The organism is Arthrobacter sp. Y3221159 (assembly GCF_059089885.1).
The window spans coordinates 1-105,747 of sequence record NZ_JBNHFC010000015.1 but is presented as its reverse complement, the minus strand read 5'-3'; the positions used below and the strand labels follow the sequence as shown (position 1 = coordinate 105,747).

The 105,747-nt window shown below is 65.9% G+C and carries 95 protein-coding genes, 1 tRNA gene, 1 rRNA gene, 1 pseudogene and 2 riboswitches; of the genes and pseudogenes, 44 read left to right on the top strand and 54 right to left on the bottom strand.

The features are described from left to right. The first annotated feature begins 248 nt into the window (after positions 1 to 248). The 5 genes from rrf (at position 249) to AC5RT3_RS15655 (ending at position 6,428) form a co-directional block, all read left to right on the top strand. Positions 249 to 365 (top strand): 5S ribosomal RNA (rrf, locus tag AC5RT3_RS15675). A gap of 440 nt (positions 366 to 805) precedes the next feature. Further along, positions 806 to 1,093, top strand: a complete 288-nt coding sequence (locus tag AC5RT3_RS15670) for an HU family DNA-binding protein (protein WP_009358243.1) — start codon at positions 806 to 808, stop codon at positions 1,091 to 1,093. Positions 1,094 to 1,233: 140 nt separating this feature from the next. Then, entirely contained in the window at positions 1,234 to 3,387 is a 2,154-nt protein-coding gene (locus tag AC5RT3_RS15665; protein ID WP_494124624.1) for a bifunctional copper resistance protein CopD/cytochrome c oxidase assembly protein, read from the top strand. Continuing rightward, entirely contained in the window at positions 3,387 to 5,408 is a 2,022-nt protein-coding gene (locus AC5RT3_RS15660) for an NHL domain-containing thioredoxin family protein (RefSeq protein ID WP_494124623.1), read from the top strand. Before AC5RT3_RS15665 ends, AC5RT3_RS15660 begins: the two co-directional genes overlap by 1 nt. 165 nt (positions 5,409 to 5,573) lie before the next feature. After that, positions 5,574 to 6,428 carry an endonuclease domain-containing protein gene (locus AC5RT3_RS15655; protein WP_494124622.1) on the top strand — a complete coding sequence of 285 codons (855 nt, stop codon included), beginning with the start codon at positions 5,574 to 5,576 and terminating at the stop codon, positions 6,426 to 6,428. An 83-nt stretch (positions 6,429 to 6,511) separates the two neighbouring features. On the opposite strand, the gene AC5RT3_RS15650 is transcribed toward AC5RT3_RS15655, so the two are convergent. From AC5RT3_RS15650 to AC5RT3_RS15640, 3 genes are all read right to left on the bottom strand, one after another. Continuing rightward, positions 6,512 to 7,504: a hypothetical protein gene (locus AC5RT3_RS15650; protein WP_494053018.1), complete on the bottom strand. Its 993-nt coding sequence runs from the start codon at positions 7,502 to 7,504 to the stop codon at positions 6,512 to 6,514. Positions 7,505 to 7,642: 138 nt separating this feature from the next. Further along, positions 7,643 to 9,322: a helicase HerA-like domain-containing protein gene (locus tag AC5RT3_RS15645; RefSeq protein WP_494124621.1), complete on the bottom strand. Its 1,680-nt coding sequence runs from the start codon at positions 9,320 to 9,322 to the stop codon at positions 7,643 to 7,645. 72 nt (positions 9,323 to 9,394) lie between these two features. Further along, the gene (locus tag AC5RT3_RS15640; protein WP_494124620.1) at positions 9,395 to 9,793 is read right to left on the bottom strand and encodes a GvpU-like protein; all 399 of its coding nucleotides are present in this window, start codon (positions 9,791 to 9,793) and stop codon (positions 9,395 to 9,397) included. A gap of 251 nt (positions 9,794 to 10,044) precedes the next feature. Between AC5RT3_RS15640 and AC5RT3_RS15635 the strand changes: the two genes are divergently transcribed. Further along, positions 10,045 to 12,381 (top strand): coiled-coil domain-containing protein, encoded by a 2,337-nt coding sequence (locus AC5RT3_RS15635; protein ID WP_494124619.1) that lies wholly within the window; start codon positions 10,045 to 10,047, stop codon positions 12,379 to 12,381. An 88-nt stretch (positions 12,382 to 12,469) separates the two neighbouring features. Here AC5RT3_RS15635 and AC5RT3_RS15630 read toward each other — a convergent pair whose 3' ends face one another. Beyond that, a complete protein-coding gene (locus tag AC5RT3_RS15630; protein ID WP_494053022.1) occupies positions 12,470 to 13,168 on the bottom strand; it encodes a type 1 glutamine amidotransferase domain-containing protein in 699 nt (232 codons plus the stop codon). Positions 13,169 to 13,339: 171 nt separating this feature from the next. On the opposite strand from AC5RT3_RS15630, the gene AC5RT3_RS15625 reads away from it, so the two are divergent. Continuing rightward, a complete protein-coding gene (locus AC5RT3_RS15625) occupies positions 13,340 to 14,329 on the top strand; it encodes an LLM class flavin-dependent oxidoreductase (RefSeq protein ID WP_494053023.1) in 990 nt (329 codons plus the stop codon). Between the two features lie 57 nt (positions 14,330 to 14,386). Here AC5RT3_RS15625 and AC5RT3_RS15620 read toward each other — a convergent pair whose 3' ends face one another. The 4 genes from AC5RT3_RS15620 to AC5RT3_RS15605 form a co-directional block, all read right to left on the bottom strand. Further along, on the bottom strand, positions 14,387 to 15,514 hold the full coding sequence (locus AC5RT3_RS15620) for an FAD-dependent oxidoreductase (RefSeq protein WP_494124618.1): 1,128 nt from the start codon (positions 15,512 to 15,514) through the stop codon (positions 14,387 to 14,389). A 13-nt stretch (positions 15,515 to 15,527) separates the two neighbouring features. Then, the gene (locus AC5RT3_RS15615) at positions 15,528 to 16,454 is read right to left on the bottom strand and encodes an AEC family transporter (RefSeq protein ID WP_494124617.1); all 927 of its coding nucleotides are present in this window, start codon (positions 16,452 to 16,454) and stop codon (positions 15,528 to 15,530) included. A gap of 51 nt (positions 16,455 to 16,505) precedes the next feature. Next, positions 16,506 to 16,931, bottom strand: coding sequence for an aspartate 1-decarboxylase (panD, locus tag AC5RT3_RS15610; protein WP_494009890.1), 426 nt, complete (start codon positions 16,929 to 16,931; stop codon positions 16,506 to 16,508). Positions 16,932 to 17,013: 82 nt separating this feature from the next. Then, positions 17,014 to 17,928: a LysR substrate-binding domain-containing protein gene (locus AC5RT3_RS15605; RefSeq protein WP_494124616.1), complete on the bottom strand. Its 915-nt coding sequence runs from the start codon at positions 17,926 to 17,928 to the stop codon at positions 17,014 to 17,016. Between the two features lie 153 nt (positions 17,929 to 18,081). Here AC5RT3_RS15605 and AC5RT3_RS15600 point away from each other — a divergent pair, with 153 nt between their 5' ends. Then, complete coding sequence (locus AC5RT3_RS15600) at positions 18,082 to 19,545, top strand: amino acid permease (protein ID WP_494124615.1); 1,464 nt, start codon at positions 18,082 to 18,084, stop codon at positions 19,543 to 19,545. Between the two features lie 310 nt (positions 19,546 to 19,855). Then, complete coding sequence (locus tag AC5RT3_RS15595; RefSeq protein WP_494124614.1) at positions 19,856 to 23,362, top strand: bifunctional proline dehydrogenase/L-glutamate gamma-semialdehyde dehydrogenase; 3,507 nt, start codon at positions 19,856 to 19,858, stop codon at positions 23,360 to 23,362. Between the two features lie 106 nt (positions 23,363 to 23,468). Here AC5RT3_RS15595 and AC5RT3_RS15590 read toward each other — a convergent pair whose 3' ends face one another. Then, entirely contained in the window at positions 23,469 to 23,783 is a 315-nt protein-coding gene (locus tag AC5RT3_RS15590; RefSeq protein WP_494053026.1) for a hypothetical protein, read from the bottom strand. Between the two features lie 185 nt (positions 23,784 to 23,968). Then, positions 23,969 to 24,823, bottom strand: coding sequence for a LysR substrate-binding domain-containing protein (locus tag AC5RT3_RS15585; RefSeq protein WP_494053027.1), 855 nt, complete (start codon positions 24,821 to 24,823; stop codon positions 23,969 to 23,971). Between the two features lie 135 nt (positions 24,824 to 24,958). Between AC5RT3_RS15585 and AC5RT3_RS15580 the strand changes: the two genes are divergently transcribed. Then, positions 24,959 to 26,365, top strand: a complete 1,407-nt coding sequence (locus AC5RT3_RS15580; protein ID WP_494124613.1) for an MFS transporter — start codon at positions 24,959 to 24,961, stop codon at positions 26,363 to 26,365. A 69-nt stretch (positions 26,366 to 26,434) separates the two neighbouring features. Here the strand turns inward: AC5RT3_RS15580 and AC5RT3_RS15575 are convergent, their stop codons facing one another. Then, the gene (locus tag AC5RT3_RS15575) at positions 26,435 to 26,578 is read right to left on the bottom strand and encodes a hypothetical protein (RefSeq protein WP_494053029.1); all 144 of its coding nucleotides are present in this window, start codon (positions 26,576 to 26,578) and stop codon (positions 26,435 to 26,437) included. 96 nt (positions 26,579 to 26,674) lie between these two features. Beyond that, positions 26,675 to 26,748 (bottom strand) — tRNA-Gly (locus tag AC5RT3_RS15570). A 240-nt stretch (positions 26,749 to 26,988) separates the two neighbouring features. On the opposite strand from AC5RT3_RS15570, the gene AC5RT3_RS15565 reads away from it, so the two are divergent. Next, positions 26,989 to 27,450 carry an SRPBCC family protein gene (locus tag AC5RT3_RS15565; protein ID WP_494009882.1) on the top strand — a complete coding sequence of 154 codons (462 nt, stop codon included), beginning with the start codon at positions 26,989 to 26,991 and terminating at the stop codon, positions 27,448 to 27,450. An 8-nt stretch (positions 27,451 to 27,458) separates the two neighbouring features. Here the strand turns inward: AC5RT3_RS15565 and AC5RT3_RS15560 are convergent, their stop codons facing one another. After that, entirely contained in the window at positions 27,459 to 29,180 is a 1,722-nt protein-coding gene (locus tag AC5RT3_RS15560; RefSeq protein ID WP_494124612.1) for a CAP domain-containing protein, read from the bottom strand. A gap of 134 nt (positions 29,181 to 29,314) precedes the next feature. Here AC5RT3_RS15560 and dcd point away from each other — a divergent pair, with 134 nt between their 5' ends. Next, positions 29,315 to 29,890, top strand: coding sequence for a dCTP deaminase (gene dcd / locus AC5RT3_RS15555; RefSeq protein ID WP_494053031.1), 576 nt, complete (start codon positions 29,315 to 29,317; stop codon positions 29,888 to 29,890). Between the two features lie 12 nt (positions 29,891 to 29,902). Here dcd and AC5RT3_RS15550 read toward each other — a convergent pair whose 3' ends face one another. From AC5RT3_RS15550 to AC5RT3_RS15525, 6 genes are all read right to left on the bottom strand, one after another. Further along, the gene (locus tag AC5RT3_RS15550) at positions 29,903 to 31,084 is read right to left on the bottom strand and encodes a cation:proton antiporter (protein WP_494053032.1); all 1,182 of its coding nucleotides are present in this window, start codon (positions 31,082 to 31,084) and stop codon (positions 29,903 to 29,905) included. Positions 31,085 to 31,089: 5 nt separating this feature from the next. Beyond that, on the bottom strand, positions 31,090 to 31,572 hold the full coding sequence (locus tag AC5RT3_RS15545; protein ID WP_494009878.1) for a cation:proton antiporter regulatory subunit: 483 nt from the start codon (positions 31,570 to 31,572) through the stop codon (positions 31,090 to 31,092). A gap of 40 nt (positions 31,573 to 31,612) precedes the next feature. Next, on the bottom strand, positions 31,613 to 32,347 hold the full coding sequence (locus tag AC5RT3_RS15540) for a cupin domain-containing protein (RefSeq protein ID WP_494124611.1): 735 nt from the start codon (positions 32,345 to 32,347) through the stop codon (positions 31,613 to 31,615). Further along, positions 32,344 to 33,321 (bottom strand): DUF6807 domain-containing protein, encoded by a 978-nt coding sequence (locus AC5RT3_RS15535; protein ID WP_494124610.1) that lies wholly within the window; start codon positions 33,319 to 33,321, stop codon positions 32,344 to 32,346. The genes AC5RT3_RS15540 and AC5RT3_RS15535 overlap by 4 nt, the downstream gene beginning before the upstream one ends. After that, the gene (locus AC5RT3_RS15530) at positions 33,318 to 34,418 is read right to left on the bottom strand and encodes a Gfo/Idh/MocA family protein (RefSeq protein ID WP_494053035.1); all 1,101 of its coding nucleotides are present in this window, start codon (positions 34,416 to 34,418) and stop codon (positions 33,318 to 33,320) included. The genes AC5RT3_RS15535 and AC5RT3_RS15530 overlap by 4 nt, the downstream gene beginning before the upstream one ends. Before the next feature lie 124 nt (positions 34,419 to 34,542). Continuing rightward, positions 34,543 to 35,946: an MFS transporter gene (locus tag AC5RT3_RS15525; protein WP_494053036.1), complete on the bottom strand. Its 1,404-nt coding sequence runs from the start codon at positions 35,944 to 35,946 to the stop codon at positions 34,543 to 34,545. A gap of 193 nt (positions 35,947 to 36,139) precedes the next feature. On the opposite strand from AC5RT3_RS15525, the gene AC5RT3_RS15520 reads away from it, so the two are divergent. From AC5RT3_RS15520 to mnhG, 6 genes are read left to right on the top strand one after another with little or no spacing between them, the layout of a single operon-like run. Beyond that, positions 36,140 to 39,154, top strand: a complete 3,015-nt coding sequence (locus AC5RT3_RS15520) for a Na+/H+ antiporter subunit A (protein ID WP_494124609.1) — start codon at positions 36,140 to 36,142, stop codon at positions 39,152 to 39,154. Continuing rightward, positions 39,151 to 39,672, top strand: coding sequence for a Na(+)/H(+) antiporter subunit C (locus AC5RT3_RS15515; RefSeq protein WP_494124608.1), 522 nt, complete (start codon positions 39,151 to 39,153; stop codon positions 39,670 to 39,672). Before AC5RT3_RS15520 ends, AC5RT3_RS15515 begins: the two co-directional genes overlap by 4 nt. After that, positions 39,669 to 41,342, top strand: a complete 1,674-nt coding sequence (locus tag AC5RT3_RS15510; RefSeq protein ID WP_494053039.1) for a Na+/H+ antiporter subunit D — start codon at positions 39,669 to 39,671, stop codon at positions 41,340 to 41,342. Before AC5RT3_RS15515 ends, AC5RT3_RS15510 begins: the two co-directional genes overlap by 4 nt. Continuing rightward, positions 41,339 to 41,884, top strand: coding sequence for a Na+/H+ antiporter subunit E (locus AC5RT3_RS15505; protein WP_494053040.1), 546 nt, complete (start codon positions 41,339 to 41,341; stop codon positions 41,882 to 41,884). The genes AC5RT3_RS15510 and AC5RT3_RS15505 overlap by 4 nt, the downstream gene beginning before the upstream one ends. Continuing rightward, positions 41,881 to 42,159: an MrpF/PhaF family protein gene (locus AC5RT3_RS15500; protein WP_494053041.1), complete on the top strand. Its 279-nt coding sequence runs from the start codon at positions 41,881 to 41,883 to the stop codon at positions 42,157 to 42,159. Before AC5RT3_RS15505 ends, AC5RT3_RS15500 begins: the two co-directional genes overlap by 4 nt. Further along, complete coding sequence (gene mnhG / locus AC5RT3_RS15495) at positions 42,149 to 42,574, top strand: monovalent cation/H(+) antiporter subunit G (RefSeq protein ID WP_494053042.1); 426 nt, start codon at positions 42,149 to 42,151, stop codon at positions 42,572 to 42,574. The genes AC5RT3_RS15500 and mnhG overlap by 11 nt, the downstream gene beginning before the upstream one ends. Before the next feature lie 9 nt (positions 42,575 to 42,583). Here mnhG and AC5RT3_RS15490 read toward each other — a convergent pair whose 3' ends face one another. The 8 genes from AC5RT3_RS15490 to AC5RT3_RS15455 form a co-directional block, all read right to left on the bottom strand. Next, positions 42,584 to 42,847, bottom strand: a complete 264-nt coding sequence (locus tag AC5RT3_RS15490) for a DUF4235 domain-containing protein (protein ID WP_494009867.1) — start codon at positions 42,845 to 42,847, stop codon at positions 42,584 to 42,586. A gap of 66 nt (positions 42,848 to 42,913) precedes the next feature. Next, on the bottom strand, positions 42,914 to 45,085 hold the full coding sequence (locus AC5RT3_RS15485; RefSeq protein ID WP_494124607.1) for a hypothetical protein: 2,172 nt from the start codon (positions 45,083 to 45,085) through the stop codon (positions 42,914 to 42,916). A 69-nt stretch (positions 45,086 to 45,154) separates the two neighbouring features. Continuing rightward, positions 45,155 to 45,367 (bottom strand): CDGSH iron-sulfur domain-containing protein, encoded by a 213-nt coding sequence (locus AC5RT3_RS15480; RefSeq protein ID WP_494009865.1) that lies wholly within the window; start codon positions 45,365 to 45,367, stop codon positions 45,155 to 45,157. Next, complete coding sequence (locus AC5RT3_RS15475) at positions 45,364 to 46,434, bottom strand: glycosyltransferase family 2 protein (RefSeq protein WP_494053043.1); 1,071 nt, start codon at positions 46,432 to 46,434, stop codon at positions 45,364 to 45,366. The genes AC5RT3_RS15480 and AC5RT3_RS15475 overlap by 4 nt, the downstream gene beginning before the upstream one ends. Continuing rightward, positions 46,431 to 47,480: an iron-containing redox enzyme family protein gene (locus AC5RT3_RS15470; protein WP_494053044.1), complete on the bottom strand. Its 1,050-nt coding sequence runs from the start codon at positions 47,478 to 47,480 to the stop codon at positions 46,431 to 46,433. The genes AC5RT3_RS15475 and AC5RT3_RS15470 overlap by 4 nt, the downstream gene beginning before the upstream one ends. Before the next feature lie 61 nt (positions 47,481 to 47,541). Then, on the bottom strand, positions 47,542 to 48,000 hold the full coding sequence (locus AC5RT3_RS15465) for a DUF4383 domain-containing protein (protein ID WP_494124606.1): 459 nt from the start codon (positions 47,998 to 48,000) through the stop codon (positions 47,542 to 47,544). A 98-nt stretch (positions 48,001 to 48,098) separates the two neighbouring features. Beyond that, the gene (locus tag AC5RT3_RS15460) at positions 48,099 to 48,305 is read right to left on the bottom strand and encodes a hypothetical protein (RefSeq protein ID WP_494009861.1); all 207 of its coding nucleotides are present in this window, start codon (positions 48,303 to 48,305) and stop codon (positions 48,099 to 48,101) included. Continuing rightward, the gene (locus tag AC5RT3_RS15455) at positions 48,302 to 48,853 is read right to left on the bottom strand and encodes a heme-degrading domain-containing protein (RefSeq protein ID WP_494053047.1); all 552 of its coding nucleotides are present in this window, start codon (positions 48,851 to 48,853) and stop codon (positions 48,302 to 48,304) included. Before AC5RT3_RS15455 ends, AC5RT3_RS15460 begins: the two co-directional genes overlap by 4 nt. A gap of 80 nt (positions 48,854 to 48,933) precedes the next feature. Further along, a riboswitch (TPP riboswitch) is annotated at positions 48,934 to 49,069 on the top strand. A 61-nt stretch (positions 49,070 to 49,130) separates the two neighbouring features. Here AC5RT3_RS15455 and AC5RT3_RS15450 point away from each other — a divergent pair. The 3 genes from AC5RT3_RS15450 to AC5RT3_RS15440 are packed head-to-tail and all read left to right on the top strand — an operon-like array spanning position 49,131 to position 52,104. After that, positions 49,131 to 49,754, top strand: a complete 624-nt coding sequence (locus AC5RT3_RS15450; protein WP_494053048.1) for an ECF transporter S component — start codon at positions 49,131 to 49,133, stop codon at positions 49,752 to 49,754. Then, positions 49,754 to 51,307 (top strand): ABC transporter ATP-binding protein, encoded by a 1,554-nt coding sequence (locus tag AC5RT3_RS15445; RefSeq protein ID WP_494124605.1) that lies wholly within the window; start codon positions 49,754 to 49,756, stop codon positions 51,305 to 51,307. The genes AC5RT3_RS15450 and AC5RT3_RS15445 overlap by 1 nt, the downstream gene beginning before the upstream one ends. Next, positions 51,304 to 52,104 (top strand): energy-coupling factor transporter transmembrane component T family protein, encoded by an 801-nt coding sequence (locus AC5RT3_RS15440; protein WP_494053050.1) that lies wholly within the window; start codon positions 51,304 to 51,306, stop codon positions 52,102 to 52,104. Before AC5RT3_RS15445 ends, AC5RT3_RS15440 begins: the two co-directional genes overlap by 4 nt. Here AC5RT3_RS15440 and AC5RT3_RS15435 read toward each other — a convergent pair. Next, on the bottom strand, positions 52,101 to 52,934 hold the full coding sequence (locus tag AC5RT3_RS15435) for a glycoside hydrolase family 25 domain-containing protein (RefSeq protein ID WP_494053051.1): 834 nt from the start codon (positions 52,932 to 52,934) through the stop codon (positions 52,101 to 52,103). The genes AC5RT3_RS15440 and AC5RT3_RS15435 overlap by 4 nt on opposite strands. Positions 52,935 to 53,133: 199 nt before the next feature. Here AC5RT3_RS15435 and AC5RT3_RS15430 point away from each other — a divergent pair, with 199 nt between their 5' ends. From AC5RT3_RS15430 to AC5RT3_RS15420, 3 genes are all read left to right on the top strand, one after another. After that, entirely contained in the window at positions 53,134 to 54,657 is a 1,524-nt protein-coding gene (locus AC5RT3_RS15430; protein ID WP_494124604.1) for a UDP-N-acetylglucosamine 1-carboxyvinyltransferase, read from the top strand. 67 nt (positions 54,658 to 54,724) lie between these two features. Next, positions 54,725 to 55,954 carry a glutamate--cysteine ligase 2 gene (locus AC5RT3_RS15425; protein WP_494053053.1) on the top strand — a complete coding sequence of 410 codons (1,230 nt, stop codon included), beginning with the start codon at positions 54,725 to 54,727 and terminating at the stop codon, positions 55,952 to 55,954. Between the two features lie 49 nt (positions 55,955 to 56,003). Next, positions 56,004 to 56,327 (top strand): DUF1905 domain-containing protein, encoded by a 324-nt coding sequence (locus AC5RT3_RS15420; protein WP_494124603.1) that lies wholly within the window; start codon positions 56,004 to 56,006, stop codon positions 56,325 to 56,327. On the opposite strand, the gene AC5RT3_RS15415 is transcribed toward AC5RT3_RS15420, so the two are convergent. From AC5RT3_RS15415 to AC5RT3_RS15405, 3 genes are read right to left on the bottom strand one after another with little or no spacing between them, the layout of a single operon-like run. Next, the gene (locus tag AC5RT3_RS15415) at positions 56,324 to 57,532 is read right to left on the bottom strand and encodes an O-succinylhomoserine sulfhydrylase (RefSeq protein ID WP_494124602.1); all 1,209 of its coding nucleotides are present in this window, start codon (positions 57,530 to 57,532) and stop codon (positions 56,324 to 56,326) included. The two genes, AC5RT3_RS15420 and AC5RT3_RS15415, sit on opposite strands and share 4 nt — an antisense overlap. Beyond that, positions 57,533 to 57,943 carry a rhodanese-like domain-containing protein gene (locus AC5RT3_RS15410; RefSeq protein WP_479772852.1) on the bottom strand — a complete coding sequence of 137 codons (411 nt, stop codon included), beginning with the start codon at positions 57,941 to 57,943 and terminating at the stop codon, positions 57,533 to 57,535. Then, a complete protein-coding gene (locus AC5RT3_RS15405) occupies positions 57,940 to 58,212 on the bottom strand; it encodes a DUF1737 domain-containing protein (protein ID WP_494053056.1) in 273 nt (90 codons plus the stop codon). Before AC5RT3_RS15405 ends, AC5RT3_RS15410 begins: the two co-directional genes overlap by 4 nt. 13 nt (positions 58,213 to 58,225) lie before the next feature. Next, positions 58,226 to 58,340: riboswitch (SAM riboswitch) on the bottom strand. Positions 58,341 to 58,575: 235 nt separating this feature from the next. Here AC5RT3_RS15405 and opgC point away from each other — a divergent pair. After that, positions 58,576 to 61,050: an OpgC domain-containing protein gene (opgC, locus tag AC5RT3_RS15400; RefSeq protein ID WP_494124601.1), complete on the top strand. Its 2,475-nt coding sequence runs from the start codon at positions 58,576 to 58,578 to the stop codon at positions 61,048 to 61,050. A 106-nt stretch (positions 61,051 to 61,156) separates the two neighbouring features. Here opgC and AC5RT3_RS15395 read toward each other — a convergent pair whose 3' ends face one another. From AC5RT3_RS15395 to AC5RT3_RS15385, 3 genes are all read right to left on the bottom strand, one after another. After that, complete coding sequence (locus AC5RT3_RS15395) at positions 61,157 to 61,411, bottom strand: hypothetical protein (protein WP_494053058.1); 255 nt, start codon at positions 61,409 to 61,411, stop codon at positions 61,157 to 61,159. A gap of 233 nt (positions 61,412 to 61,644) precedes the next feature. Next, entirely contained in the window at positions 61,645 to 62,112 is a 468-nt protein-coding gene (locus tag AC5RT3_RS15390; protein ID WP_494053059.1) for a pyridoxamine 5'-phosphate oxidase family protein, read from the bottom strand. A gap of 41 nt (positions 62,113 to 62,153) precedes the next feature. Continuing rightward, positions 62,154 to 63,083, bottom strand: coding sequence for an aminodeoxychorismate lyase (locus AC5RT3_RS15385; RefSeq protein WP_494053060.1), 930 nt, complete (start codon positions 63,081 to 63,083; stop codon positions 62,154 to 62,156). 132 nt (positions 63,084 to 63,215) lie between these two features. On the opposite strand from AC5RT3_RS15385, the gene cls reads away from it, so the two are divergent. Continuing rightward, on the top strand, positions 63,216 to 64,655 hold the full coding sequence (gene cls / locus AC5RT3_RS15380) for a cardiolipin synthase (RefSeq protein WP_494124627.1): 1,440 nt from the start codon (positions 63,216 to 63,218) through the stop codon (positions 64,653 to 64,655). 18 nt (positions 64,656 to 64,673) lie between these two features. Here the strand turns inward: cls and AC5RT3_RS15375 are convergent, their stop codons facing one another. The 6 genes from AC5RT3_RS15375 to AC5RT3_RS15350 form a co-directional block, all read right to left on the bottom strand. Beyond that, on the bottom strand, positions 64,674 to 65,948 hold the full coding sequence (locus AC5RT3_RS15375; protein ID WP_494124600.1) for a multidrug effflux MFS transporter: 1,275 nt from the start codon (positions 65,946 to 65,948) through the stop codon (positions 64,674 to 64,676). 61 nt (positions 65,949 to 66,009) lie between these two features. After that, positions 66,010 to 66,237 (bottom strand): hypothetical protein, encoded by a 228-nt coding sequence (locus AC5RT3_RS15370; RefSeq protein ID WP_494124599.1) that lies wholly within the window; start codon positions 66,235 to 66,237, stop codon positions 66,010 to 66,012. Between the two features lie 91 nt (positions 66,238 to 66,328). Beyond that, positions 66,329 to 68,692 carry a beta-xylosidase/alpha-l-arabinosidase gene (locus tag AC5RT3_RS15365; RefSeq protein ID WP_494053063.1) on the bottom strand — a complete coding sequence of 788 codons (2,364 nt, stop codon included), beginning with the start codon at positions 68,690 to 68,692 and terminating at the stop codon, positions 66,329 to 66,331. A gap of 2 nt (positions 68,693 to 68,694) precedes the next feature. Further along, positions 68,695 to 69,513 (bottom strand): carbohydrate ABC transporter permease, encoded by an 819-nt coding sequence (locus AC5RT3_RS15360; RefSeq protein ID WP_494124598.1) that lies wholly within the window; start codon positions 69,511 to 69,513, stop codon positions 68,695 to 68,697. Beyond that, on the bottom strand, positions 69,514 to 70,467 hold the full coding sequence (locus AC5RT3_RS15355; RefSeq protein ID WP_494053065.1) for a carbohydrate ABC transporter permease: 954 nt from the start codon (positions 70,465 to 70,467) through the stop codon (positions 69,514 to 69,516). 8 nt (positions 70,468 to 70,475) lie between these two features. Next, positions 70,476 to 71,774, bottom strand: coding sequence for an extracellular solute-binding protein (locus tag AC5RT3_RS15350; protein ID WP_494124597.1), 1,299 nt, complete (start codon positions 71,772 to 71,774; stop codon positions 70,476 to 70,478). A gap of 141 nt (positions 71,775 to 71,915) precedes the next feature. Here AC5RT3_RS15350 and AC5RT3_RS15345 point away from each other — a divergent pair, with 141 nt between their 5' ends. Further along, the gene (locus AC5RT3_RS15345; RefSeq protein ID WP_494124596.1) at positions 71,916 to 72,941 is read left to right on the top strand and encodes a LacI family DNA-binding transcriptional regulator; all 1,026 of its coding nucleotides are present in this window, start codon (positions 71,916 to 71,918) and stop codon (positions 72,939 to 72,941) included. Between the two features lie 29 nt (positions 72,942 to 72,970). After that, entirely contained in the window at positions 72,971 to 73,882 is a 912-nt protein-coding gene (locus tag AC5RT3_RS15340; RefSeq protein ID WP_494124595.1) for an aldose-1-epimerase, read from the top strand. Between the two features lie 131 nt (positions 73,883 to 74,013). Here the strand turns inward: AC5RT3_RS15340 and AC5RT3_RS15335 are convergent, their stop codons facing one another. Then, a complete protein-coding gene (locus AC5RT3_RS15335) occupies positions 74,014 to 75,180 on the bottom strand; it encodes an endo-1,4-beta-xylanase (protein ID WP_494124594.1) in 1,167 nt (388 codons plus the stop codon). Between the two features lie 192 nt (positions 75,181 to 75,372). On the opposite strand from AC5RT3_RS15335, the gene AC5RT3_RS15330 reads away from it, so the two are divergent. Both AC5RT3_RS15330 and AC5RT3_RS15325 read left to right on the top strand, forming a co-directional pair. Further along, positions 75,373 to 76,401 (top strand): LacI family DNA-binding transcriptional regulator, encoded by a 1,029-nt coding sequence (locus AC5RT3_RS15330; RefSeq protein WP_494124593.1) that lies wholly within the window; start codon positions 75,373 to 75,375, stop codon positions 76,399 to 76,401. 228 nt (positions 76,402 to 76,629) lie between these two features. Further along, on the top strand, positions 76,630 to 77,361 hold the full coding sequence (locus tag AC5RT3_RS15325; RefSeq protein WP_494053071.1) for a polysaccharide deacetylase family protein: 732 nt from the start codon (positions 76,630 to 76,632) through the stop codon (positions 77,359 to 77,361). 55 nt (positions 77,362 to 77,416) lie between these two features. On the opposite strand, the gene pabB is transcribed toward AC5RT3_RS15325, so the two are convergent. The 7 genes from pabB to AC5RT3_RS15290 all read right to left on the bottom strand — a co-directional run bounded on the left by pabB (position 77,417) and on the right by AC5RT3_RS15290 (position 83,617). Beyond that, the gene (gene pabB / locus AC5RT3_RS15320) at positions 77,417 to 79,513 is read right to left on the bottom strand and encodes an aminodeoxychorismate synthase component I (protein ID WP_494053072.1); all 2,097 of its coding nucleotides are present in this window, start codon (positions 79,511 to 79,513) and stop codon (positions 77,417 to 77,419) included. Between the two features lie 16 nt (positions 79,514 to 79,529). Further along, positions 79,530 to 79,652, bottom strand: a complete 123-nt coding sequence (ykgO, locus tag AC5RT3_RS15315; RefSeq protein WP_009357396.1) for a type B 50S ribosomal protein L36 — start codon at positions 79,650 to 79,652, stop codon at positions 79,530 to 79,532. A gap of 52 nt (positions 79,653 to 79,704) precedes the next feature. Further along, positions 79,705 to 80,787, bottom strand: a complete 1,083-nt coding sequence (locus AC5RT3_RS15310; RefSeq protein WP_494124592.1) for a GTP-binding protein — start codon at positions 80,785 to 80,787, stop codon at positions 79,705 to 79,707. A gap of 54 nt (positions 80,788 to 80,841) precedes the next feature. Next, complete coding sequence (locus AC5RT3_RS15305; RefSeq protein WP_494053075.1) at positions 80,842 to 81,381, bottom strand: low molecular weight protein-tyrosine-phosphatase; 540 nt, start codon at positions 81,379 to 81,381, stop codon at positions 80,842 to 80,844. 148 nt (positions 81,382 to 81,529) lie between these two features. Next, entirely contained in the window at positions 81,530 to 82,153 is a 624-nt protein-coding gene (locus AC5RT3_RS15300) for a LysE family transporter (protein ID WP_494124591.1), read from the bottom strand. An 85-nt stretch (positions 82,154 to 82,238) separates the two neighbouring features. Further along, positions 82,239 to 83,057, bottom strand: a complete 819-nt coding sequence (locus tag AC5RT3_RS15295; RefSeq protein ID WP_494124590.1) for a methyltransferase domain-containing protein — start codon at positions 83,055 to 83,057, stop codon at positions 82,239 to 82,241. Positions 83,058 to 83,104: 47 nt separating this feature from the next. After that, positions 83,105 to 83,617, bottom strand: a complete 513-nt coding sequence (locus AC5RT3_RS15290; RefSeq protein WP_494053078.1) for a MarR family winged helix-turn-helix transcriptional regulator — start codon at positions 83,615 to 83,617, stop codon at positions 83,105 to 83,107. 191 nt (positions 83,618 to 83,808) lie between these two features. On the opposite strand from AC5RT3_RS15290, the gene AC5RT3_RS15285 reads away from it, so the two are divergent. Beyond that, positions 83,809 to 86,004 carry an MMPL family transporter gene (locus AC5RT3_RS15285; RefSeq protein ID WP_494124589.1) on the top strand — a complete coding sequence of 732 codons (2,196 nt, stop codon included), beginning with the start codon at positions 83,809 to 83,811 and terminating at the stop codon, positions 86,002 to 86,004. Between the two features lie 48 nt (positions 86,005 to 86,052). Next, positions 86,053 to 86,277, top strand: a complete 225-nt coding sequence (locus AC5RT3_RS15280; RefSeq protein WP_494009829.1) for a hypothetical protein — start codon at positions 86,053 to 86,055, stop codon at positions 86,275 to 86,277. Between the two features lie 20 nt (positions 86,278 to 86,297). On the opposite strand, the gene AC5RT3_RS15275 is transcribed toward AC5RT3_RS15280, so the two are convergent. After that, positions 86,298 to 86,732: a nuclear transport factor 2 family protein gene (locus tag AC5RT3_RS15275; RefSeq protein ID WP_494053080.1), complete on the bottom strand. Its 435-nt coding sequence runs from the start codon at positions 86,730 to 86,732 to the stop codon at positions 86,298 to 86,300. Between the two features lie 82 nt (positions 86,733 to 86,814). Here AC5RT3_RS15275 and AC5RT3_RS15270 point away from each other — a divergent pair, with 82 nt between their 5' ends. The 6 genes from AC5RT3_RS15270 to AC5RT3_RS15245 all read left to right on the top strand — a co-directional run bounded on the left by AC5RT3_RS15270 (position 86,815) and on the right by AC5RT3_RS15245 (position 92,844). Then, positions 86,815 to 87,870, top strand: a complete 1,056-nt coding sequence (locus tag AC5RT3_RS15270; protein WP_494124588.1) for a helix-turn-helix transcriptional regulator — start codon at positions 86,815 to 86,817, stop codon at positions 87,868 to 87,870. Positions 87,871 to 87,992: 122 nt separating this feature from the next. Beyond that, positions 87,993 to 89,864 carry a molecular chaperone DnaK gene (gene dnaK / locus AC5RT3_RS15265; protein ID WP_494053082.1) on the top strand — a complete coding sequence of 624 codons (1,872 nt, stop codon included), beginning with the start codon at positions 87,993 to 87,995 and terminating at the stop codon, positions 89,862 to 89,864. Between the two features lie 3 nt (positions 89,865 to 89,867). Further along, the gene (locus AC5RT3_RS15260; protein ID WP_494053083.1) at positions 89,868 to 90,548 is read left to right on the top strand and encodes a nucleotide exchange factor GrpE; all 681 of its coding nucleotides are present in this window, start codon (positions 89,868 to 89,870) and stop codon (positions 90,546 to 90,548) included. A gap of 328 nt (positions 90,549 to 90,876) precedes the next feature. Next, entirely contained in the window at positions 90,877 to 91,848 is a 972-nt protein-coding gene (locus AC5RT3_RS15255) for a DnaJ C-terminal domain-containing protein (protein WP_494124587.1), read from the top strand. A 15-nt stretch (positions 91,849 to 91,863) separates the two neighbouring features. After that, positions 91,864 to 92,289, top strand: coding sequence for a heat shock protein transcriptional repressor HspR (locus AC5RT3_RS15250; protein WP_494009823.1), 426 nt, complete (start codon positions 91,864 to 91,866; stop codon positions 92,287 to 92,289). Between the two features lie 168 nt (positions 92,290 to 92,457). Next, complete coding sequence (locus tag AC5RT3_RS15245; RefSeq protein WP_494124626.1) at positions 92,458 to 92,844, top strand: hypothetical protein; 387 nt, start codon at positions 92,458 to 92,460, stop codon at positions 92,842 to 92,844. Between the two features lie 69 nt (positions 92,845 to 92,913). On the opposite strand, the gene AC5RT3_RS15240 is transcribed toward AC5RT3_RS15245, so the two are convergent. Together AC5RT3_RS15240 and AC5RT3_RS15235 are read right to left on the bottom strand one after the other, a co-directional pair. Next, the gene (locus AC5RT3_RS15240) at positions 92,914 to 94,323 is read right to left on the bottom strand and encodes an aldehyde dehydrogenase family protein (RefSeq protein WP_494124586.1); all 1,410 of its coding nucleotides are present in this window, start codon (positions 94,321 to 94,323) and stop codon (positions 92,914 to 92,916) included. Positions 94,324 to 94,498: 175 nt separating this feature from the next. Further along, positions 94,499 to 95,242, bottom strand: coding sequence for a FadR/GntR family transcriptional regulator (locus AC5RT3_RS15235; RefSeq protein WP_494053086.1), 744 nt, complete (start codon positions 95,240 to 95,242; stop codon positions 94,499 to 94,501). Between the two features lie 68 nt (positions 95,243 to 95,310). Between AC5RT3_RS15235 and AC5RT3_RS15230 the strand changes: the two genes are divergently transcribed. The 6 genes from AC5RT3_RS15230 (at position 95,311) to AC5RT3_RS15205 (ending at position 102,423) form a co-directional block, all read left to right on the top strand. Further along, the gene (locus AC5RT3_RS15230) at positions 95,311 to 96,612 is read left to right on the top strand and encodes an ABC transporter substrate-binding protein (protein WP_494124585.1); all 1,302 of its coding nucleotides are present in this window, start codon (positions 95,311 to 95,313) and stop codon (positions 96,610 to 96,612) included. Then, positions 96,609 to 97,595 (top strand): carbohydrate ABC transporter permease, encoded by a 987-nt coding sequence (locus AC5RT3_RS15225; RefSeq protein ID WP_494053088.1) that lies wholly within the window; start codon positions 96,609 to 96,611, stop codon positions 97,593 to 97,595. The genes AC5RT3_RS15230 and AC5RT3_RS15225 overlap by 4 nt, the downstream gene beginning before the upstream one ends. Then, entirely contained in the window at positions 97,592 to 98,428 is an 837-nt protein-coding gene (locus AC5RT3_RS15220; RefSeq protein ID WP_494053089.1) for a carbohydrate ABC transporter permease, read from the top strand. The genes AC5RT3_RS15225 and AC5RT3_RS15220 overlap by 4 nt, the downstream gene beginning before the upstream one ends. A 10-nt stretch (positions 98,429 to 98,438) precedes the next feature. Further along, the gene (locus AC5RT3_RS15215) at positions 98,439 to 99,626 is read left to right on the top strand and encodes a mandelate racemase/muconate lactonizing enzyme family protein (protein WP_494053090.1); all 1,188 of its coding nucleotides are present in this window, start codon (positions 98,439 to 98,441) and stop codon (positions 99,624 to 99,626) included. A gap of 127 nt (positions 99,627 to 99,753) precedes the next feature. After that, a complete protein-coding gene (locus AC5RT3_RS15210) occupies positions 99,754 to 101,220 on the top strand; it encodes an aldehyde dehydrogenase (NADP(+)) (protein WP_494053096.1) in 1,467 nt (488 codons plus the stop codon). A 21-nt stretch (positions 101,221 to 101,241) separates the two neighbouring features. Then, positions 101,242 to 102,423, top strand: coding sequence for a fumarylacetoacetate hydrolase family protein (locus AC5RT3_RS15205; protein WP_494124625.1), 1,182 nt, complete (start codon positions 101,242 to 101,244; stop codon positions 102,421 to 102,423). A gap of 106 nt (positions 102,424 to 102,529) precedes the next feature. Here AC5RT3_RS15205 and AC5RT3_RS15200 read toward each other — a convergent pair whose 3' ends face one another. From AC5RT3_RS15200 to AC5RT3_RS15190, 3 genes and pseudogenes are all read right to left on the bottom strand, one after another. Continuing rightward, positions 102,530 to 103,360, bottom strand: a complete 831-nt coding sequence (locus tag AC5RT3_RS15200; protein ID WP_494053092.1) for an endonuclease/exonuclease/phosphatase family protein — start codon at positions 103,358 to 103,360, stop codon at positions 102,530 to 102,532. Between the two features lie 62 nt (positions 103,361 to 103,422). After that, positions 103,423 to 104,169, bottom strand: a pseudogene (locus tag AC5RT3_RS15195) (aldehyde dehydrogenase family protein); the annotation flags it as partial. Between the two features lie 120 nt (positions 104,170 to 104,289). Then, entirely contained in the window at positions 104,290 to 105,315 is a 1,026-nt protein-coding gene (locus AC5RT3_RS15190) for an ATP-dependent 6-phosphofructokinase (protein ID WP_494124584.1), read from the bottom strand. Between the last annotated feature and the right edge of the window lie 432 nt (positions 105,316 to 105,747).

Here is a 105,747-nt window from a genome sequence, read left to right as displayed (position 1 = left end):
CAGCCAGACCACTGGGTTGATAGGCCGGATGTGGAAGCGAGGACTAACGACTCGTGAAGCTGACCGGTACTAATAGGCCAACAACTTACACCACAAAACAAACACTGCAAGCGTCCACTATGTGGTTCCCAACCAACAACCCCCAGGGTCACGGTTGCACGGAACCAAAATAACTGAATACAACACCACCATGTTGTAACCACAGATTTCCCACACCACCCCCGCGGGTTGGTGACGGGTAGAAGGGTTACGGCGGTCATAGCGTGGGGGAAACGCCCGGTCCCATTCCGAACCCGGAAGCTAAGACCCACAGCGCCGATGGTACTGCACCCGGGAGGGTGTGGGAGAGTAGGACACCGCCGGACATAACATTAGTAGGGCCCTGACAAACACTGTCAGGGCCCTACCACTTTAACCCCCACCCAACCCCCGCCCACCCGCGGCGGCTCTGGCACCAACCCCCGCCCACCCTCCCCAGGAACGACCGCCCACGCGTCCGGCCCGGAACCACCAAAAGTGAGCGCGCATCGGCGAAGACACCACCACAAGTGGGAGAGCATCCGGGTAAACACCGCAGGAACTGAGAGAGCGTGCCTGCGAGGGGTTCCACAGCGGGGAATCTAAAGGATCACCGGGCCGCCGGAAGGGCCGCAAACCCCCCAAAATCCGGTGATTAACCTCAAAAAGTCGCGGAAACACGCGGAATTTGCGGCCCTCGACCGCCCAAGCTGGTAAGTTTTCGAACAGTGGCTTGTGCGCATGCCGCGTAGAGGCTCCAGAATCATGATCGTCCAGGAGGACATAAATGGCTAAGAACCGTAGTGAACTTGTTGCAGAGGTAGCGGGCAAGGCCGGCACCAGCCAGGCAGCCGTCAACTCCGTCCTCGACGCACTGTTCGAGGTTTTCGAGACTTCCGTCGCCGCGGGCGAGAAGATCACCATCCCGGGCTGGCTCGCCGTCGAGCGTACCGACCGTGCAGCTCGCACCGGCCGCAACCCGCAGACGGGTGAAACCATCCAGATCGCAGCAGGCCACAGCGTTAAGCTGACCGCCGGCTCCAAGCTGAAGGCTGCGGTCTCCAACAAGAAGTAGGCAACTTCTTCTCGGTCCGCCATCCTAGCGGCGGGCCGGACAGAAAAGGGGCGGCAACCGGACGGTTGCCGCCCCTTTTGCGTGAGCCCTGCCCTCTGATCGGCAGATTCGCGGCCCGGGCGGGCGTAGCGGACAATGGAATGGTGTCTTCTGCCGCAAAATCCCAATTCACCACACCCCTGCCCGCTGGCAAAGGCGGACGGGCACCGGGCGGTGATGCCCTGGGTGTCTCCATCCCATGGCAGCTCGCGGGACTGGCAACCCTGTTCCTGGGCCTGACGGCGGCCCTCATCTTTTCCGGCGCCGCTGCCACCCGCGGCGTAGCGGATCCAGGCGCCTTGGTCCGATGGGGACTTCCCGTCAGCAAGGCCCTCCACAACATTTCACTGGCGACGGTCATCGGGGGCCTGGTCTTCGCCGTCGGTATCCTGCCGAGGAACCTGGCCCCCCATAGCAGGGGCAGGGCCGATGGCAACGAAGGCCCGGAGCACCCCGCCTTCAGCAGGGCCCTGGCGGCAGCGGCGGCCGCCGGCGCAGCCTGGACGCTCTCGGCCATCGCCGTCCTGGTCCTCACCTATGCGGACGTGGCTGGCCAGGGCCTGTCAGGTGACGCAGAGTTCACCCAGGCCCTCGTGTACTTCATGACCGACATCGAAACCGGCCGCGCCTGGCTGGCGGTCACCATTATCGCGGCAGTGGTAACCACAGCCCTGTTCGGCGTCAGGTCGCTTGGGGGACTTGGGCTCACGCTCATCCTGGCTCTGATAGGGCTCGTGCCCACAGCCCTGATCGGACACTCCTCCAGCTCTTCGGACCACGAGGGCGCCATCAACTCCCTGGGCCTGCACTTGGTGGGCGTCAGCACCTGGGTGGGCGGCATCATCATGCTGGCCCTGCTCTCCGGCATCCTGACCGGCGCCAAGGCAGGGGCCGCCGGAGACATCACCGAGGCCACGCTCAGGAGGTTCTCCAGCCTCGCCGGGTTCGCCTTCGTGCTGGTGCTCGCCTCCGGCGTCATCAACGCGAGCATCCGCATCACCAACTGGGCCGACCTCTTCGGCTCCGCGTACGGCCAGCTGATCCTGGCCAAGACCGCCGCCACGCTGGTGCTGGGCGGAATCGGCTTCATGCACCGCCAGTGGGTTATCCCGCAGCTGGGCCGCAAGGGCAACACTATGTCGTCCCGGCGGGTGCTCTGGCAGCTGGTCCTCGCGGAGCTCCTGGTGATGGGCGCAACGTCCGGCGTCGCCGTCGCACTGGGCCGTTCGGCTCCGCCGCAGCCCACCACGTACGCGCCGGACGCCTCGCCCGCTTTCATCCTCACCGGCTATGAACTTCCCCCGGAGCTCACGCCGGAGCGCTGGCTGACGGAATGGCGTCTGGACTGGCTGTGGATCGCCGTCGCGCTGTTTGGCCTGGTGTCCTACTTCCTGGGTGTTGCCAAAATCCACCGCCGCGGCGACTCGTGGCAGTGGTTCCGGTCGATCAACTGGGTGATCGGCCTGCTGGTGCTGACCTACATCACCTCCGGTCCGCCGTCGGTCTACGGCCGCATACTGTTCTCCGCGCACATGGTGGACCACATGGCACTGACCATGGTGGCCCCCATCTTCCTGGTGCTGGGCGCCCCGGTTACCCTCGCGCTCCGCGCCCTGCAGCCCCGCGGCGACGGTACTCGCGGTGCCCGCGAGTGGATCCTGGTCTTCATACACTCGAAGTTCTCGCAGGTGGTCACCCACCCGCTCTTCGCGGCGGCCAACTTCGCCGGCTCGATTGTGCTGTTCTACTACTCGGACCTGTTCGGCTTCGCGATGCGCGAGCACGTGGGCCACGAGCTGATGATCGTGCACTTCCTGCTGACCGGCTACATTTTCATCCTGACCATGATCGGCACGGACCCGCTGCCCCGACGTGCGCCCTATCCGCTGCGGCTGCTCCTCCTGCTGGCCACCATGGGCTTCCATGCCTTCTTTGGCGTCGCCATCATGGGCGGGGACAACCTCCTGGCCGCCGACTACTTCGGCAACCTGGGCCGGGCCTGGGGAGACTCCGCGCTGGTGGACCAGCAGAAAGGCGGCGCAGTGGCTTGGGGGATCGGCGAGGTGCCCACCCTCCTGGTGGCGATCGGCGTCGCCATCATGTGGTCCCGTTCCGACGCGCGGGAGACCAAGCGGGTGGACCGGGCAGCGGACAGGAATAACGACGCCGATCTCACCGCTTACAACGATATGTTTGCCAAATTGGCCGAACGCGACGCCAAGCTGGCTGACCGCAACAAGCTGGAAGGACGCTGATGAGCGAAACCGTACGCACCCATGCCCGGGTCCGCGCCTCTGAACTGGTGGGCCGCAACTGGTTGAACACCGGTGGCAAAACGCTGGACCTTGAGGCCCTCCGCGGCAAGATCGTGCTGCTGGACTTCTGGACGTTCTGCTGCATCAACTGCCTGCACGTCCTGGACGAGCTGCGTCCGCTGGAGGAGGAGTACTCGGACGTCCTGGTGACCGTCGGCGTCCACTCACCCAAGTTCGAGCACGAGGCAGACCCTGTGGCCCTTGCCGCGGCGGTGGAGCGCTACGAAATTCACCACCCGGTCCTCGACGATCCGGAGCTGGACACTTGGAAGGCCTACACCGCCCGCGCCTGGCCCACCCTGGTGGTCATCGACCCTGAGGGCTACATCGTGGCGCACCTTTCGGGTGAAGGCCACGCGGACGGCCTGGCCGTGCTGATCCCCGAGCTCATCGCCGAGCACGACGCCAAGGGCACCCTCCACCGCGGCTCCGGCCCCTACGTGGCGCCCGAACCGACGTCCGGCACCCTGCGGTTCCCCGGCAAGGCGCTCTTCCTTCCCGCCGGCCGCGGCTCCGGTGCGGATGGGGCGTCCGACGGCGGCCCGGCAGCAGGTGCCGCGGTGAAGGATGCTGCTGAAAAGGGTTCCTGGCTGGTCACCGACACCGGGCACCACCGGGTGGTGGAACTCGGCACCGACTTCAAGACGGTCCTGGCCACCTTCGGTTCCGGCACCAAGGGCTATGCTGATGGCCCGGCGGCCGGCGACACTGCCACGGCGCAGTTCAACGAACCCCAGGGCCTGGTCCTGCTGCCGGAGGATGTGGCAGCGAAGGTTGGCTACGACGTCGTGATTGCCGACTCCGTCAACCACCGCCTGCGCGGGCTGTCCCTCACGGACGGCAAGGCCTCCACGCTGGCCGGCAACGGCATCCAGCGCCTGCTGGAGGCCGGACCGGCCCGCGTGGACGAGGACGCGGCCGGATTCACCGGCCGGTTGAGCGAGCATCCCCTCGAGGTGTCGCTGAGCTCCCCCTGGGACCTGGTGTGGTCGCGCAAGCTGAATGCCGTAGTGATCGCTATGGCCGGCACCCACCAGATCTTCAGCTTCGACCCCGTATCCGGCGAAGTGGACATCATTGCCGGCAACGGCCTGGAGGGGCTCCTGGACGGTCCCGCGCACGAGGCCTGGTTTGCGCAGCCCTCCGGCGTGGCCGAGGACGCCGACGGCAACATCTGGGTAGCTGACTCCGAGACGTCGGCGCTCCGGAAGCTGGTGATTGATGACGCCGGCACCATCACCGTGGAGTCCGCCGTGGGCAAGGGCCTGTTCGATTTCGGCTTCCGGGACGGTCCTGCCGCCGAAGCCCGCCTGCAGCACCCGCTGGGCGTGACAGTCCTCCCCGACGGCTCCGTGGCGATTGCCGACACGTACAACGGTGCCGTGCGCCGCTACGACCCGTCGGCGGGAACGGTCTCAACCCTGGCGCGGGGTCTCCTGGAACCCTCCGATGTCATTGTGGACCACACCCAGTCCGCCGGTTCCGAGCCGCTGCTTGTAGTGGTGGAAGCCAACCAGCACCAGCTGGTGTACGTCCCCATCCCCAAGGAAGCGCAGCAGGTGGACGAGGGCGCGTCCCAGACGCACCGGCCCAAGAGCCCGGTAGCGCCGGGCCCGCTGGAGCTTACTGTCCGGTTTACCGCCCCCACCGGGCAGAAGCTGGACGACCGCTGGGGCGACCCCACGCAGCTGAAGATCTCCTCCACACCGCCCGAGCTCCTGGTGTCCGGCGGCGGAACATCCGTGGGGCTGCTCCGCACCGTGGAGCTCTCATCCGAGGTTCCGGAGGGTGTGCTGCACATTACCGCCCGCGCTGCCGCCTGTGACGGCCCCGAAACCGAGGACGGCGAGATCCCGGACCACGCCGCCTGCCACCTGTACCAGCAGGACTGGGGCATCCCGGTGGTCCTGCAGGCCGACGGCGACACCGAGCTGGTCCTGGACCTCCGCGGCATGGACTGACGGGTCCTGCCGCCAAAGCGGCCCGGTTTTCGCTCCGAAAGAGTGGAAACCGGGCCACTTTTATAGCGCTTTGCAGCAAAAACCGGGCCAGAGTGGGCGCCCCCGGTATCCACATAGCCGCGGCTGTACCTCCCCGAAGCCAGGAACTGCAGGCATGGTGGCCTGATGGATGCAACAGAGATCCTTCGCGCCGCAGGGGGAGTTCTGCTGAGGCGTGACGTGCTGGCCGCCGGTGCCAGGGATGTGGACTTGCGGCGGGCGGTCCGGAACGGCAGCGTGCTGCGGCTGGAGCGCGGATTGCTGGCTGTGGCCGATGCTGAGTCGGATCTGGTGGAGGCTGGGCGTGCACGGGGGCTGTTGACGTGCGTGTCCGCGGCGCCGATGTACAGACTTTGGCAACTCAAGGCACCTTCGATGCCCCATTACTGGCACAGCAACGGCCGAAGCTCGGTGCGGTGCGTGAGCCACCGACTGGCATTGACGCAGGTGCCCCGCCATCGGACGCTCGCGGCACTTCCTGATGTACTGCTCCACGCACTGCTGTGCCTGCCCGAACTCGAGTCATTGGTGATGGTGGAGTGTGCCTACAACCGTGGAGACATTGACCTGTCTAACCTCCTCCGCCACCTGAACGGCAGGCGCTGTGGTACGGCCCGGCGGGTATTGTCCAAGGTTGAACATGGCGCCGACTCCCTCCTGGAAACCCTGGCCCGGGTGCTGTTTCGTGACGCCGGCATCACTACGGAAACCCAAGTATGGATTCCCGGGATAGGGCGGGTTGATTTCCTGCTGGAGGGTTTCCTGATCGTGGAGATTGATGGGCTTGCCTTCCACTTGGAGGCACGGCAGTTCAAGAAGGACCGGCGCCGGGATAACGCGGCAATATTGCAGGGCATGCCGGTGCTTCGGTTCATCTACGATGACGTGGTTCATGCGCCCGAAGGCGTCCTGTCACAGGTCCGGGAGGTGCTGGCACGCGGTTCACTGCGATGGCCGCAACCAAACCGGCCCACTTATTAGTCAGTGCGGCTTGAGGCAGCAGGTGCAATCACCGTAAACCGGCTAAAACTGGGCCAGTGTGGCGCAGGACCAGAACAAACGAGCTAGAAGCTCAGCATCGGGGTGACTTTGACCGCGTCGCCGGAGACGTCCAGGCGCGTGGTGAAGCTGAAGTCCACCTCTGCCTCGAGGGGATACCAGATGCCGGTGAAGGAGTTCTGCTGAAGCGCTTCCACCTTGGCCTTGCCGTCCAGCGGGGCCACCACCCAGCGTCCGTCGAAGGGTTCGATGGAGACGTTGGGATACTCCGTGACGGTCCACTTGATGCTGCCGTCCTGCACCCTGTTGTCGCTGGCGTAGTAGAACGGGCAGTCCGGCTGCAGCTTTTGTTCCTTGGCCGCTTCCGCAGCACAACCGTCCAGGAACTCCTTGACTTTGTCCGCCACGTCTTCCTTCAGCTTGCCCGTTGCCTGGGTCAGCAGGTTGAGCGGTGCCACGGGAACGTCGCGGGCCGTCACGGTGGCCCGCGTGGCGGGGGCGGAGAAGTACTGGCCGTTCAGGGCAGCCTCGTACTCGCCGGGGTAGAAGACGGCGAACGAGTTCCGGCCGTTGGGCATGTTCACCGGGACGCCGTTGACGTTCGCCTGGTTGCCGTTGACCACGGTGATGTCCAGGGTGGGCAGGCGGGTGGGGACGAACGCCCACGTGTTGAAGAAGATCCATTCCGTGCCGGTTTTCTCCAGCAGGAATTCGGTGCTGAGCCGGCTGCCGTCAATTGTGTATTCCATCGGCACCACCACCTGGTCGCCAGGGCGTTCCTGCGGGTCGCCGATCTCCACGTTGGCGAGCCGGGACGCAGCGGTCTGCAGCCCGGTCCCGTCCAGCATTGCGGCGTTGCTTGGCGGCACGGTGGCGCGCAGCAGTCCCAGCGCCTTGCCGCCGTCGCCGTCCTGCAGGGCGTCCAGATACTCGCGGACCGGCTGCTGCGGGCTCGCCACGGTGTTGTTCACCAGGTTCACGGCAACGATGGCTCCGGCCACGGCAAGCATGAGGCCCAGCAGCCATCCGGCCGCTATCCTCACCAACGCTTGACTCATCTGCACGTTCCTTACAGTAACGTTAGTGCGAACGCACACTAAAGTTGGTGTCTCCCCTACTTGGGGCGGAAGCGTGGGGAAAGCGTCCGACGACGGCGTGCGGCACAGCCGGTCAGGGCGCCGTGGAAAGCGCTGTGGTCAGCGGCGGCGGCGCCGGGATGACGTGCCGAAGACGCCCCTCAACAGTTCACGGCCCAGCTGGGTACTGACGGACCTGGCCATGCTCTTCAGGCCACCGCCGAGTGCGCCGCCAAGGACCGCGCCCAGGTCGTCCATCATCCCGCCTCCCGGCTGGGGCTGCGGCTGCCTGCGGGGAGCCTCACCACGGGTCTCGTCCCGGCGCGGCGCGGTTTTGCTGCTGGTCCTGCTGCTCGGCCTGCCCAGGATCTCCTCCTCGATGCGGCGGGCCTCTACATCGACGTCCAAGGGGCCGGGAACTTCCGCTGCCGGGCCCGTGGGCGCGGCGGCCTTGCCGGTCAGCTTCTCGTAGGCGGACGGGTTGTCCACGGCCGTCCCGTACTTCGGCAGCAGGGCGGACCCGGCCACCGTGCTTCGGACCACGGCCTCATCGCTGGGGCCCATGACGGACTCCGGCGCGCGCAGGCGGGTATGGGCCACCGGCGTGGGGGCGCCTTTGTCATTCATGACGGTGATGACGGCTTCGCCGATGCCGGCGGACGTCAGGGTTTCCTCAAGGTCGTAGTCGCTGACCGGGAACGTGGACACGGTGGCCTTCAGGGCCTTGGCGTCCTCCGGGGTGAAGGCCCGCAAGGCGTGCTGCACCCGGTTGGCCAGCTGGCCCAGGACGTCGGCCGGAACGTCCTTGGGGGTCTGGGTGACGAAGAAGATGCCTACGCCCTTGGACCGGATGAGCCGGACGGTGGTGGTGATTGCCTCCAGGAAGGCCTTGGACGCCCCGTTGAACAGCAGGTGGGCCTCGTCAAGGAAGAACACGAGCTTGGGCTTGTTCAGGTCGCCGGCCTCGGGGAGGTCCTCAAAGAGATCGGCCAGCAGCCACATCAGGAACGTGGAGAACAACATGGGCTTGGTCTGTAGCGTGGGCAGTTCCAGGCAGGTGATCACGCCCCGGCCGTCTGGGGCGGTGCGTAGCAGCTCGGCCGTATCGAACTCCGGTTCGCCGAAGAACTTTTCAAGCCCCTGCGCTTCGAGGTTCACCAATTCCCGCAGGATCACGCCGGCGGTGGCTTTGGACAGCCCGCCGAGCTCCTCCAGCTGGTCCTTGCCTTCGGCGGAGGTGAGAAACTGGATGACGGCCCTCAGGTCCTTGAGGTCGATCAGTTCCAGGCCGTTCTTGTCCGCAAAGTAGAACACCAGCTGGAGGCTGGACTCCTGCGTGTCGTTCAGTTCCATGATGCGGGAGAGCAGGATGGGGCCGAAGGACGAGACCGTGGCGCGGACCGGGACGCCGTTGCCGTCACCGCCGAGTGCCAGGAATTCGACAGGGAACGCCCGGCCCTGCCAGGGCTGGCCGATGCTTTCGGTGCGCGCGCTGAGCTTTTCGCTGCCCGTTGCCGCCGTAGCCAGCCCGGAAAGATCACCTTTAATATCCGCCAGGAACACGGGAACACCGGCCGTGGACAGCTGCTCGGCCATCATGTGCAGCGTGACGGTCTTGCCGGTGCCGGTTGCCCCTGCCACCAGCCCGTGCCGGTTCATCATGGCCAGCGGCAGCCGCACCGGAGCGTCCTTGTGAAGCTCGCCGTCGACGATGGCGGCCCCCAGTTCGATGGTGGCCCCTTCCAGGGCGTAGCCCTTCTGGATGGTGGCAAGCTTCTCTGCTGTGGTTTTCTTGGCCATGGCGCAAGCATAGCGGCGGCCGCTGCCGGCGCCGCGGAGGCCGGCAGCGGCAGGCTGCAGCTCCGGTGGGGATCACTCGTAGGAAGGCCGGTGCCATTCCTGGTCGGCGGGCATCCTGCCGATACTCCAGGCGGAGACTTTCCGAAGATCGACCCTTGTTGCCTGCAGGCGAACCTTCCGGCCCCCGGTCACAAGCACCGGCCCAAGAAAGTGAAGGTACGGGTCCTGCTCAGGCCTCTGTTCATTTAAGCTTGAAGCCTCCGAATCGAAGGCGTTGGCGATGTCCGGGCTGCCAACCCGGATCTGATCATTTTGCCGCCGCTCCCAGGCCTGCTCCGACACCACGGACCCCGAGATGACGGTACCGTCGACTACAACAGTGAGCTCAAGGGTTGCATCGGTGTCGACTCGAACGGTCCTCCCCAGTAATTGCGCCAAGCGGTTGTCGATGTCGTATGTCCCATCCGCCACTGCATGTCCCTTTCTCTGCTGAACCTGAAAGCTGCTCCGGGTATCAGCATAAATCCGCGCTGATTCGGTGACTGGGCTGATGCGACGGGGGAGAGAGCAAGTAGTCGCGCCGCCCGGCGGCTCCAGAAAACGAGTACTTGAAGGGCAAAGTCAGGTGGCCAATTACGCGTGTTCTCCGCGTGGGTTGGAACTTACCTTTAGTGCAGGCAGCGGCCAGAGTGGGCCGCCCGATGGTCTCAACAGGAGCTCACATGCGCACACCCCCCAGCAAATCTGTCCTCTCCCGCCGCCTTGCAGCAGCAGTTGTCCTGCCCGGCCTGCTCACCAGCAGCCTGGTTCTGGTCCAGCCGGCCTTTGCCGCAGGAACCACGTCCAATACCAACATCTGCAACGGTGTGGTCAACCAGCAGGCACACCGGGGAGCCGTCCAGGCAAACCTTCTCAAGGCAGCCGCGAAGAAGAACGCAGACGCCATCGCGAAGCTGGAAGCTGAGAAGGCCCTGCTCCAGAACCAGGAAACCGGGCTCAAAGCCGACATTGAAGCGACGGACAAGGCGATCGCCGATCTCGAGGCCCAGGAACAGCAACTGGCAGACGACGAGGCTGCAACGCAGGCAGAATGGGAAAGGTTGAACCAGGAGCTAGCGAGCACAACCGCGGCCATCGCGGACGCGGAGGCAGCGCTTGCTGGGCTGCGGGAACAGAAAGCCGACGTTGAAAGTGAGCTTTCACCGCTTCAGGAGGACTTGCTGGCCGCTGAGGCAGCGGCGGACCACCTGGAAGGCCAGTTGGCGCAAGTTGTTGCAGATGAGCAGGCCAACAGCGAAAAGCTGGCCACGGCACAAGCCGAGCTGGAGACACTTAAGCTGGCTGCCGCCGACGCCGCTGGTGCCGTGAGCGCCAAAGAGACCCAGATTGAACAGGCCCAGGGCGAACTGCAGACGCTGACCGCCCAGGCGGAGGAAGCTGCGTCCGCTGTTACCGCCGCACAGCAGGGTGTCGCGGACGCCCAAGAAAAACTGACGGCGCTTGAGGCGGACAGCGCTGCAGCAGCCGACACGCTTCAGACGGCGAGGGATCAGCTTGCGGCCGCGGAACAGACCCTGACCGAACTGGAGTCGGCAGCGACGGCCGCGGATGAGGCCCTAACCGACAAGAAGGGCCAGATCACCGGCGCCGAGGGCGAGCTCGTCGCGCTGCAGTCCGTCGCGGCTGATGCCACGGAAGCTCTCGCCGGCCAAGAGGCCGACATCGTCGATGCCGAGGCAGAGCTGGTCACTTTGCGGGCTGATGCGGCGGCAGCGGCGAAAGCGGTGGATGACAACGCGGCGAAGATTGCGGCGGCCAAAACGGCGATCACCACGCTGCAGGGCCAGATCAACGCGCTCAACACGACCATTGCAGCCAAGCAGTCCCAGCTGACAACGGCGCAAAACGAGCTGAAGGCCCTGACGACCACCAAGGACGCGCTAACGGCAGAAATCGCGGACCTTAACCGGCAGATCGACGCAATCAACGGCAACTCGCAGCGCAAGCGGGAGCTGATCGCCCTCCGCGACGCTAAGCAGGGCGAGCTCGACAGCGTGAACGCCCAGATCACCGACAAGAACGCGCAGATTTCTGGCCTTAAGGGCGACCTTAAGGCACTTCAAACCCAAGTGGACTCGCTGAATGCCCAGCTTGCCACCAAGCAAGAGGAGAGCAGCGCACTGCAGCAGAAAGTGGCACCGCTGCAAGAGGTGCTCGACATTGCGAATGATGCCGTCTCTGCACAGCAGACCGAGATCGAAGCGTTGAATGCCCAACTGCCCGGGCTCCAGGACGCGGTGGCCTCTGCGAACAACGATGTTGTCGAAAAGCAGGGCCAACTCACTGACCTGCGGGCGGAGCTGCCTGCTCTCGAGGAGGCAGCCGCCGATGCAGCAGAGGCCGTTGTAGCCCAGCAGAAGGTTGTTACCGACCTTGAGGATGCCCTGCCCTCGCTGGTATCCGGGGTAGTTGAAGCCCAACAGGCCGTTACCGACCAGAAGAACGTCCTCGCGGCCAAGCAGGACGCACTGATGGACGCCAATGGCGCGTTGACCTCTGCCGAGGCGGCTGTCGAGTCCAAGGAAGACGAGATCCTGGACCTGCAGGCCGCCTTGCCCGGGCTAGAGTCAGCCCTCACGGCAGCGAATGAAGCCGTGGCCGACAAGACCGCTCAGATTGACCGCCTTAACCTGATTGCGGGGAATCTGGCCGGTAAGGTAACCGACCTGAACGCCCAGATCGCGGCCAAGGAAGCGGAAATTCTGGCGCTGCAGTCCCGGGTTGAACCCCTGTTGGATCAGCTCAACAAGCTGAACGGTGAGATCACCGCGGCGGAAGCGAACCTGGCCGCATTGCAGACCCAACTGACGGGGCTGGACACTCAGCTCACAGCGGAGCAGAAGAGGCTGGCCGACCTGCAGGCCCAGAAGAAGTCCAACAAGGATGCCATCGCTGCACAGAAAATGGTGGTGAACGATCTTACAGCCAGGCTCGGCGACGTTCAAAAGCAGATTGCAGCCATTGACGGAACGATCGCCCTGGGAGGCTGCGCCGTCTAAGCCGTGTGGAAGCCGGCGCCCAACGACGTGCGCCGAACGGAAGTGGCCCGGTCACCTAAGATCGGGCCACTTCCTTGGCTCCAAACCCTCAGCCCAGGGCCTTGATGACTTCCTTGGCCACGTCCTCGCTGGACTGCGGGTTCTGCCCGGTGATGAGGTTGCCGTCGCGGACCACGTTGGAGCTCCAGGCCGGACCGTTCTCAACGACGGCGCCCTTCTCCTTCAACGCGTCCTCCACCAGCCATGGAGTGTTTTCGCCCGTGCCGCCGCCCAGCTCCTCCTCATTGCTGAACACGGTGAGGCGGCGGCCCTTGAACGTGAAGGCGCCGTCGTCGTCCGTCGCACTCAGCAGCCCGGCCGGACCATGGCAGAACGGCGCGATGATCTTGCCGTGACTGTCGGCGGCGGCCAGTAGCCTGCCAAGGTCAGGGTCCTTGTACAGGTCCGCCATGGGCCCGTGCCCGCCGGGCATCACCACGGCGTCATAGCCGGAAGGGTCGACGCCGGCCAGCGCCAGCGGCTGCGACAGCTCGCCGTCGATCGCCTCGAGGTAGTCCCGGAAGCCTTTCGCCCGGTCCTCGCCGCCGGCCGACTCCGCCGCCAGGCTGACCTGGTCCACCGTGGGTTTGCGGCCACCGGGCGTGGCGACATGGATGGTGTGCCCGGCGTCGAGCAGGGTCTGGTGGGCCACTACCAGCTCCTCCGCCCAGAAGCCGGTGGGGTGCTCGCTGCCGTCCTTCATGGTGAGGGAGTCGGCTGCCGAGACAACCATCAGGATGTTTGCCATGGTGTTTCTCCTGTCTGTTCCACTTGGTTGCTTAGTGGCGGCAACCTCGTCAGTGTGCTGGGTATTCCGCACATCCTAGAAATAAGCCGGGGCCCGCCGTCGTTATGCCAGACGTGCCCGCCGCGATCCGACGGGCAAAACTACGCAATGCTTCGAAAGGCCGGCACCCACGTGACTCTCCCGCTCTCCATCCTCGACCTGGCAACAATCGGCAAAGGCCAGACGGCGGCAGAGAGTTTCGCGGGCAGCGTGGCCATGGCGCAGAGCGCGGAACGGCTGGGATACCGGCGGGTATGGTACGCCGAGCACCACAACATGTCCTCCATCGCCTCGTCAGCCACCAGTGTGCTGATCGCCCACGTGGCCGCCCACACCGAGAGCATCAGGCTCGGCGCCGGCGGCATCATGCTGCCCAACCACTCGCCGCTGACCATCGCCGAGCAGTTCGGGACCCTGGAAACCCTCCACCCGGGCCGGATCGATCTTGGCCTGGGCCGGGCGCCCGGCAGCGACCAGAACACCATGCGGGCCCTCCGCCGGGATCCGATGTCTGCGGACAGCTTCCCCCAGGACGTCCTGGAACTGCAGGGCTACCTCACGGGACCCACCCGCATCCAGGGCGTGGAGGCCACCCCGGGCAAGGGCACCAATGTTCCGCTCTACATCCTGGGCTCCTCCCTGTTCGGTGCCCGGCTGGCTGCACAGCTCGGCCTGCCCTACGCCTTCGCCTCGCACTTCGCCCCGACTGCGTTGCAGGACGCCGTCGCCATGTACCGGCGGGAGTTCAAGCCGTCGGCCCAGCTGGATGCTCCCCACGTCATCGCCGGCGTGAACGTTATCGCCGCTGATTCAGCATCCGAGGCGCAGGCAATGCTGCAGGCCACCAAGCGCGCGAGGGTTTCCCTGTTCTTCGGTGGCGGACGCGAGTTCACCGATGACGAGGCGGACATGATCCTCGACTCGCCCCAGGGCCAGCACGTCTCGCAGATGATGACCTACTCCGCGGTGGGCACGCCCGACGTCGTCCTGGACTACCTGGACAGCTTCGGCAGGCATGCCGACGCCGATGAGCTCATCGTGGCGCACCAGAGCACCGGCACCGAAGAGCGGCTGCGGTCCGTCGAGCTGCTGGCCCAGGCGGCCGGGCTCGCGCGGGTGTGACGGCCGCCCATTTAGGAAACCCTGCTGGACGCGGTGGGAGGCGGGAAGTAGAGCCTGCTACCGTGACGCGCGGAAGATCTCCGGCGCGGGGCGGGTTCCCGTGGCCAGGTCTGCGAGGATCCGGCCGATCACGGGCGTGAACTTGAAGCCGTGCCCGGAGAAGCCGGCGCCGATGACCACGGGTCCGATCCGGTCCAGAATGAAGTCCTCGTCAGGGGTGGTGGTGTAGGTGCAGCTGACGGCCTCGAAGGAATCCGCGTCCACCCCCGGCAGCCACGTCCGGGCGTAGTCCCGCAGCGCCGCGAGCTGCACAGGCTCGGGCTGGAAGGACCGCCTGTCCGGATCCACTACGGGCCCCGTGCCGTGCCAGCCGGCCTTGACTCCCTCGCCGGGCGTCAGCATCCCGTACACGGGGGAGTACCAGCCCTGGTAATCCGCGCCAGTGCCGGGGTAGTGGTTGAAGCCGGGCCAGACAGCGCCCTCGTCCACAACCCGGAAGTGCAGGGGCTGCTCCTGGGTGACGGTGAGCCGCGGAATCCGAAGTGCGCCGCCGGCAATGCCCAGCAGCTTCCCCGTCCACCCGCCCGCAGTCACTACCGCCTGGGCGGCGCTGACCGTCTCGCTACCGGACGCCGACTCAAGAACCAGCCGGACGCCGTCGTCCATCACCTGGAAGTCCACCACCTTGGTGTGATGCCGGATGTCGGCGCCCCGCGCAACGGCCAGCCGCTGGAAGGCGGGAAGCGCGGCTTCCGGGTTGAGTTGGCCGCCGTCTGGCATGTGCAGGACCTGCTGGTCGAAGCGGATGCCGCGCCACCGTTCTGCCGCTTCCTCGCGGGGGAGGAATTCGGCGCGGATGCCCGCCTGCGTCAGGGCGCCGGCAACCTCGGGCAGCAGCGGCTCGGGGCCGTGGCTGACGATGCCGGTGCGTGCCAGCAGCTGTTCGCCGCTTTCCTGCTCAAGGTCGTCCCACAGGGCGAGGCTTTCGGCCAGCATGGCTACATATTCGGGCCGGTGGTAGCCCGGGTTGAGGTTCCGGGTGCTGCCGTGCGATGCGCCGATAGCGTGCCCGGGCCCGAACTGCTCCACCAGCGTCACCTGGCGGCCGCGGCCGGACAATGCCCAGGCGGCGGCTGAGCCCATGGCCCCGCCTCCGATCACCACGGTGTCAAGGATGGTTCCCATCAGTTTTCTCCCATCATGTGAGCAGCAGCGCGACGCCGATCATCGCAGGCACGGCCACCACGGTGGTAATCAGCACGGTGTCCTTTGCCACTGCAAGTCCCGTCTTGTACCGGCTGGCGGCCACGAAGACGTTCTGGGCGGTGGGCAGCGCCGAAATGACGACGACGGCGAACAGCGCGTGCCCTTCCATCCCCATGGCGAAGCGGGCGAAGAGGTAGGCCAGGGCCGGTTGCACGGCCAGCTTGAAACCGCTGGCGAGCAGGGTGTCCACTCGGCGTGCCGATGACGCCTGGAGCGGCCGGGTCCCGTTGAGGCTCATGCCGAACGCGATCAGCATGGCCGGGATGGCAGCCCCGCCAATCAGGTGGATCGGTTCCATGACCAGCTCCGGGACCTTGAATCCCGTGCCGGCAACCACCAGACCAAGCGCGGAACCCACGATCATCGGGTTCCGCAGGATCATGAAGATGAAGCTCAGGGGAGTGGTGCGGTGCGAACTGGTGCTGGAGTCCAGGATCAGCAGGAACAGCGGGGTGAAGAAGGCGAGCTGGAAGATCAGCAGCGGGGCCACATAGCTCGCGTCCCCCAGGACGTAGACGGCGATGGGGATGCCGAGGTTCGCCGAGTTGACCAGCGAGGCAGCCATGGAGGACATCAGGGACTCCGGCAGCGAACGTTTTAGCCAGAATTTGGCGAGCGTGAAGAAGAGCGCCGCCGTGGCGATGGCAGCAACAGCCGTGACCAGCAGGGGAGCGGCGAACACTTCCTGCAGGCGGGCCTTGCTCAGCGTTTCGAAGAGCAGCGCGGGGCTGGCCACGAAGAAGGTGAGGGAGCTCAGCACCGGCCGGGCGTTGTCCCCCAGCACCTTCTGCCGGCCCACGAACCAGCCCACCAGGATGATGCACCACACCACAAAGAAGCCCGCCAGCACTCCTAGCAATGAAGAACCTGCGGGGTGCGGCGGGGCAGCGTACCGGAGACCACGCTCCGGTTAGAAGTCGGCGTTGTTGAGTGCGAACGGCGGGCGCAGGAGGCCGGGGGTGATGCCCTCGGCGGGATCGTTGCCGAGCTGGACCACCTTGTTGTTGGCGTCCACATGGACCACCTTGGGCTCGTAGGCCCTGGCTTCTTCGGTGGTCATCTGCGCATAGGTAATCAGGATGACGAGATCGTTTTCGTGCATCAGGTGCGCCGCAGCGCCATTGATGCCGATGACGCCGGAACCGCGCTCGCCGGCGATGGTGTACGTCTCCAGCCGTGAACCGTTGGTGATGTCCACAATCGAGACAAGCTCGCCGGGGAGGATGTCGGCAGCCTCCAGCAGGTCCAGGTCAACGGTGACTGAACCCACGTAGTGCAGGTCAGCGTGCGTGACGGTGGCCCGGTGGATTTTCGACTTGAACATTGTTCGATTCATAACGGCACCAGTCTAGCGCCGGCCCCGATCCGTCGCAGTGACGCAGGGAACACTCCCGGCAGCAGCTTACGACGGCGGCGGGTCACCCGGCGTCGTTCGCCGCGATGGCGGCAGCGGCCGCCGCGAGGGTCTCCCTCGCGGCAAGGATGGCGGGCCGCTTGGCGCTGGAACGGCGTACCGAGGTGAACACCGTGCGGTGCGGCTTGCCGGGCAGCTCCAGCAGTTTGGCGGTGGTGCCCCGGCCCGTCCATACCAGGTCCGGCATCAGGGCCACGGCGTTCCCGGACTCAATGAGCCGGATCTGCGCCTGCAGGTCGGCGGTTTCAAAGCGCACGTCCGGTTCAAAGCCTGCGCTGCGGCAGGCCTGCTCCGCCCAGTGGCGCGACGCTGCCCCCCGCGGCTCCATGACCCAGGCGAGCTCCGCCGTGTCCTCGATCCCGCGGATGGCGGGACCGCCGTCGGACTCCGGCGGGACGGCAAGCCGGATGGCGTCCGTGGTCAACTTGACCCGGTCGAGCTCCGCGTAGCGCGGGGCGGCATGCCCGGGATATTGCTCGGCGATGACAAGGTCGAAGTCCCGCGCCCAGGTCTCATGGAGCGCGGTTTCCGGCTCGCGCTGGATCATCTCGATCCGCACCTCGGGGTAGGCAACGGACATCCGGGTCAGCGTGTCCGGCATGAGCGCCAGTGCCGCGGACTGGAAAACTGCGATCCGTACGGTTCCCGTGACGGTGGTCAGGGATGCCGCCAGGTCGGCCTCCGCCTGTTCCATGGTTTCCAGCAACTGCGCGGTGTGCGCCACCAGCACCTCCGCCTGCGGCGTCAGCTGCACCCGCCGGCCCGTCTTGCGGAGCAGTTCCACGCCCACCTCCTTCTCCAGGAGGGCCAGCTGCTGCGATACCGACGACGGGCTGTACTGGAGTGCATCCGCCACCTCGGCCAGTGTCCCGCGGATGCTCAATTCACGGAGCAGCCGGAGCCGGCGGACGTCGAGCATGATGCAATCCTTACCGAAACTAACGAATATAGGTTAGAAGTAGTCACTTTATCTAATGCAAGCAGGCTTGCATACTGTTGTGATCGAGTTACCCCCGTCACAGCCAATTCTTGGCGTGCCGCGGCGGGGTCGCACCCCAAGCAGGAGTTCCTGATGAGCACTAGAGATATGAGCCAGTCGATCATGCGGCGCAAGCCGATTGACGACATTGAGGAAGAAAACAAGCACAGTGGCCTGTTCAAGTCACTCGGGCTGTGGCAGCTCACCGCCATCGGCGTAGGTGGCATCATCGGCGTCGGCATTTTCTCGCTGGCAGGCCTGGTGGCGGCCGGCAGCGAAGGAACACCCGGGGTGGGGCCCGCGGTGCTGATCTCGTTCCTGGTTGCCGGTCTGGCCTCCGCGGCCGCGGCGCTGTCCTACGCCGAGTTCGCGGGCATGATCCCGCGAGCCGGTTCCGCCTACACCTACGGCTACGTGGCGCTGGGCGAAATTGTCGGCTGGTTCATCGGCTGGGACCTGCTGCTGGAATACATTGCCATCGTGGCCGTGGTGGCCATCGGCATCTCCGGCTACTTTGACGCCTTCCTCTCCGGCATCGGCATCAACATGCCTGCCTGGATGACCTCGACGGCGGACGAGGGCAAGGGCGGCATCGTCAACATCCCCGCCATCCTGGTCTGCCTCCTGGTCACCTGGATCCTCTCCCGCGGCACCAAGGCCTTCGGGCGGTTCGAACTCGTCGCCGTGGCCATCAAGGTGATCCTGATCCTCTTCATCATCGGCCTGGGCGTCTTCTACATCGATACCAACAACTACAACCCGTTTATGCCCAGCGGCTTCGGCCCGGTCCTGGCCGGCGCGGCTACGGTCTTCTTCGCCGTCTTCGGCTATGACGCCATGAGCACCGCCGCCGAGGAAGCCACCGACGGCAAGAAGCACATGCCCAAGGCCATCATCCTGTCCCTCATCATCGCCATGCTGCTCTACGTGGCCGCCACCCTGGTCCTGACCGGCATGCAGAACTACAAGGACATCGACCCCACCGCCGGCTTCGCCTCGGCATTCACCGGGGTTGGCCTGCCGGTCATCGCCACCATCATCTCCGTGTTCGCGGTGCTGTCCATCCTCACCGTGATGCTCACCTTCCTCCTGGGCGTTACCCGCGTGTGGTTCGCCATGAGCCGCGACGGCCTGCTGCCCGGCTGGTTTTCCAAGACGGACCGGCACGGCACGCCGCAGCGGGTCACCTGGATCGCCGGCATAGCTTCGGCCTTCCTGGCCGGCGTCTTCCCGATCAAGGAGGTCGCGGACCTCACCAACATCGGCATCCTGGCCGCGTTCGTCGTCGTCTGCTTCTCGGTGATCATCTTCCGCTACAAGCGCCCCGATGCCCCGCGGACCTTCCGCCTGCCGCTGATGCCGGTCATCCCGGCCTTCGGTGTCCTGGCATCGGCCTTCCTGATGTTCCAGCTGCACTGGGAAACCTGGCTGCGGTTCAGCGTCTGGCTGGTCATCGGCCTGGCCATCTACTTCTTCTATGGCCGCAGGCACTCCCTGATGAACCCGGACAGTCCGCGGCACGAGGAACTCGTGGAGATGCACCGCCCCCTCCGCTGACCCTCTCTCACTTTTCGCGCCTTCTCCCGGAACGCTCTGGCACTTTCGGCGCCTTTTCGACAAACCCTCCTGCACATCATGTGCGGGAGGGTTTGCCGTTTTGCCGCGAAAGGTGGGAGAGCGTTTGGGGTTTGAGCGCAGGAGGTGAGAGAGGGTTTTAGGGGAGCGCCAGGTCGCGTTTCCGGGGATGCTGAAGCTTCAGCTTTTCTAACCTGTATTGCTTAGAAAACATCGCTTTATCTTATGTGAACGCAGGCGCATACTGGTGGATAAGACCACTCCGAACCCCCAGGAAAGAACGAGAAAAGCCATGACCCACGTAGCAATGGAGCCGGCACTTGCCGCCGGTGTTGCGCCGCAGACTGTCGACGTCGATGTCCCGCAGGCCAAGGCCCTGGCGAACGACGCAGTGGCCCTGGTCCGCCGCTGGCTGACCGAGGCCGCAAAGGTTCCGGTCGATGCTTCCGCAGAGCAGCTCGCCGGAGTTCTCAAGGACCCCAACGGCCTGGAGTTCACGGTGGGCTTCGTGGACGGCGTGGTCCGCCCCGAGGATTTGAACGTCGCCGCCCGCAACCTGGCCAAGCTTGCCCCCAAGGTTCCGGCATTCCTGCCCTGGTACATGCGTAGCGCGGTGGCGCTGGGCGGCACCGTTGCTCCCGTCTTGCCGCAGGTTGTCATCCCCATTGCCCGCAAGGTCCTCCGCGAGATGGTGGGCCACCTAATCGTGGACGCCACTGACGCCAAGCTGGGGCCGGCCATCGCCAAGATCAGGAAGGACGGCATCAAGCTCAACGTCAACCTCCTCGGCGAGGCAGTGCTGGGCGAGCACGAGGCATCGCGCCGGCTGGAAGGCACCCATACCCTGCTGGCCCGCCCCGACGTGGACTACGTGTCCATCAAGGTTTCCTCCACTGTGGCCCCGCACTCCGCCTGGGCCTTCGACGAAGCCGTGGAGCACGTCGTCGAGAAGCTCACTCCGCTGTTCCAGCGGGCCAACTCCTTTGCCGGGGGCGGCGGGAAGGCCAAGTTCATCAACCTGGACATGGAGGAGTACAAGGACCTGGACATGACCATCGCGGTCTTCACCCGGATCCTGGACAAGCCAGAGTTCAAGAACCTCGAGGCCGGCATCGTGCTCCAGGCCTACCTGCCGGACGCGCTTTCCGCGATGATCCGGCTGCAGGACTGGGCAGCCGAACGCCGCGCAAACGGTGGCGCCGCCATCAAGGTCCGCGTGGTCAAGGGCGCCAACCTGCCGATGGAGCAGGTGGAGGCCTCCCTGCATGACTGGCCGCTGGCCACCTGGGGCAGCAAGCAGGACTCTGACACCAGCTACAAGAGCGTCATCAACTACTCGCTGCACCCCGAGCGGATCAAGAACATCCGGATTGGCGTCGCCGGCCACAACCTGTTCGACATCGCCTTCGCCTGGCTCCTGGCCAAGCAGCGCGGGGTGGAATCGGGCATCGAATTCGAAATGCTCCTGGGCATGGCCCAGGGCCAGGCGGAGGCCGTCAAGAAGGACGTCGGTTCGCTGCTGCTCTACACCCCCGTGGTGCACCCGTCCGAGTTCGACGTCGCCATCGCCTACCTGATCCGCCGCCTCGAAGAAGGCGCCAGCCAGGACAACTTCATGTCCGCGGTGTTCGAGCTGAGCGAGAACGAGGCCCTGTTCGAACGGGAAAAGCAGCGCTTCCTGTCCTCGCTGGAAGCCCTGGACAACAGCGTGCCGCCGGCCAACCGCCAGCAGAACCGCAACCTCCCGCCCACCCCAATGCCGCACACCGGCTTCCGGAACACCCCGGACACCGACCCGTCCTTGCCCTCGAACCGTGACTGGGGCCGGGCCATCCTGGACCGCATCCCGTCCTCCACCCTGGGCAACGCCTCCGTGGCCGCCGCGTCCATCAGGGACGAAGCCACCCTCAACACGGTGATCGCCACCGCCGTCGAACAGGGCAAGGCCTGGGGCGAGCTCTCCGGCGACGAGCGCGCCGAGATCCTGCACCGCGCCGGCGACGTCCTTGAGGCCCGCCGCGCCGACCTGCTCGAGGTCATGGCCAGCGAAACCGGCAAGACCATCGACCAGGGTGACCCCGAGGTCAGCGAGGCAGTGGACTTCGCCCACTACTACGCCGAGTCCGCACGCAAGCTGGACAAGGTCGACGGCGCCACGTTCGTCCCTGCCAAGCTCACCGTGGTGACCCCGCCATGGAACTTCCCGGTCGCCATCCCGGCAGGGTCCACCTTGGCGGCACTCGCCGCCGGTTCCGCCGTCGTCATCAAGCCCGCCAAGCAGGCCGCCCGCAGCGGGGCCGTGATGGTCGAGGCCCTCTGGGAAGCAGGCGTTCCCCGCGACGTGCTGACCATGGTGCAGCTGGGCGAGCGGGAGCTGGGCAAGCAGCTCATCTCCCACCCGGCCGTTGACCGGGTCATCCTCACCGGCGGCTACGAGACCGCCGAGCTGTTCCGCTCCTTCCGCAAGGACCTGCCGCTCCTGGCCGAAACCAGTGGCAAGAACGCCATCATCGTCACCCCCAGCGCGGACCTGGACCTGGCAGCCAAGGACGTGGCCTACTCCGCGTTCGGCCATGCCGGCCAGAAGTGCTCCGCCGCGTCCCTGGTGATCCTGGTGGGTTCGGTGGCCAAGTCCAAGCGCTTCCACAACCAGCTGATCGACGCCGTCACCTCACTGAAGGTGGGCTACCCACAGGATCCCACCAGCCAGATGGGGCCCATCATCGAGCCTGCCAACGGCAAGCTCCTTAACGCCCTGACCACCCTGGGCGAAGGCGAGAACTGGGCAGTCGAGCCGAAGAAGCTGGACGAGAGCGGAAAGCTGTGGAGCCCGGGCGTCCGCTACGGCGTCAAGCGCGGTTCCTACTTCCACCTGACCGAGTTCTTCGGCCCGGTCCTGGGCGTGATGACCGCGGACACCCTGGAGGAAGCCATCGCCATCCAGAACCAGATCGAATACGGCCTCACCGCCGGCCTGCACTCCCTCAACTCCGAGGAACTCGGCGTCTGGCTGGACTCCATCCAGGCCGGCAACCTGTACGTCAACCGCGGCATCACCGGCGCCATCGTGCAGCGCCAGCCGTTCGGCGGCTGGAAGAAGTCCGCAGTGGGCGCCGGCACCAAGGCAGGCGGCCCCAACTACCTGGCCGGCCTGGGCGACTGGACCGCAGCCCGCAGCACGGCGACGGCCTCCGTCGCCCACCCGGGTGTCCGCCGCATCATCAACGCCGCCGGCGCCGCCCTGGAGCCTGCCGAGCTGGAGTCCGTCCAGCGTGCCTTGGCGTCCGACGCCGAGGCCTGGGCGGAGGAGTTCGGTACCGCCAAGGACGTGTCCGGTCTGAGCGCGGAACGCAACATCTTCCGCTACCGCAGCCTGCCCGTCACCATCCGCCTGTCCGAAGGGGCGCCGCTCGCGGACCTCGTCCGGACCGTGGCAGCCGGTGTCCTGGCCGGATCGGAGCTCACGGTGTCCACCGCCGTCGAACCTCCCGCCCAGCTGCGCCCGGTGCTTACCGCGCTGGACATCGATGTGACGGTGGAGTCCGACGCCGGCTGGCTGGCTTCCGCAGGACGCCTCGCATCCGCGGGCAAGCTGTCCGGAGCGCGCGTCCGGCTGATCGGCGGGGACGCAGCCGCGCTCGCCGAGGCAACCGGCGGCAGGCCCGACCTGGCGGTGTACGCCCACCCGGTCACGGAGGCTGGCCGCGTGGAACTGCTGCCGTTCCTGCACGAGCAGGCAGTCAGCATTACGGCCCACCGCTTCGGCACACCGAACCACCTCTCGGATGCCCTGATCTAACCAGGGCAGGCCAACACAAGGCCGGGCGGCCACCTTCTCGGGTGGCCGCCCGGCCTTGTTTGCTGTCAGTGTCCGCGCTGGCTGCGCGGCAGGAGACCTGCGGCTGTCAGCCCAGGTACCACCCGGGCGGCGTCCATGTCACGGGAACGCTGTGTGCTGAGAAGTCCTCGCAGCGGGTGCAGGTGTAGGCCACTTCCCCAAGGGTGGCTACTGCGCCGTCGCGCCGGTACGTGGGCGGTATATAGGACTCGAGGTAGATGAATTCGTCGGTACGGCACTTGTCGCAGGTTGGCTTGCCTACGTAGCCGGAATCTGTGGTTGCTACTCCTGCGCCCAGGTTCGATTGGCGGGTTGCGGGCCGCGGAGAGGTGTGCGGGTGTGCATGGGCCGCACTGAAATGGGTGTTCTTGGCTGTCTTCATTGGCTGCCTGTCCCGGGCGGGAGCTCTGTTGTGCAGGGCACGCCCGTGTGAGAGAACCGGCCAGCTGCTTGACCATGGGAGACCAGCATAGATTAGGTAACGTTCTGACATCAATGGAAAGCTTTCACGGGGTGGCGCTTTGCTCCTACTTCGGCCGGAGGTAACGCCTGCCGAAGTTCCCGTTCCTAGGCCTGGCGGTTGATGGTCCTGCCCACGATGGACTGCGTGAGGGCATCGATGACCTCCGAGTTGGCCAGGGGATTGCGGATCAGGGTGAAGTCGACGTCCCCTACGGCGGGCAGGTCGAAGCGCCGCGTGATGATTTTCAGGTCTTCCGGGACCAGCGACGTCGGCATGACCGCGACGCCGATTCCAGCCCGGACGGCGGCCAGCACCCCGCTGATCTGGCGGGTGGTGCAGGTGATGCGCCAGGTCCTGCCGTGTGCCTCGAGGGCGTCAATGGCCAGTTTCCTGCTCAGGCTGGGCGAGGGGTAGGCAATCAGCGGGACCGGGGTGCCCGGCTCCAGGCTGGTCTGCTCCAGGCCCACCCAGGAGAACGAGTCATGCTGCACCACGGTGCCGTCTTTGGCGCCGGCCACCCACTTCACGAAAACGAGATCCAGCTGGCCGGCGTTGAGTTTGCGGTACAGCTGGTCGCTTTGGCCCACCGTCAGCTCAAGGTTGATTTGTGGATAGATCTGCCGGAACTCACGGAGGATCCGGGGCAGGCCGGTGATGGCAAGATCGTCCGCGGTGCCGAATCGGAGGCGGCCGCGCATTGCCGAGCCGGAGAAATAGCGGGCCGCGGCGTCATGGGCGGACAGGATGTTGCGCGCGAACCCTGCCATCGCATCCCCGTTGTCCGTAAGCCGGACATCGCGGGTGTCCCTGGTGATCAGTACCCGCTTGGCTGCCGTTTCCAGCTTCCGGACGTGCTGGCTGATGGTGGGCTGCGCCAGGCCCAGGCGCTCGGCAGCCTTGGTGAAGCTCAGCGTTTCGGCCACCGCCAGGAAGGAGCGCAGCTGGGTGGGGTCAAACAAGACGGACTCCTCTGAGGGTTTGGGATGGCATTACGGACTGCAATGGGACTTATAGGCACGATACGTCTCCATAATCTTCGGGCCCAGCCTAGCGGTAAGGGCATCCCAGGCCGCCATCAATGTGAGGACATACCTGTGGCACCCCCACCGCCGTCATCGGCAACCGTCACCCAGCCCGTCATCGACTCCGCAGGTTCTGCGCCGGATTCTGCACCTGACCGTCCGGTTGGGGACATCCACACCCAGCCGCTCCCGGTTGTGGCCGAACACCTTCCCTGGCGGCACACGTTCATCTCCCTGAAAGTGCCCAACTTCCGGATTTTCGCCGCCGGACACTTCATTGCCGTGATCGCACTCTGGATGCAGCGGATTGCCCAGGATTGGATGGTGCTGGAACTGTCCGGTTCCGTCACAGCTGTGGGCATCACGGTGGCACTGCAATTCTTGCCGTCCCTGCTGCTGGGACCCTGGGGTGGGATGGTGGCCGACCGGTTCACCAAGCGGAAGATCCTGATTCTGTGCCAGGGCATGGCCGCGGTCCTGGCCGGGGCGTTGGCTGTCCTCGCCCTCACCGCAACCGTTGAGGTGTGGCATGTCTACGTCATCGCACTGGTGCTGGGCCTGGTCACCGTCCTTGACCAGCCCGCCCGCCAGGTGTTTGTGCACGAGCTGGTGGGTCCGAAGTACCTGCGGAACGCCATCAGCGTGAATTCCACAACCTTCCAACTGGGCGGCCTGATTGGCCCCGCTTTGGCCGGACTGCTCCTGACCGCCGTCGGTGCAGGCTGGGCTTTCGCTGGCAACGCCTTCGCCTGCTGCTGCACTGTTGCCATGCTGCTGATCCTGCGTAAGGACCAGCTGTTCGTCAGCGCGCCGGCACCCAAGAGCAAGGGGATGCTTCGCGAAGGCCTGCGGTACGCGCTCAGCAAGCCCACCATCTACTGGCCCTGGCTGATGGCAGGCTTCATTGCGGTGTTCGCCATGAGTTTGCCGGTGGTGCTTGCAGCGTTTGCCGACCGCGTCTTTGCGGTGGGTGCCGGCGGCTACGGGCTGCTCAACGCCCTGGTGGCTCTCGGTGCATTGGCCGGTGCGGTGGCTTCCACCCGCCGCCGGCGGCTTCGGCTGCGGTCCGTGGTGTTCTGCGCCGGCATGTATGGTGCGATGCTCTGCCTGGCATCGCTGGCGCCGTCCATGGCCTGGTTCGGCGTGGCGATGGTCATGTCCGGATTCTGGTGCCTGATGTTCCTCACTGGCTCCAACCAGCTGGTCCAGGTCAGTTCGAACATGGGAATTCGGGGGCGGGTGATGAGCCTCTACATCATGGTGCTGATCGGCGGCCAGGCTTTGGGCGGACCCATGCTGGGCTGGATCGCCGAACACGCGGACCCGCACGTCGCGCTCCTGGTCTCGGGCGGGGTACCGGCGCTCGCGGCCCTGACGGTGGCCGTCCTGCTGGCACGGAAAGCAGGCCTCACGCTCCGGGTGGACCTGAAGGACCGGCGCCGACCGCTGCAGATCGTGAACCGGGCAGCGGCAGCCTGAAGCAAACGCCAGCTTTTTCAGATAGCCGCTTCAAACTGCCGGTCCAGCCCTCAGCCGGCGGTTTCCCGGCTACTTCTTCTTGCCAGCGCTCTTGCCGGACGGAGTATCCAGGGAACTGGCCGGCGCGGAAGCGGCCCTCTTGTCTGCGCGTTTTTCCTTGATGGACTTGCCGGACTTTTTTGATGCCGTTTGACGCGGGGACTTATCAGCCATGATTGCTCCTGTAGCGGAACCGAAAGGTTCCTGACTACAGACCCTACACGGCGGCACCAAATACCCTCCGTGCAGCGTCCGCGATACTGCAGAAAGTGGAGCGGCTGACGGGAATCGAACCCGCGTATCAAGCTTGGGAAGCTAGCGCTCTACCATTGAGCTACAGCCGCACTGCCCCCACTCGCGCGGGGCAGAACTTAGCTTAGCGCAGATGGAGCCACAAACCGCCCAACCCGGAGTGCTGTTGGCCGTGTCCCGTAAGCAGCGGCGTCATCCAGTAACTCTTCAATAACGTCGAAGGCCCTGGCTAGGTGCGGGTCCGGAGCGCTGGTTAACCTGAACCGGAAGGCTGCGGCGTCAGGGGGAGGCGGTCAGCGCGGCAGGCCGACGTCAACCACGGGAAGATTTACATGGCATTCGCAGAACACGAGGTCCTCATCCGGCGTGACGCCATGGCTGTGTACCTGTACCTGCTCGATGCCACCAATCTTCCGCTCTGGCGCGAGGGCGTCCGCAGCGTGAAGCTGCTGCAGGGCCCGGCCGAGGCCAAGGGCGCCGTCTACCGGCAGATGGTCGCGGGCCGGTCCGGGCTGAGCATTCCGGCTGACCTCGAAATCACCCAGGCCCGGCCGGGCGCTGAAATCGAGTTCCGCGTCCTGTCCGGCCCCGCAAACCGCAGCGGCGGCTACTACCTCAGCACGGAAGGGGCGGGAACCCGGGTGCGGTTTGCGGTCGAAGCGCAGGCCGAGGGCCGGTTCGCGTTCCTTGACCGGCTGGGCCTGCTGAACAAGATGGTCCAGCGAAGTGTCCGGGCAGAAGTAGCCCAGCTGGAGCGGCTCAAGGACGTCCTGGAGCTCCAGCCCGCCGTCTAGGCCCCGGCCTACTGGGCCAGCCGCTGGCCGGTCCAAGGCCCGGCAATGTTCGACGCCGAGGCAAGGCTTCCGCCGGTCAGGTCCCAGTACTGCACTACGTCGCCTGCTCGGCGCAGAGCCACGCCTGCCGAGTTGAGCCCGGTCACGTCCCGTAGTGCTTTCACCCCCGTGGCGTCCTGCCAGCCGGTGGCAACTGTGGGCCGTGCTTCGGCGCGCAGCGCAGTGGTTCCCCAGCCGCGGTACAGCAGGACCGCTCCGTCGGTACGGATGGCCAGCAGGTCCTGGAAGCCGTCGGCATCGTAATCGACCATGGCCAGCCTGCCGGCAGGAAGCCCGCTGGCCACCAGGGTCCGAGCGGCGAGGTCGCCGGTGCCCTTGTTGGGATACAGGTAGAGGTTTCCGGCGGCATCCCGTGCCAGGATCTGGGGCATCCGGTTATTGGCGCACCAGCCGCCCACGGCCAGGGTCAGGGTGTCCCACCCGCCGGAGCCGAGGGTGGCCGGCGCTTGGAACCCGCCGGTGGCAATGCCCCGGTGCAAAGTCAGGTTGCCGTTGGTCCATTGGGTGAGCAGGTCATAGGCGCCGTCGCGGTCCCAGTCCGTGACGAAGACTTCCTTGGCGCCGGAGAAGCCGGAGCCGATGACCTTTGCGGCAGCGTAGGCACGGGCACCCAGGGAGGCGCGGCGGAGGAGTTGCCCCGCGGAGTCGACTGTGACAAGGTCGCCGGGGCCCGTGATGGCAGCGGCGGACAGGTCCAGTGTTGGCGGCATGTGCCGTACCGTGGCATCACACATGGTGGGAGCGGGAGGCGGCAGGGCGGCGCCGTCACCGCCGGTGGCACCACCGGGCGAGTTGACGGTACCTGCCGGAAGCGTGGTGTAACCGAAGAAGTTCACCACGCCCCAGATCTTGTAGGTGCGGTCGGTGTAGGAGATGCCGGCCCCCATCACGTTGAACCGGGGGTCGAGCAGCATGGCATTGTGGCCGGGGGAGCCCTTCCACCACTCCACCAGCAGTGCGGCATCGCGGTCCGTGCGGATGGCGATGACCTCACCGGCGCCGTTGTTGGGATTCATGGCGCGGGGATCGGTCCAGAAGTTGGCACGGTGCTCAATGACCTCGCGTGAGGCAATGTTGTCCGACCATTCCTGGGCCAGTCCCGCCACTGTGGGGTGGTACTTCACCGGCGCCAGGCCTTTGGATACGCGGTACTCGTTGATCCGGTTGAAGACCGTGAGGATCGCTGCTGAGTTGTCATCCCGCACCAGGGCTTCAGGACTCGGCGCGGCAAGCATGGATTCGGGGGCGGGCAGCACCGGTGCGGGCTTCCCCAGTTCCTCATCCGGTGCCCACAGCGGCGGGATCCACGGAACTTCCGGGGCCGTCTCCGACGTGCCGGCGGCAGTGGCCTGGGACGTCACGGGCTCTGGGACCGGGACCGTCCCCGCGGGGGCGGGGGCGGGGGCCTCCGGGGCAGGTGATGCGGTGGCCGGAGACGCCGGACGGATCTCCGGTTCCACGGCAGGGGTGAGCGGGGATCCTGCTGGGGGGTCGCCAGCAGAGCCCGCTCCGCCGTCGTGCAGTGCAGGCTCCAGCAAGACACTCCGCGGACCGGCGGCGACAGCAGAGTCGTTGGTCCGAAGCGGCGCGGAGAGCGTGCCTGCTGACGAGGAGACCAGCGCCAGGGCGCAGAGCACGCCAATGAAAGAGGGCGCTACCAATTTATTCACAACATCCCCAGCTCTGTTGGGCCATCCGGGAGACCATCCGGCGCCTGAGTACCTTAGGCAACATTAGCCCCATGAGGCCACAGCAACAACGGAAAAAATATTAGTGTGGATAAGCCATACGGTAATTTGGGACGGTGCTGATCTCTGACCGCGATATTCGTGCCGAAATTGACTCCCAGCGGATCGTGCTGGAACCCTACGACTCGGCGATGGTGCAGCCGTCGTCCGTGGACGTGCGGATCGACAAGTTCTTCCGGCTGTTCGACAACCACAAGTACGCGCACATCGACCCCGCACAGGAGCAGCCTGAGTTGACCCGGCTGGTGGAAGTTGAAGAGGACGAAGCCTTCATCCTGCACCCGGGCGAGTTCGTCCTGGGCTCCACCTACGAAACCGTCACGCTGCCGGACGATATTGCAGCCCGGCTGGAGGGCAAGTCCTCGCTGGGCCGGCTGGGCCTGCTGACGCACTCCACCGCCGGATTCATTGACCCCGGCTTCTCAGGACACGTCACCCTTGAGCTGTCCAACATGGCCACGCTGCCCATCAAGCTGTGGCCGGGCATGAAGATCGGGCAGCTGTGCTTTTTCCGGCTGACATCTTCCGCGGAGTATCCCTACGGCCAGGGCGAGTACGGAAACCGCTACCAGGGCCAGCGAGGCCCCACCGCCAGCCGCAGCCACCTGAACTTCCACCGCACCACCATCTAGCGGGAAACGCACTTAGGCCTTCGCCGGAACGCCTTTTTGGCCCCCTGCTGCACCAACAAGCGGTTCGACATAGCGCGCAGCCAGCGGCCCCAGCACGGCCATGATCAGCACGTAGGCCGTGGCCAGGGCCGCAAGTTCATTCGGTACCGCTCCCGAAGCCACCGCCAGGCCTGCGATCACGATCGAGAACTCGCCGCGGGCAATCAGCGCTGCTCCGGCGCGGAAGCGGCCGCGCCGCGCAATGCCCGCACGCTTCGCGGCCCAGACGCCCGTGACCATCTTGGTGGCGGCGGTGGTGACAGCCAGCACCAGGGCCCAGCCCAGCACGGGCGGGATGGATGTCGGGTCCGTGTTGAGCCCGAACGCCACAAAGAAAATCGCTGCGAACAGGTCTCGCAGCGGTTCCAGGATGCGGGTGGCGTTATGGGCGGTGGCGCCGGAAATAGCAATGCCGAGCAGGAACGCTCCCACCGCGGCGGATACCTGCATGGCCGAAGCGACGCCGGCCACGAGCAGTGCTGCGCCAAGGAGGTTCAGGAGGAACACTTCCGAGTTCTCGCTGTGCACGGCCCTGGAGACGTGATGCCCGTGCCGCAGCGCAACCATGAGAACCACGCTCACGACTGCAAGTGCGATGCCCACACTGGTGAGCCCGCCGAGGAAACTGACCCCGGCCAGGATGGTGGTCAGCACAGGCAGGTAGACGGCCATGGCCAGGTCTTCGAACACCAGGATGGACAGCACGACGGGCGTTTCGCGGTTGCCCAGCCGGCCGAGATCGGTGATGACCTTGGCCGCGATTCCCGATGAAGAGATGTAGGTGACGCCGCCCAGCACCATGGCGCCCACTCCGCCCCAGCCCAGCAGGTAGGCCAGCGCGGCCCCGGGCAGGAAGTTCAGGACCAGATCGAGCACACCGCCCTGCCAGGAGCGGCGCAGGCCAGTGAAGAGCTCCGTCGCCGTATATTCCAATCCGAGCATAAGCAGCAGCAGGATTACGCCGATTTCGCTGCTGACATGCGCAAATTCTTGCATGCCTTCGAGCTTGACGATGCCGCCCGCGCCGAAGGCGAGCCCGCCCAGGAGGTACAGCGGGATGGGAGACATTCCGATCCGTCCGGCCAGCCTGGCCAACAGGCCGAGGCAGAACACAACGGCCCCCAGTTCGATGAGGGTCAGGGCCAGCGGGTCCACAGGACTCAGCCGTGGCGCAGGATATCGGCCGCCGTGTCGAGGCCTTCCTGGGTTCCGACTGCTATCAGCAGGTCTCCGGTGTGGAGGACGACGTCGGGTCCCGGCGAAGGGAGCACCTCACCTTCACGCATGATGGCAACGATGGAGACACCGCAGCGCGTACGGATGCACGCCTTCCCCATGGGCTGGTTCTGGAACGGGGAGTCCGGAGCAATCGAGAACTGCCGGGTCACAATTCCGGGGACGTCCTTGTGCTCTTCGGTCAGCTTCATGGCCAGATGCTGCCCGCCCAGGAGATTGCCCAGGGTGGCGGCTTCATCACTGGTCAGCGGAATGGACGCCTGGCAGGTATCGGGATCGTCCCAGGTTGAGATGATCAGTTCCGTCTGACCCTCGCGCAGCTCCACCACGCCGATCCGGCGGCCGGAGGCTGTCATGAAATCCTTCCGCAGGCCCAGGCCCGGAAGGTTGGTCTCATCCACGTTCATGGTCCAAGCCTAGTCTTCCGGGGAGGCTCATGGGGTGCGGTCAGACCACCCGGGAGTCCTCCCAGGTTGTGAGCCTGCCGCACATGCCGTACCCCTCGCCCGGGCGCGGGACCGCAGAGGCCACTGCAGCCTGGGCCATGGGCGCGGCGGACCCTTCCGCCAGCTGGTCCAGCGCCCGCCCAGTGGCATCCGCCTGCTTCCGGACCGTGTCCTCCCAGATCTGCTGCCAGCGCCCGACGCGCGGACGGACGAGCGCCGCCGCGGCGCGGTGGAAATCGGCCAGGGCTTTCGGGCCGTCGCGCAGTACCGCCACATGCAGTTCGGCGTATCCTTCCAACGCAAGGTCCCGCCGGGCGCGGGCAGCCGCGGCCATGGCGGCGGGGTCCAGCCCGCGCGGAAGGATAGCCTGCTGCGCATACTCCGCTGGATCCGCCAGGATATGGCCGGGGAAGGTCAGGACTGCGTCGCCGGATTCCGGCAGTCCCGCATTGGACATGATGACGGTGAGGGTGAGCCCGTCCGTGTTGACCAGCCGGTGCACGGTGCCCGGACTGAACCAGAGCAATGATCCGGCCGCCAGGTCATATTCCTCCGCCCCGGACATCGAGATGGTGTGGACCTGGCCCGTGCCGCCGGTGACTATGTAGGCCTCGGAGGACACCGTGTGGAGGTGCGGCGAGCCTCCGCACAGCCCGTCAGCGGACTCCCAGTCATAGACCCGGAGCCCGGTGACGGCCGTTCCGCCCGGGAAACCGGGCACGCCGGCGCCGGTCACCGGTGCATCCCCCCGGTGCCGCGAGCGAGGAGTTCCTGCGCCCCGAGTGCCAGGTCTTCGGCCCGGCGGGCATCGGATGCACCGTCGGCGACCACCACGGCATACCGGAAGCGGAGGGTGGCGCCGGCCTCGAACAGGACTTCCTCGCTGAAGAAGGGCGCCGGACCCATGCATGCGAAGGGCTCGGACCGGGCAAACCACTCCGGTTCCGGGTGGCCGCTGGCGGGATCGTCAACCATGACCAGCGTGGAGAAACGGCAGGTTTCATCGTGCTGCCCCACGAACGCGAGCCAGGGTGCCCGCCGGCCGCGCAGCCCTTCCCCGGTGGCACCGCCGGGTCCGAGGACCGTTCCCCCCGTGAAGGACCGGGGCCCGCGCCAGAACAGGCCGCCATAGCCGGCATTTTCCCGCCCTTCCGTGGTGGGGGAGCCAATGTGGATTGCGTCGCCGGAAACGTTGGTCATGGCCGTTTCGAAGATGAGGGCGTAGCTGCTGTCCGCCCCTGGCACCACGCTGAAAGACCTCTCCTCCTCCACCACCAGGGAGCCTTGCTGGCTGATCCAGCGAAGGTCATGGGCGAAACGGAACGTCCCGCCGTCGTCCGTTGCCTGCCGCAGCTCACGGTGCCGCATGGCGCCGTTGTTGGGCAGCCACTGGTACTCCTGCCCCCGCCGGTAGCTTGGCCCGCCCCAGAAATTGTCGGCGCCAAGGTGCGGCAGGGACCAGGCGATGCCTTTGTGCCATACATGGTCGTGCGGCCGGTAAATGCTCACCAGGTCCCCGCTGCGTGTCCGGACCGGATGGAAATACGGCCTGGGGGACTCTTCCTGCGGGTCATCGGCCACGTAGGTATACGTGAGGACGTCCGCGCCGTCCAGGGAGACCGCTACCGCGGCGCCGTCGTCGGTCCAACTGAACCGGGTGCCGGTAGACGCGGAGGGTGTGCCGGCCGCGGGTTCTGCAGTGGTGCTCATGCGGTGCTCTTTTCCAGTTTCCAGGGTTGCAGCCGGCCGTCGGCGCGGTCGAAGAACGGGTTTCCATCGGTGATGTCGCCCCTGCGCACGGTCTGGCCGGTGATGGCTGAGGCGTAGATCGCGGCGGCCAGCTCCATGGTGGGATAGGCCTCGGCGAGGGTGACCGGGGGAACTTTCCCGGCCCTGACGGCGTCGATGATGTGCTCGTACTGTGCGGGATGCCCGCTCGGAGTGCCCGGGGAACCGTCCGCCCATTGGGCGGCCAGGTGCTCCTGGCCTGGCGCGGGCGTGAAGCGCCAGTGCGCATTGTCATAGCCGTAGAGGTGCTCGAGTTCCACGGTGGCATGATCGTAGTCGAACCGGAGCTGGGACGTTTCCCGGGGCGAGATCACGGAGTTGATGACCGTGCTCAATGCACCGGATTCAAATCGGACGATGGCGGTGGACACGTCTTCGGTTTCCGTCCGGCGGGCAAGGCGCCCGGCGAACGCAGTGACTTCCTGCCAGGGGCCCCAAAGGTGGAGCAGCAGGTCGAACTGGTGGATGCCGTGGCCCATGGTGGGTCCGCCGCCTTCCACGTCCCACAGGCCGCGCCAGGGCACGTCGAAGTATTCCTGGTTGCGGAACCAGAGCGTGTTGCAGAACCCGGTGAGGGCATTCCCCAGGGCGCCCGATTCCTGAAGCGCAGCCAGCTTGCGCGCGCCGCTGCCGAAACGGTGCTGGAAGATGCAGCTGACATGCTTGCCCGATGCAGACTCGGCGTCCTGCAGTTCACGCATCTGCCGGAGCGACAGGGCCGGCGGCTTTTCCAGCACCACATTCAGGCCTAGCGCCAGTGCCTCCAGGGCCAGGCAGGCATGCGACGACGGCGGGGTACAGACCGCCACCAGGTCCAGTCCGGCGTCGGCCGCCACAGCCAGGCTCGGCGCCGTGGCGGGTACATGCCATTTGTCCGCGAAGGCGGCAACACGGCCCGGGTCGATATCGACTGCTACCGCCAGCTCCGCTCCTGCCAGCTGCAGGGCTTCGGCGTGCGCATTGGCAATGCCGCCGGTGCCGATGATGCCGGCACGGGGGCGGGAAGGGGATGGTCCCACAGGACGGTCTCCTCGTTGAGAAAGGTTTGGAGGTAAGTTATCGATCACTAAATTATGTGAACGATAACAGGGGTACGTCAAGAGGTTTGCTCAAGTAGGCAAAGAGAGGCCGCGAAATACGGGGTCAGGCCGCCGGAACAACCGCGATGGGCGCCTTGTCCGGTGATTTCACCGGCAGCAGGACCAGCAGTCCGGCCAGGAGGACCACCATGATGCCCAGGATTCCCCAGCGCTGGGCTTCCCCGGCGGGAACCAGGGGTGTGGCAATGGCGATGCAGAGGGTGAACAGGGCTGGAGCCAGGAAGCTGACGGCGCGGCCGGTGGTGGCGTACAGGCCGAACAGCTCGCCCGACTCGCCGTGCGGTGCCAGGCGCGCCAGGTATGCCCGAGACGAGGACTGGGCGGGGCCCACGAACAGGCAGAGGAAGAGGCCGAACACCCAGAACGTGGTGCTGCCGGGCCAGGGCATGCCAAAGAAGACATACTCGCCGTTGCCAAGGACCAGGATCACGGTGCCCGCAGCCAGCAGGCCGAGCAGGGAACCGATGATGACGGCTTTCGGGCCCACCCGGTCATCCAGGAATCCGCCGATCACGGCCCCGACCGCCGCCACCACATTCCCGAAGATCGCGAAGAAGATGACCTGGGAGAGTTCGAAACCGAAGGTGCCCGCCGCGATGATCCCGCCGAACGTAAAGACGGCGGCAAGCCCGTCGCGGAACACGGCGCTGGCCAGCAGGAAGTAGATGGTGTGCGGGCTGGTGGCATAGATGGCCTTGATCCGCCGGACCAGCAGCCCGTAGCTGGCCAGGAAACCGAGTTTGCTGGCCTCGCCTGTGCGGGGCAGTTCGGGGACGGCGAACAGCACGGGCAGGGCGAAAATGAAGAACCACAGGGCTGAGAAGACAGCCACCAGCCGGATATTCAGGCTGTCCTCGGTGGACGCGCCGAACCACTCGAAACTGGGCTGGACGAACAACTGCAGGACGGCCAGCAGCGCCACGATCCCGCCGAGGTAGCCCGCCCCCCAGCCAAAGCCGCTGACCCTGCCAATGTTCCGGGGCGTGGAAATCTGGGCGAGCATGGCGTTGTAGTTGACGCCGGCGAACTCGAAGAAGATGTTTCCCAGGGCGATCAGGGATACACCCAGGAGCAGGAATTCGGGCCGCGGAAACACGAAGAAACACAGGGCGGTCAGGACGGCGACGGCCGCGGTGTTCACGCCGAGCCACAGCTTCCGCCGGCCGCCGGCATCGGAACGCTGCCCGGTCACCGGGGCCAGCAGGGCGATGGCCAGACCCGCCACGGTAAGGGCGCCGCCGAGTACGGCGGACGCCTGGTCTTCCCCGCCAAACGCGCTGGAGGTCAGGTACACGGTAAAGACGAAGGTTGTCATCACGGCGTTGAAGGCCGCCGAGCCCCAGTCCCAGGAAGCCCAGGCCAGGATCCTGCCCTTGTTGGAGGCGTGCTGGCCGGATTCAAGGTCCGAGGCCGGCTGCATGGCCCCCGGAGCGCTGGCGCTGTTCATACGATGCATCGTATCCGCCGAGGGCGAACAGGACGCGGACCCTGCCCCGGAATGCCGCGGGAGGCGGCGGCCATGCTACCCGACGCGGGACGGCGGGCAAAAGAGGCTTGATAAACTGCCTGTTCCCGAACCCTACTTTTTGCCGCCTGCTTTAACTTTTGACAATCGAATTCCTGACGTTGCGGAGAATCCAGTGATTACAGTCCTTGCCGTGCACTTTTCGGTGGCTGTCCTGGCGCCGCTTCTCTTCCGGGCCTGGGGCCGCAACGCGTTCTACGCCCTGGCTGTTGTTCCCGCAGTTTCCTTCGCCTGGCTCCTTTTCCAGCACGCCGCCGTCTACTCGGCAGCCGGTGCCGTGGCAGAGGTCTTTCCGTGGATTCCCGGCCTGCACCTCGAATTTGCGTTCCGTATGGATGCCCTGGCCTGGGTGATGTCGCTGCTGGTGCTGGGCGTCGGTTCCCTGGTTCTGGCCTACTGCGGGCGGTACTTCAAGCGGAAGGACCAGGATCTCGGAGCGTTCGGGGCCCAGCTCCTGGCCTTCGCCGGTGCCATGTTCGGCCTGGTGGTGGCGGATGACCTCCTGCTGCTGTTCATCTTCTGGGAGCTCACCACCATCCTGTCCTACCTCCTGATCGGCTTCGCCCGGACAAGGCTGGCAGCCCGCCGGTCCGCCCTGCAGGCCCTGATGGTCACCACGGCAGGCGGCCTGGCCATGCTGGTGGGCCTGATCATTCTGGGCCACGCCGCCGGCACGTACCGCATCTCCGCGGTCCTGGACCAGGCTCCCGCCCTGGCGGGCGGAGCGTCCGGCTCCATGGTGGGCGCCGCCGTCGTGCTCATCCTGGTCGGTGCGATCACCAAGTCGGCGCTGGTGCCCTTCCACTTCTGGCTTCCCGGAGCCATGGCGGCCCCCACTCCCGTCAGCGCATACCTGCATGCCGCAGCGATGGTGAAAGCCGGCATCTACCTGGTGGCGCGGCTCGCGCCGGGCTTCGCCGAAGCGGCGCACTGGCAGCCAGTGGTGCTGGGCCTGGGCCTGGCCACCATGCTGGTGGGCGGCTACCGCGCGCTCCGCCAGGCAGACATCAAGCTCATCCTCGCGTACGGGACCGTCAGCCAGCTGGGGTTCCTCACCATGGTGGTGGGGCTCGGCACCCCCGACGCCGCCCTGGCCGGCCTGGCTATGCTGCTGGCCCACGGCCTGTTCAAGGCCACCCTGTTCCTGGTGGTGGGCATCATCGACCACCAGTCCGGCACCCGCGACGTCGGGAAGCTTTCCGGCGTCTTCCGGTCGTCCCGCGCCCTGGGCATCGTGGCTGGCATCGGTGCCGCGTCGATGGCAGGCGTTCCACTGCTGGCCGGTTTTGTTGCGAAGGAATCGGTGCTGGAGGCCTTTGTGCACCATGCCGAAGACCCCGCCGCGGGACCGTGGGGAGCGGTGGTCCTGGCTGGGCTCGTCCTGGGATCCATCCTCACGTTCGCTTATAGCGCACGCTTCATGTGGGGGGCGTTCGCCATGAAGCCGGGCGTGGAGCCCACCCCGTTCAAGGCCGTCCGGCCGTCCTTCCTTGCCGCGCCCGCCATCCTCAGCCTCCTCACTATTGTGTACGGGCTCTGGCCCGTCCCCGTGGACGCCTGGCTCCAGCCCTACGCCGCACTCTTCGCATCCACCGCGCCCGACGCCGGCACCCCGGCTGAGCAGGCTGGGCACTTGGCGCTGTGGCATGGCTTCACCCCCGCACTTGGCCTGACGGCGCTCACCTTCGCGCTGGGCGTGGCCATGTTCTTCGGCCGGAACGCCGTCGCGCGGCTGCAGTCCCGGGTACCGGCCTGGGTGGATGCAGACCGCGCGTACCAGCTGACCATTGGCGCCCTCGACGACATCGCCGTCTGGGTCACCGGCCGCACCCAGCGCGGTTCGCTCTACTACTACCTGGCCGTCATCCTCAGTGTGGCGTTCGTGCTGCCCCTGGCCGCCATACTCGCCGCCCGCAAACCGCTTCCCGAGGGCCTCTACCTCGTGGATCCCGGATCGCCCCTCCAGCTCGTCGTGGGAGCCGGCATCGTGATCGGCGCCCTGGCCGCGGTCAAGGCGAACAAGCGCTTCCTGGCCGTCCTGATGGTGTCCGTCACCGGCTATGGCATTGCCCTGATGTTCGCCCTGCAGGGCGCTCCGGACTTGGCCCTCACCCAGATGCTGGTGGAAACCATCATCCTGGTGGCCTTCGTGCTGGCCATGCGCAGCCTGCCGGCCGAACTCCGTGACCGCACGGGCGGAAAGTACCGGGTGGTCCGCGTCCTCATCGGCCTGGGATTCGGCACCACTATGGTGTTCGCCGCCGTCTTCGCCATGGGAGCGCGCATCGCCACCCCCGTCTCGCGCCAGTTCCCGCAACTGGCCTATGAGGGCGGCGGCGGGATGAACATTGTGAATGTCACGCTCGTGGACATCAGGGCGTGGGACACCTTCGGCGAGATCACCGTGCTGGCGCTCGCGGCCACCGGTGTGGCAAGCCTGATCTTCATCCGCGGCCGGGGCGACAGGATTCTTTCGTCCGCATCTGTGGCCGAAGGATCCGTCGGGCGCCACCATGGCGTCGACCCCGGGAGCCGTGACGGCGCCGCCCTGGCCATCAGCAGGAAATTCGCTTCCGCCACCCGGGACGCCTGGCTGGTGGCCGGGCGGACCCTCGCGCCGGAGCGCCGGTCCATCATCTTCGAGGTGGTCACCCGCCTGGTCTTCCACTCCCTGGTGATCTTCTCGCTGTACCTGCTGCTGGCAGGCCATAACCTTCCTGGCGGCGGATTCGCGGGCGGCCTGACGGCCGGACTGGCCCTCACCATCCGCTACCTTGCAGGCGGCCGGTTCGAACTGCGGGAGGCAACCCCCGTCAGTGCAGGGGCGCTGCTGGGCATCGGGCTGGCCGTTGCCGCGGCCTCGGGCGCGGTGCCGCTCCTGCTGGGCGGCCAGGTATTCCAGACTGCCATCATCCAGTTCTGGCTGCCCGTGTTCGGTGACATCAAGTTCGTCACCTCCACCATCTTCGATATCGGCGTCTACATCGTGGTGGTGGGGCTGGTGCTTGACGTCCTGCGCAGCCTCGGCGCCGAAATCGACGAGCACTTCGAGGAGCGTGCCGCCGCTCCCGCCGAGGACCAGGAGCCGGACGGCATCCCGGCGGAAACCACAGCGAAGGGCAAGGCATGAACGTCAACCTGACCCTGCTGATCATCATGGGCGCCCTGTACGCCTGCGGAATCTACCTCATCCTCGAACGCAGCCTCACCCGCGTGCTGCTGGGGCTGATGCTGCTGGCCAATGCCACCAACCTGCTCCTCCTCGCCACCGGCGGATACGCAGGACTGGCTCCGCTGTACTCCAAGGACATCGCGGCCGAAGACTACAACGACCCCCTGCCCCAGGCGCTGATCCTGACCTCCATCGTCATCTCCTTCGCGGTGACCGCCTTCATGCTCGGCATCATCTACCGGACCTGGGTGCTTGCCCGGCGGGATGAGATCCAGGATGACGTGGAAGACCTCCGCGTCGCCGAAACCCCCAGCTTCGATGCCGAGGACGACGCCGAAATCCCGGCGGAAACCTCCGAGTTTCCGGTGGCAACCCTCGTGGCGGGCGGCCGTGAAATGCTCGCCGAGCACGCCGCCGCGGAAGAAAAACCCGGCTCCCCGAACTTCAGCCCCGGCCCGGAAGGAGGCGGAAAGTGAACATCGCAAGCTTCGCCCCGCTCGCCGTCGTACTTCCCATTTTGGGCGCTGCCCTGACCTTCATGCTGATCCGGCATTCCCGGGCTCAGCAGGCCGTCAGCATCGGCCTGCTGTCCCTGACCCTGCTGCTCGAATGCCTCCTGCTGGCCCACGTCTGGGACAGCGGGACGGTTGCGGTGACCATCGGAGGCTGGCTGCCGCCCTGGGGCATTGTGATGGTGGTGGACCAGTTCTCGTCGCTGATGCTGGTGGTCTCGTCCGCGGTGAGCCTGGCGGTGCTGGTGTACGCCACCGGCCAGGGCATGGCCGACGGCGACCATGACGCGCCGGTCTCGATCTTCCACCCCACCTACCTGATCCTGGTGGCCGGAGTGTCCAACGCCTTCCTCTCCGGCGACCTCTTCAACCTGTACGTCGGCTTCGAGATCCTGCTGACCGCGAGTTACGTGCTGATGACGCTCGGCGGCACGGGCCCCCGAATCCGGGCAGGCGTCACCTACGTGGTGGTGTCAGTGGTGTCCTCGGTGCTGTTCCTGATCTCCATCGCCATGGTGTACGGGGCCACCGGAACCGTGACCATGGCGGACCTCGCGCTCAAGCTCGGTGAACTGGACCAGGGCACCAGGACCCTCCTGCACGTGATGCTGCTGGTGGCATTCGGCATCAAGGCGGCCGTTTTCCCGCTGTCCTTCTGGCTGCCCGACTCCTACCCCACGGCCCCGGCCCCCGTCACCGCGGTGTTCGCCGGCCTGCTGACCAAAGTGGGCGTCTACGCGATGGTCCGGACGGAGACTTTGTTGTTCCCCGGGGACTCGCTGAACACGCCCCTGATGGTGGCGGCGCTGCTGACCATGGTGGTGGGCATCCTGGGTGCCCTGGCGCAGAGCGACATCAAGCGTCTCCTCTCCTTCACCCTGGTCAGCCACATCGGCTACATGGTGTTCGGGCTGGCAATGTCCTCGGTAGCGGGACTTGGTGCGGCGGTCTTCTACGTTGCCCACCACATCACCATCCAGACCAGCCTGTTCCTGGTGACCGGACTTATCGAACGCCGCGGCGGGAGCTCATCCGTGGACCGCCTGGGCGGACTGGCCAAGCTGTCGCCGCTCCTGGCGCTGCTGTTCTTCATCCCCGGCATGAACCTTGCCGGCATCCCGCCGTTCTCCGGGTTCCTGGGCAAGGTGGGGCTTCTGCAGGCCGGCATCGAACTGGGAACGCCCCTCGCCTACGCGCTTGTGATCGGCGGCGTCCTCACCAGCCTGCTGACGCTGCTGGCGGTGGCCAGGGTCTGGAACCGCGCCTTCTGGCGCCGGCCTTCCGACGCCGAGCATCCGGACCCGGTTCTGCTGGCCGAGCCGGACGAAGACGCCCAAGCGGATGGGCAGGTCCAGGGGGAAGCACACGAGGACGGCGGTGCCCGCCGGACCGGCATGCTGCTTACCTCCCGCACCAGTGCCGCCCGCTCCGCCACGCTGCTGCCGCGGACCATGGTGGGTTCCACGCTGGGGCTGGTGGCGCTGGGCGTGGCCCTCACTATTTTCGCCGGGCCGCTCTTTGGACTGTCCGACCGGGCCGCCGAGGACATGCTGGACCGGACCCCGTACATCCAGGCCGTCATGGGCGGGGACACCGTGGTGCCGCCCATCACTACCGCGGGAGGAGGACAATGAGCCGCCAACGCATCTCACTGCGCCAGGAACTGCCGCTCCTGGTGTGGCTGGTGATCGTCTGGGGTGCCCTGTGGCAGGACTTCAGCCCCGGCAACCTACTGTTCGGGGCGCTGCTGGCAGTCGCCGTCGCCCGGCTGTTCTACCTTCCGCCGGTGGAGCTCAGCGGCCGCTTCAACATCCTCTACGCCGTCCCGTTCGCCCTGATGTTCCTGGCCAAGGTTGTGGTGGCGAGTGCCCAGATCCTGCACCTGGCCGTTGTGCGGGGACCCAAGGTGACCAACGCCGTCGTCGCGGTGACGCTGCGCAGCCACCAGGACCTGATGGTCACCGCCACCGGACACGTCATATCCCTGATTCCCGGTTCCCTGGTGGTGGAGGTGGACCGGTCCACGTCCACCCTCTACCTGCACGCCATCAATATCAGCACCCCGGAGGACCTGGAAAACCTGCGCCAAGAAGTGAGGTCCATTGAGGCCGGACTGATCCGAATCATGGGCACGCGCGAAGAACTGGAAGCTGTCCGGATGGAGGCGGCCGCATGATGCAGGCAGTCCTGGCCGTCACGGCCGTCATCTTCTCCCTCGCCGCCGCCGGGGCCATCATCCGTATAGCGCGCGGACCTTCGCTGCTGGACCGCGTCCTCGCCGCCGACGTGCTGCTTGCCATCCTGGCTGGGGCGTTGTGCGTTGATATGGCAGTGAACCGGCACCTGAACAACCTGATGCTGGTGGTGGCCACCTCCGTCATTGGCTTCATCGGGTCCGTGACGGTGGCCCGGTTCGTGGCCGACCGGAGGGAGCAACCGAATGAGCCCTGATACGTGGAACTTCGACCTTGCAAGCGGTGACGGCTGGATCAACTTGCTGTCCGCCGTCTTCATGGTGGTGGGCGCCGTGATGTCCCTCGGCGCAGCCATTGGACTGCTGCGCTTTCCGGACCTGCTGAGCCGCATGCACGCCGCCACCAAGCCGCAGGTGCTGGGACTCTTCCTGCTGCTGGCGGCCATCGGGCTGCAGCTGCGGACCTGGTGGGTGTGGCCGGTGCTGCTGGTGGCCTGGATCTTCCAACTCCTCACGGTGCCCGTCTCGGCGCACATGGTGGGCCGCGCAGGCTACCGGACCAAGCACCTGCACCGCGAGCTGCTCACCTCCGACGAGCTGGAGGCCGTGGTGCAAAAAGCCGCCGCCAAGGCCGCCCGCGACGACGGCTCCGGCGACGGCCCTGAGCGCTAGCCCCGGAAGCTAGACGACGTCCTGGCTCTTCGCGAACCGGGTGATGGCCCGCTGGGTGCCGCGGTTGGTCAGCACCTGGATCACGGCACTCACCGATGCGGACACGAGGGCGAATGTGAGCGCGGTGCGGAGGGTGGTGGGGACATCGTCCTTCTCGCCCTTGGGCGGTTTCCGGCCGGTGGCCTTTTCCCAGATCACGTCCACTGCCTTGGTTCCGGCGAATCCGGCCAGCAGGCTGATGCCCGTGCCCAGCAGCTTGATGAAGAAGTTCATTCGGTGCCTCCTAGCGTCGTGAAATCAGGACTTCCCCTAGCCTAACGTCCGGGCGACAGCCTAACGTCAGGGCGCCCGGACCAGGCCTTCCCAGCTGACGGTCCAGTGCGGCGGAAAACCGGGCGCATCCCGGGCCGGGCCCCCGTCCCAGCCCGCAGCCATCAACGCAACGGCCGACAGCAGCCCGCCGTTGCCCGGCAGGTACAGCGGCAGCGACTCCGTCTGCCGGTTGTGGCCGTTGGGCAGCACCACGTTCTTCGCAGCGTCCAGCAGGAGGGCGTCGACGGCGGTCTCCGGGTCCTCCAGCCTGGCGGCGGTCATGGCCATCACCGGATAGTCCCAGCCCCAGGTGCTGTCCCAGTCCCAGTCGGCCAGGACACTGGCCAGGGTTTTGCGCATGATGGCGGGATCGATGATGTCCGTCTGCGGCAGCACACCCAGCGCGCAGAGCATGGAGGGGTGGTCGGTACGGATGGTGTACGGCTCCACGCCGATGGCCGCGTACACACCGTCCACCACTGTGGGGCTGGCCATCCCGTCCGCCACGGCCGCCCACTTCTCCCGGGGCGGCAGCCCCAGCCGCTTCCGCCACATGTTGGCTATGCGCAGGGCCCACTGCCAGTAGGCGAGCTCGAACGTGGGGTTGCTGGCAGTGGTCCTGGTGGATTCGTAGCTCTCCTGGGCAGGAACCAGTGGCGGGCCCAGCCCGTAGCCACGGGCGGTAGGATGCGCGAAGCCGGCCATGAACTCGGCGCTGTCGAACACAATTTCCGCGAACTCCTCCAGCAGGTCCCGCGATGGCTCTGCCCGGTAGGCCAGCTCCGCGAGGTGGATGGGATGCGGCTGCTGCCAGATGAGGAAGGTGCCGATGGGGCTGGGACTCTCGCGCCCGTCCGGCCCCACCTGCTTGGGCCAGCGGACGCCGTCGAACCCCTGGGCCTTCGCCGTCTGCCGGGCGGGCTCCAGTACGGACGCGTACCAGCGCAGCGCAGGCAGCAGGAGCCGCGTCCGGTTCCAGGCTGCGAAGTGGGCGGCGTGCCACCAATGCATCTCCAGGTGGAAGCGTCCGCGCCAGGAGTTGCAGACCAGTCCTGTTTCCTGCGGCGGCAGGGAGCCGGAGCAGTTGATGGCGGTGAGGTACTGGGAGAGGACCACCCGGCGTTCGATCTCCGCCGCGCGCGGATCGCCGGGCGCGGAAAGTTCGACGGCGGCGCCGGACGTCCAGAATTCCGGCCACGCCGAGCCAGAGGCCTGGATGACGGCGGTGCCGGCCCCGGAGCCAGGAGGTACCGCGTGCCCGTGGCTGGTGTCCCGGATGCCTCCGGAGCCGCGGGGCAGGCAGTCACCCGTGCCGGTGCTCATGAAGTGGACGCTGAAATCCAGGACTTCCTGTCCCTCCGCTGCCCGGATCAGGACGGTGTGCGGGCTGGTCTGCTCCAGTTCCAGGCCGCTGCCTATGACGTGCACCCGGTAGGCGGACCCGTCCAGGTTCCGGGTGATGATCCACTGCCGGCCGCCGCCGTCGGCCGGCAGCTCCGCCAGCCGTGTGGTGTGGGCGTCGGGGCAGGACCAGTCGGCGGCATTGTGCCAGGCCCCGGAACCGTACGGAAAGGCCAGCGAGACGGCCAGGCCGTGCTGCAGGGCGGCGGACTCAATCCGGAAGCCGAGCTCATCCCTGCCGGGGTGGCAGGCGGTGCCCACCGTCACCGGACGGCCGTACAGCGTGAAGTTGCTGGCGGCCGTGCCGGTCCAGAGGTCAAGGATCTGCCTGGCGTCGGCGATGTCATCCGCTGCCAGCTCCGGATTACCGCGCTCCGGCAGGATGAAGGCGATACGCCCGAGGTCCAACCGGTGCGGGTTGGCACGCAGCCAGGCCTCGCTCTCCGAGGCGCCAGTGTCCCGCCCGTCTACGATTCCGCCCACCATGTCCACGTACGGCACAGGGCCGCGGGGCGAATCGTAAAGGACGGTTGAACCGGCCAGCGTGTAGTCCTGCACAGGCGGAATGGAATGCCAGCCCCATTGTGACTGCGTCCCCAGCAGGGTGCCGGACGGCAGCCCGTCCCGTGCGGCTACCGGATACCGGGCGGGCAGGGACTGCAGGCCCGTCAGGTCCGTAGTGAAACAGAATTCCCCGTTGCCTACGGAAACGGGGCTGCGGGGATCGAGGGTGCGCTGCTCCACATTGTGGCGGCGCACCAGGGCTTTACGGTCGATGACGGCCTGCTGGCGGTCCAAGCGCTCACTCTCCTCGAGAATCAGAAAACGCTTTCCAAGAACCCATCCTTGTGTTGCGCAGCCTAGGAGTCAATCACGTGGCTCGGTCCGGAACTTGATCATCTTGTGGGTGCCGTCGCAGTACGGCTTGATGGCCGAAGCCCCGCACCGGCACAGGGCCACCGTTTTCCGTTCGCGCGGGACCGGCTCGCCTGAGGGCGTGACGATCTCGAAATCCCCCCGGACGATGAGTGGCCCGTCCGGGCATACCACGATGGAGCTATCGGGCTGGTCCTGGTTCATTGCTGCTCCTTCAGGGTTGGTGCCGTCGCTTGTTGCCGGAAGGCCTGCAGCTTCCCGTGATGCCGGCGCTGGAGATCGGCTTTCGAATGGGCGGCCGTGCGGATCCTGGCACCGGCATAGGGGACGCCTCCCATGAGCCGGAGCGCGAGGGCGCCCCAGATGCTAACGGCCCGCTCCGTCGCCCACAGCGGCGCGAAGCACACCGCGGGCAAGGGAAACACGGCCGTACCGCCGTGGCGCCGGCGTCCGGTCTCGGCTGTGGCCACCGCCGCGGCCGCCAGTCCCGCAAACACCGCGGTGCGTGCCCGCCGGGGGAGGGTGGCTGCCCCGATGATGGCCGGAAGCAGGGCGAGTTCCGCGGCCAGGCGCCGGGGCTGGGCAAAATCGTCGTAGGCCTGGCGGAGGCGCTGCTTGAGGAAGTGCCTGGCTTTGGGCGGCCTGCGGGCGATGTAAAGGCCCGGAACGATCCGCTCTCGTCCGCCGGCGGCCTCGACGGTGCGGATCAGCTCCAGGTTTTCGAACAGGACGGGCTCATAGCCGTCCGTGGCCAGGAGGGCACTGCGGCGCAGCCCGAGTGTTCCGGGAAAGTCCGCGGCCCATGCCCGGTTAATGAGTGACCGGGAAGTATCCCACAAGGCATGCCAGGGCAGCGGGTCAAAGTAGTTCTGCGGTCGCACCACGTCCGCCGACCCGAGGTGGTCAACGACGGCGGCGAGGGACCCGCGCGTGTAGCGGACGTCGTCGTCGGCTACTACCAGCAGTTCTGCGCTGGCGGCGCGCACGCCCGTGACGACGCCCGCGACCTTCCCGTTACCCTGCGGCGTGCCGCTGCCCGACTCCGTCCAGCCCGCAGGGCGGATGTGGCGCACCTGCGGCGGAAACTGCTCCCGGTGGTGCGCAAACAGGTCCTGGCCGGAGCCATCCACCACCGTGACCGGGATCCAGGCCACCAGGCGCTGCAGGTAGTCCACCAGGTCGGCGAGTCCGGTGTCGTCTGTCCAGCGCAGGGGAAGGATGTACTCCGCGGGGAGCCGTGCGGCGGATTCTCCGCTGGCCGGGGAGGTCACGCTGCCGCCGGTACTGCCGCCCTGAGCGAGGAGCGGCCGCCTTCCCAGGAGTCAAGAAGGTGGGCGGACAGCCTGCTGTCGATGGCCATGGCTGCCGTTGCCCCAAACAGGACGTCGTCCAGCAGCTCCGGCTCGGCTTCCACCAGCCCGCCGGCAAGGTCGCGGCCCGCGATCTGCTCGTGGACAGCATCGGCTTCCACATGTTCGTCGAAGTAGTGGGTGACGCTGGCGTCGAAGCCGTGCCGGCGGAAGCCGTTGCCGTAAAAGCGGTTGGGCTGCGAAGACGTCATCTCGTAGATGGCCAGGTGTCCGGTGATGGCGCCGCGGAGCCGCCGGTTCAGCCCGCACAGGGACATCAGGTTGACGGCCGCCAGGGAAACCGCCGGGACGGCGTCAACGTACGCGCCGTAGGAGTCGTCCATCCCCAGGCCCCGCATGGTGCGGGCGAACAGGGCACTGTGCATTCGGTCCGGGCGGCCGCCGCCGTACTCGTCGGCCTGGATTTCCACCAAGGCAGCCTTCGCCCGGCCGCTGAGGCGGGGGATCGCCCAGGTGTGCGGATCCGCCTCCTTCAGCTGGTACACGGACTTGTGGATCAGGAACTCCTTGAGCTGGTCCAGGCTGGCCTTCTTGGCCACATAGCGGGAGACGCTGGGGCCGGTGTCCCTGCCGGCCAGGCCGAACAGCACATCCGCCACCGCGTCGCTGGTGAGCTCCCCCGGAAGTTCCAGCTCTCCGGCAGCCTCGCCGGCCGCCGCCCGAAGGGCCGCTTCGAAAGGCTTTTCCAGGATCTGCCGGACCTGGATCAGCCCGGCATCCCATTCCCAGTGGTCCGTGACGCCGTCCAGCCCGGAGTAGTGCAGCTCGTACAGGCAGAAAAGGGCAAGCTGGGCATCGTCGTCGCCAATGATGTCCACGGTTTCGGCCAGCCGGTTCGAGGCGAGCTCCCGCAGCCCGGCCAGTGATTCGGCGGAGCCTCCAGGCGCGCCTGCAAGGACGTTGAACAGCGTGCTGCTGATGGGGCCTCGGGGTTCCGGGATTCGCATGGGTTGCTCCTAGGTCTCGGGTTGTGACCGTGCCGTCTGCGCTGGCGGCCGGTGGGTGTGGTCAGGATTTCCGGCTGTCCGCCGGCGTGGCCCGCGGGGAGAGGAGGACCGCAAGCGTGATCATGGCCAGCCCCAAAATGAGGTGCAGCCAGTTGTCCGCATAGTTTTCCGGGATGAAGTTCGCGGGGGTGTCGTCCCCGATGAGCAGTCCGTACAGCCAGAGGACCAAGTAGATGACGCCGCCGTATATGAGGAAGTTCCGGGCCTGCCGGTGGGTGCGTGCCATGAACACTCCGGCGGCGCCGAAGAGGAGGTGGACAAGATTGTGGAGGACGGACACTTGGAACGTACCCAGCAACAGGGCCTTTGAACCGGGGCCGGCGAAGTCCAGGGAGCCGTAGTTGCTGGTGATGCCCGGAACGAATCCAAGGATGCCGGCGAACAGGAAAATGCCGGCAACAGCCAGCGTGGACCACTGCAGCGCGGTTCGGACGCCCGGTGGGCGGGTGCTGACTGCCATGTCCTGGACTCCTCGTACGCGGTGGAAACAACATAGTAAGCATGATTACTAATAAAAGCTAAGCAGGCTTTGTTTCCCCGCCGGCAGCTGGAAACCCGTCAGGCCAGCCCGGTCCAAGTGTAGGGGTTCGGGTGGTGCCCGCCGCTGCGGCCCTGCTCATACCCCTGCTGCCAGGCCTTGCCGACGGCGGACACCAGCTCGGCCAGCAGGGGATAGTAGGGATGGTCCGGGCCGATGAAGATCATCTCGTCTTCGGCCTTGTCCACCGCCGCCCGGACGGGATTGTCAGCGGGAGTGCCGGTCATGGTGCCCCGTCAGCCCCGGTGGACCGCAACACCTCACGCATGGCCTCCACCACCAGGTCGTGATCCTGCACCTGCGGCAGCCCGGACACGGTGACGGTGGCCACCGCACCCACGCCCGTCACATAGACAGGGAAAGACCCGCCATGTGCCGCGTAGCGGGTCTGGTCGAACCAGCCCTCGTCCTCGATCCTGCCTCCGCGCAGCCGCCCGCGCAGCCCCACCAGCAGGGAAGGCACTTCGTACCGTGCAGCTGTCCGTTGCTTCGCGCGGATCCAGTGTTCGTTGTCCGGCGTGGCGCCCGGCAATGCCACATGGAAGAGGACCTGTTCGCCCTTGGTGATGTCGATAGCGATGGGCAGGCCGCGCTCCTTGCCCAGCTCCACCAGGAGGAGGCCAAGGTTGAGCGCATCATCCATGGAGAAGCCCGGAAACTGGAGTTCATGGATCTCACCCTCGACGCGGCCGATGAGGACCTGCAGGGATCCCTCCGGCTGGGCGGAATCGGAGTCCGGATCGAACTCAGTCATATGCGGCGGATTGGCAGTCATGGCCCACAATCTACCCCTCTCCCGGTGTAAACTGGACCACGCCCAACAGGGCAATCCAATGCATTATTCAAGCAAGCAACACTTAACGACAGGGGAGCGCCGCCGTCGGGCCCGCATGGCCGGGGACCGCAGGTGGGCGCTGAGAGTGCGGACAGCCGCAGACCCTCGAACCTGATCCGGTTAGTACCGGCGCAAGGGAGTCGAGTTCTCGAAGTCCGGCAACGGCAGTAGCCGCGTGCCGTGCTTTCCCCTCCTGTTTCCCAGGAGGATTTTTTTCATGAGCACTGCAGCAATCAAGAAGACCACCAGCAAGTCCTGGCGCGTCGTGGACATCGTGGTGGCGGCCCTGATCGCCATCGCCGGCGGCGTGATTTTCTGGGCCTGGTCCCAGGGCGCGGCCGCGGTCTCCGCGCCCATGAACGCGGTCTACCCGCCCCTGACCGGCCTGATCGCCGGCGGCTGGATGATCCCGGCAGTGCTGGGCATGCTGATCATCCGCAAGCCCGGCGCGGCGCTGTTCTGCGAGACCGTGGCAGCCACCGGTGAGCTCCTGATGGGCTCGCAGTACGGCGCCTCCGTGCTGTTCTCAGGCTTGGTCCAGGGCCTGGGCGCCGAAATTATCTTCGCGATCTTCGTTTACAAGAAGTTCAACCTGCCGGTGTCGCTGCTGGCCGGTGCTGCCGCGGGCCTGTTCTGCGGCCTGAACGATTCCTTCGCGCCGTGGGGCTGGAACATCGCGTACTCCGGCGGTGACAAGCTTGCCTACATCATCTTCACCGCGATTTCCGGCGCGGTCATCGCCGGTGCCCTGTCCTGGATCGCCACCCGCGGCCTGGCCAGGACCGGGGTCCTGAGCTCCTTCGCTTCCCGCAAGGCGGCAACGGAGCCCGTCTTCTCCTGATGCAGGCACCTACCCACCACGGCACGGCCGGGGCGGTGCGGCCGGCCGCAGTCACGGCGCGTGGCTGGGGCTGGCGGCATGCCGGGCGCGCCAGGCCCGCCGTCCACGCCCTTGACCTGGACATCTCACCGGGGGAGCGCGTCCTGCTGCTCGGGGCCTCGGGCGCCGGCAAGTCCACGCTGCTGCACGCCCTCGCCGGGGTCCTGGGCGATGTGAACGACGACGGCGAGGCCGGCGACTCCGACGAGTCAGGTTCACTGCTCGTCGACGGCGGGTCCCCCCGGGGGCAGCGCGGACGTGCTGGACTGATGCAGCAGGACCCCGAAACCCAGGTGGTCCTCTCCAGGGTCGGGGACGACGTCGCGTTCGGCGCCGAGAACCTCGCCGTCCCCCGCGACGCCATCTGGACCCGAGTGCACGAGGCGCTCGCCGACGTCGGGCTGTCCCACCTGCCGCTGGACCATCCGACGTCGGCGCTGTCCGGCGGGCAGAAACAGCGGCTTGCGCTGGCAGGCATCCTGGCGATGCAGCCCGGGCTGATCCTGCTGGACGAGCCCACCGCCAACCTTGATCCGGCCGGTGTGCTGGAGGTCCGTGACGCCGTGGCGCGCTGCCTGGATAAAACCGGTGCCACGCTGGTGGTGGTGGAGCACCGGGTGTCGGTGTGGAAGGACCTGGTGGACCGGATCGTGGTCCTGCAGCCGGGCTCGGCCGCCGATCCTGGCGTCCTCCTGGATGGTCCGCCGGACCGGGTCCTGGACGAGGCCCGCACCATGCTGGCCGCCGCCGGGGTGTGGGTGCCCGGCTACGTGCCGGCCACCCGTCCCCGCGCAGCCGGCACCGGCCCAGGCGCGGGAGACCTGATGCTGGCCGCCGAGAAAGTGGCTGTGTCCCGGGAACGCCCGCACCGCAGCGGATTCCGGAAAATCCAGCCGCTTCCGGTGCAGGAGGACATCACCGCGCAGGTACGGGCCGGGCAGGCGCTTGCCATCACCGGGCCCAACGGTGCCGGTAAGTCCACCTTTGCACTGACCCTCGCGGGGCTGCTGGAGCCCGTTGCGGGCAAGATCTCCGCAACAACCCGCCTGAGCCGGGGCGCGGGAATCGACCCCTTCAGGTGGAAGGCAGAGCAACTGATTGAGCGGATAGGCACGGTGTTCCAGGAGCCGGAACACCAGTTTGTCACCGGCAGGGTGAGTGATGAGCTGCTGTTTGGCCCGCGCCATCTGGGCCACGGCGAGGACCGCGTTGACGAGCTGCTGGAGCGGCTGAGGCTCACCCCGCTGGTGGATGCCAATCCCTACACCCTCTCGGGCGGGGAGAAGCGGCGGCTCTCGGTGGCAACCGTCCTGGCGGCCAGCCCGCAGGTCCTGGTATTGGATGAGCCCACATTCGGCCAGGACGCCAACACCTGGGCTGAGCTGGCGTCCTTCCTCTCCGAGCTCCTGGACTCCGGCACCGCCGTGGTGTCCGTGACCCACGACGCCGAGTTCACCGCCGCCCTGGGCGGAACCGAGCTGAAGTTGGCCGCGGCGGAAAAGGTGGCCCTGTGAGGCAGGAACTGCACCTGCGCGGCAACAACGCCCTGCTGACCCGCGCCAATCCGCTCAGCAAGCTGGCCGCCGTCCTCCTGATCACCGTGGTCCTGGCGCTTTCCATCGACTGGGTGTCCGCTTCGGTGGCGCTGGCCTTCGAGGTCCTGCTGTTCCCGCTTGCCGGGCTCACGTTCACGCTGCTCTGGCAGCGTGGATGGCCGCTGATCCTCGCCGCCGCCGTGGGCGGTTGGAGCACCTCAATCCTCGCGCCGGACAGCGGAAGGACGCTGATCGACGTCGGCATCTGGACCATGAGCGAAGGGTCCCTGGAGACGGGGCTCGGGTTCATGCTCCGCGGGCTCGCGATTGCGCTGCCGGCGGTGCTGCTGATGAGCTGCACCGATCCCACCGATCTCGCGGACGCGCTGGCCCAGAAGGCCCGCCTGCCGCACCGGTTCGTGCTGGGCACCCTGGCCGCCATGCGCCTGGTGGGCCTGCTGGCGGAGGAGTGGCAAACCATTGGCATGGCACGGCGCGCGCGCGGCGTGGGGTCGCGCGGCAACGTGCTGCAGCGGGCGAAAGCCACCCTGGGGCAAAGCTTCGGCCTCCTGGTTCAGGCCATCCGGCGGGCGTCGAGGCTGGCAGTCACCATGGAAGCGCGTGGATTTGGCGGCGGGACCCGAACCTGGGCCCGCGCCTCAACCTACAGTGCGCTGGATGCGTGGGTGCTGGCGGGCGGCCTGCTCATGGCGGGACTCGCAGTGGTGGCGGCCGTGTCTGCCGGTACCTGGAACATGGTGTGGCTGGGAAGCTAGGGTTCCTGCGTGCACGCATGGTTGTAGTCGAAGCCCCGCGCCACGAACTGGGTCAGGACCACGGTGCCCCCGCCCGTGAGCGGTGCGTTTAGGCACGCGCCGGCCGCCCGGTATGCGTTGCGGGCGCCGGCCAGCCAGCTCGGCAATCGGTACAGGTTGCTGGTGCTGCTGACGTTGCCAACGATCCGGCCCCACTGCAGGGACGTGGAGTAGATACCCACTCCCTTGACGTTGATGCTGTGGAAGAAGTCCGTCATGCCCTCCAGGACGGCGCGGTTGGCGTCCTTGTCGCCGGACCAGCTGTTTTCGGTCTCCACGTCGAGCCACCAGACATAGCCGGCGGGATTAGTGATTCCCCGGACGTAGGCGTCGTCGTAGGCCTTCGCCCAGCCGTACATGTAGGCGCAGGCTTTGCCGTAGTCCCCCTCCCTGCAGGGGCCGTAGGGGTTGTGGACCTGCCTCCCGATGGGGTACTCGTTGTTGGCGGGCCACCAGGAGCCGGAGCTTCCCGGATTCGCGGTATTGACGTACAGCGAAACCGCCGGCTGGCCGGGCAGGCCGGGGGAAGCGGCTGCCCACTCAAGTTGTTCGTCCAGGCAGGGGTTGGTGGTGTTCGCCAGTCCGTTGTTGACGCCGACGATCCCGAAAGCCTGCCCCCTCGGCAGCTCCTTGTTGCACTGCGGCCATGACACGTCGTTGCCGAGCAGGGACTGGCCGCCCTCGCCCGGGGAGGGCGCCGCGGAAGCAGGACCCGCTACGGCCAGCAGTACGGCTGCCGCCAGCAGCCAGGCAAGCCTGAACGGGAACGGGCGGGCATGGTGCCGGAGCATTGCGCCTTTCCTTGGTGTCGGGGAAGGGACGTGCACTTCCAGTCTCCCGCCGGGGTGCCGGCGGAACAAGCAGCTGATGCTCAAGAACGGAGGGTGTTCCAGCAAGGTCTCTATCGCATAAAGCGGGTATGGGTCGTCTGGGAGGGCCGTTATGCGGCCGTGATGACGCCGAATAACTCATTTATGATATATTTCTGGCATGACGCAGGAAACCACTGAGCACGTTGCCGCCATGCTGAGGGATGCCCGGACCGAGAAGGGCTGGACCCAGGGCCAGTTGGCTGCCGAGCTGGGAACCAGCCAGAGCGCAGTGGCCCGGATGGAGCAGGGAAAGCAAAACCTGAGCCTGAAGATGATCCAGCGCCTGGAAAGCATCTTCGACCGGAGCATCGTCAACGTGGGCAAGCCGCAGATGACGCACCTGCGCGTGGAGGGCGGGCGGACCCTCTCCGGCGCCGTCGACGTGAACAGCAGCAAGAACGCCGGCGTCGCCCTGCTCTGCGCCAGCCTGATCAACCGCGGCACCACCGTGCTCCGCCGCCTGGCCAGGATTGAGGAAGTCAACCGGATCGTGGAGGTCCTAACCAGCATCGGTGTGGAGTGCACGTGGCTGAACGATACCGACCTGCGGCTCCGCCGGCCGGCCGTCCTGGACCTTGAGGCAATGGACGTGGATGCCGCGCGCCGGACCCGCAGTGTGATCATGCTGCTGGGTCCGCTGCTGGATGAGACGGAGGAATACCGGCTTCCGTATGCCGGGGGTTGCGATCTGGGGACCCGCACGGTTGAGCCGCACATGCAGGCCCTGCGCCAGTTCGGGCTTTCGGTGGAGGCCACGGCGGGCTTCTACGCCATCCAGGCACCGCCGCCGGATGCCCAGGACCGTTCCTTCGTCCTCACCGAGCGCGGCGATACCGTCACCGAAAATGCAATCATGGCCGCCGCGCACCGCGAGGGAACCACGGTCATCCGCAACGCCAGCCCCAACTACATGGTCCAGGACCTCTGCTTCTACCTGCAGATGCTTGGCGTGACCATCGACGGCGTGGGAACCACTACCCTCAGCATCACGGGCAAGCCCGTTATCAATGCGGACATCGAGTACTTCCCCTCGGAGGACCCCATTGAGGCCATGAGCCTCATCACCGCCGGGATCGTCACAAATTCCGAGGTCACCGTCCGCCGCGTGCCCATCGAGTTCATGGAGATTGAGCTTGCCACGCTGGGCCAGATGGGGCAGCAGCTGGAAATTTCCGGCGAGTACATGGCGCGCAACGGCCGGACCCGCCTGGTGGACGTCACCACCAAGCCGTCGGAGCTGCATGCACCCGAAGACAAAATCCACCCCATGCCGTTCCCCGGCCTCAACATCGACAATCTGCCGTTCTTCGCCGTGATAGCAGCCAACGCGACAGGCCAGACCATGATCCACGACTGGGTCTACGAAAACCGTGCCATCTACCTGACGGAGCTGAACCGGCTGGGGGCCCAGGTGCAGCTGTTGGATCCGCACCGCATCTATGTCAACGGGCCCACCAAGTGGCGCGCGGCCGAAGTCGGGTGCCCGCCGGCACTGCGGCCGGCAGCGTGCCTGCTGTTGGCCATGCTCGCGGCCCGCGGGGTGTCCGAACTGCGGAACATCTACGTCATCGAGCGCGGGTACGAGGACCTGGCGGAGCGGCTGAACACCATCGGCGCCAAGGTGGAGTACTTCCAGGACTGAGCATTAACGCTTCGTCATGAACGGCAGGGCCGCTTCAAATACGTTCCCGCTGCCGCAGAATGTCAATATGCGTACATTCGGCGTGGAGGAAGAGCTCCTGATTGTTGATCCGGAGACCGGGGAGCCGCTGGCGCTGGCCGACGCGCTGCTGTCCGGCCGCCGGGTGGCTGCCGACGATTCCGCCCAGGATCCGCATGCGCTTGTGACCGAGGACAAAACGGTCTATGACGACGACGAGACGGGCCTGAGTGCCGAACTGAAGCTTGAGCAGATTGAGACCCAGACCCGGCCCTGCCTTGAATCCGGCAGCCTGTTGGACCAGATCAGGGCCGGACGGTTGCTCGCAGACCAGGCCGCGAAGAAACACAACGCCCGCGTCGCCGCGCTGGCCACCTCGCCGCTGGGCCTGAACAGCCACACCACTCCTGATCCGCGCTACGCCAGGATGCTGGAACGCTTCGGGCTGACCGCCCAGGAGCAGCTGACCTGCGGCTTCCATGTCCACACCTTTGTGGAATCACCCGAAGAAGGCGTGGCGGTGCTTGACCGCATCCGCGACAAACTGGCCGTGCTGACGGCGCTCAGCGCCAACTCCCCGTTCTGGAACGGGCTGGAGACCGGTTTTGAAAGCTATCGTACCCAGGCGTGGAACCGCTGGCCGACGGCGGGGCCGGCGGGCATCTACGGCACCTACGCGGCCTACCGTCGGCTGGTCACCAGGCTGCTGGACACGGGCGTGATGCTGGACGAAGGGATGATCTATTTCGACGCCCGGCTGTCCCGCAACCATCCCACCGTGGAGGTGCGGGTGGCCGACGTCTGCCTGCGGGCCGAGGATGCGGCCCTCCTCGCGGTCCTGGTCCGTGCCCTCGTGGAGACCGCCAGCCGGGAGTGGCGGGAAGGCGTGGAACCTGTACCGGTACCAACTGTCCTGCTGAGGATGGCTTCCTGGCAGGCCAGCAGCGGGGGCCTCGGAGGGGAGCTGTTGGACTTTGGAAGCTTCCGGCCGGCCCCCGCGCCCGAGGTAGTGCGTTCCCTGGTGGAGTACCTCGCGCCGGTGCTGGAGGAACAGGGTGAGCTCGACCTGGCGCGGCAAGGCGTGGAAGCGATCATCGCCCGCGGCACAGGGGCAGCCGAGCAGCGCCGGGTCCGTGACCGGTTGCTGTCTGGGCCATCGACCAAGGACATGGGCTTCGGCGCCGTCGTGCGGCATGCCGTGAACGTCACCATGCGCGGCGACTTGGACCTCTCGGAAGTCGATGCCGTTCCAGACCTGCTGCGGGTGCGGCAGGCCTAGCCAGTTGGTAACCGTGGCGTTGAGGAAGGCCACGTGCCATACTCGGCGCGTGGCGCCGTCGTACTCTTTTCATGCCGAGCTTTGGCTCTATCCCGGCGAAGCGGGCTGGCACTTCCTCACCTTGCCGCCGGACGTGGCGGACGACATTGCAGAGGAAAGCGAGGCCGGCAACAAGGCCTTCGGCTCGGTCAAGGTCGCGGTGGAAATTAGCGGCCACCGCTGGCTGACGTCCATCTTTCCGGACAGCAAAATGGGCTCGTACCTGCTTCCCGTCAAGAAAGCTGTACGGGAAAAGGCGCGCATCAAGGCGGGCGATAGCGTGGACGTCCGGCTGGAGCTCCAGCCGGACAATGCTCCGCCGGGAGAAAGCTAGATCTGCTTCAGGGCCTGCTCGAGGTCGCGGATCAGGTCGCCGGCGTCCTCGAGCCCAACGGACAGGCGCACCACGCCGTCGCTGAGGCCGATCGCAGCCCGTCCCTCCGGCCCCATCGCACGGTGCGTGGTGGTGGCTGGGTGCGTAATCAGGGATTTCGAATCGCCCAGGTTGTTGGAGATATCGATGATCCGCAGCCCGTCCAGCAGCGCGAAAGCGGCTTCCTTGCCCGAGCGGCCGCCGGACGGAGCGAGCTCCAGGGTGAGCACCGTGCCGCCGGCGCGCATCTGCCTGGCAGCAAGTTCGTACTGCGGGTGCGACTTCAGCAGCGGGTACTTCACCCAGCTCACGGCAGGCTGCTGCTCCAGCCATTCGGCGAGCCGGAGGGCTGTTGTGGAGGAGTGGTTGACACGCAGCGCCATGGTCTCCAGGCCTTTGGTCAACACCCACGCGTTGAACGGCGAAAGCGACGGGCCGGTGTGGCGCATCAGCTGCTTGACCGGACCCTCGATGTACTCCTTGGTGCCCAGGATGGCACCGCCCATCACCCGGCCCTGGCCGTCAATGTGCTTGGTGCCGGAGTAGACGATGACGTCCGCGCCCAGCTGGCCGCAGCGTTGGAGCAGGGGAGTGGCAAAGACGTTGTCGACGACGACGGTGGCCCCGGCAGCGTGCGCGAGTTCGCTGACCGCGGCGATGTCCACGATCTCCTGCATCGGGTTGGACGGAGACTCGAAGAAGACGGCGGTTGTGGGCTGGGACAGGGCGGCGCGCCACTGCTCCAGGTCCGGACCGTCCACAAAGACGGTCTCCACGCCCCACCGCGGCAGGATTTCGTTGAGGATGACGAAGCAGGAACCAAAGAGCGAACGGGCGGCCACCACGCGGTCCCCGGCAGCGAGCAGGGCGCCCAGGGCGGTGAACACGGCGGACATGCCGGACGCGGTGGCAAAGCACGCCTCCGTTCCTTCGAGCAGCCGGAGCCGCTCCTGGAAGGTCGCCACGGAGGGGTTGCCGTACCGGGAGTAGACGAAGCGCTCATCCTCGCCGGTGAAGGCGCGTTCCGCAGCAGCGGCGGATTCGTAGACGAAACCCGAGTTCAGGAATACCGCTTCGGACGTTTCCTGGAAGTTGGTGCGGTCCAGCCCGCCGCGGACGGCCTGGGTGTCGGGGCTCCAGCCGGCGGCGTCGTTATTGAAGGTCACTTAGTTCTTTCCCAGGTTGGTCGGCAGGCCGCGGTTCTTCCAGCCATTGACGGTCCGTTCGCCGTAGCGGTCCGGGTCGCCTTCGAACCCCTCCAGGACGTTGTAGGAGGTGAAGCCGGCCTGGGTCGCGGCGATGGCGGCGGAGATGGAGCGCTGGCCGGAGCGGCAGATGAACACCAGCTCCGTGTTGGAATCCTCCGGCGCCTGCTGGCTCAGGTCCTTCAGGAAATCCGGGTTGGGAATGCCGCCGGGGAATGTCCACTGGATGAACAGCGGATCGTTGTCCGTGGCCTTGGTGTCCGGAATGCCGATGTGCGCCCATTCGCCCTCGGTGCGCACATCCACCAGGATGGCGCCTTGCTCAAGCTTGGCCCAGGCTTCCTCCGGCGTCAGGTCTCCTGCGTAGCTCATGCGTGGCCCTCGCCGTCGAACTCGAGGTCCTCGCTGGCTGCTTCCAGGTCGTCAACAGCGGTGGCGACGGCGGCGTCCGCCGATGCGATGGCGGCCGGCAGGACCACGGCCTGGGCAACGATGACGCTGGTGCCGTTGAAGGCTGCCGCCGGGCTTCCGTGCAGGACGTAGCCTTCGGCGAGTGCGGTTGAGATCCGCTCACAGAATTCACGGTTGTCCGGGCCGCTGATGAGGCGGTAGGACAACTTTTCTTCGGGGGCGTCGGACACGACGGATCTCCTTCTCTCACGCTTGCAGCTCGAATCGGTCGATATGCCGAGTATTCACCTGAGGCACCCCGCCGCGGAAGGAGGGTTGCCGACCGGCCAGTCAGGGCTTGGCGCCGGTACTCATTACTCCCCAAAAACGTAACATCTGGCACCGGCGGCCGCATCGCCGTCGTCGTCATGTTGCGTAACTGAAGCGGAAACGCTGCCGAAGGCGGCGAGGCGGTGCCGTCACCGGTGAACGGCCGACGGCGGTATCACCGCAGGTGGGCGGGTCTTTCTTTCCCATCCCGGCGCGACGGCCCGATACAGTTCTTGGGGGGCAGCGCCCCGCCGTGAAAGATCAGCACTGGGGGTCCCTTGAACATGCGAACAGCCACGCCCTGCCGCCGCCCCCGTCCGGCCCTGGCCCCCCGTCTTCGCGTGGCCTGGGCGTTCCTTGCCGTACTTGCTGTTGCGTATGTGACTGCGGTCCTGCCGGCGGGGGCGGCCCGGGCAGCCGAACCCGCACCGGACGCGGGCAAGCCGCTGCTCGGCGTCGTCCTGGAATGGGGCGAGGACACCGCTGCAGGGTTTGCCGAGCGGCTGGGAGCGTCACCGGCTGTCTATGGACACGACATCGCTTTTCCCTACCGTTCCTCCGAGCAGAACGACATCAAGGGATTCCTTGAACAGTCCTCGCTCCAGGGCGCCCACGCCATGCTCACGGTCAAGCCCACGGTGCCGCTGGACCAGATAGACGCCACGGCAGCCGAGTCATTCGCCGGGGAAATCAGACGGCTTACCGCGCAGTTCCATGGGCAGGTGCTGGTGCGGTTTGCCCCGGACATGAACGCCTCCTGGGTGGAGTGGGGCCAGCAGCCGGCCGAATACCGGAAGGCGTTCCAGGCTGTCTCCGCGGCATTTGGGGATTCCGGCAACGGCCGGACGGTTATGGTCTGGGAGCCGTACCTGGGCAAGGACTACCCCTTTGACCGGAACCGGAACGCGCCGGCCCGCGGAAGCGACGGTTTCGCCTTGCTGGATACCAACGGCGACGGTGCCTGGAACGGGTCTGACAGCGCCTACGAACCGTACTATCCGGGTGATGATGCCGTGGACTGGGTTGGCCTGACGGCTTTCCATGACGATACCGCCGGTGGCGCCGCAGTCAATACCGTTCCGCGCGCCGGTGAGCTGGAGGACATGCTGACGGCCTCGGGCGGCGAAAACTTCTACGCCACCTATGCCGAGGAGCGGGCCAAGCCGTTCCTGCTGCAGACCGCCGCCTTCTACAGCCCCGCGTCCGGCGGCGCGTCCGAGGCTGAGATCAAGACCGGCTGGTGGGACCAGGTGGTGGGCACTGCCACGTCGGCAGAGTTTGGCAGGACGTCCGCGGTGGTCTGGGACGAGCGCACCAGCACCAGGGACACCGGCGTGGCCAGCATCGACTGGCTCCTGACCGGCAGCCCGGAGATCGCCCGGGCGGCGCTGGACCGGCTGGAGGCCTCGCCCTTGGTGACCGGTCCCGTCACGGAGGTGTCCACCGGCGGCAGCGACTATGTCCGGGCAAACACGCTGGCCGGGGCTGCCGCCTGGACAGTATGGGCCGCACTCGTCATCCTCCTGGTGGCCCTCTGGCAGATTCCGCGGCGCGTTCACGCCGCAACAGCTTGGGGTTACACGGACCCGTCCGGCAGGGATTCGCGCGTGGACCTGCTGCGCGGACTGGCCATCGTGTTTGTCGTGGTCAACCACCTGGGCATGACGTCCCTGTTCCAGCTCCTGACCCAGGAGGCGGTGGGCTTCGTTTCGGGTGCCGAACTGTTTGTCCTCTTCTCCGGTCTAGTGGTGGGCATGGTCTACGGGCCCCGGGTGAAAGACGATTTTGGAACCGTCGTGGACCTGACGTCCCGACGCGCCGGCAAGCTCTACCTGACTGCACTGATAGTCCTCGTGGGCGTCTTCCTGGCTTCGCTGCTGCCGGTTTTCCGCATCGACGCGCTAACCACCTTCGTGGACCAGGGGACCGGCGGGGCAGGGCACGACGGCGCCGGGCGCACCTACGACCTTTATGCAGGAATGGAGCAACTCTTCCAGTTCCCGGTGCCGGCCCAGGTCCTCCCCGCCATCCTGCTGCTGCAGTTCGGTCCGTGGCAGTTCAACGTGATGGGGCTGTACGTGGTGCTGCTGCTGGCCAGCCCCTTTATTCTTGCCGCCCTCAACCGGGGCAAGGCCGTGTGGGTGCTGGCCGGCACCCTGGCGGTCTACGCCGTCGGCGCCGCCACGCGCTTCCGGCTCCTGCCGTCGCAGTTCGAGGACTCGTTCCCGCTGCTCGTGTGGCAGGTGCTGTTCGTGCTCGGCCTGGTGGCCGGATTCCACCGGCGCAGTATTGTCGACTGGCTTTCGCCGCGGACATGGGTGGTGGCCGCCTGCACGGCGCTCGCGTTCCTGCTGGCTTTCCTGTCCTGGGGGAACCCCTATCTTGCCAACGGCTTCGACGTCCGGCTGGCCATCGTCCCGGACACCCTGTACCGGACGGTCTACGACGCCCTCTTTGCACGGACCTACCTGGCACCCGGCCGGCTCCTCAACGTCCTGGTCCTGGTGGTCGCTGCCTACGCATTCCTCACCGCGTACTGGAAGCCGGTGCAGCGGGCTTTGGGCTGGTTCCTGATTCCGCTGGGCCGCGCGACGCTGTACGTGTTCATCATGCACGTGGTGCTGATTGCCGTGGTGGCGAACATCCCGGCCCTGCAGCAGGAGAACGTCCTGCTGAACACGGCTGCCTACGCCGCGGTGCTGGGGCTGCTGTGGGTGATGGTCCGGACGAAGTTCCTTTTCCGGATCATTCCTACGTAGGAGCCGGCACCGGGCACCGGCGGCTGTTCGAGACATAAAAAAGCGGCGGGAACCGCTGGCCCTTGCCCTCGGTACACGCCGCCCTTGTGTCCTGGGCCTGGTTCTCCTAGACCAGGCCCGGGTAACTGGCCATGATGTAGTCCGTGGCCGCGGGGCCCTTCATTTGGAGGCCGGTGCGGTCCGGGCTGATCCTGTCGCGCATGCCAGCCCAGAAGCTGTCCTCCGGACTGAGTGCCTGCTGATTGATGAAGCACCAGCTGGTGTAAAGCCCGTACAGGCGGTCACGGTCCAGGCTGTGTTCGGAGGTTTGGTCCAGGTAGGTAGCTTCACGGAGAAAGATGTCGAACTGCGAATGTGCCATGACGGCTTCCCTTCGCTAAGTGCGGTGGCGCTGCCGTTCGGCTACAGCAACAGACCTCACATGCCGTGCACGGGGCAATGGAGTGGAACTGGGTCCTTCAAGAAAGGAGGACCCCACGCGGGATGGACGCCCATCTACAGTGTAGACTCTACGCGTAGACTAAGCATCCGGCAAGCGTCTTGATTAACTCGCTGGAACACCGCTTTCAATGCCACCTGTCTTAGCGAAGCGGGCTATTCGAACGAGGCCCGCCGCCGGTCCTGCAGTCGGGTGTTCCAGATGTCCGGACGGGCCACCCTGAAGCGGCGGCCGGTCAGGGCCCGCGGGGAAATCCGGATGTAGTGGCTCTTCTCTCCGGGCTGCCAAGGCTCCAACCCCAACGCGTCCACGGCGTCCTTTTCCGCCTGGTCTTCCATGATTTCGGTGTCCCCGCGCAGCACCACGCTCCAAGCTTCCTCTGTGTGCGGATCGTAGCCGTCGATTTCCAGGGCGGCCGGGCGCTCCTGGGCGGCCCCCCACAATTTGGTCACCCCGGACGTGCGGAAAGTGATGCTGCGGCGGTAAACCAAGTAGTTGATGGGGAAAATCTCCGGATGGCCGTCCACCACCAGGGCAAGGCGGCCCAGGGTGTCGGCGGCCAGGAGTTCCCAGCACTCGTCGAAGGTCAGGTTGTCATCTGGCTGCGGCGCGCGTGAATCCATGAACCACACCCTACGGGCCGGCCGGCCGGGGGAACAGCACTTTACTGAATGCCGGCGAAAAGTTCACTCAGCTCAGCGGTCAGCTCCTTCTGGAGCGACGGCGTCCCGATCTCCTGCCCGTCAATCCGGTTGACGGGCGCGAGCAGGCGCACGCTGGAGATCAGCCACACGGCGTCGGCGTCCAGCAGGTCCTGCGGCACCAGCGGCCCGTACCCCAGTTCCCAGCCTGCTTCCCTGGCGGCCCTGAACAGCGCTCCCTGGGAAGTCCCCGCCAGGATTCCGCTGTCCAGCTGCGGTGTGACGAGGCGCTTGACTGTTGTGCCGCCGTCGGACTTGTCCACGTGGGCAAGGAGCACCGTGGACGTGGGACCCTCCAGGACCCGGCCATCGGAGGAGATGAAAATGACGTCGTCGGCGCCCTGCTTGTGGGCGTGGCGGAGCGCCGCCATGTTGACGGCATAGGAGAGGGTCTTGGCGCCGAGCAGCAGCCACGGGGCGCGCTCTGCGGCATCACTGTCATAGCCGCGGTCAAGGAGGATGACATCGATGCCGGTCTCACGCTGGCGGCGGGCGGCCGTTCCCACTGGCGAAACCTGGACCCACGCGGTGGGGGCAGCGGCGCCCTCAGCCCCGCGGGTCACCACCAGCTTGACCACCAGTTCATCATCGCCGCCCGAAACAGGAGGGTGCTGGGAACGGTGTTCGGCAATGGCGGCGGCAATGGCCCGGCGCCACTGGTCCTGCCCCGGGATCGCGAGGTCCAGTGCTTCCCCGGAACCGTCCAGGCGGTCCAGGTGCGCCTGGATTTTCCGGACGTTGCCGCCGACGGCGAGCATAGTCTCGAACGCCCCGTCACCGCGGGTGGCACCTTGGTCCGTGACCAGCAGCTGCGGCTGGGACGCGTCGGCCAGCCGGCCGTTCGGGAAAGCAGGATCAAGGAAAACAAGAACCACGGAAGCAGGTGACGTCATGGCTCCAGCTTAGTGCGGCGCCACGCCGATAAGCTGGGCTGAGTGCCCCGGCCGGAATCCGTCCGCCGGGAGCCCGTGAGCCCGGGGGTTTTTCCGTTGTTGTGGCCATTTTCGCTTGCCGGCACCGCACCGATGTGGGTGGTGGTGGTGCTCGGCGTCGCCGACCTGGTCATCAGGGTGCTCGCCGTTGGGATCATCCCCGGAAACCGGAGGCCCACCACTGCGATGGCGTGGCTGCTGGGCATCTTCTTTGTCCCGTTTGTGGGCATCATCCTGTTCCTGCTGTTCGGCAACTTCCAGTTGTCAAAGCGCCGCCGGGAGCAGCAGCAGGAGGTCAACGAGAGGGTACGTGCCGGTATCTCGTCCCTCGCCGACGTCGAAAGCCGTTACCCGGGCCCGGAATGGGTCACCTCCGCCGCGGAACTCAACCGCCGGCTGGGATCCCTGCCCATGGTGGACGGCAACTCGGTTGACCTCCTCCCCGGATACCCGGACTCCATCCTCACCATGACGGAAGCAGTGCGGAAGGCGAAGAAGTTCGTCAACGCAGAGTTTTACATCATGAGCACGGACCACATCACCGACGACCTGCTCACCGCCCTGGAGGAGGCGGCCGAACGGGGCGTGGAAGTGCGCGTGCTTTTCGACCACATCGGCACCCTCCGGGTCCAGGGCTACAAGAAACTCCTCAAGCGCCTCAGGGCGGGCAAGATCCAATGGAAGCGGATGCTCCCGCTCATGCCCATCCACGGCCAGTGGCGCCGGCCGGACCTCCGGAACCACCGCAAAATCATGGTGATCGACGGCGAAATCGCGTTCACCGGCTCCCAGAACCTGATCGAGCCCTCGTACAACAACCCCCGCCACCGGAAGGCCGGAAGGGAATGGGTGGAACTGATGGCGTGCCTGCGCGGCCCCATTGTCACCACCCTGAACGTTGTCTTCGCCACGGATTGGCTGAGTGAAACCGACGAGTCGCTGGAGCATCAGCTGCAGCTGCCGGCGAACCCCCACCCGGGCAACGTCACCGCGCAGGTGGTGCCCAGCGGCCCCGGCTTCATCACCGAGAACAACCTGCGCCTGTTCAACACGCTCATCTATTCCGCACAGCACCGAATCTCCATCTGCAGCCCCTACTTCGTGCCGGACGACTCGCTGCTATACGCCATCACCACTGCAGCCCAGCGGGGCGTGGACGTGGAACTCTTCGTCTCCGAGAAGGGTGACCAGTTCCTGGTCCACCACGCCCAGCAGTCCTACTACGAGGCTCTCTTGGAGGCCGGCGTCCGGATCTACCTCTACAAGGCCCCGTTCGTGCTCCACGCCAAGCACTTCACCATCGACGACGAAGTGGCTGTCCTGGGCTCCAGCAACATGGACATGCGCTCCTTCTCACTGAACCTTGAGGTGTCCGTGATGCTGCTCGGCGAGGACATCGTCACCAAGATGCGGGCGGTGGAGGACACCTACCGGGACATTTCGCACGAGCTCAAGCTCCCCGTGTGGCGCAACCGTCCCTTTGCAGCGCGCTACGTGGACAACGTTGCCCGGCTGACCGCAACGGTGCAGTAAGGGCCTGGGCGTGTACCGCTAGTCCTCGGCCGGGACCCGCTCGTCATCCGGGCGGTCCGCGTGGTCCGGCCATCCGCCCCTGCGGTAGGCAGGGGTTCCGGCGGCAAGCACAAGCACTGTCACAACACAGCTGCCGATCATGACGCCCACCATTGAGAGCGCGGTTCCACCCAGCAGTCCCACCAGGGGACTGACAAGCCCGGCAACGCCGGACTGCAGGGCACCGATAACGGCGGCCGCGGTCCCGGCCATATGCCCGTAGTTGTGCAAGGCGAGCACGGAGGCATTCGCCGGGATCATTCCCTGTGCACCCAATACAAGCCAAAGCCCTGCCATAAGGCCCACTGCTCCACCGGCGCCCGTGGCCACCGTGGCCAGGAGGATCATTGCAAGGGCCAGTTGGACAAGAACGGCAGTGCGCAGGAGGCGCACGGGCGGGAACTTCCGGACCAGCATGGCATTCAGCTGTGCCGAGAGGACAAGCGCAGCACCGTTGAGCGCGAAGGCGAGGGCGAACTGCTGCTCGGTGAAGCCGTACTCGTTTTGGAAAACGAAGGGGGAACCCACCACGTAGCTCATGATCAGGGCAAGGCCGAGCCCCGGTATGACGGCCAGGGCCATAAAGTGTCTGTCGCGCAGGAGTGACCAGTAGGCGCCGGCGACATGCCGGGGGTGGCCAGGGCTGCGGCTGCCGTCCGGCAGCGTTTCGGGCATGAACTTCAACACGATGGCCACCAGGACGACGCCGATGAGCGCCAGTACGTAGAAGACGGCACGCCAGTGCCAGATCCCGGCGACGGCCTGGCCAACAGTGGGGGCAAAAAGGGGAGCGACGCCGATGACCAGCATCAGGCGGGAGAGCAGGCGGGCGGCGGCTGAGCCTACAAACCGGTCACGGATGACGGCGATGGCCACCACGGCGGCCGCGGCGTTGAAGAAGCCTTGCAGGACGCGCAGCCCAGTGAGTGTCTCGATGTTGGGCGTGATGGAGCACAGCAGCGAAATCACGATGTGCATGGAGATGCCGATGACCACGGGCAACCGCCGCCCGAACCGGTCCGAGAACGGGCCGATGACAAGTTGCCCTATGCCGCCGCCGAGGAGGGTTCCGGACAACGTCAGCTGGGCTGCGGCCTGGGTGGTTTCCAGATCCTCAACGACGGCTGGCAAGGACGGCAGGTACATGTCCGTCGTGACTGCGGGAAGCGCTGCCAGGGCTCCCAGCATCAGGACGTATTTGAAGCTGCGCGCCGGCCGGGGGCTGGCGTTTGGGGATTGCGGGGTGTCCGTCACGCGGCAAACTTAACTTGTTGGAAGCTTTGATGGTGTGGGATTGCCGCATGGCTCGGGCGGTTCAGCCGGCGGTGTCCAGGTGGTTCTCGGATTCCCATGTCTGCCCATAGGGCACCTGGTCGGTGAGTTCGACCGTGAAGTGCCCTGCGCCCCGTTTTGTCACGAGGATCCCCATGCCAGGGTATTCCCTGGCAAGGTCGCGGAGCTGCCGGACCGAAGCATTGAGCTTTTCGTCCGCCTCGGAGCGGGTAGTGGCAGAAATCGTCAGGAGATGCGGGCTGTTGCCCATGTGGTTTCCTTTCGCTCGTGGACTGCTGGGTCCGGTGCTGCAAGGTGAGGTGTACGGCCGGGGCGCCCGGGCAGGAAACCCCGGCCGTACATCAGTTGCCCGGCTTAACCTGGACGTCGCAGTGCAGCCGGCGGGTATGGTCCACGGTGCGTGTTTCGCCGGTGAGGGCGACTGTTGCCTGCAGGCGGATATCCCCGCTTGAGGCGCCGAAGCCGAGCTCGAGATCACCGGGCTCGACGATCCGCCGGCCGTCCCGGCCGGTGAAAGACGCGACGTCGGCCGGGACTGTGAAGGCTACGCGGGCGGAAGCTCCGGGTTCCAGGGGTACGCGGGCATAGCCCACGAGCCGCTGCTCCGGGCGGACAACTGAAGCCACGGGGTCAGACAGGTACAGCTGGACAAGTTCTGTTCCGGCCCTGTCCCCGGTGTTGGTGACGGTGACACTCGCCTTAACTTCGCCGTCCACCGGCACTGCGGTGGGTCCGTCCACGGTTAGCGTGCTCCACTCGAAAGTGGTGTAGCTGAGGCCATGGCCGAACGGGTAGGCCGCTGCCGGATCGATATTCGAGACGCTGCTGGCCCGGGCCAGCTTGGATGCCAGGTATGTGGAGGGCTGTGCCCCGGGCCGGGCGGGGATGCTGACAGGAAGCCGCCCGCTTGGGTTGACCCGGCCGCTGAGGACCTTTGCAACGGCAGGGCCGCCTTCTTCGCCGGGGAAGAACGCCTGGACGATTGCTGCGGCATTCTCGACGGCGGAGCCAACGGCATAGGGGCGGCCGGTGAGGAGTACGACAACTACCGGAACGCCGGTTCCGATCAGCCGGTCCAGCAGTTGCTGCTGGACGCCCGGGAGCACCAGCGATTCCGCGTCGCAGCCTTCGCCACTGGTTCCCCGGCCGAACAGTCCGGCGCGGTCGCCGAGGACGGCGATGACGACGTCGGCGTTGGTGGCGGCAGCAACGGCGTCGTCAAACCCTTCGGTGGAGGAGCCGTCAACCGAGCAGCCCGCTGCCACGGTAACGGTGCTGTCCGGGAATTCGGCCCGCAGGGCCTGCGCCACGGTAGGCAGTTCGATGCCAACCGGGACGTCCGGATGCTGGCCGCCGACGTGCGCCGGGAAGGAGTAGCAGCCAAGGAACGCCTGCGTGTTGTCCGCATTCGGTCCGACGACGGCGATGCGGCCGGGGTGCGCGAGCGGCAGGATGCCGTTGTTGCTGGCCAGGACGATCGACTGCTCGGCAATCAGGGCGGCGAGCTTCCGGTTGGCCTCGGTATCCAGCGTGAGGCTGCCTTCCAGCCCGGCGGTATCAAGCAGGTCGGCGTTCGCCAGGGCAGGCGGAACCGCCGACCAGTCCTCATCAAGCAGGCCCAGTTCAATTTTCTGCACGAGGACCCGGTGCAGGGCACGGTCCACCATGCTCGCGGGGAGGCGCCCGGCCTCTATCTCCGCAATGAGATGCTCGCCGAAAGCGTGCACGGTGGGAAGTTCGACGTCGACGCCCGCCGCCAGCGCGGCGGCCGCCGCTTCACCGAGGGATCCGGCGACGCCGTGGAGGTTCTTGAGGAAGGCCACCCCGAAGTAGTCGGCCACTACCGTGCCGCTGAAGCCCCACGTATCGCGGAGAAGCCCGGTGAGCAGGGAGGCATCGGCGGCCGTGGGCACGCCATCCATGTCCGTGTAGGCGTGCATGACCGAGCGGACGCCCGACTCGCGGATGGCCATCTCGAAGGGCGGCAGCAGGACGTCCGCCTGCTCCCGGGCGCCAACGGAAACAGGTGCGAGGTTCCGGCCGGCCTTGGACGCCGAATAGCCCACGAAGTGCTTGAGGGTGGCGATGATGCCGCTGCTCTCCAGGCCCTGGATGTACGCGGTGGCCAGGGTTCCGATGAGATAGGGGTCCTCGCCGATGGTTTCCTCCACCCGCCCCCAGCGGGCGTCACGTACGACGTCCAGGACGGGGGCGAGGCCCTGGTGCACGCCTACGGAGCGCATGTCAGCGCCGATCGCGGCGCCCATGGTACGGATGATCTCCGGGTTGAAGGTGGCACCCCAGGCAAGGGGGACCGGATAGGCGGTGGCCTGCCAGGTGGCGAAGCCGGCGAGGCATTCTTCGTGGACCAGGGCAGGGATGCCGAAACGGTTGGCTCCGGCGATACGCTGCTGGGTCCGCTGGAGCGACAAGGCGCCCAGGGCAGGGTCCACTGGTGCTGTGCCGAACGGCCTGGTGAGCTGTCCAAGGCCGTTCGGCAGGATTTCGTCCAGGTCGACGGGAGGATTCATCTCATTTTGGTGGGGTGCCACTTCGCCGCCTTCAGTGGAGGCGCCCACCCACACCCCGAAGAGCTGGGCGGTCTTTTCCCGAAGGGTCATGGCTGCGATGAGGCTGTCGGCGCGCTCTTGCGGTGGGGCCGTGGTGTCGCGCCAAGGCGCGCTGTGGGTTTTGGTTTCCGTCATGATTACTTTCCGCCAGCGCCCATGAGGCCCTGGACAAGCGCGCGGCGCGCGAAGAGGTAGGCGAGCAGTACCGGCACCATGGAGAGGGTCACGGCGGCCAGGAGTCCCGGGATGTTGATGCCGAACTGCGTCTGGAAGTTGAACAGGCCAAGGGTGACCACCCGGGTTGATTCGGACTGCGTAAGGATCAGCGGGAAAAGGAACCCGTTCCATGCCTGAAGTGCCGAGAACACCGCGATGGTGGACAGTCCACCCTTGGACAGCGGCAGTACCAGGCGAAGGAAGGAACGTGCGGGGGTGGCGCCGTCCATGGCCATTGCCTCGTAGAGATCGGGAGTGATGTCCCGCATGGTTCCGCTGAGGATGATCGTGCAGATCGGAAGGGCGAAGGCCGCCGTCGGAAGAATGACGCCCAGCAGGTTGTCGTAGAGGCCCACGGTGTTGATCAGGTAGAACACCGGAACGATGACGGCCTGGGCGGGAATCGCCAGTCCCAGCAGGAACACGCGGAAAATGACCGAGGCGGCACGGCTCTGGCTCCGGACGATCGCATAGCTCAGCGGGGGTACCAGGAGCAGGACCAGGCCGACGACGCCGGCCGTAACGATGACCGTGTTGAAGAAGTACCGGCCGAACCCACTGGTGATGGCATCCACATAGTTCTGCAGCGTGAAGCTGGTCGGCAGGGACAGCGGACCATTGTCGCCGAATTCGGCACGCGTCTGGAATGTTGCAGACAGCATGACGTACAACGGCACCGCTACGATGCCCAGCCAGATGAAGGCTCCGATGCCGGCAAGGTAATTCGGACGCGTTTTCATTTAGAGCCCCTCCAGGGAACTGCGCATCTTGTCGTATCCGGAAACGCGGACCACAGCGAAGGAAATTGCCGTGGAGATGACGACGAGTACGAGGGCGATGGCGCTGCCGGCGCCGAAATCAAACCGGCGGAACGCCTCCTGATACATGTGGAAAGCGGTGATAGTGGTGCTGGTGCCCGGTCCGCCATTGGTCAGGATGAGGACTGTCTCAAAAGTGGTCAGGCCACCTACCACCATCAGGATCACGGACGTGATGATGCTGTTTTTCAGTTGCGGCAGGGTGATGCTGAAGAACTGCCTGACTGTGCCTGCGCCGTCAATTGATGCGGCCTGGTAGAGGACATGCGGAATCTGCTTCGCTGCGCCCTGGTAGATGAGCGTGTGGAACGGCGTGAACTGCCACATGCCCACGAAGATCAGCACCGCGATGGCACCCGTCTGGCTGCCCAGGATATTGCCGTCTCCGAACAGCCACGACATCTGGCCGGGAATGCCGAAGTTGGGGTCAAGAAGGGCACGCCACAGGACGGAGATCGCGGCCGAGGACAGCAGCAGCGGAACGAAGTAGATCGCGCTCAGGATGGCGCGGTTTTTCTGTGTGCCCGCCGCCCAGACTCCCAGCAGGATGCTCAGAGGTGTCTGGGTCACGATGCCAAGCACAATGAACAGCAGGCTGAGCCAGAGGCTCTGGAGCATGACCGGGTCCTGGAAGAGGGATTCCCAGTTTTTGAAGCCGACGAACTTGGGGTCGCCGAGGCCTCTCCACGTGGTGAAGGACAGCACTGCCACCGCGACAAGCGGGACCAGCGCGAAAAGTCCGAAGAATATGGTGGCAGGAAGGGCCCAGACAAAGCCGGGGCGGCTCGACGAGGAGCCGCCCCGGCGCGCGGGACGGCCCTCTTCGGGGCCGCCCGCGCGTGCCGGGCGCCTGCGGTTTGCAAGCGTCGTGGTCATGATTTTTCCTAGAGGCTCTGCATGGCCTTGATGAAGCCGTCTTCGTCAATCTGTCCGCTGAAGAACTGGGAGACGGCGGTGAGGATGGTGACAGTTGCTTCCGGCGGGTACGCCTGGTCCCAGGAAAGCTGGAACGACGGCGCTTCCTTGACCAGGTCGAACTGGTATTTTGCGTATTCGGGATCCGCCGCCTGGTCGAGGAATTTCTCCGTGTTCGAGGTGGTGGGGAGGTTACCGATTCCTACCTGCTCCTGCACGAACTGGTCCGAGTACATGAGCTTCAGGAAATCGCGGGCGGCTTCCGGGTAGCGGGTGTTCTTGTGGATCGAGTAGAAGTTGTTGGTGTTACCCACGAGGTTGTTCTCGTCACCTTTTCCGCCTTCGATCTTCGGGAACTCGCTGTAACCGAGGACCTCCGCGGCGAACTGCGCGTCGTTGCTCTGCTGGGTGGAGTATTCCCAGGAGCCCATCAGTTCAAAGCCCGCCTTGCCGCTGGCAAGCAGGGCGGGGGACCCGCCGTCGGTGAACTTCACTGAGTCGAAGTTGGTGCCGAAGGCTCCTGCATCAACCAGTTCCCGAAGCATGCCGAGGGCTTTGCGGCTGTCTTCAGATTCCCAGACGCTGGTGTCCCCTTCGAGGGCCTTCTTGAAGAGGCCATCTCCGGCAACCCGGTCGTAAAGGTACTCAAACCACATCAGCGTAGGCCACCGGTCGCCGGCACCCAGCGCGATGGGGGTGATGCCCTTGTCCTTGAGGATCTTCACGTCCTCGAGCAGCTCTTCCCAGGTTGCCGGCGGGGCAGTGATGCCAGCGTCAGCGAGGACCTTGGAGTTGTTGAAGAGCATGACCGGTTGCGTGCCGCGCATCGGGATGCCGTAGGACTTTCCGTCAATCACGGCAGTGTCAAACACGGACGGCAGGAAGGCGTCCTTCAACTGCGGATCTTCCTTGATGAAATCGTCAAGGGGGAGCACGAGGTCGGCATCCACGAAACTCTTGATGCTGCCGCCGCCCCAGTTGAAGAAGATATCCGGGGCGTTTGGCGTATCCATGATGGTCTGCAGCTTCGACTGGTACTCGGCACCAGGGATTTTGTCGAGGACAACCTTCACCTCGGAGGTGGCGTTAAAGGCGTCGATCATTTTTTGTTCAACTGTGTTACCTGCGTCGCCGTACATGGCGACGTGGATCTCGTTCTCGGGCCGGCTCGACGCGCCGGACCCTCCCGAGCAGCCGGCCATCGTCAGGCCAAGGGCAAGAGCCGCACCGCCGGCAAGACTGCGGGCGACCCATCCGTGCTTGTTCATCTTCGAACGCCTCTCGAAAGTTTCGATGCTTTGATCGAAAGTTATGTGATGCCTGCAAGTGTAAGTTGCGTTACATCGACAGCGCAAGGCGCGAAACTTTTGTGGCCCCTCATAAGGCAAACTGCCGCTATGCTGGTGCTCATGTCCAGCCCTGCATCTCCCGATACGCGCGTCACCCTCGCCCAGTTGGCCGAGGAGGCGGGTGTATCACTGTCCACTATTTCGAAGGTTCTGAACGGACGTTCCGACGTCTCTCGTAAAACACGTTCGAAAGTTGAGGAGCTCCTCGAGGAGCACGGCTACAAGCGGCGGAAGACCACCGCGTCGAAGTCCCTCCTCCTGGAGCTGGTCTTCCATGAGCTCGAGAGTGCATGGGCGCTGGAAATCATCCGCGGGGTCGAAAACGTCGCAAAAGCGAATGGCATGAGCGTCATCCTTACCGAGAGCGGCACGAGGCATGCGCCCGGAGCTGACTGGGTTGAAGGCGTGATGGCACGCCGGCCGGCCGGCGTGGTCCTGGTCTTTTCCGATTTGCCACAGGAGTACCGGCAGCAGCTGGACGCGCGCTCCATCCCGTTCGTGATCATCGACCCAGCAGGCGACCCTGCCCCCGATGTGCCTTCGGTGGGGTCGGCCAACTGGGCCGGGGGGATGATGGCCACCCGCCACCTTATTGAACTTGGCCATACCCGCATTGCCGCCATCTCCGGTCCTGGGGACATGATGTGTTCCCTGGCCCGGATCGATGGCTACAGCTCCGCCTTGAACACTGCGGGCATTCCCATCGACCGGACCCTCATCCGGTACGGCGATTTCCACGTGGACGGCGGCCGAAGCCATGCCCTTGAGCTGCTGCAGATGGAGCAGCGGCCCACCGCCATCTTCGCCGGCAGCGACCTGCAGGCCCTGGGCGTTCTGGACGCCGCACGCCAGCTTGGCCTGGCTGTTCCCGGCGAGTTGTCAATCGTGGGATACGACGACCTCCAAGTGGCACGCTGGTCCAGCCCTGCCCTCACCACTGTGCACCAACCCCTGATCGAGATGGCCGAAGAGGCCGCCCGGATGGTCCTGCGCCTGCGGGAAGGTGAACGGCCCAACAACCTGCGCCTCGACCTTGCAACATCGCTTGTTGTCCGCCAAAGCACGGCGCCACCGGGCCAGGACTGACCCTGGCGGTGTTCCCGGAAAGGAACCTCATGTCATCCATCGTCAACACCAACGGTGAGTTGGTCACGCTCGAGGCGGGCGACTACACCGCAGCGGTCACCACTGTTGGAGCAGGGCTTCAGCAGCTTTCTTTCCGCGGCACGGACCTGGTCCTGCCCTTTCCTCCTGAGGGACTTCCTCCCGCCTTCGCCGGGAAGACCCTCATGCCGTGGCCGAACCGGGTCAGCGGCGGCGCCTACACCTTCGGCGGGCAGCATTACCAGCTACCTGTCAATGAGGCAGCCACCGGCAGTGCACTCCACGGGCTTGCCCTGTGGAGCGAATGGCGTGTGGAGCAGCGCTCCCAGGCCGAGGTGACGCTCACGTACCTGCTGCACGGCGAACCAGGGTATCCCTTTTCTCTGGCCCTCACGGCTTCCTACGCGCTGGACCCAATTGCCGGGCTGCGCATCGAGCTCAACGCGGTCAACCGCGGGACATCGCCGGCGCCCTACGGTTGCGGCTCACACCCTTATGTCACTGTTGGCGGCGAGGACATCGCCAAGTGCGAGTTGGAATTCCGGGCTGGCAAAGTGCTCCTGACGGACGAGCTACTCCGGCCCGCCGGCCTTGCTGACGCGAAGGGCACTGACTTCGATTTCTCGGCTGCCCGCCGGATCGGTTCGCAGTCCCTGGACCATGCCTTCACCGCTCTGCCGGAGGGGGAGTGGCACGTCATCCTGCGCAACCCCGGCCTCCAGCTGTCGGCGGTGGTTCAATCTACGGGAGCAGAAGCCCCCTGGGTCCAGCTCTATTCGGGAGAGCTGCGCGGCCGGAAGGGGCTGGCGGTGGAGCCGATGAGCTGCCCGCCAGATGCCTTCAATTCCGGCAGCGACCTGGTCGTCCTGGATCCGGGCCAGTCGCACACGCTTACCTATCGCATCCACGCCCTGGAGGGTTAGCCGACACGGGGTGCCCGCTTAGTGTCCCCCCGGAAGGTGATGAGGCAGCCACAGAAAAAGCGGCCCGGAACCTGATGGTTCCGGGCCGCTTTGTCAGCACTGCGCTTTGTCAGCACTGCAGGTGGCAGTGGTTACTGCCGGTACGCGGGGTGGTGGCTTGAGCGCTGTTCTCCGCCTGGGTTTGCCTGCAGAAGGGTGGACTGCAGTGCGTAGTACGACGGCTTGCGGGTGTAGTCCTCCCACATCACTGTTGCCTCGCCCTGGCCGCTGAAGAAGACGGGCACCCAGGAGTACTTGTCGTTGAAGCCCCAGATGGTGAAGGAGTTGCAGTCCTCAACGTTCAGGCAGGCTTCCAGCGCACGCTTGTAGTAGCTGGCCTGCTTGGCGAGTTGCTCCGCTGTGGGGGTTGCCCCGGCGGCAATGTTCATGCGGACGTCGATCTCAGTGACAGCCGTTTCCAGGCCGAGGTCATCGAAGCGCTGAAGGTTCGCCTGCAGGTCACCCGGGAAGCCGTACTGGGTGCTCAGGTGGCCCTGGACAGCGAAGCCGTCCACCTTGACGCCTTGGGCCTGGAGCTTCGAAATGAGGTCCACATAGGCCGTGCTCTTTGCGTTGATGCTCTCCACGCCGTAGTCATTGAAGAAGAGCTTCGCATTCGGATCCGCCGCATGGGCCCAGCGGAACGCGTCGGCGATGATCTCCGGACCGAGTTCCCGGATCCAGATGTTGTCGGTGGTGCGCAGGGTGCCGTTTTCATTGAAGATTTCGTTGGCAACGTCCCATTGCTGGATCTTGCCTGCGTAGCGGCTCACGACGGTGGTGATGTGGTCCTTCAGGATGGAGCGCAGTTCCTCCTTGCTGAAGTTGCCCTGCTCCAGCCATGCGGGGTTCTGGCTGTGCCAGAACAGGGTGTGGCCGCGGACCACCTGTCCGTGCTGCTGGGCGAATTCAACAATGGCGTCCATCTCGGCGAACCGGTACTGGTCCTTCTGAGGGTGGATGAACTCCCACTTGGCCTGGTTCTCAGGCGAGACAGAGCTGAACTCGGCAGCGAGGACTTCCCGGTACTGTGCGTCGGAAGTGAAGGGGTTGGGGTAGGGCATGGTTTCGTGGTGGCCGCCGCCGGCAACGGCTGTTCCGATCCGGACGCCCTTGGGCGCAGCCCAGCGCAGGGTGTCCTGCTTGGCAATGCCCGGTGCCTGCGGCTGGTCGTTCTGGCCGGCCGTTGCGGGCAGTGCCGTGGGAAGGACAAACGTCGACGCCAGCGCTGCGGCGGCGACTAGTTGGGCAACCTTCATTAAAGAGCTCTCCTTTGAGGTACAGAGTCAGTCGGACCACATAAGGCCGATGAACTAACTTCCGGAACTTTCCGGAAGTTAGTTGTTGTAGGTTAGGAACATTCCGGAGAGCGCGTCAAGGGTTTCTCGAAAACTTGTGACGCCCGGCCTGCCGCGCGAGGGCCTATACTTGCAGCGGACCAGGAGGAATGCGTGCAGGAGAGCCCCCGCCGGACAGTCACCATTTCGGCAATTGCTGCCGAAGCGGGAGTATCGGTGCCCACTGTCTCCAGGGTGCTCAACGGCCGCAGCGATGTTGCACCGCAGACCCGGGAACGCGTGGAAACGCTGCTGAGGGAGTATGGGTACCAGCGACGGGGCGTCCGCCCAGAAGTCCGGTCCGGCCTCATCGACCTGGTGTTCAATGACCTGGACAGCCCGTGGGCCGTGGAGATTATCCGCGGCGTGGAGGAAGCCGCCAACGAAGCTGGCGCCTCGACCGTCGTATCCGCCATCCACCGCCAGAGCAATCCAACATCCACCCGTCAATGGCTGGACAATGTCAGCGCCAGGGCCAGTGACGGTGCCATCCTGGTTACCACGGACCTTGATTCGTTCCTTCGCGCCGAGCTGCAGCGCCTCCACGTCCCGGCAGTGGTGGTGGATCCGGCCGGTGTCCCTGACCTGGACGTGCCCACCATCGGTGCCACCAACTGGACCGGTGCTGTGGGCGCCACGGAACACCTGATAGGACTGGGCCACCGTCGGATCGGCTTCGTGGCGGGGGCCCCTGGCCTCTGGTGCAGCAGGGCGCGGCTGGACGGCTACCGGGCCGGCCTGGACGCGGCAGGAGTTTCGTTTGATCCCGGGCTCGTCATGGAGGGGGACTTTGACTACCAGTCCGGGTTCCGTGCCGGCTGCCGGTTGCTTGAGCTGGCTGAGCCGCCGTCCGCCGTCTTCGCAGCCAGCGACCAGATGGCCCTTGGCGTCTATGAAGCGGTGCGGAAGAAGGGCCTGCGGGTACCCGAGGACATCAGTATTGTGGGGTTCGACGATCTGCCGGAAGCCCGCTGGGCGTCGCCGCCCCTCACCACCGTCCGGCAGCCGCTGGCCGAGATGGGCAAGCTGGCTGCCCGCACCGTCCTCCGGATCCTGCAGGGCGAAGGCGTGGAAAGCCCCCGGGTGGAACTTGCCACCCGGCTGGTGGTGCGGGAAAGTACGGCTCCAGCCGCCAACCGCTGAATCCCTCTTCATGTATCGGCCGCTTTGAAACAGCCGGCAACATTCCGAAAAACCCTTGACGGCATTCAGGGCGGAAGCCTACGCTGAGCGAGTTCCGGAAATTACCGGAAGTTTTCCATGACCCACCGGCTGTCAATGCTGCCTTGTTCCGCAGACACCGCTGTTGTCCGGCCTTCTAGTGCGGCCGGCACTGTGCCTGGGGCGGTCATGACGACAGGAAGGAAAAACATGCCCCTCCCGACTCGCCGCCTCATTTCCCTGCGCAAGGCCGCGTTGCCCCTCGCCGCCGCAGTCCTGGCAGTAGGTGGCTCCATTCCGGCAAGCCTGGCCGCAGCAACGCCGGCGCAGGCGGACCAGGCAACCCCGGCGATTGTCGATTCGACCCGACATGACGGCAAGTACCTTAGCCTGACCTTCGATGACGGTCCCGACCCCATCAGCACCCCCAAGCTGCTGGCCGTGCTGGAGAAGCACCATGTCAAGGCAACGTTCTGCCTGTGGGGCGACCATGTGAAGCAGTACCCCGAGGTAGCGCGGCAGATCGCTGCTGCCGGCCATCTTCTGTGCAACCACACCATGCACCACGACAACATGGCCACGTGGGGCCCGGAGGCCATCAAGGCTGACCTGTTGGAAACCAGCGCCGTGATCCGTGAGGCCGTCCCGGGCGCAAAAATCGATTACTTCCGTGCCCCTTACGGGAGCTGGGGACAGACGCCCCAAGTGGCAGCAGAACTGGGAATGCAGCCTCTCGGCTGGCAATTGACCGTTGGGGACTGGGAGCCGCCGGGAACGCCCGAACTGGTCCGCCGGATCCGCGAAGGGGTCCGGCCCGGCGGCGTGGTGCTCCTGCACGACGGCGGTGGCGACAGGACCCAGACGGTGGAAGCGGTTGACCAGGTGATCCCGGAACTCAAAGCCGAGGGCTGGAAGTTCGACAGGCCTGCCCGGCGGGGTTAGCCGGCCCGGCCAGGGCGGGTCTGCCCGGCGCGGGCCGCCCGCCGAGCAGCCGCCTTCAGTCCTCCGGGAACTCCGCGCCCAGCGTGGACAGGACCCCATACGCCTTGGTCCGGATCTCCTCGTACTCCTCGTCCGGTACGGAATCGGCGGTGATGGCGCCGCCGACGCCGAGCGTGAGCTCCGCCGTTCCGTCACCCCGGGCATTGATCACCAGGGTGCGGATGGCGACGGCGAGATCCGTGGCGCCGTTCAGCGAGAAGTAGCCGATGGCGCCGGAATACAGTCCGCGCGGGCCTTCCTCCAGCCGGTCGAGGATGGCCATGGTGCTGATCTTGGGCGCCCCGGTCATCGATCCAGCGGGGAAGCAGGCGGCAACTGCCTCCGCCCGCGAGGAGCCGGGCAGCAGGCGGGCGTCAATGGTGCTGACCATCTGGTGCACGGTGGCGTAGCTTTCGATGGCGCACAGCCTGCTGACCGTGACGGAGCCGGGGACCGCAAAGTGGCTGAGGTCGTTCCGCAGCAGGTCCACGATCATGATGTTCTCCGCCCGGTCCTTCAGCGAGGTGGCGAGGTCCGTCCGCAGCCGTGCGTCCTCCTGCTCATCGGCAGCCCGGCGGCGGGTTCCCTTGATCGGTTCGGCGCGCATGCCGCCGTCGGACGCAATTTTCAGGAACCGCTCCGGCGAGGTGCTTGCCACCGTCACCCCGTCCAGCCGGAGGAAGCTTGCGAAGGGTGCAGGATTACGGCCGCGGAGCGCAAGGTAGATGCGCCACGGGTCCAGGGCATCGGCTGGAACCCGTGCCTCGAGCGTGGTGGTCAGGCACACCTCGTAGGTGTTGCCTTCGGCAATCTCGTGCTGCGCGGCTGCGATCTTCTTCCGGTAGGCCTCGCCGGTGTCCCGGCTGCGGAAGGCGGGGGCCTCGGGAAGTACGACGGCGGTGCTGCCGCCGGGTTCCGGGGCGGCGGTCTGGTGAACCGCGGCCTGGTGAACTGCGGCGGCAGCAGCCGCCAGCCAGTCCTCCGCGTCCGGTGCCTCGAGGGCCAGGAGCCAGGCGGTGCCTTCGGCGTGGTCCAGCACCACGGCGCGGCCGGCAAAGATCAGGGCGGCGTCCGGGGTGGCGGCGGGCAGGTCGGCGCCGCCTGTTTCACGCTTGAGCTCGTAGCCCAGGCAGCCCAGCCAGCCCAGCGTGAACTGGCCGGGGTAGCCCTCCGGCGCGCGGACCGCGCGGCGGCCCCACACCGTGTCCAGCCAGCGGAAGAAGTGGCCGGTGACCCTGGCGGTTGCGGAACCGGCGCTGATCAGGCTTTCACCGGACCGGTGGCTTACCGACTGCCCGAACGTGCCGCCGTCGTCCGCCATGATGCTGAAACGGCTGCGCTCCGCGGCGGTTCGCGCGGACACCTCGTCCGTGCCCGCCGCACCGCTGCCCGCTGAGGCTGCCGTTCCGGCGTTGGAGGAGTCCAGCCAGACCGCATTGGGTGAGCCGCCGTAGAGGGAACGGAACAGCGCCGCGGTATCAGGACGCTCTTGCAGCCGTTCCGACCGAAGGCGGAGCCCGCGGCGGGCGGACAGTTCGGGTGCCAGGACGGGAGCCAGCGCCGGAAGGTAGGGGAGGAGCCGCAGGAGGTCAACGACGGCGGAGCCGTCCGCCAGGTTCTGGACGCGTACGTCTGCACGCGCCGGGACGTCATCTCCGGCCAGCCATTCGTCTTCCTGCGCTGCCCACTGGTCCCAATAGGGTTCATAGGTTGCGCCGTCGCGGTCCAGGGCCCTGGTGCGGCGGACGTCGTCAGGGGATTCAGCCCAGATCACGGCGTCCAGGAGCGGCCGGGCACCTGCCGCGGCGGCGCCCACGCCCTCGACGATGACGATCTCGGCGGGGAGGGTGACCCGGGGCTCGCCGTCGTAATGGTTTTCCCAGTCCCAGGCCACCCACGTTGCCGCCTCACCCCTGTGCAAGGGGGTGAGGACGGTGGCGACGTACCGCTCCACGCCGGCGGCCAGGCCGTTCCAGCCCGGGTAGATGTCCTCGAGATGGAACAGCGAGACCTTGTGGTGGGCGCGCAGGCGGGCAGCCAGTTCGACGGCGAGAGTGGTCTTCCCAGCGCCCGAGCGCCCGTCGATGGCGATGATGACGGGGGCTGGGCTCATGAAGTAGAGCGTACCTTTATCCTTGCCGGGCTTTCATCCGCGGGTCCTTCTTGTTAATCACGAAAGTCCTGCCGCGGCGCCTAACGATCTGCGCGCCGGGGATTTTCTTCAGCGCCCGCAGTGAATTCCGTACTTTCATCATGTGCTCCTTGTGGGTGGGGTGGTGGTTGATGGGCTGGCAGGCGGGAAGGTCAGTTGGCGGGCCGCAGGCCGAAGGGGTCGGACAGGACCGCGCCGGTTGCCAACTCGTCGTCGGTGAGCTCGCACTCCCGCAGCAGCCGCTCGAACTCCGCCGGGTCCAGGCCCTCCCCCGTTGCAGCCAGGACGGTGGCGGCGGGGCCGGGTACACGTGCCGCCTGCCCCGTTCCGGCGGGTTCTTCCCGCCATGTCCCGGTGTTTTCGAGCCAGACGCGGGGGCCAATGCCCTGGATGGCGATGCGGCACTCGGGTGCGGAGGCAACCCACAACTGGCCCTGCAGGACGCAGCAGCCCTCGGCGAGCATGCCCAGGACCTGGCGGAACCGCCCCGGATGCAGGGGCCGCTCCATGCGCTGGACCACGGTAACGAAGGGCGATGCCGTAGCAGGACCGGAAGAGCGGCGGACCCGAATGGTTCCCGCTGACGTCCGGGAGGCGGCTTCTGGAAAATGATGCCCACCTGGACGGACGTTTGCCGCATTGTGTGCAAGGTGCGCATGCGGTGCGAGTTCCCGCAGCAGGTGCAGGCCGCGCTCCCGGCCTGCGGGATCGGCCGGAACGATTTCGGGCTCCGCCACCAGGACGGTATCCGCGAATGCCAGTTCGCCCAGCAGGAATTCGCCGGCGGTCCGCTCGTCGTCTGCCATGGGGGTGAATCCGGACTCGAACAGGGTATGCGAATCCCAGATGTGGTCCTCCAGGGCGTCCGGCGCGAGGGCAAGGATGGCCGAGGAAACTGTCGCCGGCCGGCTGAGCCCGTGGTTGAGTGCCGTGACTGCCACCGATGCAGGAACGGCAGGCGGAAGGCCGATGATGATCGGGCCTTTTGCTGATGCCGCCAGGCGGTCGATCGCGGGCACGAGGTCAAGGCGTACCGCACAGCTGAGGCAGCCGTGTTCGAGCATGGTTTCCTCGTATTCGACGGGACCTGCGGCATCAAAAACCCTCCGGATGACCAGTCCGTTCTCCAGCAGGTCGTGGAAGACCACGAGGCTCCCGGGATGTTCAGCTGCCAGGTCCCCGCAGGCTTCCCGGCGGCAGAGGGCATCAAGGGAACTCACAACAATAAGGCTCATAGCGAAGAGCCTAATTGAGAACGGTTCTCAATTGCAAGAATGGGCGGTGGGCCGTCAGCTTCCCTGCCGTTGCAGCTGCGCGTCCGAGGAGACGGCCGCCTTGACGTGCTCCACGATTCCCGGAAGGGCGGCCTGGATCTGGTGCCAGACCGCATCGAAGTCCGCATGCCCGCCGTACCAGGGGTCCTCGATGCCCTGGTCCAGCAGGTCTTTGCCGGCCATTGCGGGATCGAAGCTTCGGAGCATGCGGATCTTGCCCAGCGACTCCTGGTCCGGCGCCGCCTCGCTCAGCCAGGCGTAGTGGTCGATATCGAGCGCCAGGATGAGGTCCCGTTCGCGGAACCATTCCGGGAGCCACTCCCGCGCGATGTGCAGCTCGGACGCCAATTGCGTGGCTGCGAGCCTGCGCGCGGCCCGCGGGTCAATGGGGCGCCCGGACTCATAGCCCGTGGTGCCCGCCGAGTCCACCGCCACCAATCCGTCCAGCCCTTCGCGCTCAAACGCGGCCCTCAGCATAAGTTCCGCCATGGGTGAGCGGCAGATGTTGCCGGTGCAGACGGCGATGACGCGGTATGGGCTCGACGCTGAGTTCATGATGCTAAGCATGCGCGCTTTCCGGCCTCATGGCTAGCGGGTGGTTCATAAAAATTGACGGGTTTGTAAAGATGCATGACGAACCCCCCGAAGGGGTATGTAGTGAGGTTGGGTGCTCCGCGAGGCCGGGGATCAGTGAGCCCGGGAATCAGTGGATCAGGGCAAGGAGGATCCCGACGGCCACAAACAGCACGCCGAACACCTTACTGAGCACCAGCTGTCCCCGGGGAGTCTGGGTGAAGCGCTGGAAAGACCTGGCTGCCGCGGCGAAGAAGAACCACATCACCAGGATGTCGATCGCGACGATGGTGGCGGTCAGCACGGCGTACTGCGTCCACAAGGGCTGTTCGGGCCGGATGAACTGGGGAGTGAAGGCGAGGAAGAAGACGATGGCCTTCGGGTTCAGCAGGTTGACCCAGAACCCGCGCCGGAAGATCGAGAAGGAGGGCTCGTTCCGCAGCGCCGCCGTCTGCTCCTTTTCAAGGCTCGGTTTGCTGAGGAACTGGCGGACGCCCAGGTAGATGAGGTAGGCGGCGCCCGCGTAGCGGATCACATTGAAGGCCACCGGCGAGCTGGCAACCAGCACGCCGACGCCGAGTGCCACGATCACCACGTGCACCACCAGTGCCGCCTGCTGCCCGAGGATTCCCCAGATGGACCGCCGGAAGCCGGCGTTCAACGAGTTGCTCATGGTGTTGATGGCTCCGGCGCCGGGGGTGAAGCTGATCAGGGCGCCGGCGCCGGCCAAGGCCAGCCAGAGGGAAAATTGCACCTGTCAATCCTACGCGGCAGAGGGCGGGTGACGGGGTCGCCACAAGGTGGCTACGGGACCGTACGCCTGGATGGGCAACGTAGGCCTATGCGCGGGCGATGACCTCGCCGTTGGGGATCAGGAACCAGCCGTCGTCGGTCGAGCCCCAGCGGTGCCAGCCGGCCGAGATCCGTGCCAGGTCCGCAGGATTGGCGAAGCCGTACTCCAGCGCCTGTTCCGCGAAGGCTGAGTGCAGTACCCGCTCGCCCCAGACGCGGGCCTGCCAGCGGCGTTGCTGTCCGGTGGCGTACAGCCAGTTGCTGCTGGAGGGGGCCACGTCCGTGAATCCCGCCGACTGCGCCCAGCTGACCAGGCGCCGCCCGGCGTCGGGCTCTGCCCCGTTGCGGCGTGCGATGCGCTGGTACAGCTCCATCCACTCGTCCAGTTCAGGAATGGCGGGATACCAGCTCATACCGTGAAAATCGGCGTCGCGCACGGCGACGATGCCGCCCGGCGTGGCCACGCGGCGCATTTCCCGGAGGGCCTCCACGGGGTCGGTGAGGTGCTGCAGTACCTGGTGGGCATGGACGACGTCGAACGTCTCGTCCTCGAACTCGAGGTCGTAGATGTTGCCGGCCACGAATTCCACGTTGGGGACCTGGCGTTCGACGGCGAGCGCCTGGGCCTGCGCGATGATGTCCGGTGAGCGGTCCAGGCCGGTGACCTTTCCGGGCGAGACGAGGGCCGCGAAATCACAGGTGATGGTGCCCGGTCCGCAGCCGACATCGAGCAGGTCCGAGCCGGAGGTCAGGTGGGGCAGGACAAAGGCGGCGGAATTCTCGGCGGTCCTGGCGGCGTGGGCGCGGACCACCGATTCGTGGTGGCCGTGCGTGTAGACGTCTTCTTCGGGCTGCTGGGCACTCATAACCAAACGCTACCCCTCACGCCTCGGCGCGGAAGGATTTCGCCGGCCTAATCCGCCGAGGATTCTTCGCGCGCCGCCACAGTGGCTTCCACCATTGCGGTCATGAACCGCGAGACGGTTTCCAGCTCCTCCTCCGAGAATTCCGCCATGGCACTGCCCATTCGACGCGAAAGGGGCGCGAATATGGCGCCGCCCTCCTGGAAGGCCTTGGGTGTCATCTTCAGCTGCACCTGCCGCCGGTCGGAACTGTTGCGCTCGCGGACCACGTGGCCGGAGCTGTCCAGCCTGTCAATCAGCGCCGTGGTGGCGGGGGAGCTGAGGTGCAGCTCCTTGCGGAGGAGTCCCGGTGTCACCGGATTCCCCTTGGCCGTGTGGCGCATGATCACGGCCAGGGCGTTCAGGTCCGTCCGGTGCATGTCCTTCCTGCTGCCGGCAGTGTCCACGTACCGGTTGGCCTCCAGGGTGAACTCCTGCAGGAGCCGGACGAGGGGGTGCGGGCCGCCATTCTGCCCAGGGGATGCCGGAGGGTGCGGCGTGTCCGCGGGCCCGCTTGCTGCCATGGCCGCCTCCTCATCCTTCTGGTGGGCAGTACCGCCGGGTGCGCCCGGCCGTACTGACGGATACTACTTCAGCCCTGCCCTCCGTGCCTTCATGGCGATTGCTAAGAAAAACCTTGATGACCACTTATCTCTACAATGGAGATAGTCTACTCTGGAACTACTGCGCGTGTCCCGTACGTCCGGAAGGCATCATGAAACACAAAACCGAAAGCAGGGAGCGCGTGCCGTTCTGGCTGCGCTGGCTGGTCCCCGTCATCCTGGTGCTCACGTGGCTGGTGCTCGCCGGCGTGGGCGGCCCCACCTTCGGGCGCCTGGAGGAAGTGTCCTCCAATGACCAGGCGTCCTTCCTTCCGGCAAGTGCGGAGGCCACTGCCGCCCAGGACTGGCAGGCCAAGTTCCGGGACTCGGACGAGGTGCCGGGCGTCATCGTCATCGAAAGCGACGAGGCCTTCACGTCGGCGCAGCTCGGGGAAGTGGCCGCGCTCCGGGCGGACCTGGAAGAGCTGAAGCTGGGCAGCGCGGTGGTTGGGCCCATTCCGTCGAAAGACGGCAAGGCGGTCCAGTTCATTGCGCCCATCAGCGAGTCCGAGGTGGAAGTGCAGGAGGCCGTGAAAGAGCTCCTGGACCTTGTGGCTGAAGCTGCACCCGGGGGGATGAGCACGTTCGTGACCGGGCCCGCCGGCCTCGCGGCCGACCTCGTGGCCGCGTTCGCCGGGATTGACGGCATCCTCTTGCTGGTGGCGCTGGCCGCTGTGTTCGTCATCCTGCTGGTGGTGTACCGCTCGCTGCTCCTGCCCTTCATGGTGCTCCTGACGTCGGTGTTCGCGCTGTGTGCCGCCATCCTGCTGGTCTTCGGCATGGCCAAGGCGGGCTGGATCCAGCTGAACGGCCAGAGCCAGGGGATCCTCTCCATCCTGGTGATTGGCGCGGCCACCGACTACGCCCTGCTCTATGTGGCGCGCTTCCGTGAGGCGCTGACGCACACGGCCAACCGGACATCCGCGGCGCTGACGGCCTGGCGGACCTCGCTTGAGCCCATCCTGGCGTCCGGCGCCACGGTCATCATCGCCCTGCTCTGCCTGCTCTTCTCAGACCTCAACTCCAACAAGGCGCTGGGGCCCGTGGCAGCGGCAGGCATCATCTGCTCGCTGTTCGCCGCACTCACGCTGCTGCCCGCCCTGATGGCGCTCCTGGGCCGTGCCGCTTTCTGGCCGTTCCGTCCCAAGCCCGCCCCCGCTGGCGAGCGCGAGCCCGAGCTGGTCACGGGGCTGGGAGGCCAGAAGGGGTTGTGGCGGGCCACCGGCGCGCTGGTGCAGCGGCGTCCGCGGACCGTCTGGATCGCGTCCGTCCTGCTGCTGGCTGCAGCCTCCGCCGGCGTCCTCCAGCTCAAGGCCAACGGCGTCCCGCAGACGGACGTCATTCTCACCGCCTCCAATGCGGTGGACGGCCAGGACGCGCTGGCCCGCCACTTCGACGCGGGCAGCGGCAGCCCCGCCGTCGTGGTTGCGGACGAAGGCAAGGCACAGGAAGTGCTGGACGCGGTGAAAGCGGCCGACGGCGTGGGGGAGGCCTACCTGCTGGTTGAAGGCAGCGTACCGATCACCGGCGCCCCTGGGGCTCCCAGGGAGCCAGACGTCCGCGAGGGCAAGGTGCTGATCAATGCCACGCTGAACTCCGCAGCGGACTCTCTCGAGGCCGAAGAAGCCGTCAAGGCCCTCCGCGTGGACGTCAAGGCGGTGGACCCCGGTGCCTTGGTGGGCGGTGTCACCGCCACTGCGCTGGACACCAACACCACAGCCCAGCGTGACCTGGTGATCATCATCCCGGTGGTCTTGGTGGTGATCCTCTTTATCCTGATGCTGCTGCTGAGGTCCGTGCTCGCGCCGGTCCTGCTGGTGCTCTCCGTGGTGCTCTCCTACGCGGCGGCCATGGGCGTGTCCGCGCTGGTGTTCAACAACATCCTGGGCTTCCCAGGTGCCGACGCCACCGTGCCGCTGTTCGGCTTCGTGTTCCTGGTTGCCCTGGGTGTGGATTACAACATCTTCCTGATGAGCCGGGTTCGGGAGGAGTCCCTGAAGCACGGCACCCGCCCCGGCATCCTCCGCGGCCTGGGCGTGACCGGCGGCGTGATCACGTCCGCCGGCGTGGTGCTCGCGGCCACGTTCGCGGCGCTGGGCGTCATTCCCATCATGTTCCTGGTGCAGCTGGCTTTCATTGTGGCGTTCGGCGTCCTGCTGGATACGGTGCTGGTGCGCTCGCTGTTGGTACCCGCGCTGGCTTACGACATCGGCCCCAGGATCTGGTGGCCCGGCAAGCTCTCCCGGCAGGAGACTGAAGAACGGCCAGACCGGGATGAAGCCCTGTTGGCTGGCTGTGCTGCTCGATAGACTGCCAGTGCGCCCGCACGGACGCGGACTCGAAGGAGAGGTTCCGCCATGACCGAAAGCCACGAAGCAGCATTTGATGAGCACCCCCGCCGCGGCAGCACAGAGCCGGGGCTGGAAGGTGAAGGCGGCCAGTACGGGGAGGGCGACGCCGAGAACCCCGCCGAGGACTTCCGAAACGAGGATGCCGTCCGTGAAGGCCTGACGGACGGGCAGGTCATGTCCACCACTGACGAGCGCGGTCCGCTGCACGGCGATCCGGACGCCGAGCGGTAGCCGCTTCGGCAGCGCCAGGGTCAGCCGGCCAGCCCGAGCTGGGTGGCGAAAGCCGCCGTGTCGTAATACTCGCGGCAGGCCTTGATGAGCCCGGTGTCTGATAGTTCGCACACGGCAGCGAAGGGTGCCTCGTAGGACTTGCCGGTCGGCGGCACTTCTCCCGCGGCCGTTTGCATCGGCCCGGTGAAGGTGCCTTTTGTTGCGCCTTCCAGGACCACCACGTTGCCTTGCTCTGTTACCGACCGCACCACGAACACCATGTCAGGGAAGGCGGTGAAGAGTGTCTCCGCCATCGCCTTCAAAGCCGGCCGGCCATGAAGGGCGTCCGGGAGATCTGGTGTTCTATACGTCGCGTCCTCTGTAAACATTGCGGCCCAGCCGCCAGGATCACGGCTTCCCACAGTGCTGATGAAGGTCTTCGCAAGCCCCTGGCCATAACCAGTGAATTCATCCATGGCAGCCATGATGCGGGCATTGACGGCTTCCGTCGATAACAGGATTCTGTTATTGGGGCTTCTGGCGGATTGAGGCAGGAAGATGGACCAGCGGGCGGCGGGCAGGGTAAGGCGCGACCTGGGCGAACTGGTTGATGCCGCCCTCCACGCCGCGGCCTTCTGCGCCGCTGCCGGACCGCTCGTTGCGCAGGCGGTGCCCTCGGCGGCAGGCGCAGCGGCGACGCCCACCTGGTACTCCCTGGACCCCCGCTCGCTTTTGATCAACGGTGTGTACGGGCCCGACTGCACGCTGGACGGTGCCGCCCAGATGCGCTGGGAATACATCGACGACGATGTGAACAAGTCGGTTGACGTTGCACGGAACCCGGCCGGCGTCCAGACCCTCGCCGAAGTTACCGGCGGGAACCCCTGGCACAGTGCCATTTACCGCGACTACATGCGGGACCACGATCTTGAGCAGGAGATGGTGGTGGCCCTGCGGGACGATGCCGGCCAGGTATGGGCGACTGTGCGTCTTAACAGGCCGGCCGCCATGCCTGCCTTTGACGAGTCAGACCGGCAGTTCATGCGTTCGGTTGCGCCATTGCTGGCAGAGGGGGTCAGGCGGGGACTGCTTGCCGGTCCCACCTCCGCCGCGCCGAGCCCCGGCTCGCCCGGGCTGGTGATCGTTGACCCGGCAGGCCTTCCGATTGCCGTGAGCGCAACTGCGCGGGAATGGCTGGCACTGTTTCCTGACGGTCCCGCGTCTGCGGGCGGCCTGCCGCTGCCCATTCACGCCGTCTCGTTCGCGACGCTGGCCGGGGGCAGCCCGGCGGGGCCGCTCCATCTCCGGCTGGCCAACGGGCAATGGGCTGCCCTGTACGGCGTCGAGGCGGAGCTCGCGCAGCCCGGGTCTGCAGGCGTCATCATCGGACAGGCTGATCATGCGCACCTGGCCCCTCTGACCGCGGCGATTTTCGGACTGACCCCGCGTGAGCTGCAGGTCGCGGAGCTTGTTGTGCGAGGTCATGCCACCCAGCGGATGGCCCACATGCTGGGCATTTCGCCCTACACCGCACAGGAACACCTGCGGCACATCTTCAGCAAGGTGGGTGTGGCGAGCCGAGGGGAACTCGTTGCTGCCCTTTTCCTTGAGTAAGCAAAGTTGAGCGTAGTTGACTCAACTCTGCTTGACATCATCGGAGCCCTGAGTAAGGTTGAGTGCAGAACGCTCAATTAGCGGGCGCCAGCAAGTTTCCAAGGAAAGAAGGAAGCAACACAATGTCACGTGCAGTAGGTATCGACCTCGGAACCACCAACTCCGTCGTCTCCGTTCTCGAAGGTGGCGAGCCCACCGTTATTGCCAACGCCGAGGGTGGCCGCACCACGCCGTCCGTGGTTGCATTCTCCAAGTCCGGCGAAGTCCTGGTTGGCGAAATCGCAAAGCGCCAGGCGGTCAACAACATCGAACGCACCATCTCGTCAGTCAAGCGCCACATGGGCACCGACTGGACCAAGGCCATCGATGAGAAGAAGTACACGCCGCAGGAAATCTCCGCGCGTATCCTCATGAAGCTGAAGAACGACGCCGAGTCCTACCTGGGCGAAAAGGTCACCGACGCTGTGATCACCGTTCCCGCCTACTTCAACGACGCCGAGCGCCAGGCCACTAAGGAAGCCGGCGAAATCGCGGGCCTCAACGTCCTGCGCATCGTCAACGAGCCCACCGCCGCGGCCCTCGCCTACGGCCTGGACAAGGGCAAGGAAGACGAACTCATCCTGGTCTTCGACCTCGGTGGCGGTACGTTTGACGTCTCCCTGCTGGAAGTCGGCAAGGACGAAGACAACTTCTCCACCATCCAGGTCCGCGCCACCGCCGGCGACAACCGCCTCGGCGGCGACGACTGGGACCAGCGCGTGGTTGACTACCTGCTGAACCAGCTCAAGGTCAAGGGCATCGACCTCTCCAAGGACAAGATCGCCCTGCAGCGCCTCCGCGAAGCTGCCGAGCAGGCCAAGAAGGAACTGTCCTCCTCCACCAGCACCAACGTCTCCCTCCAGTACCTGTCCGTCACCCCCGACGGCCCGGTCCACCTGGATGAGCAGCTGACCCGCGCCAAGTTCCAGGACCTCACCAAGGACCTGCTGGAGCGCACCAAGAAGCCGTTCCACGACGTCATCAAGGAAGCCGGCATCAAGCTGACCGACATCAACCACATCGTGCTGGTCGGTGGCTCCACCCGTATGCCTGCTGTCTACGAACTGGTCAAGGAACTGGCGGGCGGCAAGGAACCGAACAAGGGTGTCAACCCGGACGAGGTCGTGGCCGTTGGTGCAGCCCTGCAGGCCGGTGTGCTGAAGGGTGAGCGCAAGGACGTCCTCCTGATCGACGTCACCCCGCTGTCCCTCGGCATCGAAACCAAGGGTGGCGTGATGACGCACCTGATCGAACGCAACACCGCCATCCCCACCAAGCGGTCCGAGACCTTCACCACGGCCGACGACAACCAGCCGTCCGTGGCCATCCAGGTCTTCCAGGGCGAGCGTGAGTTCACCCGCGACAACAAGCCGCTGGGCACCTTCGAACTGACCGGCATCGCCCCGGCACCGCGCGGCATCCCGCAGATCGAGGTCACCTTCGACATCGACGCGAACGGCATCGTCCACGTCTCCGCGAAGGACAAGGGCACCGGCAAGGAACAGTCCATGACCATCACCGGCGGCACCGCGCTCTCCAAGGAAGACATCGACCGCATGGTCCGTGACGCCGAGGAGCACGCAGCCGAGGACAAGGCCCGCCGCGAGGCCACCGACACCCGCAACACGGCCGAGCAGCTCGCCTACTCCGTGGACAAGCTCATCGCCGACAACGCGGACAAGCTGCCGGAAGAGGTCAAGACCGAGGTCCAGACCGACGTCGACGACCTCAAGAAGGCCCTCGAAGGCACCGACGATGCCGCTGTGAAGGCTGCGTTCGAGAAGCTGCAGGCTTCCCAGACGAAGCTCGGCGAGGCCATCTACTCCCAGGCCGGTTCGCCCAACGGCGCCACCGGTGCCGCAGGTGCCGAAGGAGCAGCAGGTCCGGAAGGGTCCGAGGCCGACGAGGACATCGTCGACGCCGAGATCATCGACGAAGACGAAGCGAAGAAGTAAATTATGCCGCACCACGGTAACGAGGAAGAGCACAACTCATCCGCGGGCCAGCAGGGCGGCGTCTCCGAACCGGTCATCCGGGACAACCGCAAGGTTGACCCGGTGACCGGCCAGGCACGGCACCCCGAGGGCAGCCAGTCCACCCCCGAAGCCGGCGCCCAGGATTCCGACGGCGACGCACTTGCCCAGGCCGAGGAAATCCTCAACGGCATTGAGGTGCCCGCCGAGGAATCCGTGGCCCAGGGGGTTTCGGCAGGCTCAGCCGGCAACGCCGAGGCGGTCGAACTGAAGAACGACCTCCTCCGCCTGCAGGCCGAGTACGTCAACTACCGCAAGCGCGTGGAACGCGACCGCGCCGTGGCAGGGGAGATGGCCGTCATTGGCGTCCTGAACTCCCTGCTTCCGGTCCTGGACGACGTCGACGCCGCGCGGCAGCACGGCGACCTGACCGACGGTCCCTTCGCCGCGATCGCCACCAAGCTGGAGAACGCGCTGAAGACCTACGGCCTGGTCCGCATCGACGAAACCGGCGTGGAGTTCGACCCCACCATCCACGAGGCCCTGATCCAGCAGCCCGGCGAGGACATCGAGGTTGACACCGTCAGCCAGGTGCTCCGCTCCGGCTACAAGTCAGGAGAACGCGTCCTCCGCGCAGCCCAGGTCATCGTCGCGGTCCCGGCGTAGTCGGGGTACTTCCGGCGCTACGCCGGATAGGGGGCGGTGCCCGTCCCCGGCTGCTCCCGATGCTCGCAAGCTCGCGTCGGGTCCCTCGCAGCCGTGGGCCCACCGCGCAGCCACGCCGCCGCCCCCTATCCGGCCTCCGCGCCGGCGGTCATCTCGCCTAAGGTGAGGTAACCACAAAGCTCGCAGCGGTACAGGGGCCCCGGGAGTGGCATCGGGCCTGCCGGAGCGTGGCGGCTGGGGTCCGCAAGGACCCAGCCGCCACGCGTAGGGGCGGGGGCCCCTGTACCGCGGAGAGCTGTTAGTTAGAAGACTTTGAAAGGAAACGCCATTGGCTAGCCAGGATTGGGTGGACAAGGACTTTTATAAGATCCTTGGTGTTGCCAAGGACGCTTCCGACGCCGATATCAAGAAGGCTTACCGGAAGCTGGCCCGAGAGCACCACCCTGACACCAACTCGGGGAACACCGCTTCCGAGAAGAAGTTCAAGGACATCTCCGAGGCGTACTCGGTGCTTTCCGATCCCGAGGAACGCCAGCAGTATGACGCCATCCGTGCCATGGGTGGCGGTGCCCGGTTTGCTCCGGGCAGCGCCGGCGCGGGCAACGGCGGGTTTGAGGACCTGTTCGGCGGCCTCTTCACCGGCAACACGGGACGGCATGCGGGCGGGTTCAACCCCTCCGCCGGCGGCATTCCGCCCGAGTTCGCCGACCTCTTTGGTGGCGGCTTCGGCCAGACCGGCTTCCAGCGGACCCCGCAGAAGGGCGCGGACCGTACCGCCTCCACCAGCATTTCCTTTGCCGGTTCCATCCGCGGCACCACCATTGGCCTGCGGGAACCCAGCGGTGAAGTCGTCGACGTCCGGGTTCCGGCCGGCATCAAGGACGGGCAGAAGGTGCGCGTCCGCGGCAAGGGCCAGCCCGGCCCCGCCGGCAACGGCGACCTGGTGGTGTCCGTCTCGGTCCAGCCCCACCCGTTTTACACGCGCGACGGCGACAACCTGCGGATCCACGTCCCCGTCACCTTCCCGGAAGCCGCGCTGGGCGCCGACATCGAGGTGCCCACCATCGACGGCGACAAGGTGCGGGTCCGTGTTCCGGCCGGGACGCCGTCGGGCCGTACCCTGCGGGTGAAGGGCAAAGGCGTGAAGACCTCGAAGGTTACCGGCGACCTGCTGGTGACCATCGACGTCGCGGTACCGAAGAACCTGAATAAGGAAGCCGAAGCCGCGGTCAAGGCCTTTGCCGATGCCACAGCAGGTGCGGACGTCCGCGAGGGCCTGGCCGCCAAGGCCCGGCTGTAGCAGCGGAGGTGTTCGGTGGACATCAATGCGGACCAGCCCATCTTCGTGATTTCGGTGGCGGCCGAGCTGGCGGACATGCACCCGCAGACCCTGCGGCAGTACGACCGGCTGGGCATCGTCAAGCCCAGCCGCGCGCCGGGAAAGTCCCGCCGGTACTCGCAGCGGGACGTCAACATGCTGCGGGAGGTGCAGCGGCTGTCCCAGGAAGGCGTTTCGCTGGAGGGGATCAAGCGCATCCTGGAGCTCGAAAACCAGGTGGCCGCCCTGCAACGGCGGGTCTCTGAACTGACTGAGGAACTGGGCCGCCGGCCGCAGCCGTTCGACTCCCGCATTTTCGCCGCCGGCGCGGCCGGGGACGTGGTGACCTTGGCACGCGGCCAGCGCCCCCGGCCCCGGTCGCAGGCCGTGGTGCTGTGGCGGCCGCGCGCCATCGGACAGTAGATAAGTACTCGGCTGAAGGCCCGGGCCGAAATTCGAGTACCCACTACTCGTGCCCCGTCCGCCCCCGGAAACTTCAATGGAACCATCGCTGGATCAGCAGTGGTTCCTAAGTTTCTGGGGGTTTTTGATGTGTGGTTCTCAGCTTAAGGCCCGGCCGTGAGCCCGGGGATGGAGTCGGTGGCCGCGTTCAGCGGCTCGGTTCCCGGCCAGGTCCTGCTGGCCATCGGGCAGACCATCGTGGTGGTGTGCGTGTGCTTCGACATGGTGCGCGCCCTATCCGTTCCGCGGTCGCACCGGCGGTACGTCGCCAGCACCGTGTTCCGGACCCTGGCCGTCCCGTCCCTCATCGCCAACGGCCTCACCGTGCTGATCGCCCTGGTGGTGGCGTCCTGGGTGGACGTGGTCATGGGCATGTTCGTGCTGGTGGCCATCATCTTCCGGCTGCACCATGACAAGGACGAGGACAACTGGTGGAAGGGCAAGGGCAAGAAGCTGGCCCGCTGGGCCCGCCGGCAGTTGGCCGGCCGCACCTCCGCCGCCCCGGCCCTGGGGTAGCGGCATCACCCAAAAGCCCGGGAGCCCCGCACAGCAGCAGGGATGCGGGGCTCCCGTCTCCAACGATTCCTAGCCGTTGATCACCTGGGGGACGCCGAGGTGCTTGAGGCCTTCGACGCCGAATTCGAGGCCGTAGCCGGACTGCTTGGCGCCGCCGAAGGGGATGCGGGGGTCCACCGCGCCATGCCGGTTGATCCACACGGTGCCGGCCTGGATCCGGGTGGCCACCTCGCGGGCAGCATTAAGGTCTGAGGACCAGACCGAGGCGCCGAGGCCGACGTCGAGGGCGTTGGCCTTTTGCACTGCTTCATCAATGGTGCTGTAGCGGATGATCGGGAGGGCGGGGCCGAACTGTTCCTCGGCCACGAGCGGGTTGTCGTTGTCGATGTCCGCCACGAGGGTGGTGGGGTAGAAGTAGCCGGGCTGGTTGGGGTCCGGGTTGCCGCCCAGGAGGACGCGTGCTCCGGAAGCCTTGGCTGCCTCCACAAGGTTCGCGACGACGTCGTACTGGGCCTTGTTCTGCAGCGGGCCCAGGACGTTGGTCTCATCCAGGCCGTTGCCCATGGGCATGGCCTTGGCGACGGTGGTGATTTCTTCGCAGACGGCGTCGTAGATGTCGTCATGGACGTAGAGCCGCTTGAGGGCGGCGCAGGTCTGCCCGGTGTTCAGGAATGCGCCCCAGAAGATGTCCTCGGCGATGGCCTTGGGGTCGGCGTCGGGCAGGACGATGCCGGCGTCGTTGCCGCCGAGCTCCAGGGTGAGGCGCTTGACGGTGTCTGCGGAGGATTTGATGATGGCGCGGCCGGCGGCGGTGGAGCCGGTGAACATGATCTTGCCGATGGCGGGGTGGTCGGTGAGCCGGGCGCCGACTTCGCGGCCGCAGGAGACCACGGAGAGGATGCCCTCGGGAAGTTCCTCGTTCAGGACCTTGACCAGGGCGAGGACGGAGAGCGGGGTGTTGCCGGAGGGCTTGACCACGACGGTGTTGCCCATGCGCAGGGCGGGGGCGATCTGCCAGATGGCGATCATCATGGGCCAGTTCCAGGGACCGATGGCCGCGACGACGCCGATGGGCTTGTAGTGCAGTTCGGCGCGGGTCTCGCCGTCGTCAACGATCGTTTCGGGTTCCAGCGGCAGGCCGGCGGTAGCGCGGAGCCAGGCCACGCAGGCGCCGACTTCGAAGCGGGCGTTGGGGCCGTTGAGGGGTTTGCCCTGCTCGCGGGAGAGCAGCTGGGCGAGTTCCTCGGCGGAGCGTTCGACGGCGTCGGCTGCTTTCAGGAGTGCGGCGGACCTCGCCTTGTGGCCCAGGGCCGCCCACGCGGGCTGCGTCTCGACGGCGGTGGCGACGGCCTGCTCCAGGAACTCGAGGTCATGGATGGGGGCCTCGCCCACGGCTTCGCCCGTGGCGGGGTTCAGGATGGTCCGGCTGGGACCGGACGTGGGCGTGATGGACACGAGGAGCGCATCGTAGGTTTCCAAGGGATACTCCACTTCGAGTAGGCAAGGACGCCAGCCGGGCGGCGTAGCGGGTTACCCCCAGTGTGGTTTACCGTCCCGGCTCTGCTCTTGTCTTTTGGCGCAAGGCCCTTGGCATGGGAGGAACAGGCTGCGCGTGGTGGGCCGCTGACGAAAGGCTTCCCATTGCAGTCCAGTCCTACCCGGCGGGCGTTCTCCGGGCACTGACGCCGGGGAGAGCTGCGGGCTCGGTAAACGCCGGTTCTCCGCTGGTCAGGTCCTGATCGGATTCTCGAATCGCGTATCTCATGGCTGCCTCTGCTGCCTCTGGGTCGCCGGCTTCGACAGCTTCCAGCACGCTCCTATGGTCTGGCACGGGATCGAGCCAGGCCGCGCCAGGGTGGTGTTGAATCCGGTTACGGGCGTTGAGGGCGTGGACGATGACCACGTCCAGGCGCATCATCAGTTCATTATGTGTCGCCCGCAGCAGGTGAATGTGGAAATCTTGGTCCGCGGCGGCGAGCCTTTCGATGTCCTGCCCCGCGGTCTCGAACTCAGCGAACGAGCGCCTGAGCGCCTCGATGTCCTCCGGTTTTCGGTACTGCGCAGCCAGCCTGGCGGCGGCCGGTTCAATAACATCCCGCAGCTGGGACAGCTCGGCAAGAAGCCGGTCATCGTCCCGGCGCGCCGAGCGCCGCCACATGATCACGTCGCCATCGAGCAGCTTCCAGGCTGCGCGGTCGTTCACGATCGTGCCGCGTTTGGGCCAGGAGTCGATCAGTCCTTTTTCCCGGATGGTGCGCAGGGCCTCCCGGATGGCGGTCTTGCTAACGCCAAGCTCAGGTTCAAGGGAGTCCACATCGATGCGCGCCCCCGGGGGGTAGTCACCGCGCACGATGCGGAGTCCAAGCATGTCGACGATCTCGGAGTGCAGGCTGGCCATACGGGCTACTTTACCTTGCTTCGGGGCCACTATTGCCTTTATACCTATTATTAGTAATATATAGCCAGATGTGGGGCAGATCACCCCGCCACCTACGAAGGAGTAGCAATGTCTTTACGCCATCCCGCCGCTCGAAAGCACTCTCCGCTCTGGCTGTTGTGGCCGCGGGAGCTCTCGTCCTTTCCGCCTGTTCGCCCTCGCCGGAGGGTTCGTCGGCCAATCCGCAGCCGGCGACAATTACTTTCGCGGCGTCGACACTTGGTGACCCTGGCCGCGGTCCAGGCCTGCAGAAGCTTATGGACGAGTACAACGCCAGCCAGGACGTCGTCAAGGTTGAGCCCGCATCGATCCCGTTCCCGAGCTTCGGGCAGACCGTGCTGACCCAGATGGGCGGAGGCGAAGGGCCGGACGTCGTCCGCTTCGACATGCCCGAGTTCTCGACAGCGGCGTCCTCAGGCCTGCTCGAACCGCTCGACGACCATATCGACGCGGAAAAATTGAACCTCATCCCTGGCCCGGACAGGTACCTTACGGTTGATGATCACCGCTACGGCGTCGTCTTCGAGAACTCGAATTACGGCATGTTCTACAACAAGGACCTCATCCCCGAAGCGCCCAAGACGTTCGAGGAGTTCGTCCAGACGGCAAAGGATACGACCAAGGGAGATGTTTACGGTCTTGCCTTCCGCCAAACCCAGGCGGAGGAAGCCGGCGTATGGCAGGACATCTTCAACTATGTTCTGGGCTTCGGCGGTGACTGGTCCGACGGCGAGAAGCTCACCATTGACTCGCCCGAGGTGATCGAGGGCTTGAAGGCATACCAGCAGCTCTACGACGCAAATGTCATCCCGAAGGGTGCCGACGCCGCGACGTTCCGCAAGATGTTCGCCAACGGCAAGGTTGGAATGGAACTGAACAACGGCGGTTATGTCACTGCCACCAAATCCGCCAACGCGAACCTCAACTTCAGCGTGGCACGCATTCCCTTCCCGGAGAAGAAGCAGGGCGCGTTGCTGGCTCCGATTACTATCAACGCCAACAGCAAGCACAAGGATGCCGGCTTGAACTTCATCAACTGGCTGCTCGAACCCGCCCAGCAGGTCAAGCTGCAGGAAGTACTGGGCGCCAGCAGCGTTGCCACTCCGACAGAGCGAAGCGCTGAGAGCCTGGAGAAGTACCCGTTCCTTCCGGCACTGGATGAGTTGACCGATTCTGGGGTTCCCCAGATCGTGAACGGCTTCGGTCCGCAGACAGCCGACATCCGTCACATCGTGGTGAGTGAGGTGCTGGCCGCACTTCAGGGTCAGCAGGACATGGCGACTGCAATGCAGAAGGCCCAGAAGCAGGCGGAGGAGCTGGTCGGGCGATGACTGAACCAAGCAGGGGACCGCGCCTTCTGGTGCGGTCCCCGGGACCGACCGGAGAGCCGGCCCCGGACACCAATCGCAGAGGGAGCAAACGCCGCCGCAGGAGCGCGGTTGGCAGCCCCTGGACGCCGTACCTTTTTCTGGCCCCCGCCATTCTCTACATCGTCGTCTTTCAACTGGTCCCGCTCCTGCAGGAAGTCTGGCTCAGCTTTACGAGGACGACCCTGCTCAACCCGAACAATAACGTCTGGGTCGGGTTGGCGAACTACCAATCCGTCCTGGCAGATCCTGCTTTCCGCCAGACCCTTCTCACAACGCTGATCTACGTCACAGCATGCGTCGTCGGCGCAGTGGGCCTTGGCCTGCTCGTTGCCCTGCTGCTGAACGGGCGGTTCCCCGGCCGTGTTGTGGCCCGCTCGCTGGTAACCGTGCCGTGGGCGGCGCCTGGCATTGCAGTTGCCCTTATCGCGACATGGATGTTCAACCCGCAGTTCGGTATCCTGACACGCCTGCTGCGGGGAATAGGAATCGACCCGGGTCCGAACGGCATCCTTGACAACCCGCAGCTGGCGCTCGGGGCGATCCTTGTCACCACTATCTGGCAGCTGGTGCCGTTCGTGGCGGTTGTGCTCCTCTCGGCCCTGCAAGGAGTTCCGCAGGAGCTGGTGGAGGCAGCCCAGGTCGATGGCGCCGGGCGGTGGATGACCTTCCGTGTGGTGACCTGGCAGGTCCTGAAACCGACGGTCGGCTTAGTCGCGGTACTCATGACCATCTGGTCACTGCGTCGCTTCGAGCTGATCTGGCTGATGACCCGGGGCGGACCGCTGGGCTCCACACGCACCCTCGTGATCGACCTCTACTCCCAGGCGTTCGAGTCCAAGCAGCTGGGGACGGCAGCAGCCATTGGCATGGTGGGCATTGTCATCTCCCTGATCGTCATCGTCGGTAGTCAACTGGTCGCCCGTGCGGCCGCCAAGGAGGCATGATGGGCCGCATACGCTTCGGGGTGACAGCCCGTACCCTCGCCGTTCTCTTCGTCCTCGGGATTTCAGTTTTTCCCATCTACTGGATGTTTGTGACCGCTCTGGCGCCTGACGACGTGCTTTTCGGATCATCTTCAATAAACTTGCTTCCCGACTTCTCCCGGTTCGGCGTCTTCGCAGACGCACTCGCGGACGGCCAGGTCGTCGGCTGGCTGCTCAACAGCTTCATCGTTGCGGCGGGGACAACTGTTCTGTCCATCGGACTGGGGATCCCGCTGGGCTACGCCCTGTCGAGATTCACCTTTCGGGGCAAGGCTGCGGTTGGCCTGGCGCTGCTGTTCACGCAGATGCTCCCTGAAGCCCTGCTGGTTGTGCCGCTGTTCGCCATCTTCCGGCGGTTCGACCTGCTGAATTCGCTGCACGGGCTGATCCTGGCCGACACAGCTTTCACCCTTCCGGTTGTCGCACTGATCCTCAAGGGCGCCATCGACGGCGTTCCCCGGGACCTGGACGAGGCGGCGCGTGTTGACGGCAGCCGCCCGCCCACCGTCCTCGCCCGCATCATCCTGCCGCTGATCGCGCCAGCTATCGCGGCCGCCGCGGTCATCGCTTTCTTCAGCGCCTGGAATGAGTACGTCTTCGCAGTGACGTTTGTGTTCGACAAATCGCTCCAGCCAGCTTCGGTTGGTGTGGCTGGCTTCATCGGCGAGCAGGACACCTCAATCCAAAGCATCATGGCCGTCGGTCTGCTGTTTACGCTTCCGGCCGTCGCCTTCTACCTGTTCGCACAACGCTATGTCGTCAGCGGTATGACCGCCGGCGCTGTTAAGGGATGACATTCCATCTATGAAAATCACCAATCTCGACACAGTTGTGGTCGACTTCTACCGGACGAACCTCATCTTCGTCTGCCTGCACACCGATTCGGGACTCACCGGGGTCGCAGAGGCAACCCTCGAAGGCCAGGAGCACGCCGTGCGCGGCGCCGTCGCCGTCCTCGCCGACGCGGTACGCGGCAAGGATCCCACTCGGATCGCCCACAACATCTACGAGCTCAATCGCGACGCCTACTGGCGCGGCGGGCCCGTGACCATGACCGCTCTCAGCGCCCTCGAAATGGCAATGTGGGACGTTTCCGCCCGCGCGTTGGACGTCCCGGTCCACCGCATGCTCGGCGGCCAGGTCCGCGACAGGGTCCGCGCCTACGCCAACGGCTGGTTCTCAGGAGCCAAAACGCCGGAGGACTTCGCGGACGCCGCCCTGCAGACAGTCGCCCAAGGCTTCCGCGGACTCAAGTGGGACCCTTTCGAAGCCGCTGACCTCACCCTCGAACCGCGGGATCTGCGGCGCATGCTCGAGCCCGTCGCCGCTGTCCGTGAGGCAGTAGGCGACGACATTGAGCTGTTTATCGAAGGACACGGCCGCTTCGACGTGCCCACAGCCATCCGCGTTGCCCGCGAAATCGAGCAGTTCCAACCAGTGTTCTTCGAAGAGCCATGCCCGCCGGATGGTATAGATTCGCTCCTGGAGATACGCTCCAAATCGCCAGTCCCTATTGCAGCAGGGGAGCGCTGGTTCGGACGGAACACTTTCGTTCCCGCCCTGGCACGGAATGCGGTTGACTACGTACAGCCGGACGTCACCCATGCGGGGGGCCTGCTGGAGCTGTCATTCATCTCCACGCTCGCCGCAGCCCACTACATCCCGTTCGCACCCCACAACCCGAGCGGGCCGCTCAGTACCGCGGCAACACTCCAGTTGGGCGCGATGCTGCCCAACTTCCGATACCTGGAAATCATGGCCTCGGACGTACCGTGGCGAAGCGAGATCTCCAGCGAGCGCCTCCAGTTGACCGAGGAGGGTGACATTCTCATTCCTGGCGGCGTCGGACTGGGTATCGAACTCGACTTCGACGCGATTGCTGAGCATCCGTACACGCCGCATCCGATGCGGATCTTCAAAGACGCAGTTGCTGACATCCGGCCGCCGGATGCCCGCTCCTACTTCAACCTCGAACGCACGCCGGCCCTCTGACCGAAAGTGACCCGAAGGGGCGCCGGCGCACGTCCTTGCGCCCCTGTCCGGAGGGCTCAAGCCATTGGAAATCAGCAAGGCGGCAGTGAATTTGGGGCCGTTGCCCCGGAAGGAACCAACGATGAGGATGACATCACCTGAGGCGACAGATCAGCAGATCGTTGACGCTCACCGGGCGTTTGAGCAGGCGAGAGATGTTGAGCCGGGAATTCGGGCCCGCTGGTTGGAGGCTATCGCGGCTGCACTGGAGACCCACGCGGACGAACTGGTCTTCCTTGGGCGCCAGGAAACTCACCTGGAGGAAGGCCGGCTCCGCTTTGAGCTGAAGCGATCCGTGTTTCAGCTCCGGCTTTTCATAGCGGAAATAATGCACGGGGAACACCTGGACGCAACCATTGACCATGCCGATCCTGGCTGGGGGATGGGTCCCAGGCCGGACATACGGCGCTACTCCGTGCCGCTCGGCGTCGTCGGTGTTTTCGGCGCCTCTAACTTCCCCTTTGCCTTCAGCGTCATGGGCGGAGACAGCGCGTCAGCCCTCGCGGCCGGGTGTGCGGTGGTGCACAAAATCCATGAGGGCCACCTGAACCTGGCTGTGCGGACCGGCGCCATCGTCCAGGATGCCCTTGAAGGGGCAGGCGCGCCCCACGGGCTTTTCTCCACGATCGCTGGCCGGCAGGCAGGGGAACTATTGGTTGATCACCCGATGGTGAAGGCCATCGGCTTTACGGGGTCAACGGCCGGTGGTAGGGCCCTCTTTGACCGGGCCTCGCGCCGCCCGGTTCCCATTCCATTCTTTGGGGAATTGGGGAGCATCAACCCTGTCTTCGTCACCGAGCAGGCATGGAGTGCCAGACAGAACGAAATCCTCGCCGGCTACGCGGCATCCTTCACCTTGGGCATGGGCCAGTTCTGCACAAAGCCCGGGCTGCTGTTCGCCCCGGTGAACGACATCCAAGAGCTCGCTGGGTTTCTGCACCAGGAACTGGCCTCGAAACCGTCAAGCCCCCTCTTGAGCCCGAAGCTGCGGGAAGGTTTCGACAAGGCCCTGAACTCAGTACGTGCAACGCCCGGCGTCCAGGTCCTGGTGCCCGGGGACGAGTCGCTGGCTCCCCGGCCGACGGTGCTGCTTACCACTGCTGAGGACGTCCACCAGCGCCCGGGAATCCTGGAGCAGGAGATGTTCGGGCCTGCCACGCTGGTGATCGGCTACCAACAGGGCACTGACTTGGCGGGCTTGGCCCGGCTCTTGGATGGGCAACTCACCGCCACCGTGCAGGCAGAGCCCGACGAAGACGTCACTGAACTGTTGGTGGAGTTGCGGGAGCGGGCCGGGCGGTTGCTCTGGAACGCGTGGCCAACGGGGGTAACTGTCTCGTACGCCCAGCACCACGGCGGCCCCTATCCGGCCACCACCGCCACCACTACCTCCGTCGGAACAGCAGCGATTGGTCGCTTCATGCGTCCCGTCGCCTACGACTCCTTCCCGGCCCAGCAACTTCCAGCGCCGCTGCAGGACAGCAATCCATGGGGCGTCCGACGAAGGGTAGACGGATTCTGGGAACCAACCGCTAAAGGTAAGGACATCAAATGATCAACGAGGCGTCACGGGCAGATCCTTCCGGCTGACTGGGAGGAAGCCGTTCTTATTGGGCGCGTCTGGGATCCCGTCTCCGAGGGTCCCCGAGTGGTCTCTGTCCGCGGTGACGAGGTTTTCGATCTGACGCCCGAGATCCGCACTGTTGCCGAGCTGGTGGATCACGAGAACCCGCTGGAATTCCTTCTCCCCAGGGCTGACGCTCCCAAATGGGTCCTCCCGGAACTCATAGAAGCCTCTTTGGAAGGGGACCGCAGCAGACCTCATCTGCTGGCCCCGATTGACCTTCAGGTGATCAAGGCCTGTGGCGTGACGTTCGTCGAGAGCATGATCGAGCGTGTTATCGAAGAGCGTTGTGGCGGTGACTTCAACCGCGCGGTAGAAGTCCGAAAGACTGTAGCGGACGCCTTGGGCGGAAGCCTGGACTCGCTACGGCCGGGATCTGAAGAGGCGCAAGAGGTCAAGAACGTCTTGACGGGGCAGGGCATGTGGTCGCAGTACCTTGAGGTCGGACTCGGCCCCGATCCCGAGGTGTTCACGAAAGCCCCCGTCCTGGCATCAGTGGGATTTGGTTCCGGTGTGGGCATCCCCAGCTTTTCCTCCTGGAACAACCCCGAGCCTGAGCTCGTGCTCATCGTCGACTCTGCCGGCAAGATTCGAGGTGCAACGCTTGGAAACGACGTCAATCTCCGGGACGTGGAGGGCCGCAGCGCGCTCCTGCTGGGCATGGCCAAGGACAACAACGCATCCTGTGCCATCGGTCCGTGGATCCGGCTCTTTCACCAGGACTTCACGCTGGAATCCCTCCGCGAAGAAGAAATTACCCTCACGGTAGAGGGACAGGACGGTTACCGGTTGGAGGGCCGCAATAGCTTGGCCCACATCAGCCGCCCCTTCGAAGAGCTGGTCAAAGCGGCTCGAGGCAAGCATCACCAATACCCTGACGGCTTCTCCCTCTTCACCGGAACACTCTTCGCACCGACGCAGGACCGCGGCACAGAAGGGATGGGCTTCACCCATAAACACGGGGATATAGTCACCATCAGCAGCCCCCAGCTTGGGGCGCTGATCAACCAAACCCAAAAGACTGAGGACATGGAGCCCTGGACGTTTGGTATCAACGCGTTGTTCAACTACCTCTCCGGGCTGGGAACCGAGACGGCGAGAATACACGCCGCAAGCACCCAGCCCATTGCCTAATGACCGTGCCGGAAGGCTGCGCAAGCAGCCTTCCGGCATTGGTAGTACTCCTCCGGATGTAACTTCGGCGCTCAGCGCTAGTCAGTGAAGTCCAGGAGGATCCTTTTTAGTAACGGATGTCAGCCTGCAGCCCGTAGTGGTCCGAAGGATAGGTGCCAGCCACCGGGGTGGTGCCCAGCAGGGCTGCTGCCCTCGGATGTCCGGCTCCACCCCTTCGTGGTGCGGCGGTGAAGATATAGTCGATCCGCCGGTCCGGCCACAAGAGCTGGGCTGCCCATGGATTGGTATTGGACCACGTGCTGCCCGTTATGCCCGGTGCCGCCACTTCCCAGGCATCGTAGAAGGACAAACCAGGAACCGGTGCTGCCGCTCGGCCCGTCATGAGGCGCATTTCGTCGCTGTCGGGGTCGGCGTTAAAGTCTCCGCAGACAACCAGGGGAGTCCGCTCATCCTGTGCCGCGTGCAGGTGGGTGATCAGTCCGCGTACCGCATCCTGCCGTGCCTGGCTCTGGTCCAGCCACCAGGCGTCCATCACCACTCCGTACACGTGGAGCGGTCCACGCGGGCCGTCCACCTGGACGTACTGCACCCGCAACGCACCAAAGCTGAAGCCGGCAGCATCGGCAACCGGCCATCTGGACAAGACGGCAACGCCCGAGAGCGCTGACTCGTCCTCCTGAGCCGGAACCCCGCTAAAGGCGTGGTACGGCAGCCGCAGAGGTCCGGCCAGCCTCGCGGACTGGCTGTCGTCACCCTTCGCCCAGGACTCCGTCAGCACAAGAAGATCCGGCTTTGCCTCCAGCAGGGTGGAAGTTATCGCCGCTTCACGCTCCTGCCAGGGGCCGTACAGGCCCCACACATTCCAGGTGACCACACGGGCGGTGGTCGTGATCAGCTCGCCGTAAAAGTCCGGCGGAATGTCCAGGTGCTGCGCCATCCATCCATCCTGCCCGCACGCCGCGGGGATCGCCAGAATCCCTGGGGCATGCGGTGCGGACGTCAGCCGGCGTAGGGGTCTGCGATGCCGATGTATTGGGTGGTGGTGTATTCGGCAATTCCTTCTGATCCGCCCTCGCGGCCGAGCCCGGATTGCTTCACGCCGCTGAAGGGGGCGCCGGCGTTGGCGATGTTGATGGCTTCTTGCTCGGTGGTGACGGGGGCGACGGGTCCGAAGATTTCCTGACCGAGGATGGCGGCGTCGTTGGGGACGTTGGCGAGGACGGTGGGATGGTAGAAGTAGCCGGGCCCGTCCACGGGTGCGCCGCCGGTGACCGCTACTGCTCGGGCGTCGACGGCGGCACTCACCAAAGCGTGGACGTCCTCGCGGGCGCCGGCGTCGATGAGCGGGCCCACTTGGGTGGCTGGATCGGTGCCGCGGCCGGTGGCCAGGGCGCCCATGGCGGCGGCGAACTTCCGGGTGAACTCGGCGGTGACGGTTTCGTGGACGAGGAAGCGGTTGGCGGCGGTGCAGGCTTCGCCCATGTTCCGCATATTCGCCGCCATGGCCCCTTCGACTGCGGCGTCCAGGTCGGCGTCCTCGAACACGATGAACGGTGCGTTGCCGCCGAGTTCCATCGAGGTGCGCAGGACATTCTGGGCGGCGTCGGCCATCAGCCGTTTACCGACCGGGGTGGACCCGGTGAAGGAGACCTTCCGCAGGCGGGAGTCCTTCAGCAGAGGCCCTGAGATCCCGGACGCAGAAGAAGACGAAACCACGTTGAGGACGCCGGCGGGCAGGCCACGCTCCTCGGTTCGGTCCCGGTGGCAGGTTTGGTGTTACATTGACGCTGCAACCATGCTGCTCACCCCAGCCCGCCCCTCCCAGGAGCGGGTGGACGCTCACTGGTTCTCTTCCCAGTGCTTGCCCTAGCCGAACAGGGCTGAGGCTTCGTCGTAGCGCTTCTGCGGCACGGTCTTGAGCTGGCCCAGGGCGTCCTGGAAGCCTACGTGCTCGATGTCCGTTCCCTTCAGGGCCACCATGGTGCCCCAGTAGCCTTCCACCACGGAGTCGATGGCGGCCATGCCGAGGCGGGTGGCCAGGACCCGGTCGAAGGCGGAGGGGACGCCGCCGCGCTGGATATGGCCGAGGATGGTGGCGCGGGTTTCGATGCCGGTCCGGGCTTCCAGCTCGGGGGCCAGCTGGTCGGCGATGCCGCCCAGGCGGGGACGGCCGAAGGTGTCCAGGCCGCGTTCGGAGTGCGGGGTTTCCATGTGCTCGGGAACAAACCCTTCGGCCACCACCACCAGCGGCGCGCGGCCGCGGGCGTGGGCTTCCTTCACCCACTGGGTAATCTGCTCGATGCTGAGCTTCTGCTCCGGGATGAGGATGGCGTGCGCACCGGCGGCCATGCCGGCGTGCAGCGCGATCCAGCCCACGTGCCGGCCCATGACTTCGGCGATCATGCAGCGGTGGTGGGATTCGCCGGTGGTGCGGAGCCGGTCGATGGCTTCGGTGGCGATTTGCACGGCGGTGTCGAAGCCGAAGGTGTAGTCGGTGGCGTCGAGGTCGTTGTCCACCGTCTTGGGGACGCCGACGATCTTCAGGCCGGCGTGGGTGAGGCGCTTGGCGGCGGACAGGGTTCCCTCACCGCCGATGGCGATGATGGCGTCGATGCCCAGGCGGTCCATGTGGGCCTTGATGACCTCGGGGCCGCCGCCGTTCTCGAACGGGTTGGTGCGCGAGGTGCCGAGGATGGTGCCGCCCTGCTTGGCGATGCCACGGACCATGGTGCGGGGGATCTCAATGATGTCGCCCTCCACCACGCCGCGCCAGCCGTCGAGGAATCCGACGAACTCGTGGCCGTGGATGGCGATGCCTTTCAGCACGGCGCCGCGGATCACCGCGTTCAATCCGGGGCAGTCGCCACCGCTGGTGAGGATTCCAATTTTCATATTTGGCTCAAATCTGCGTTACGTGGCTCCTGCTTGGGGCTGTGTCTACTTGGCCTGGCGATCGGGCCTTGCGGCGAGAACGGCGAGGTCGTGGATGAGCTGCCGCAACTCGCGTTCCCGACCGCGCGAGGGACGGATTCGATCTGCCGGGACCTGTCGACGGGGCGGGGCGGGGATAGGAGGCATGTCCTTGGGCGGCCCGACGGCTGGCGGTTCCACAGCCGAACGATTATCAGCACAGTCCGCCTGATTCATCGCGACCTCACCTCACTTACGAGTCAATCTGCTGGCCCGGCATCTTCGAAATGTGCTCAGATCCAGCCGAGCCCGCCTGAGCCGTGTACTGCCCGCGGTGGTGTTTTGTGCGGGCAGTACACGGTTCGGGGTGGGGTTATGCGATGGCTTCGCGGAGTTCTTTTGCTGCCAGGGCGG

Coding starts and splice junctions, on each gene's coding strand:
- AC5RT3_RS15670 (WP_009358243.1), top strand. CDS start 806: ATGGCTAAGAACCGTAGTGAACTTGTTGCAGAGGTAGCGGGCAAGGCC.
- AC5RT3_RS15665 (WP_494124624.1), top strand. CDS start 1,234: ATGGTGTCTTCTGCCGCAAAATCCCAATTCACCACACCCCTGCCCGCT.
- AC5RT3_RS15660 (WP_494124623.1), top strand. CDS start 3,387: ATGAGCGAAACCGTACGCACCCATGCCCGGGTCCGCGCCTCTGAACTG.
- AC5RT3_RS15655 (WP_494124622.1), top strand. CDS start 5,574: ATGGATGCAACAGAGATCCTTCGCGCCGCAGGGGGAGTTCTGCTGAGG.
- AC5RT3_RS15650 (WP_494053018.1), bottom strand. CDS start 7,504: ATGAGTCAAGCGTTGGTGAGGATAGCGGCCGGATGGCTGCTGGGCCTC.
- AC5RT3_RS15645 (WP_494124621.1), bottom strand. CDS start 9,322: ATGGCCAAGAAAACCACAGCAGAGAAGCTTGCCACCATCCAGAAGGGC.
- AC5RT3_RS15635 (WP_494124619.1), top strand. CDS start 10,045: ATGCGCACACCCCCCAGCAAATCTGTCCTCTCCCGCCGCCTTGCAGCA.
- AC5RT3_RS15630 (WP_494053022.1), bottom strand. CDS start 13,168: ATGGCAAACATCCTGATGGTTGTCTCGGCAGCCGACTCCCTCACCATG.
- AC5RT3_RS15620 (WP_494124618.1), bottom strand. CDS start 15,514: ATGGGAACCATCCTTGACACCGTGGTGATCGGAGGCGGGGCCATGGGC.
- panD (WP_494009890.1), bottom strand. CDS start 16,931: ATGAATCGAACAATGTTCAAGTCGAAAATCCACCGGGCCACCGTCACG.
- AC5RT3_RS15605 (WP_494124616.1), bottom strand. CDS start 17,928: ATGCTCGACGTCCGCCGGCTCCGGCTGCTCCGTGAATTGAGCATCCGC.
- AC5RT3_RS15600 (WP_494124615.1), top strand. CDS start 18,082: ATGAGCACTAGAGATATGAGCCAGTCGATCATGCGGCGCAAGCCGATT.
- AC5RT3_RS15595 (WP_494124614.1), top strand. CDS start 19,856: ATGACCCACGTAGCAATGGAGCCGGCACTTGCCGCCGGTGTTGCGCCG.
- AC5RT3_RS15590 (WP_494053026.1), bottom strand. CDS start 23,783: ATGAAGACAGCCAAGAACACCCATTTCAGTGCGGCCCATGCACACCCG.
- AC5RT3_RS15575 (WP_494053029.1), bottom strand. CDS start 26,578: ATGGCTGATAAGTCCCCGCGTCAAACGGCATCAAAAAAGTCCGGCAAG.
- AC5RT3_RS15565 (WP_494009882.1), top strand. CDS start 26,989: ATGGCATTCGCAGAACACGAGGTCCTCATCCGGCGTGACGCCATGGCT.
- AC5RT3_RS15545 (WP_494009878.1), bottom strand. CDS start 31,572: ATGAACGTGGATGAGACCAACCTTCCGGGCCTGGGCCTGCGGAAGGAT.
- AC5RT3_RS15535 (WP_494124610.1), bottom strand. CDS start 33,321: ATGAGCACCACTGCAGAACCCGCGGCCGGCACACCCTCCGCGTCTACC.
- AC5RT3_RS15525 (WP_494053036.1), bottom strand. CDS start 35,946: ATGAACAGCGCCAGCGCTCCGGGGGCCATGCAGCCGGCCTCGGACCTT.
- AC5RT3_RS15515 (WP_494124608.1), top strand. CDS start 39,151: ATGAACGTCAACCTGACCCTGCTGATCATCATGGGCGCCCTGTACGCC.
- AC5RT3_RS15505 (WP_494053040.1), top strand. CDS start 41,339: ATGAGCCGCCAACGCATCTCACTGCGCCAGGAACTGCCGCTCCTGGTG.
- AC5RT3_RS15500 (WP_494053041.1), top strand. CDS start 41,881: ATGATGCAGGCAGTCCTGGCCGTCACGGCCGTCATCTTCTCCCTCGCC.
- mnhG (WP_494053042.1), top strand. CDS start 42,149: ATGAGCCCTGATACGTGGAACTTCGACCTTGCAAGCGGTGACGGCTGG.
- AC5RT3_RS15490 (WP_494009867.1), bottom strand. CDS start 42,847: ATGAACTTCTTCATCAAGCTGCTGGGCACGGGCATCAGCCTGCTGGCC.
- AC5RT3_RS15480 (WP_494009865.1), bottom strand. CDS start 45,367: ATGAACCAGGACCAGCCCGATAGCTCCATCGTGGTATGCCCGGACGGG.
- AC5RT3_RS15470 (WP_494053044.1), bottom strand. CDS start 47,480: ATGCGAATCCCGGAACCCCGAGGCCCCATCAGCAGCACGCTGTTCAAC.
- AC5RT3_RS15465 (WP_494124606.1), bottom strand. CDS start 48,000: ATGGCAGTCAGCACCCGCCCACCGGGCGTCCGAACCGCGCTGCAGTGG.
- AC5RT3_RS15460 (WP_494009861.1), bottom strand. CDS start 48,305: ATGACCGGCACTCCCGCTGACAATCCCGTCCGGGCGGCGGTGGACAAG.
- AC5RT3_RS15455 (WP_494053047.1), bottom strand. CDS start 48,853: ATGACTGCCAATCCGCCGCATATGACTGAGTTCGATCCGGACTCCGAT.
- AC5RT3_RS15450 (WP_494053048.1), top strand. CDS start 49,131: ATGAGCACTGCAGCAATCAAGAAGACCACCAGCAAGTCCTGGCGCGTC.
- AC5RT3_RS15445 (WP_494124605.1), top strand. CDS start 49,754: ATGCAGGCACCTACCCACCACGGCACGGCCGGGGCGGTGCGGCCGGCC.
- AC5RT3_RS15435 (WP_494053051.1), bottom strand. CDS start 52,934: ATGCTCCGGCACCATGCCCGCCCGTTCCCGTTCAGGCTTGCCTGGCTG.
- AC5RT3_RS15430 (WP_494124604.1), top strand. CDS start 53,134: ATGACGCAGGAAACCACTGAGCACGTTGCCGCCATGCTGAGGGATGCC.
- AC5RT3_RS15425 (WP_494053053.1), top strand. CDS start 54,725: ATGCGTACATTCGGCGTGGAGGAAGAGCTCCTGATTGTTGATCCGGAG.
- AC5RT3_RS15410 (WP_479772852.1), bottom strand. CDS start 57,943: ATGAGCTACGCAGGAGACCTGACGCCGGAGGAAGCCTGGGCCAAGCTT.
- opgC (WP_494124601.1), top strand. CDS start 58,576: ATGCGAACAGCCACGCCCTGCCGCCGCCCCCGTCCGGCCCTGGCCCCC.
- AC5RT3_RS15395 (WP_494053058.1), bottom strand. CDS start 61,411: ATGGCACATTCGCAGTTCGACATCTTTCTCCGTGAAGCTACCTACCTG.
- AC5RT3_RS15390 (WP_494053059.1), bottom strand. CDS start 62,112: ATGGATTCACGCGCGCCGCAGCCAGATGACAACCTGACCTTCGACGAG.
- AC5RT3_RS15385 (WP_494053060.1), bottom strand. CDS start 63,083: ATGACGTCACCTGCTTCCGTGGTTCTTGTTTTCCTTGATCCTGCTTTC.
- cls (WP_494124627.1), top strand. CDS start 63,216: ATGTGGGTGGTGGTGGTGCTCGGCGTCGCCGACCTGGTCATCAGGGTG.
- AC5RT3_RS15370 (WP_494124599.1), bottom strand. CDS start 66,237: ATGGGCAACAGCCCGCATCTCCTGACGATTTCTGCCACTACCCGCTCC.
- AC5RT3_RS15365 (WP_494053063.1), bottom strand. CDS start 68,692: ATGACGGAAACCAAAACCCACAGCGCGCCTTGGCGCGACACCACGGCC.
- AC5RT3_RS15360 (WP_494124598.1), bottom strand. CDS start 69,513: ATGAAAACGCGTCCGAATTACCTTGCCGGCATCGGAGCCTTCATCTGG.
- AC5RT3_RS15355 (WP_494053065.1), bottom strand. CDS start 70,467: ATGACCACGACGCTTGCAAACCGCAGGCGCCCGGCACGCGCGGGCGGC.
- AC5RT3_RS15350 (WP_494124597.1), bottom strand. CDS start 71,774: ATGAACAAGCACGGATGGGTCGCCCGCAGTCTTGCCGGCGGTGCGGCT.
- AC5RT3_RS15345 (WP_494124596.1), top strand. CDS start 71,916: ATGTCCAGCCCTGCATCTCCCGATACGCGCGTCACCCTCGCCCAGTTG.
- AC5RT3_RS15340 (WP_494124595.1), top strand. CDS start 72,971: ATGTCATCCATCGTCAACACCAACGGTGAGTTGGTCACGCTCGAGGCG.
- AC5RT3_RS15335 (WP_494124594.1), bottom strand. CDS start 75,180: ATGAAGGTTGCCCAACTAGTCGCCGCCGCAGCGCTGGCGTCGACGTTT.
- AC5RT3_RS15325 (WP_494053071.1), top strand. CDS start 76,630: ATGCCCCTCCCGACTCGCCGCCTCATTTCCCTGCGCAAGGCCGCGTTG.
- pabB (WP_494053072.1), bottom strand. CDS start 79,513: ATGAGCCCAGCCCCCGTCATCATCGCCATCGACGGGCGCTCGGGCGCT.
- ykgO (WP_009357396.1), bottom strand. CDS start 79,652: ATGAAAGTACGGAATTCACTGCGGGCGCTGAAGAAAATCCCCGGCGCG.
- AC5RT3_RS15310 (WP_494124592.1), bottom strand. CDS start 80,787: ATGAGCCTTATTGTTGTGAGTTCCCTTGATGCCCTCTGCCGCCGGGAA.
- AC5RT3_RS15305 (WP_494053075.1), bottom strand. CDS start 81,381: ATGAACTCAGCGTCGAGCCCATACCGCGTCATCGCCGTCTGCACCGGC.
- AC5RT3_RS15295 (WP_494124590.1), bottom strand. CDS start 83,057: ATGAGTGCCCAGCAGCCCGAAGAAGACGTCTACACGCACGGCCACCAC.
- AC5RT3_RS15290 (WP_494053078.1), bottom strand. CDS start 83,617: ATGGCAGCAAGCGGGCCCGCGGACACGCCGCACCCTCCGGCATCCCCT.
- AC5RT3_RS15285 (WP_494124589.1), top strand. CDS start 83,809: ATGAAACACAAAACCGAAAGCAGGGAGCGCGTGCCGTTCTGGCTGCGC.
- AC5RT3_RS15280 (WP_494009829.1), top strand. CDS start 86,053: ATGACCGAAAGCCACGAAGCAGCATTTGATGAGCACCCCCGCCGCGGC.
- AC5RT3_RS15275 (WP_494053080.1), bottom strand. CDS start 86,732: ATGGATGAATTCACTGGTTATGGCCAGGGGCTTGCGAAGACCTTCATC.
- AC5RT3_RS15270 (WP_494124588.1), top strand. CDS start 86,815: ATGGACCAGCGGGCGGCGGGCAGGGTAAGGCGCGACCTGGGCGAACTG.
- dnaK (WP_494053082.1), top strand. CDS start 87,993: ATGTCACGTGCAGTAGGTATCGACCTCGGAACCACCAACTCCGTCGTC.
- AC5RT3_RS15260 (WP_494053083.1), top strand. CDS start 89,868: ATGCCGCACCACGGTAACGAGGAAGAGCACAACTCATCCGCGGGCCAG.
- AC5RT3_RS15245 (WP_494124626.1), top strand. CDS start 92,458: ATGGAGTCGGTGGCCGCGTTCAGCGGCTCGGTTCCCGGCCAGGTCCTG.
- AC5RT3_RS15235 (WP_494053086.1), bottom strand. CDS start 95,242: ATGGCCAGCCTGCACTCCGAGATCGTCGACATGCTTGGACTCCGCATC.
- AC5RT3_RS15230 (WP_494124585.1), top strand. CDS start 95,311: ATGTGGGGCAGATCACCCCGCCACCTACGAAGGAGTAGCAATGTCTTT.
- AC5RT3_RS15225 (WP_494053088.1), top strand. CDS start 96,609: ATGACTGAACCAAGCAGGGGACCGCGCCTTCTGGTGCGGTCCCCGGGA.
- AC5RT3_RS15220 (WP_494053089.1), top strand. CDS start 97,592: ATGATGGGCCGCATACGCTTCGGGGTGACAGCCCGTACCCTCGCCGTT.
- AC5RT3_RS15215 (WP_494053090.1), top strand. CDS start 98,439: ATGAAAATCACCAATCTCGACACAGTTGTGGTCGACTTCTACCGGACG.
- AC5RT3_RS15210 (WP_494053096.1), top strand. CDS start 99,754: ATGACATCACCTGAGGCGACAGATCAGCAGATCGTTGACGCTCACCGG.
- AC5RT3_RS15200 (WP_494053092.1), bottom strand. CDS start 103,360: ATGGCGCAGCACCTGGACATTCCGCCGGACTTTTACGGCGAGCTGATC.
- AC5RT3_RS15190 (WP_494124584.1), bottom strand. CDS start 105,315: ATGAAAATTGGAATCCTCACCAGCGGTGGCGACTGCCCCGGATTGAAC.